Source organism: Corynebacterium sp. AOP40-4SA-5 (genome assembly GCF_052377355.1).
Lineage (GTDB): Bacteria > Actinomycetota > Actinomycetes > Mycobacteriales > Mycobacteriaceae > Corynebacterium.
In genome coordinates this window covers 1-113822 of record NZ_JBQSWS010000007.1, presented here as the reverse complement: position 1 = coordinate 113822, position 113822 = coordinate 1, and the positions used below count along the sequence as shown (strand labels likewise).

Annotated in this window: 103 protein-coding genes, 5 tRNA genes and 1 other RNA gene (1 of these 109 running past the window's edge); 62 read left to right on the top strand and 47 right to left on the bottom strand. The window is 68.2% G+C overall.

Going from position 1 to position 113822, the window contains the following annotated elements; all coding sequences use genetic code 11:
- The 5 genes from ACT3S3_RS06255 to ACT3S3_RS06235 form a co-directional block, all read left to right on the top strand.
- A protein-coding gene (locus tag ACT3S3_RS06255) for a sodium:solute symporter family protein (RefSeq protein WP_301443105.1) crosses the window boundary here: on the top strand, positions 1-1540 show its 3' portion. The gene continues 113 nt to the left of window position 1, outside the view; only the last 1540 of its 1653 coding nucleotides appear in the window; its start codon lies off the left edge, out of view; the stop codon is at positions 1538-1540.
- A gap of 32 nt (positions 1541-1572) precedes the next feature.
- The gene (locus ACT3S3_RS06250) at positions 1573-1902 is read left to right on the top strand and encodes an LPXTG cell wall anchor domain-containing protein (protein ID WP_301443104.1); all 330 of its coding nucleotides are present in this window, start codon (positions 1573-1575) and stop codon (positions 1900-1902) included.
- Positions 1903-1916: 14 nt separating this feature from the next.
- On the top strand, positions 1917-3110 hold the full coding sequence (gene galT, locus ACT3S3_RS06245; RefSeq protein WP_441578971.1) for a galactose-1-phosphate uridylyltransferase: 1194 nt from the start codon (positions 1917-1919) through the stop codon (positions 3108-3110).
- On the top strand, positions 3104-4414 hold the full coding sequence (gene galK / locus ACT3S3_RS06240; protein ID WP_301442802.1) for a galactokinase: 1311 nt from the start codon (positions 3104-3106) through the stop codon (positions 4412-4414). Before galT ends, galK begins: the two co-directional genes overlap by 7 nt.
- A gap of 313 nt (positions 4415-4727) precedes the next feature.
- On the top strand, positions 4728-5927 hold the full coding sequence (locus ACT3S3_RS06235; protein ID WP_301442801.1) for an RtcB family protein: 1200 nt from the start codon (positions 4728-4730) through the stop codon (positions 5925-5927).
- Positions 5928-6051: 124 nt separating this feature from the next.
- Here ACT3S3_RS06235 and ACT3S3_RS06230 read toward each other — a convergent pair whose 3' ends face one another.
- Positions 6052-9546: a bifunctional proline dehydrogenase/L-glutamate gamma-semialdehyde dehydrogenase gene (locus ACT3S3_RS06230; protein WP_441582952.1), complete on the bottom strand. Its 3495-nt coding sequence runs from the start codon at positions 9544-9546 to the stop codon at positions 6052-6054.
- A gap of 461 nt (positions 9547-10007) precedes the next feature.
- Complete coding sequence (locus tag ACT3S3_RS06225; protein ID WP_441579465.1) at positions 10008-11627, bottom strand: AbgT family transporter; 1620 nt, start codon at positions 11625-11627, stop codon at positions 10008-10010.
- A gap of 113 nt (positions 11628-11740) precedes the next feature.
- Between ACT3S3_RS06225 and ftsE the strand changes: the two genes are divergently transcribed.
- From ftsE to ACT3S3_RS06195, 6 genes are all read left to right on the top strand, one after another.
- On the top strand, positions 11741-12430 hold the full coding sequence (gene ftsE / locus ACT3S3_RS06220; RefSeq protein ID WP_301442799.1) for a cell division ATP-binding protein FtsE: 690 nt from the start codon (positions 11741-11743) through the stop codon (positions 12428-12430).
- Between the two features lie 14 nt (positions 12431-12444).
- Complete coding sequence (gene ftsX / locus ACT3S3_RS06215) at positions 12445-13347, top strand: permease-like cell division protein FtsX (protein ID WP_301442798.1); 903 nt, start codon at positions 12445-12447, stop codon at positions 13345-13347.
- Between the two features lie 21 nt (positions 13348-13368).
- Entirely contained in the window at positions 13369-13929 is a 561-nt protein-coding gene (smpB, locus tag ACT3S3_RS06210) for an SsrA-binding protein SmpB (RefSeq protein WP_301442797.1), read from the top strand.
- 111 nt (positions 13930-14040) lie between these two features.
- Positions 14041-14418, top strand: a transfer-messenger RNA (tmRNA) gene (gene ssrA, locus ACT3S3_RS06205).
- Positions 14419-14734: 316 nt separating this feature from the next.
- Positions 14735-15631 carry a cutinase family protein gene (locus tag ACT3S3_RS06200; RefSeq protein WP_301442512.1) on the top strand — a complete coding sequence of 299 codons (897 nt, stop codon included), beginning with the start codon at positions 14735-14737 and terminating at the stop codon, positions 15629-15631.
- A gap of 26 nt (positions 15632-15657) precedes the next feature.
- A complete protein-coding gene (locus ACT3S3_RS06195; protein ID WP_441579467.1) occupies positions 15658-16893 on the top strand; it encodes a CynX/NimT family MFS transporter in 1236 nt (411 codons plus the stop codon).
- Positions 16894-16916: 23 nt separating this feature from the next.
- On the opposite strand, the gene ACT3S3_RS06190 is transcribed toward ACT3S3_RS06195, so the two are convergent.
- On the bottom strand, positions 16917-18548 hold the full coding sequence (locus ACT3S3_RS06190) for an AMP-binding protein (RefSeq protein ID WP_301442510.1): 1632 nt from the start codon (positions 18546-18548) through the stop codon (positions 16917-16919).
- A 117-nt stretch (positions 18549-18665) separates the two neighbouring features.
- On the opposite strand from ACT3S3_RS06190, the gene ACT3S3_RS06185 reads away from it, so the two are divergent.
- Entirely contained in the window at positions 18666-19238 is a 573-nt protein-coding gene (locus ACT3S3_RS06185) for a lipoprotein LpqH (protein ID WP_301442509.1), read from the top strand.
- A 24-nt stretch (positions 19239-19262) separates the two neighbouring features.
- Here the strand turns inward: ACT3S3_RS06185 and ACT3S3_RS06180 are convergent, their stop codons facing one another.
- On the bottom strand, positions 19263-20690 hold the full coding sequence (locus ACT3S3_RS06180; RefSeq protein WP_441579469.1) for an alanine/glycine:cation symporter family protein: 1428 nt from the start codon (positions 20688-20690) through the stop codon (positions 19263-19265).
- A gap of 265 nt (positions 20691-20955) precedes the next feature.
- Between ACT3S3_RS06180 and ACT3S3_RS06175 the strand changes: the two genes are divergently transcribed.
- Positions 20956-21744, top strand: coding sequence for a DsbA family protein (locus ACT3S3_RS06175; RefSeq protein WP_301442508.1), 789 nt, complete (start codon positions 20956-20958; stop codon positions 21742-21744).
- A 241-nt stretch (positions 21745-21985) separates the two neighbouring features.
- On the opposite strand, the gene ACT3S3_RS06170 is transcribed toward ACT3S3_RS06175, so the two are convergent.
- Positions 21986-22061: transfer RNA gene (locus tag ACT3S3_RS06170), tRNA-Ala, on the bottom strand.
- Positions 22062-22260: 199 nt separating this feature from the next.
- Between ACT3S3_RS06170 and ACT3S3_RS06165 the strand changes: the two genes are divergently transcribed.
- From ACT3S3_RS06165 to nrdE, 6 genes are all read left to right on the top strand, one after another.
- The gene (locus tag ACT3S3_RS06165; RefSeq protein ID WP_301442507.1) at positions 22261-22887 is read left to right on the top strand and encodes a vitamin K epoxide reductase family protein; all 627 of its coding nucleotides are present in this window, start codon (positions 22261-22263) and stop codon (positions 22885-22887) included.
- A gap of 222 nt (positions 22888-23109) precedes the next feature.
- Positions 23110-23232 (top strand): type B 50S ribosomal protein L36, encoded by a 123-nt coding sequence (gene ykgO, locus ACT3S3_RS06160; protein WP_012732041.1) that lies wholly within the window; start codon positions 23110-23112, stop codon positions 23230-23232.
- A gap of 397 nt (positions 23233-23629) precedes the next feature.
- Positions 23630-23860, top strand: coding sequence for a glutaredoxin-like protein NrdH (nrdH, locus tag ACT3S3_RS06155; RefSeq protein ID WP_301442506.1), 231 nt, complete (start codon positions 23630-23632; stop codon positions 23858-23860).
- Between the two features lie 115 nt (positions 23861-23975).
- On the top strand, positions 23976-25325 hold the full coding sequence (locus ACT3S3_RS06150) for an MFS transporter (protein ID WP_301442505.1): 1350 nt from the start codon (positions 23976-23978) through the stop codon (positions 25323-25325).
- 32 nt (positions 25326-25357) lie between these two features.
- On the top strand, positions 25358-25801 hold the full coding sequence (nrdI, locus tag ACT3S3_RS06145; protein ID WP_301442504.1) for a class Ib ribonucleoside-diphosphate reductase assembly flavoprotein NrdI: 444 nt from the start codon (positions 25358-25360) through the stop codon (positions 25799-25801).
- Positions 25802-25865: 64 nt separating this feature from the next.
- On the top strand, positions 25866-28025 hold the full coding sequence (gene nrdE, locus ACT3S3_RS06140) for a class 1b ribonucleoside-diphosphate reductase subunit alpha (RefSeq protein ID WP_301442503.1): 2160 nt from the start codon (positions 25866-25868) through the stop codon (positions 28023-28025).
- 259 nt (positions 28026-28284) lie between these two features.
- Here the strand turns inward: nrdE and ACT3S3_RS06135 are convergent, their stop codons facing one another.
- Positions 28285-28782 (bottom strand): ferritin, encoded by a 498-nt coding sequence (locus ACT3S3_RS06135; RefSeq protein WP_301442502.1) that lies wholly within the window; start codon positions 28780-28782, stop codon positions 28285-28287.
- Between the two features lie 412 nt (positions 28783-29194).
- Here ACT3S3_RS06135 and nrdF point away from each other — a divergent pair, with 412 nt between their 5' ends.
- The 4 genes from nrdF (at position 29195) to ACT3S3_RS06115 (ending at position 34661) form a co-directional block, all read left to right on the top strand.
- Positions 29195-30193, top strand: a complete 999-nt coding sequence (nrdF, locus tag ACT3S3_RS06130) for a class 1b ribonucleoside-diphosphate reductase subunit beta (RefSeq protein ID WP_301442501.1) — start codon at positions 29195-29197, stop codon at positions 30191-30193.
- 535 nt (positions 30194-30728) lie between these two features.
- A complete protein-coding gene (gene ctaD, locus ACT3S3_RS06125) occupies positions 30729-32429 on the top strand; it encodes an aa3-type cytochrome oxidase subunit I (protein ID WP_444626440.1) in 1701 nt (566 codons plus the stop codon).
- A gap of 111 nt (positions 32430-32540) precedes the next feature.
- The gene (serB, locus tag ACT3S3_RS06120) at positions 32541-33821 is read left to right on the top strand and encodes a phosphoserine phosphatase SerB (protein ID WP_301442469.1); all 1281 of its coding nucleotides are present in this window, start codon (positions 32541-32543) and stop codon (positions 33819-33821) included.
- Positions 33822-34661 carry an aminoacyl-tRNA hydrolase gene (locus tag ACT3S3_RS06115; RefSeq protein ID WP_441579738.1) on the top strand — a complete coding sequence of 280 codons (840 nt, stop codon included), beginning with the start codon at positions 33822-33824 and terminating at the stop codon, positions 34659-34661.
- On the opposite strand, the gene ACT3S3_RS06110 is transcribed toward ACT3S3_RS06115, so the two are convergent.
- The 3 genes from ACT3S3_RS06110 to ACT3S3_RS06100 all read right to left on the bottom strand — a co-directional run bounded on the left by ACT3S3_RS06110 (position 34650) and on the right by ACT3S3_RS06100 (position 39839).
- Positions 34650-36233, bottom strand: coding sequence for an AMP-binding protein (locus tag ACT3S3_RS06110; protein WP_441579739.1), 1584 nt, complete (start codon positions 36231-36233; stop codon positions 34650-34652). The two genes, ACT3S3_RS06115 and ACT3S3_RS06110, sit on opposite strands and share 12 nt — an antisense overlap.
- A 154-nt stretch (positions 36234-36387) precedes the next feature.
- Positions 36388-38496, bottom strand: a complete 2109-nt coding sequence (locus tag ACT3S3_RS06105) for an ATP-dependent DNA helicase (protein WP_441579740.1) — start codon at positions 38494-38496, stop codon at positions 36388-36390.
- Complete coding sequence (locus ACT3S3_RS06100) at positions 38493-39839, bottom strand: nicotinate phosphoribosyltransferase (RefSeq protein WP_301442466.1); 1347 nt, start codon at positions 39837-39839, stop codon at positions 38493-38495. Before ACT3S3_RS06100 ends, ACT3S3_RS06105 begins: the two co-directional genes overlap by 4 nt.
- A gap of 32 nt (positions 39840-39871) precedes the next feature.
- Between ACT3S3_RS06100 and clpS the strand changes: the two genes are divergently transcribed.
- The 9 genes from clpS (at position 39872) to ACT3S3_RS06055 (ending at position 47234) form a co-directional block, all read left to right on the top strand.
- A complete protein-coding gene (clpS, locus tag ACT3S3_RS06095; protein WP_301442465.1) occupies positions 39872-40186 on the top strand; it encodes an ATP-dependent Clp protease adapter ClpS in 315 nt (104 codons plus the stop codon).
- Between the two features lie 25 nt (positions 40187-40211).
- Positions 40212-40814 (top strand): DUF2017 domain-containing protein, encoded by a 603-nt coding sequence (locus tag ACT3S3_RS06090; RefSeq protein WP_301442464.1) that lies wholly within the window; start codon positions 40212-40214, stop codon positions 40812-40814.
- Between the two features lie 7 nt (positions 40815-40821).
- Entirely contained in the window at positions 40822-41847 is a 1026-nt protein-coding gene (locus ACT3S3_RS06085; protein WP_301442463.1) for a P1 family peptidase, read from the top strand.
- A gap of 32 nt (positions 41848-41879) precedes the next feature.
- Complete coding sequence (locus ACT3S3_RS06080) at positions 41880-42539, top strand: rhomboid family intramembrane serine protease (RefSeq protein WP_301442462.1); 660 nt, start codon at positions 41880-41882, stop codon at positions 42537-42539.
- Positions 42540-42587: 48 nt separating this feature from the next.
- Positions 42588-43439 (top strand): glutamate racemase, encoded by an 852-nt coding sequence (gene murI / locus ACT3S3_RS06075; RefSeq protein ID WP_301442461.1) that lies wholly within the window; start codon positions 42588-42590, stop codon positions 43437-43439.
- A 75-nt stretch (positions 43440-43514) separates the two neighbouring features.
- Complete coding sequence (locus tag ACT3S3_RS06070) at positions 43515-44342, top strand: MBL fold metallo-hydrolase (RefSeq protein ID WP_301442460.1); 828 nt, start codon at positions 43515-43517, stop codon at positions 44340-44342.
- An 11-nt stretch (positions 44343-44353) separates the two neighbouring features.
- Positions 44354-45115 (top strand): ribonuclease PH, encoded by a 762-nt coding sequence (gene rph / locus ACT3S3_RS06065; protein WP_301442459.1) that lies wholly within the window; start codon positions 44354-44356, stop codon positions 45113-45115.
- 23 nt (positions 45116-45138) lie between these two features.
- Positions 45139-45783, top strand: coding sequence for a non-canonical purine NTP pyrophosphatase (locus ACT3S3_RS06060; protein WP_301442473.1), 645 nt, complete (start codon positions 45139-45141; stop codon positions 45781-45783).
- An 80-nt stretch (positions 45784-45863) separates the two neighbouring features.
- Complete coding sequence (locus ACT3S3_RS06055; protein ID WP_441579482.1) at positions 45864-47234, top strand: amidohydrolase; 1371 nt, start codon at positions 45864-45866, stop codon at positions 47232-47234.
- Positions 47235-47262: 28 nt separating this feature from the next.
- On the opposite strand, the gene ACT3S3_RS06050 is transcribed toward ACT3S3_RS06055, so the two are convergent.
- On the bottom strand, positions 47263-47640 hold the full coding sequence (locus ACT3S3_RS06050) for a DUF3817 domain-containing protein (RefSeq protein ID WP_301442458.1): 378 nt from the start codon (positions 47638-47640) through the stop codon (positions 47263-47265).
- Positions 47637-48104 carry a hypothetical protein gene (locus ACT3S3_RS06045; protein WP_441579481.1) on the bottom strand — a complete coding sequence of 156 codons (468 nt, stop codon included), beginning with the start codon at positions 48102-48104 and terminating at the stop codon, positions 47637-47639. The genes ACT3S3_RS06050 and ACT3S3_RS06045 overlap by 4 nt, the downstream gene beginning before the upstream one ends.
- A 92-nt stretch (positions 48105-48196) precedes the next feature.
- Here ACT3S3_RS06045 and ACT3S3_RS06040 point away from each other — a divergent pair.
- Positions 48197-48281, top strand: a tRNA-Leu gene (locus ACT3S3_RS06040).
- A 45-nt stretch (positions 48282-48326) separates the two neighbouring features.
- Here the strand turns inward: ACT3S3_RS06040 and ACT3S3_RS06035 are convergent.
- Positions 48327-48575, bottom strand: coding sequence for a hypothetical protein (locus ACT3S3_RS06035; protein ID WP_441579480.1), 249 nt, complete (start codon positions 48573-48575; stop codon positions 48327-48329).
- A 675-nt stretch (positions 48576-49250) separates the two neighbouring features.
- Between ACT3S3_RS06035 and ACT3S3_RS06030 the strand changes: the two genes are divergently transcribed.
- Positions 49251-49385 (top strand): hypothetical protein, encoded by a 135-nt coding sequence (locus ACT3S3_RS06030; protein ID WP_301443303.1) that lies wholly within the window; start codon positions 49251-49253, stop codon positions 49383-49385.
- A 34-nt stretch (positions 49386-49419) separates the two neighbouring features.
- Here ACT3S3_RS06030 and ACT3S3_RS06025 read toward each other — a convergent pair whose 3' ends face one another.
- Positions 49420-49980: a DUF4352 domain-containing protein gene (locus ACT3S3_RS06025; protein WP_301443304.1), complete on the bottom strand. Its 561-nt coding sequence runs from the start codon at positions 49978-49980 to the stop codon at positions 49420-49422.
- Between the two features lie 200 nt (positions 49981-50180).
- Here ACT3S3_RS06025 and ACT3S3_RS06020 point away from each other — a divergent pair, with 200 nt between their 5' ends.
- Positions 50181-52244 (top strand): neutral/alkaline non-lysosomal ceramidase N-terminal domain-containing protein, encoded by a 2064-nt coding sequence (locus tag ACT3S3_RS06020; RefSeq protein ID WP_441579479.1) that lies wholly within the window; start codon positions 50181-50183, stop codon positions 52242-52244.
- Positions 52245-52249: 5 nt separating this feature from the next.
- On the opposite strand, the gene bcp is transcribed toward ACT3S3_RS06020, so the two are convergent.
- Positions 52250-52747: a thioredoxin-dependent thiol peroxidase gene (gene bcp / locus ACT3S3_RS06015; protein ID WP_301443306.1), complete on the bottom strand. Its 498-nt coding sequence runs from the start codon at positions 52745-52747 to the stop codon at positions 52250-52252.
- A 163-nt stretch (positions 52748-52910) separates the two neighbouring features.
- Here bcp and ACT3S3_RS06010 point away from each other — a divergent pair, with 163 nt between their 5' ends.
- From ACT3S3_RS06010 to ACT3S3_RS06000, 3 genes are all read left to right on the top strand, one after another.
- Entirely contained in the window at positions 52911-53192 is a 282-nt protein-coding gene (locus ACT3S3_RS06010) for a DUF3618 domain-containing protein (protein ID WP_301443307.1), read from the top strand.
- A gap of 143 nt (positions 53193-53335) precedes the next feature.
- Positions 53336-54358: an AbrB family transcriptional regulator gene (locus tag ACT3S3_RS06005; RefSeq protein ID WP_301443308.1), complete on the top strand. Its 1023-nt coding sequence runs from the start codon at positions 53336-53338 to the stop codon at positions 54356-54358.
- Positions 54359-54408: 50 nt separating this feature from the next.
- A complete protein-coding gene (locus tag ACT3S3_RS06000) occupies positions 54409-54825 on the top strand; it encodes a phage holin family protein (protein ID WP_301443309.1) in 417 nt (138 codons plus the stop codon).
- Between the two features lie 4 nt (positions 54826-54829).
- Here ACT3S3_RS06000 and ACT3S3_RS05995 read toward each other — a convergent pair whose 3' ends face one another.
- Complete coding sequence (locus ACT3S3_RS05995; protein ID WP_301443310.1) at positions 54830-56029, bottom strand: MFS transporter; 1200 nt, start codon at positions 56027-56029, stop codon at positions 54830-54832.
- A 332-nt stretch (positions 56030-56361) separates the two neighbouring features.
- A tRNA-Lys gene (locus tag ACT3S3_RS05990) sits at positions 56362-56437 on the bottom strand.
- A 488-nt stretch (positions 56438-56925) separates the two neighbouring features.
- Between ACT3S3_RS05990 and ACT3S3_RS05985 the strand changes: the two genes are divergently transcribed.
- Positions 56926-58119, top strand: coding sequence for a L,D-transpeptidase (locus ACT3S3_RS05985; protein ID WP_441579463.1), 1194 nt, complete (start codon positions 56926-56928; stop codon positions 58117-58119).
- Positions 58120-58151: 32 nt separating this feature from the next.
- Here the strand turns inward: ACT3S3_RS05985 and ACT3S3_RS05980 are convergent, their stop codons facing one another.
- The 15 genes from ACT3S3_RS05980 to ACT3S3_RS05910 all read right to left on the bottom strand — a co-directional run bounded on the left by ACT3S3_RS05980 (position 58152) and on the right by ACT3S3_RS05910 (position 74493).
- Positions 58152-58700 (bottom strand): flavin reductase family protein, encoded by a 549-nt coding sequence (locus tag ACT3S3_RS05980; protein WP_441582279.1) that lies wholly within the window; start codon positions 58698-58700, stop codon positions 58152-58154.
- A gap of 62 nt (positions 58701-58762) precedes the next feature.
- On the bottom strand, positions 58763-59728 hold the full coding sequence (locus tag ACT3S3_RS05975) for an ABC transporter substrate-binding protein (RefSeq protein WP_301442377.1): 966 nt from the start codon (positions 59726-59728) through the stop codon (positions 58763-58765).
- A 94-nt stretch (positions 59729-59822) separates the two neighbouring features.
- Positions 59823-61142: an iron uptake transporter deferrochelatase/peroxidase subunit gene (gene efeB, locus ACT3S3_RS05970; RefSeq protein ID WP_301442378.1), complete on the bottom strand. Its 1320-nt coding sequence runs from the start codon at positions 61140-61142 to the stop codon at positions 59823-59825.
- A complete protein-coding gene (gene efeO / locus ACT3S3_RS05965) occupies positions 61139-62284 on the bottom strand; it encodes an iron uptake system protein EfeO (RefSeq protein WP_301442379.1) in 1146 nt (381 codons plus the stop codon). Before efeO ends, efeB begins: the two co-directional genes overlap by 4 nt.
- Positions 62281-63108, bottom strand: coding sequence for an iron uptake transporter permease EfeU (gene efeU, locus ACT3S3_RS05960; protein ID WP_301442380.1), 828 nt, complete (start codon positions 63106-63108; stop codon positions 62281-62283). The genes efeO and efeU overlap by 4 nt, the downstream gene beginning before the upstream one ends.
- A gap of 191 nt (positions 63109-63299) precedes the next feature.
- Positions 63300-64049, bottom strand: coding sequence for an ABC transporter permease (locus tag ACT3S3_RS05955; protein WP_301442381.1), 750 nt, complete (start codon positions 64047-64049; stop codon positions 63300-63302).
- Between the two features lie 8 nt (positions 64050-64057).
- The gene (locus ACT3S3_RS05950; RefSeq protein ID WP_301442382.1) at positions 64058-64813 is read right to left on the bottom strand and encodes an iron ABC transporter ATP-binding protein; all 756 of its coding nucleotides are present in this window, start codon (positions 64811-64813) and stop codon (positions 64058-64060) included.
- Positions 64810-65934, bottom strand: a complete 1125-nt coding sequence (locus ACT3S3_RS05945) for an iron chelate uptake ABC transporter family permease subunit (RefSeq protein ID WP_301442383.1) — start codon at positions 65932-65934, stop codon at positions 64810-64812. Before ACT3S3_RS05945 ends, ACT3S3_RS05950 begins: the two co-directional genes overlap by 4 nt.
- Entirely contained in the window at positions 65924-66943 is a 1020-nt protein-coding gene (locus ACT3S3_RS05940; RefSeq protein WP_301442384.1) for an ABC transporter permease, read from the bottom strand. The genes ACT3S3_RS05945 and ACT3S3_RS05940 overlap by 11 nt, the downstream gene beginning before the upstream one ends.
- 146 nt (positions 66944-67089) lie before the next feature.
- On the bottom strand, positions 67090-68121 hold the full coding sequence (locus ACT3S3_RS05935; protein ID WP_301442385.1) for a siderophore ABC transporter substrate-binding protein: 1032 nt from the start codon (positions 68119-68121) through the stop codon (positions 67090-67092).
- Positions 68122-68519: 398 nt separating this feature from the next.
- Positions 68520-69542, bottom strand: coding sequence for an LLM class flavin-dependent oxidoreductase (locus tag ACT3S3_RS05930; protein ID WP_301442386.1), 1023 nt, complete (start codon positions 69540-69542; stop codon positions 68520-68522).
- A gap of 21 nt (positions 69543-69563) precedes the next feature.
- Positions 69564-70046, bottom strand: coding sequence for an HdeD family acid-resistance protein (locus tag ACT3S3_RS05925; RefSeq protein ID WP_441588262.1), 483 nt, complete (start codon positions 70044-70046; stop codon positions 69564-69566).
- A gap of 198 nt (positions 70047-70244) precedes the next feature.
- Positions 70245-70829, bottom strand: a complete 585-nt coding sequence (locus ACT3S3_RS05920) for an HdeD family acid-resistance protein (RefSeq protein ID WP_301442388.1) — start codon at positions 70827-70829, stop codon at positions 70245-70247.
- An 89-nt stretch (positions 70830-70918) separates the two neighbouring features.
- The gene (locus tag ACT3S3_RS05915; RefSeq protein WP_301442389.1) at positions 70919-72691 is read right to left on the bottom strand and encodes an ABC transporter ATP-binding protein; all 1773 of its coding nucleotides are present in this window, start codon (positions 72689-72691) and stop codon (positions 70919-70921) included.
- The gene (locus tag ACT3S3_RS05910; protein WP_441579459.1) at positions 72688-74493 is read right to left on the bottom strand and encodes an ABC transporter transmembrane domain-containing protein; all 1806 of its coding nucleotides are present in this window, start codon (positions 74491-74493) and stop codon (positions 72688-72690) included. Before ACT3S3_RS05910 ends, ACT3S3_RS05915 begins: the two co-directional genes overlap by 4 nt.
- Before the next feature lie 135 nt (positions 74494-74628).
- Between ACT3S3_RS05910 and ACT3S3_RS05905 the strand changes: the two genes are divergently transcribed.
- Complete coding sequence (locus ACT3S3_RS05905; RefSeq protein ID WP_301442557.1) at positions 74629-75438, top strand: MurR/RpiR family transcriptional regulator; 810 nt, start codon at positions 74629-74631, stop codon at positions 75436-75438.
- Positions 75439-75443: 5 nt separating this feature from the next.
- On the opposite strand, the gene ACT3S3_RS05900 is transcribed toward ACT3S3_RS05905, so the two are convergent.
- Entirely contained in the window at positions 75444-76238 is a 795-nt protein-coding gene (locus tag ACT3S3_RS05900) for a VOC family protein (RefSeq protein ID WP_301442556.1), read from the bottom strand.
- A 619-nt stretch (positions 76239-76857) separates the two neighbouring features.
- Positions 76858-77418, bottom strand: coding sequence for a hypothetical protein (locus ACT3S3_RS05895; protein WP_301442555.1), 561 nt, complete (start codon positions 77416-77418; stop codon positions 76858-76860).
- A 134-nt stretch (positions 77419-77552) separates the two neighbouring features.
- Here ACT3S3_RS05895 and ACT3S3_RS05890 point away from each other — a divergent pair, with 134 nt between their 5' ends.
- Entirely contained in the window at positions 77553-78452 is a 900-nt protein-coding gene (locus ACT3S3_RS05890; RefSeq protein ID WP_301442554.1) for a cytochrome b/b6 domain-containing protein, read from the top strand.
- A gap of 102 nt (positions 78453-78554) precedes the next feature.
- On the opposite strand, the gene ACT3S3_RS05885 is transcribed toward ACT3S3_RS05890, so the two are convergent.
- The 4 genes from ACT3S3_RS05885 to ACT3S3_RS05870 form a co-directional block, all read right to left on the bottom strand.
- Positions 78555-78932: a PH domain-containing protein gene (locus ACT3S3_RS05885; RefSeq protein WP_301442553.1), complete on the bottom strand. Its 378-nt coding sequence runs from the start codon at positions 78930-78932 to the stop codon at positions 78555-78557.
- 66 nt (positions 78933-78998) lie between these two features.
- Positions 78999-80057: a lipoate--protein ligase family protein gene (locus tag ACT3S3_RS05880; RefSeq protein WP_301442552.1), complete on the bottom strand. Its 1059-nt coding sequence runs from the start codon at positions 80055-80057 to the stop codon at positions 78999-79001.
- 61 nt (positions 80058-80118) lie between these two features.
- On the bottom strand, positions 80119-82272 hold the full coding sequence (locus ACT3S3_RS05875; RefSeq protein WP_444626438.1) for a RecQ family ATP-dependent DNA helicase: 2154 nt from the start codon (positions 82270-82272) through the stop codon (positions 80119-80121).
- 73 nt (positions 82273-82345) lie between these two features.
- On the bottom strand, positions 82346-82846 hold the full coding sequence (locus tag ACT3S3_RS05870; protein WP_301442550.1) for a hypothetical protein: 501 nt from the start codon (positions 82844-82846) through the stop codon (positions 82346-82348).
- Positions 82847-82935: 89 nt separating this feature from the next.
- On the opposite strand from ACT3S3_RS05870, the gene ACT3S3_RS05865 reads away from it, so the two are divergent.
- The gene (locus ACT3S3_RS05865) at positions 82936-84240 is read left to right on the top strand and encodes a dicarboxylate/amino acid:cation symporter (RefSeq protein WP_444626437.1); all 1305 of its coding nucleotides are present in this window, start codon (positions 82936-82938) and stop codon (positions 84238-84240) included.
- 49 nt (positions 84241-84289) lie between these two features.
- Here the strand turns inward: ACT3S3_RS05865 and ACT3S3_RS05860 are convergent, their stop codons facing one another.
- A complete protein-coding gene (locus ACT3S3_RS05860; protein WP_301442548.1) occupies positions 84290-85747 on the bottom strand; it encodes an MFS transporter in 1458 nt (485 codons plus the stop codon).
- 102 nt (positions 85748-85849) lie between these two features.
- Here ACT3S3_RS05860 and ACT3S3_RS05855 point away from each other — a divergent pair, with 102 nt between their 5' ends.
- The 5 genes from ACT3S3_RS05855 (at position 85850) to ACT3S3_RS05835 (ending at position 89737) form a co-directional block, all read left to right on the top strand.
- Positions 85850-86356, top strand: coding sequence for a MarR family winged helix-turn-helix transcriptional regulator (locus ACT3S3_RS05855; protein ID WP_441579074.1), 507 nt, complete (start codon positions 85850-85852; stop codon positions 86354-86356).
- Between the two features lie 23 nt (positions 86357-86379).
- A complete protein-coding gene (locus ACT3S3_RS05850; RefSeq protein ID WP_301442546.1) occupies positions 86380-86721 on the top strand; it encodes a CHY zinc finger protein in 342 nt (113 codons plus the stop codon).
- A 147-nt stretch (positions 86722-86868) separates the two neighbouring features.
- Positions 86869-88101 carry an NADH:flavin oxidoreductase/NADH oxidase family protein gene (locus ACT3S3_RS05845; protein WP_301442545.1) on the top strand — a complete coding sequence of 411 codons (1233 nt, stop codon included), beginning with the start codon at positions 86869-86871 and terminating at the stop codon, positions 88099-88101.
- Positions 88102-88117: 16 nt separating this feature from the next.
- Positions 88118-89290: a saccharopine dehydrogenase family protein gene (locus tag ACT3S3_RS05840; RefSeq protein ID WP_301442544.1), complete on the top strand. Its 1173-nt coding sequence runs from the start codon at positions 88118-88120 to the stop codon at positions 89288-89290.
- Between the two features lie 51 nt (positions 89291-89341).
- Positions 89342-89737, top strand: a complete 396-nt coding sequence (locus tag ACT3S3_RS05835) for a VOC family protein (RefSeq protein WP_301442558.1) — start codon at positions 89342-89344, stop codon at positions 89735-89737.
- 120 nt (positions 89738-89857) lie between these two features.
- Here ACT3S3_RS05835 and ACT3S3_RS05830 read toward each other — a convergent pair.
- Positions 89858-89930 (bottom strand) — tRNA-His (locus ACT3S3_RS05830).
- 177 nt (positions 89931-90107) lie between these two features.
- Between ACT3S3_RS05830 and ACT3S3_RS05825 the strand changes: the two genes are divergently transcribed.
- Positions 90108-90827: an O-methyltransferase gene (locus ACT3S3_RS05825; RefSeq protein WP_301444131.1), complete on the top strand. Its 720-nt coding sequence runs from the start codon at positions 90108-90110 to the stop codon at positions 90825-90827.
- A gap of 14 nt (positions 90828-90841) precedes the next feature.
- Here ACT3S3_RS05825 and orn read toward each other — a convergent pair whose 3' ends face one another.
- The gene (orn, locus tag ACT3S3_RS05820) at positions 90842-91471 is read right to left on the bottom strand and encodes an oligoribonuclease (RefSeq protein WP_441579073.1); all 630 of its coding nucleotides are present in this window, start codon (positions 91469-91471) and stop codon (positions 90842-90844) included.
- Positions 91472-91507: 36 nt separating this feature from the next.
- Positions 91508-92338, bottom strand: coding sequence for a mycolate reductase (gene cmrA / locus ACT3S3_RS05815; protein WP_301444133.1), 831 nt, complete (start codon positions 92336-92338; stop codon positions 91508-91510).
- 347 nt (positions 92339-92685) lie between these two features.
- Here cmrA and ACT3S3_RS05810 point away from each other — a divergent pair, with 347 nt between their 5' ends.
- The 3 genes from ACT3S3_RS05810 (at position 92686) to ACT3S3_RS05800 (ending at position 96957) form a co-directional block, all read left to right on the top strand.
- The gene (locus ACT3S3_RS05810) at positions 92686-94347 is read left to right on the top strand and encodes an SLC13 family permease (RefSeq protein WP_444626435.1); all 1662 of its coding nucleotides are present in this window, start codon (positions 92686-92688) and stop codon (positions 94345-94347) included.
- A 108-nt stretch (positions 94348-94455) separates the two neighbouring features.
- The gene (locus ACT3S3_RS05805; protein WP_441579072.1) at positions 94456-95619 is read left to right on the top strand and encodes an acyltransferase family protein; all 1164 of its coding nucleotides are present in this window, start codon (positions 94456-94458) and stop codon (positions 95617-95619) included.
- Between the two features lie 75 nt (positions 95620-95694).
- Positions 95695-96957 (top strand): alpha/beta hydrolase, encoded by a 1263-nt coding sequence (locus tag ACT3S3_RS05800; RefSeq protein ID WP_441579071.1) that lies wholly within the window; start codon positions 95695-95697, stop codon positions 96955-96957.
- A gap of 30 nt (positions 96958-96987) precedes the next feature.
- Here ACT3S3_RS05800 and ACT3S3_RS05795 read toward each other — a convergent pair whose 3' ends face one another.
- The 3 genes from ACT3S3_RS05795 to ACT3S3_RS05785 form a co-directional block, all read right to left on the bottom strand.
- Positions 96988-97287, bottom strand: coding sequence for a hypothetical protein (locus tag ACT3S3_RS05795; RefSeq protein ID WP_301442316.1), 300 nt, complete (start codon positions 97285-97287; stop codon positions 96988-96990).
- 160 nt (positions 97288-97447) lie between these two features.
- Positions 97448-98545, bottom strand: a complete 1098-nt coding sequence (locus ACT3S3_RS05790) for a hypothetical protein (protein ID WP_444626434.1) — start codon at positions 98543-98545, stop codon at positions 97448-97450.
- A gap of 296 nt (positions 98546-98841) precedes the next feature.
- Positions 98842-98915: transfer RNA gene (locus ACT3S3_RS05785), tRNA-Arg, on the bottom strand.
- Positions 98916-98995: 80 nt separating this feature from the next.
- Between ACT3S3_RS05785 and ACT3S3_RS05780 the strand changes: the two genes are divergently transcribed.
- From ACT3S3_RS05780 to ACT3S3_RS05755, 6 genes are all read left to right on the top strand, one after another.
- Positions 98996-101194, top strand: coding sequence for a cytochrome c oxidase assembly protein (locus ACT3S3_RS05780; RefSeq protein WP_444626432.1), 2199 nt, complete (start codon positions 98996-98998; stop codon positions 101192-101194).
- Between the two features lie 231 nt (positions 101195-101425).
- Positions 101426-101995: a single-stranded DNA-binding protein gene (locus ACT3S3_RS05775; RefSeq protein ID WP_444626442.1), complete on the top strand. Its 570-nt coding sequence runs from the start codon at positions 101426-101428 to the stop codon at positions 101993-101995.
- Between the two features lie 34 nt (positions 101996-102029).
- Entirely contained in the window at positions 102030-102959 is a 930-nt protein-coding gene (locus ACT3S3_RS05770) for a hypothetical protein (RefSeq protein WP_301442320.1), read from the top strand.
- 230 nt (positions 102960-103189) lie between these two features.
- Positions 103190-104860 (top strand): energy-dependent translational throttle protein EttA, encoded by a 1671-nt coding sequence (gene ettA / locus ACT3S3_RS05765; protein ID WP_301442321.1) that lies wholly within the window; start codon positions 103190-103192, stop codon positions 104858-104860.
- Between the two features lie 114 nt (positions 104861-104974).
- On the top strand, positions 104975-105478 hold the full coding sequence (locus ACT3S3_RS05760; protein WP_301442322.1) for an acyl-CoA thioesterase: 504 nt from the start codon (positions 104975-104977) through the stop codon (positions 105476-105478).
- A 29-nt stretch (positions 105479-105507) separates the two neighbouring features.
- Positions 105508-106236 (top strand): hypothetical protein, encoded by a 729-nt coding sequence (locus ACT3S3_RS05755; RefSeq protein WP_301442323.1) that lies wholly within the window; start codon positions 105508-105510, stop codon positions 106234-106236.
- A gap of 21 nt (positions 106237-106257) precedes the next feature.
- Here the strand turns inward: ACT3S3_RS05755 and ACT3S3_RS05750 are convergent, their stop codons facing one another.
- Both ACT3S3_RS05750 and pepN read right to left on the bottom strand, forming a co-directional pair.
- Positions 106258-106647 carry a globin gene (locus ACT3S3_RS05750; protein ID WP_301442324.1) on the bottom strand — a complete coding sequence of 130 codons (390 nt, stop codon included), beginning with the start codon at positions 106645-106647 and terminating at the stop codon, positions 106258-106260.
- Positions 106647-109328: an aminopeptidase N gene (gene pepN, locus ACT3S3_RS05745; RefSeq protein WP_441579068.1), complete on the bottom strand. Its 2682-nt coding sequence runs from the start codon at positions 109326-109328 to the stop codon at positions 106647-106649. The genes ACT3S3_RS05750 and pepN overlap by 1 nt, the downstream gene beginning before the upstream one ends.
- Before the next feature lie 124 nt (positions 109329-109452).
- Between pepN and ACT3S3_RS05740 the strand changes: the two genes are divergently transcribed.
- The 4 genes from ACT3S3_RS05740 to ACT3S3_RS05725 all read left to right on the top strand — a co-directional run bounded on the left by ACT3S3_RS05740 (position 109453) and on the right by ACT3S3_RS05725 (position 111419).
- Positions 109453-110094 carry a mycothiol-dependent nitroreductase Rv2466c family protein gene (locus ACT3S3_RS05740; protein WP_301442326.1) on the top strand — a complete coding sequence of 214 codons (642 nt, stop codon included), beginning with the start codon at positions 109453-109455 and terminating at the stop codon, positions 110092-110094.
- A gap of 185 nt (positions 110095-110279) precedes the next feature.
- Positions 110280-110504: a hypothetical protein gene (locus tag ACT3S3_RS05735; RefSeq protein WP_301442327.1), complete on the top strand. Its 225-nt coding sequence runs from the start codon at positions 110280-110282 to the stop codon at positions 110502-110504.
- A 3-nt stretch (positions 110505-110507) separates the two neighbouring features.
- Complete coding sequence (locus ACT3S3_RS05730) at positions 110508-110738, top strand: hypothetical protein (protein WP_301442328.1); 231 nt, start codon at positions 110508-110510, stop codon at positions 110736-110738.
- A gap of 204 nt (positions 110739-110942) precedes the next feature.
- Positions 110943-111419: a ribose-5-phosphate isomerase gene (locus tag ACT3S3_RS05725; RefSeq protein ID WP_441582289.1), complete on the top strand. Its 477-nt coding sequence runs from the start codon at positions 110943-110945 to the stop codon at positions 111417-111419.
- Here ACT3S3_RS05725 and ACT3S3_RS05720 read toward each other — a convergent pair whose 3' ends face one another.
- Positions 111420-111680 carry a hypothetical protein gene (locus ACT3S3_RS05720; RefSeq protein WP_301444172.1) on the bottom strand — a complete coding sequence of 87 codons (261 nt, stop codon included), beginning with the start codon at positions 111678-111680 and terminating at the stop codon, positions 111420-111422.
- A 263-nt stretch (positions 111681-111943) separates the two neighbouring features.
- On the opposite strand from ACT3S3_RS05720, the gene ACT3S3_RS05715 reads away from it, so the two are divergent.
- A complete protein-coding gene (locus ACT3S3_RS05715) occupies positions 111944-113704 on the top strand; it encodes a pyruvate dehydrogenase (protein WP_301444171.1) in 1761 nt (586 codons plus the stop codon).
- The last annotated feature ends 118 nt before the right edge of the window (positions 113705-113822 follow it).

Sequence of the window (113822 nt, the reverse complement as noted above, 5' to 3'; positions counted from 1 at the left end):
CTCCAGTTCCATCGACTTCTTCCTCTCCGGACGTGGACTGCCCGCCTGGGTCACCGGCCTGGCGTTCGTCGCGGCGAACCTCGGCGCCGTCGAGATCATCGGCATGTCCGCCAACGGTCTCGAGTACGGCCTGCAGACCATGCACTACTTCTGGATCGGCGCCGTGCCGGCCATGGTCTTCCTCGGCATCGTGATGATGCCCTTCTACTACGGCTCGAAGGTCCGTTCGGTGCCGGAGTTCATGCGCCGCCGGTTCGGCAACGGGGCACACCTGGTCAACGCGATCTCCTTCGCCGTGGCGCAGCTGCTCATCGCCGGTGTGAACCTGGTGCTGCTGGCCAAGGTGGTCAACGCGCTGCTCGGCTGGCCGCTGTGGATCACGCTGATCGCCGCGGCGCTGATCGTGCTGTCCTACATCACCCTCGGCGGGCTGTCGGCCTCGATCTACACCGAGGTGCTGCAGTTCTTCGTCATCGTCGCCGCGCTCGCCCCGCTGACCATCATCGGGTTGAACCGCGTCGGTGGCTGGGGTGCGCTGCGTGAGCAGGTGCAGGACTTCCAGAACCACGCGTGGCCGGCGCAGGAGCTGTCCGGGTTCAACAGCCCGGTGTTCTCCGTGATCGGCATCGTGCTGGGCCTGGGCTTCGTGCTGTCCTTCGGCTACTGGACCACGAACTTCGTGGAGGTGCAGCGGGCGATGGCGTCGGACTCGATCAGTGCGGCGCGCAAGACCCCGATCATCGGCTCCTTCGTGAAGCTGTTCATTCCGTTCATCGTGATCATCCCCGGCATGATCGCCGGCGTGGTGGTCTCCGCCTACGCCGAGGGCGGCGACGCCGAGCCGAACGACGCGATCCTCTACCTCATGCGCGACCTGCTTCCCACCGGACTGCTCGGCGTGGCCATCGCCGGCCTGCTGGCCTCGTTCATGGCCGGCATGGCGGCGAACATCTCCGCCTTCAACACCGTGTTCAGCTACGACCTGTGGCAGACCTACGTGGTCAAGGAGCGCGAGGACGGCTACTACCTCAACGTGGGTCGTTGGGCGACCGTGGGTGCGACCGTGATCGCCGTGGGCACCGCGCTGATCGCGAACAACTTCGGCAACGTCATGGACTACCTGCAGACGTTGTTCGGCTTCTTCAACGCCCCGCTGTTCGCCACGTTCCTGCTCGGTATGTTCTGGAAGCGCATGACCCCGCACGCCGGCTGGTCCGGCCTGGTCGCCGGTACCGCCGCGGCGATCATCTTCTGGTCGCTGTCGCTGGGCGCCGACCCGCTGGTGAACCTGCCCGGGCAGGGGACCGCGTTCGTCGCCGCCGGCCTGGCGTTCGCCGTGGACATCATCGTCTCCGTGGTCGTCACGTCCTTCACGAAGCCGAAGCCGGACAAGGAACTGGTCGGTTTCGTGAAGTCGGTGACCCCGAAGGCGATGCTGGAGGACCCGGTGGAGAAGACCCTGCCGTGGTACCGCCGCACCGTGCCGCTGGGTGTGCTGGCGCTGGTGATCGCCGTGGTCCTCAACGTGATCTTCCACTGACTTGTACTGACCTGAACTGAAAGGAGAACACCATGTCCGCGAATACCACTGATACCGCCGGCGCCACTCCCATGACCGACCCCGCTGCACCGGCCACCCACCGGGCGGGGGCCTTCGACATCCGGACGGTCACCGCGGCCCTGCTGGGGATCTACGGCGTCGTCCTGCTGCTGGTCGCCGCCTTCATGGACCCCGGCGTGAACCCGGACACCGGCGAGGCGAAGTCGATGACGGACAACGTCTGGGCCGGCATCGCCCTGATCGTCGTCGCCGGCGCCCTGGTCCTGTGGGCCCGGCTGAACCCCGTCGTCGTCGACGAGTCGCTCATCGACGAGGACAAGCTCCCCGGGGCCGACGACTGATGACCGACCACCCCATGGCGATCACGCCCACCCACCTGGCCGACGGCCGCGAACTGATCTACTTCGACGACGACCCGGACGACCCGGACCTCCTCGCCGGACGCACCACCCGCGAACTCCACGACCCCCGGGACCTGCCCGGCTCGGTGACGGAGTCGGAGATGCGCCGCGACCCGTTCACCGGGCAGTGGGTCACCTACGCCGCGCACCGCAACAACCGCACGTTCATGCCCCCGGCGAACGAGAACCCGCTGGCCCCGACCACCCCGGGCAACCTGCCGACGGAGATCCCGGCGGACGACTACGACGTGGTCGTCTTCGAGAACCGGTTCCCGTCGTTCTCCACGAGGATCGTGATGCCGGACGACCCGGCGGACTACCCCTGGCACGTGGACGGTGAGGAGCTGGTCCCGCGGCGTCCGGCGGCCGCACGCTGCGAGGTCATCTGCTTCACCCCTGACTCCTCGCTGTCGTTCCGCGACCTGCCGCTGAGGCGCATCCGCACGGTCGTGGAGGCCTGGACCCACCGCACCGCAGCGTTGTCCCAGGTCGACGGGGTGCTGCAGGTCGCCCCCTTCGAGAACCGGGGCGAGGAGATCGGGGTCACGCTGCAGCACCCGCACGGGCAGATCTACAGCTACCCGTTCCTGCCGCCGCGCAGCCGCCAGATCCTGGAGCAGGCGCGCGCCCACCGCGCGGCCACCGGCGGCGACCTGTTCGACGACGTGCTCGCCGCGGAGCGTCGGGCCGGTACGCGGGTGATCGCCGACGCCGCGTCCACCGGCGGTTTCACCGTCTACGTGCCGGCCGCGGCGAAGTGGCCGGTGGAGGTGATGGTGGTGCCGGAGCGTCCCGTCGCCGACTTCACCGGGCTGACCGAGCAGGAACGCGCCGCACTGCCGGGCGTGCTCAAGGCCCTGTACACCGCGGTGGACCGCTACTTCGAGGGCGTGGACCGTACCCCCTACATCGCCGCCTGGAACCAGGCGCCCGTGCAGTCCCGGCTGACCGGGGAGGACGAGTCGCTGCGTGGGGAGGGGCGCCTGCACCTGCAGCTGTTCTCCCTGATGCGCTCGCCGAACCGGATGAAGTACCTCGCCGGCTCGGAGTCCGCCTTCGGCGCGTGGATCAGTGACACCACCCCGGAGGCCGTCGCCGAGCGGCTGCGCGCGGTGTGGCCCGACGAGAAGGAGACCGGCTCATGGTGACACCGGACTGGTGGACCACCCGCGACGAGCAGCAGCTGGCCGACGACGCGCAGGCGCTGTTCAATCAGCACTTCGGTGACGGTACTTGCGAGGGTGTGTGGGCCGCGCCCGGGCGGGTGAACCTCATCGGCGAGCACGTCGACTACGCCGGCGGCATGTCCCTGCCCTTCGCGCTGCCGCAGAACACCGCCGCCGCGGTGGGACGCAGGACGGACGGGGTGCTGCGCCTGGTGTCGGTGGTGCCCGGCACCGAGGGCACGCAGGATGCGCCGAGCACCGAGATCGCCCTGGCCGACATCGGACCGGGTAACCCGGCCGGGTGGGCCGGTTACGCCGCCGGCGCGGTGTGGGCCGGACTGCAGGACGGGGTCATCCCCTCGTGCGAGGGCCTGGACATCGCCCTGGTCTCCGACGTCCCCCTGGGTGCCGGGCTGTCCAGCTCCGCGGCACTGGAGTGCTCCGTCGCCCTGGCGGCCTATGAATTAGCCACCGGCCACTCACCCGACAGCGCGGCGCTCGAGCGCCTGGTCACCGCGTGCATGCGCGCGGAGAACGAGGTCGTCGGCGCGTCCACCGGTGGGCTCGACCAGCGCAGTTCGCTCTACGGACGCTCGGGCATGGCCCTGGCCGTCGACTTCCTCGACGGCTCCGTCGAGCTGGTGCCCTGCGACCTGGCGGCGGCGGGCCTGGCGTTGCTGATCATGAACACCAATGCGGCGCACCAGCTCGCCGACGGCCAGTACGCCTCGCGCCGCGGCGTGATCGACGCGGTCTCCGCCCACCTCGGCGTGGGCACTCTCGGCGAGATCCTGCAGGACGCCGCGGCGTCCTCCCGACTGCCGGACGAGGTGCGCGCCTGGTCGGCGACGCCGCAGGCCCACGCGCTGCTCGGCGGGAGTGACGGCGGGGATACCGCGCAGCGCCGCGTCCGGCACGTCGTCGAGGAGATCCGGCGCACCCGCGACGAAGCGGTGCCGGCGCTGCGCGACGCCGGTGCGTCCGGAGAGATGGGTGGGCTCGGTGAGCTCGGTGAGCTGATGAACGCCAGCCATGCCAGCCTGCGCGACCTCTACGAGGTCACCGTGCCTGAACTCGACGGCGCCCAGGAGGCAGCACTGGCCGCCGGGGCGCTCGGCGCGCGGATGACCGGTGGCGGCTTCGGCGGCAGTGTCATCGCCCTGGTTCACCGCGAGCAGGTCGAGGTCGTCGCCGAGGCGGTGGACGCCGCCGCCCGCGACCGAGGTTTCCCGGCGCCGACGTTCTTCGTGGCTGCACCGTCCGACGGGGCACGTCGGATCCGGTGATGTCGAACCCCTCTTGCCCGGTACGAGGGGCTGTGCCATGATCGGGGTGCCCGGAGCGAGATGCTGCGGGCACGAACCAGTTCGAGTCAGCAGAAGTCAGAAGATTTTCCGGAGAGGGGAGCGGCCATGAAGGCGACGCATCGCGCACAGCATCAGTTTTGGCTGCTACCCGACCACCGCTGACTCCGACCCACATTTTCCCGGGCGGGGCATCGGTGCCCCCGTCCGGACGAGTTCCTCAGCGAACCCTCTTTCAAGTCTCTCGACGTGTGCCCGCCGATGCTGCCGCCCCTTTCACCAGAAAGGGACCACCATGTCCAGTAGACACGTCGACACACCGGGAGTGACGCTCCAGGAGAACAAGCTCCTGAGCTTCGCCTCCGACGTCGACGACAACACGCTCGAGCAGGCGCGCCAGATCGCCGGGCTGCCCTTCATCTTCCCGCACGTCGCGCTGATGCCCGACGCCCACTTCGGCAAGGGATCCTCCGTCGGTACCGTCTTCGGCACCGAACGCGCCGTGATCCCCGCCGCCGTCGGCGTGGACATCGGCTGCGGGATGATCGGTGTGCGCACCGCATTCACCGCCGACGACCTGGCAGGAAACGAACTCACCGACCTGCGCGACGCCATCGAGGGCGCCATCCCGCTGTCCCCCGGACGCTACAACGGCTGGGTGCTCGGCGGCACCGCCGAGGCACGCACCCGCGAACTCGCCGACCTCGCCGAGACCACCGGCGTGGACCTGGGGCACTCCAAGAAGTGGCGGCAGCAGCTGGGCTCCCTCGGCGGCGGCAACCACTTCATCGAGCTCTGCCTCGACGAGGAGGAGCGTGTGTGGATGTTCCTGCACTCCGGCTCGCGCGGGGTCGGCAACAAGATCGCGCAGAAGCACATCAAGACTGCGCAGCGGCTGATGCGGAAGTTCTGGGTGCAGCTGCCCGACGACGACCTCGCCTACCTCCCCGAAGGAACCCCCGAATTCGACTGCTACCTGCGTGAACTCGCCTGGGCGCAGCGCTTCGCCTGGCTGAACCGCGAGGAGATGATGGACCGCTTCTCCCGCCTGCTCGGAGAGTGGGTCGGCACACCCGTCGAGGAGACCGAGCGGATCAACTGCCACCACAACTACACTGTCAAGGAAGAGCACTACGGAAGGACGGTGTGGCTGACCCGCAAGGGTGCCGTGCGTGCGGACGAGGGTGTGAAGGCGCTGATCCCCGGGTCGATGGGCACGGCGTCCTACGTGGTCGAGGGACGCGGCTTCGCGCCGGGACTGCGCTCGGCGCCGCACGGCGCAGGACGTCGCTTCTCCCGCACGCAGGCGCGCAAGCGGTTCAGCGCCGACGACCTGGACGCCCGGATGGACGGCATCGTCTACCGTCCGGGCGACGCCTTCGTCGACGAGATCCCCGACGCCTACAAGGACATCGACGTGGTCATGGCCGACGCCGAACCGCTGGTGCACGTGCTGCACAAGCTGCGCCAGGTGATGAACGTCAAGGGGACGTAGGCGCACCCGTCACGAAACCCCGAGCAATTGGTGGTTTCCGGGATGGAGACCACCGATCGCTCGGGGTTCTGGGACAAGGGGGCCGGCGCTGCCGGCCCGGCCAGCAGCCCCCAGCCCTACATCACTACGGCGTGGTGCCGTGGATGTAGCCGAAACGGTGCTCGGTGGTGGTGACGGCCTGCTCCAGCAGCATCGGCAGCAGCTCGCGGCGTCCGTCGGGGAGGACCGGTTGGTCGAGGACGACCGAGCCGGAGCGCGCGGCGGCCTCGTACAGGTTCTCGTCCACGTCGCCGAGGGTGCGGATCCGCACGCTGGGCTGCACACCGATCTCGGCGGCGAACTCCATGTCGGAGACCATCCTGATCCGGTTGGCCAGCTCGCCCATCTCGGAGGTCACCGACGGTGCGGCGGACACCTCGAGCTTCGTGCCTGTCACCGAGGCGCCGAGGTAGAGTCGCAGCAGGTCACGCAGGTTCGCGTTGGCCCCGATGCGCACGCGCAGCGGTTCCAGCAACGGCCGGTAGCGGAATACGTTGGATTCCACGACCAGGGCGGTGCGGTCGTGCTCGATGCCGAACTCGGAGGTCCACGCCTGTGCGTCGGACTCCGCGGCGCGGCGCAGCCAGCGGTGGTCCTCCTCGGTGAGCACGGGGTGCGCCATGCCGTGGAACTCGCGCAGCATCTGGGTGATCGCGGTGGACACGCTGCCGCTGTGCAGGGCGCTGATGTCGCCTTCGGCCCAGTGGCCCTGCTGGGCGACGTAGTTCGGGCCGCCGGCCTTCGCACCGCTGCCGATCGAGGACCCCTTCCAACCGCCGAAGGACTGGCGCTGGACGATGGCGCCGGTGATGCCGCGTTCCACGTACACGTTCCCGGCCTCGACGCGGTCGCGCCAGAACTCGGTCTCGTCCCGGTCGATGGTGTGCAGTCCGGCGGTCAACCCGTAACCCGTGGAGTTCTGCCACTCGATGGCCTCCTCCAGGGTGTCGGCGTGCATCACGCCGGCGACGGGGCCGAAGCACTCGTGGGTGTGGAACCAGGCGCCGGGACGCACGTTGTCGCGCAGCCCGGGGGTCCACAGCGTGGCGTCCTCCGCGGTGCCGTTGAGCGGTTCGGGCTTGACCAGCCACTTCTCGCCCTTGTCGAGCTTGGTCAGTCCGCGCAGGAGCTTGTCGCCGGCGGGCTCGATGATGCCGTTCATGTCGGTGGCGAGGTCGTCGCCGGGGCCCACACGCAGGGACTTCACCGCGTCCACCAGCTGGCCCATGAAGCGCTTGGACTTGCCCATCGACCCGACGGTGATGATCAGCGACGCCGCGGAGCACTTCTGCCCGGCGTGGCCGTAGGCGGAGGCGAGGATGTCGGAGACCGCCAGGTCCGGGTCGGCCGCCGGGGTGACGATGATGGCGTTCTTGCCGGACGTCTCGGCGTTGATCGTCATCTGCGGGTCCCAGGAGCGGAACATGCGGGCGGTCTCGGAGCCGCCGGTGAAGATCACCGAGTCGATGTCCTCGTGGGAGACCAAGCGCTTGCCGGCCTCGCCCTCGTCGGCGTTGACGAGCTGCAGCATGTCCTCGGTGACACCTGCCTCACGCAGCGCCTCGACGAAGACCTCGGCGATGCGCAGGGTCTGCGGGGCGGGCTTGATGACCACGCAGGCTCCGGCGGCGAGGGCGGCCATGCAGCCGCCGACGGGGATGGCGATGGGGAAGTTCCACGGCGGGACGACGGCCACCGTGCGGTAGGGGGTGAACGTGGAGCCGCGGTGGCGGTCGATCTTGCGCGCGGACTCGGCGTAGTACCGGCAGAAGTCGATGGCCTCGGAGACCTCGGGGTCGGTCTCGGAGACGGTCTTGCCGGCCTCGTGGACGGCGGCGGCGATGAGCCGGTGACGGTTGTCGGCCAGGGCGTCCGCGGCGCGGTCGAGCACCTCGGCGCGCTCCGCGCCGCTCTTCGCGGCCCACGCCTCGTGGGCGTCCAAGGCACGCTGGACGGCGGCGTCGACGGTGGCGGGGTCGGTGACCTCCTCGCTCACGGTCGGGCCCGGGTCGGAGGACGCGTCGACGATGCGCGCGGCCCACTCGCGGTTGGCGGGCAGGTCGGAGTCGGTGTCAGGCTCGTTGACGAAGTTGCCGGGGACGCTGGCGGAGCTGGTGCCGGCCTTGGCGCGGGCCTCCTCGGTACGGTTCTGCGTCCGGCGCGGTCCGGCGTCGGTGGACCACCGGTCGCGCACGGCGGCGAGGTAACGCTCGCGCTGACCCTCCATGGGGGTCATGCCGGTCTCCTCGTCGTCCTCGGGGGTGAACATGGCGTAGAGGAAGTTCTGCTTGGCGCCGTTCTCCTCGAGGCGGCGCACGAGGTAGCTCACCGCGACGTCGAAGTTCTCCTTCTTCACCACCGGTGTGTAGAGGATGACCTCGCCGATCACGCTGCGCACCGCCTCGGCCTGGGCGGGGGCCATGCCCTGCAGCATCTCGGCGTCGATCTGGTCCTCCACGCCGCGCTCCACGGAGAGCTCGTGGGCCAGCGCCATGTGGAAGACGTTGTGCGTGGCCACACCGATACGGATCACGTCGGAGTGCTCGGGGCGCAGCACCCAGTCGAGCAGCCGCAGGTAGTTGGCGTCCACCTCGGCCTTCGTGAGGTAGGGCGTCTGCGGCCAGTCGTGGAGCTCGGCGTCCACCCGCTCCATCGAGAGGTTCGCGCCCTTGACGATGCGAACCTTGATCTTCGCACCGCCACGCTCCCGACGCTCCTGGGCGAACTCGGTGAGCTGACGCAGCGCGTCGAAGGAGTCCGGCAGGTAGGCCTGCAGGACGATACCCGCCTCGATCTCCAGGAACTCCTCCTCGCCGAGCAGCTCGGTGAAGATGCGCAGCGTGAGGTCGAGGTCTTTGTACTCCTCCATGTCCATGTTGATGAAGGGGCGTGGTGAGCGCTTCAGCGACTCGCGGTAGAGCGGACGCAGGCGCTCCTTGAGACGCTCGGTGGACCCGTCGAGGTCCCAGTGGTTGAGCTGTGAGACCACCGCGGACGGCTTCACGCTGATGTAGTCCACCTTCGGGTTACGCACCAGGTCGATGAGGTCGTCGCGACGGCGCACCGCCTCGTCCTCACCGAGGACGGCCTCACCCAGCAGGTTGATGTTGAGGCGGAACCCGGCGTCGCGCGCCTCCTCGAGCATCTTGTCCATCGTGCCGCTCTCGGCGTCCAGCACCAGGTGGCCCACCACGGAGCGCAGGTAGGCGCGCGCGATGGGCATCACGATCTGCGGCAGCAGCGGGGCGGCGATCGACCCGGCGGTCATGAGGATCTGGTCGACGACGCCGAGGAACCCCGGCACCGGTGCCTGACGCTTCACCGGGTGGGCGATCTTGGCGAACTCGTCGGCGGCGACCTTGTTGTCCTCCGGACGTGCGACGCGGTCGACGAAGCTGAAGGTGAACTCCACACCACTGGGCTCGTGGACCATGTCCGCGAGCTGCTTGGTCGACTTGCTGGTCTCCTCGACCTGCAGCCAGGTGTCGGCGAGACCGAGGGACCGCTTGACCACGGCCTCCACGTCGTCGGCCTTCTCCGGACGGGTGGTGGCGGTGGACGGTGAGTTGTTGGATGACACGCGTGTTCTCCTGACGGGGCCGTGGTTCTCGGTCCACCGGCCCCGGGGTCGGGTACGGGATCGGGTTCAGGGTCGTGAGGTGGGTTCAGCAGGTCCGGGCGGGCGGGCGGTCACCGACGGGACGTAGGCCGGTGGGTGCCGGGCGGTCGGACGGCGACAGGTGGTGGTGCGGCACGCGGGCTCCTCTCGAGGCGTCGGCGTCCACCGTGGTGTGGACGACCGTGGTGTCAGGTCGTTCGGTCCACGGTGCGCGGGGGCGGAGGAGAGCGGCCCGTGGGTGATGGGGCACCGAGCCTACGCTGAGCTGAGGAGGTGTGCCGGGGGAGGACGCGGCGCGGGTGCGTCCGGAGACCACCCCGGGAGGTGGGACGGCGACGGTTTCCGTCGGCGCGGGACGGCGAAGTGGACGCTTCGTCCTGCGCGCCGGACAGAAACCGTCCTGCGCGGTTTCCGGCGTGGTTCTAGTTCGCCGGGTACTCCATCGGCGCGCCGGGGCCGAGCGGAATGCCGAGGGCCCACCAGGCGAGGAAGAAGAGGAACCAGCCGACGAGCATCGCCATGGAGTAGGGGATCGTCATCGACAGCAGGGTGCCGAGGCCGGCCTTCTTGTAGTAGCGCACCAGGAAGGACAGGGCCAGGGCGAAGTAGGGGCTCATCGGGGTGATGATGTTCGTGGTCGAGTCACCGATGCGGTAGAGCATCTGGGTGACCTCCGGGGAGATGCCCACGTACATCATCATCGGCACCACCACCGGTGCCATCAGCGCCCACTGTGCCGACCCGGAGGTGATCATGAGGTTGAGCAGGCAGACCATCACGATGAAGCCGGCGAAGAGCACCACCGGCGGCAGATCCCAGGTCTGCAGCACCTCACTGCCCTTGATGGACAGGAAGTTGCCCAGGTTGGACCACTCGAACCAGGCGAGGAACTGGGAGACGGCGAAGAACAGCACCATCATGGGCAGCAGCGTCTTCAGGCCGCGGACCATGAACTCCGGGATGTCGGCGGGGCTGGTCACCGAACCGACCACGACACCGTAGACCGTGCCCAGCAGGAAGAACCCCAGGGCGATCGGCACGGCGATGTCGGTGATCAGCGGGCTCTCCATCACCGCACCACCCTCGCCCTGCAGCGGGGAACCGGGCACGAAGAGCAGGGCGAAGTAGACGGCGAGGCCGACCAGGGCGACGAGGCCGGTGATCTTCAGGCCGCGGCCCTCGACGTCGCGCAGGGCGAGGTCCTTGACCTCGTTGCCGTCCTCGTCGGTGAAGGCGACCTCCTCGTAGTTCACCTGGTCGTGGTCGACGAGCTGGTGGATGCGCTTGTTCATGAACAGCTCGGTGACCAGGGTGATGATCACCGCCAGCAGGATCGCGGAGGCCATCACGAAGTAGTAGTTCGACAGCGGGTTGACCACGTAGTCGGGGTCCACGATCTGCGCGGCCGAGGTCGACAGGCCGGACAGCAGCACGTCGGTGATGTTGAGCACCAGCGAGGAGTTGAAGCCGCCGGAGGACGCCACGAAGGCGACGATCGCGCCGACGATGGGGGAGCGTCCGATGGCGTGGAAGGCCATCGCGCCGAGCGGGATGACGATGACGTAGACCGCGTCGGACGCGACGGACCCGGTCACGCCGGCGAGCGCGACGACGAAGGTCAGCGTCTTCGGACCGGTCTTGGCCACCATGGCGCGCACGATGGCGCTGATCAGGCCCGCGTACTCGGCGACCGCGACGCCGAGCATCACGGTGATGATGACGCCGAGCGGCGGGAAGTCGGTGTAGTTGGTGACCACCCCGGTGACGATCTGGTGCAGGCCCTCGCTGTTGAGCAGGTTCGTGACCTCGACGGGGTCACCGGTCTGCGGGTCCTCGGCCGACCAGCCGGCCAGGGATCCGAGCCAGCTGAGGACCAGCACGAGCCCGCCGAGGATCACGAAGAGCCAGAAGGGGTTGGGCAGCTTGTTGCCGAGCCACTCCACCCACCCCAGGAAACCGTGGGGTCTGGAGTGGTGTTCCTTCTTGTCCTCTACCTTGTCTTCTGGCTTCTCCGACGGCGTCTGAGTCTCCTGAGGCGTCATGGGGCAGCAGACTACCAATCCGGCCGATCTGCTGCAGGACATGCACATAAATAGAGTTGTCACTCCAGCCACATCTGTTTCTTTTGCCCCAGATTGTCGGGTACGGTAGCGACGTGATCACATTCGACAAGGTCAGCAAGACATACCGGACGTCCACCCGGCCTGCGTTGCAGGATGTCTCGGTCGAGATCGACAAGGGTGAGTTCGTCTTCCTCATCGGGCCCAGTGGCTCGGGCAAGTCGACCTTCCTGCAGCTCATGATCCGTGAGGAGGAGGTCGACTCCGGCGAGCTCTACGTCGCGGACTTCCACGTCAACACGCTGCGCAAGCGCAGGACGCCGCAGCTGCGTCAGAAGATCGGCTACGTCTTCCAGGACTTCCGCCTGCTGCCCAACAAGAACGTCCACGACAACGTCGCCTTCGCCCTCGAGGTCACCGGGCGACGGAAGGACGCCATCGAGAAGGCCGTCCCCGAGGCGCTCGACATGGTCGGCCTGGCGGGCAAGGGGCAGCGCATGCCCGACGAGCTCTCCGGCGGCGAGCAGCAGCGCGTGGCCATCGCCCGCGCCACCGCGAACCGTCCCCTCGTCCTGCTCGCCGACGAGCCGACCGGCAACCTCGACCCGGACACCTCCGCCGAGATCATGGCGCTGCTCAACCGCATCAACCGGGGCGGCACGACCGTGGTGATGAGCACGCACGACGACGTCGCCGTCGACTCCATGCGCCGCCGCGTCCTGGAACTGTCCAACGGAAAACTCGTGCGCGACGACGCACACGGCATCTACGCCGTCGGACGCTAGGGAAGAGGGAACACATGAAGATCCGTTTCGTCCTCAAGGAAGCCTTCTCCGGGCTGACCCGCAACGTGACGATGACCGTCGCGATGATCATCACCACCGCCATCTCCCTGGCACTGCTCGCCACCGGCGTGCTGATCACCAACATGACCTCCGACACCAAGGAGCTCTACCTCGACCGCATCGAGGTGATGGTGCAGCTCGACGACGAGATCTCCTCCAGCGACCTCGACTGCTCCAGTGAGGTCTGCGCGGACATCCGCGACACCCTGGAGTCCGACGACGACGTCGAGTCGGTGACCTACCGCAACAAGGAGCAGAGCTACCAGCGGTTCGTCGAGCTCTTCGGGCAGTCCGACCCCGTCCTCGTGGAGCAGACCTCGCAGGACGCCTTCCCCGCGGCGCTGCACGTCCGTCTCGCCGACCCGTTGGACACCACGCCGATCGACGAGATCGCCGAGAAGCCCGGCGTGTCCACCATCGTCGACCAGCAGGACGACCTGCGTGGCGCGACACAGAACCTCGACGCGGTGCGCAACGCCAGCTTCGTGCTGGCCGCCGTGCAGGCCATCGCCGCGATCTTCCTCATCATGAACATGGTGCAGCTCGCGGCGTACTCCCGACGCCACGAGACCAGCATCATGCGCATGGTCGGCGCGACGCGCTGGTACACCCAGGCGCCGTTCATCCTCGAGGCCATGCTGGCCTCGATCATCGGCTCCCTGCTGTCCGTCGGCGCGCTGCTGCTGGGCAAGCGCTTCCTGCTGGACCAGGCGCTCGGGTCCCTCTACGACGCCGACCTGATAGCGAGGATCACCGCCTCGGACATCTGGCTGGTCTCGCCGTTCGTCATCATCGCCGGTGCCCTGGTCGCCGGGGTGACTGCGCAGGTCACACTGCGCTGGTACGTGAAGAAGTAACCGGGTAGACTTCCTCGGGCTATGGCGAAGAAGAGCACACCGGTGGATTCCGGACGGAAAAAGGGCGACAAGGCCGCCAAGTCGGGCAAGGCCGGGAAGGCCGGCACGAAGAACGGCGGCCCGCTCGTCGTCGCCACCAACCGCAAGGCCCGCCACAACTACCGCATCCTGGAGACCGTCGAGGCCGGTGTGGCCCTGGTCGGCACCGAGGTCAAGGCGCTGCGCGAGGGCAAGGCCTCCCTGGTGGACGCCTTCGCCACCGTCGACGACGGCGAGGTGTGGCTGCGCAACCTGCACATCCCCGAGTACGCGCAGGGGACGTGGACGAACCACGCGCCGCGTCGCGTCCGCAAGCTGCTGCTGCACCGCAACGAGATCGACACCCTCATGGGCAAGGTCCGCGACGGCAACAACACCCTGGTCCCGCTGCAGCTCTACTTCGTCTCCGGACGCCTCAAGGTGGAGCTCGCGCTGGCCACCGGTAAGCAGGACTACGACAAGCGCCAGGACATCAAGCGGCGGACCGAGGAGCGTGAGGCGACCCGTGAGCTGGGGCGTCGGATCAAGGGCATCAAGGGCTGAAGCGGGGGCTGACCTGGGGCGACTGCCAAGGTTGACGTCGGTGCGCGGCGCGAACTAGAGTTGATCTTCCTGCCGTCGCCGAGCTTTCCGACGACAGGGGATGTACACCAAGGGGTCGATCAGGTTTCGACTTCGTGCATTGAGCCAGGGGAAGCGTGCCGGTGCAGGCTGGAGACCACCGTGAGCGTCGCAGCAACCTATAGGCGCCGAGAAGAACACTCAGCGCGACTACGCCCTCGCTGCCTAATCAGCGACCGCGTGTCTGTCAGCCCGGGTAGGTCCCTGACCCGGTCACTGGCATCAGCTAAGGGACTTCACGCCACCGTCCTGTCGTTCGGGCGGGTGGCGGACATTTCAGAGCGACTGGGCTCATCATCCGGGCACGTCCGCATGACCCGGAGAGCCGAGCAGAGGTAGCCGCGGACTGCGCACGGAGAAGCCCTGGCGAGGTCGCGAAGGACCCGGGTTCAATTCCCGGCGGCTCCACCGACAGGCCCCCTGACCCACCGGTCAGGGGGCCTTCTCTGTGTCTGGGCCACGTCCCGGAGGGCGCCCGTGGGCACATTCTGGGTATACCTCTCCGTGGATGGGGAGACAGCAACCCCGCAGGTTGGTCCGACCGACTTCCGGGGGTTGCTGTCTCACGCAGGGGCCCGCGAAATCGCGACGGTGACCACCACCGAAACAGCCTCGGCGACCATCACGGTGACTCGGGGTCCAAAGTATGCTTATAATCCTCTTCGTCGTTTCATCACAGGTGATTGTTTAGCTCTCCACCTCCGTCGTCCATGCCTCAGGAGTCCACGTGCGTCTGTCCACCCGTCACCGCCGCAACCGTCCCGCTCTTCGTTCGATGCTCACCGCCGCCGCAGCCACCGTCGCGGTCGCCGTCGTCGGAGCGCCGATGGCCTCGGCCGTGGGCTTCTCCGCCGGCATCGTCGCCACCCCTGCGATCCCGCGGTGCGAGCCGAACATCGTGGTCATCGTGCCCGGTGGCGGCCAGTCCTCCACGGCTCTGCCGGAGAACCTGCCGGTCGGGGCCTACACCTCGGACCTCGGCGCGATGCTCGAGAACTTCGGGAAGTCCACCACCCGCACCGTCTCCTACGACGCCCTGCCGTTCGTCTCCACGGCATACAGCAAGATCCAGTCGCAGGGCATCACCCGCACCAACCAGCTCATCTCCCGGACCGCGGCGGAATGCCCGTCCTCCCAGATCAGCCTCGTCGGCTACTCCCTGGGAGCGGACGTGGCGTCCCGCGTGGCCGCCGAGATCGGCCACGGGCGCGGCCCCATCGACGCCGACAAGTTCGGTTCCGCCGCGGTGATCTCCAGCCCGAACCGTGGTGCGGACTCGGTCGAGGGCGGTAGCGCCCGCGGCGGTGCCGGCGTGTTCGGCGCCCTGCCGGGCGGTTACGGTGAGGTCGCCGACCGCGTGATGGACGTGTGTGCTGCCGCCGACTACATCTGCAACTCCGACGAGCGCACCGAGAACACCCGTGAGCGCGCCGAGGCCGTCACCCAGATGACCGCGCTCGACCAGACGCTGACCGGTAGCTCGGACATCCGCGGCGTCGACAACCGCAGCGTGGTCGCCGAGGTTCCCTTCGGCCTGGCCCCCGGCCAGTACGCGCACGTCTCCAGCTACGGCGGCAACGGTGGGGTGAACCCGGTCTACGGGTTCCTGACCAGTAACTTCTGACATCACCGGTGGCACATCACGACACGGTGAGTAGGGGCAACACCCTGCCCATGGGGCTGATCGTGGCGGGCATCCTGCTCGTCGCGTCAAACCTGCGCGCCGCGATCACGACCGTCGGCCCGGTGCTCTCCTCGGTGGAGGGGGACCTGGGCCTGTCTGCGTCGGCGGCGTCGGTGCTGGTGAGTCTCCCGTTGCTGTGCTTCGCGGTGGTCTCGCCCCTGATCCCGCGGCTGGCGACGCGGTGGGGTCTGGAGCGGGTGATCGTCTCCGGACTCGTCCTGCTCGCAGTCGGCCTGCTGGTGCGCTCGACCCCGCCGCAGATGCTGCTGTGGGCGGGCACGGTGATGATCGGGGTGTCGATCGCAGCCCTCAACGTGGTGCTGCCCGCCCTGGTCAAACGCGACGTCCCGGGGCGTATCGGACAGGTCACCGGGGCGTACTCGGCGATGCAGTCGGGTTTCGCTGCGGTGGCGGCCGGGGTCGCGGTGCCCGTCGCCGGACTGACCTCCCTGGGCTGGCGTCTGCCGCTGGGGATGTGGGCGGGTCTGGCGCTGGTGACGATCGGCGTGCTGCTGCCACGCCTGCGTGTCGGGGGCCACGCCCCACGGCAGGACGCGGCGGCCGCCGCGTCCCGCCACGTCGAGCTGTCCGGCGATGCCGTGGCGCCGGTGGCGCCCGTGGCGCGGGCGGCACGGTCGGTGTGGCGCCAACGTCTGGCCTGGCAGGTCACTGTGTTCATGGGCCTGCAGTCGACCAGCTACTACGTGCTCGTCACCTGGCTGCCGGCCATCGAGGTCGACGCCGGGGTGGGGGACACCGCGGCCGGCGTCCACCAGTTCCTGCTGCACGTCTTCGGCATCGTCGGCAGTCTCGGCTGCTCGGCGTTGATCGCGAGGACGGCCGACCAGCGCGTGCTCGGGGTCGTGGTTCCGCTGACCATGCTCGCCGCGGTGACGGGCATGCTGCTGGCGCCGTCGGTGATGGTGCTGTGGGTGTGTCTCGCCGGTGTGGGCTGTGGGTCGAGCATCGTGCTCGCGCTGTCGTTCTTCGGGCTGCGCACCCGGGACCACGGGCAGGCCGCCTCGCTGTCGGGGATGGCGCAGTCGGTGGGGTACCTGCTGGCAGCGGCCGGCCCGGTCGCGGTCGGCGCCCTGCACGACGTGAGCGGCTCCTGGACGCCGGCGCTGGTGGTGCTCATCGTCGCCGACGTCCTGCTCGTCGCGGTGGGGTGGCGGGTCGGACGCGACCGCACGCTCGACTGAACCGGCCAGCTCAGTCGGCCTGCTCAGTCGGCCTGCTCGCGCAGCATGTTCTTCCGCACCTTGCCCGTCGACGTCCGTGGCAGCTCGTCGATGACGCGGTAGTCGCGCGGGACCTTGTAGCCGGCGATGAGGCCGCGGCAGTGGTCGATGACGGACGACTCCAGCGCCGCGTCCTGCTCCACGCCGGGGACGAGGACGACGTAGGCGCGCAGCGCCTCACCCCACCGGTCGTCCGGCACACCGATCACCGAGACGTCCGCCACCGACGGGTGGCTGATCACCGCCTGCTCCACCTCGATGGTGGAGATGTTCTCGCCGCCGGAGATGACCACGTCCTTCGCCCGGTCGAGGACCTGGATGTACCCGTCGGGGTGCTTGACCGCCAGGTCACCGGAGTGGAACCAGCCGCCGCGGAACGCCTCCTCGGTGGCGTCGGGGTTGTGGAAGTACTCGCGCATCACGATGTTGCCGCGCATCACGACCTCGCCCATCGTCTCCCCGTCGGACGGCACGTCCACCAGCGTCACGTCCGGCGGTGCGTCCTTCCCGATCTGCTCGACGACGCGGACCTCCTCACTGGTGACCATCGCCAGGCCCTGCCGTGACTTCAGGCGGGCACGCTCGGCCGTCGACAGCGTGGCCCAGTCCGGCTGCGGGGCGCAGGTGACCGTGGGGCCGTAGGTCTCGGTGAGACCGTAGACGTGGATCACGTCGATGCCGAGGTCCTCGCACGCGCCGATCACCGTGGGGCTCGGCGGCGCGCCCGCGGTCGCCACCGACAGGTCGGTGACCTGGTGCGCCTCCTCGGCGGAGACGATGGTGGCCAGCACCGCCGGTGCCCCGCACAGCCCGGTCACGCCTTCCTCGTCGATCAGTCGCCACACCTCGGGGCCGCGCACCGCACGCAACGCCACCTGGGTGGCGCAGGCCGCCATCGCCGCCCAGCCGGTGCACCATCCGGAGCAGTGGAACATCGGCAGGGTCCACAGGTAGACCGAGTCGCGGGTGTAGTTGTGCGTCATCACCATGCCCAGCGCGGCGAGGTAGGCGCCGCGGTGCGTGTAGACCACGCCCTTGGGGCGTCCGGTGGTGCCGGAGGTGTAGTTGATGGCGATGGCGGCGTCCTCGTCCCCGACGGTGAAGGGGAGCTCGGCGCCCTCAGCGCCCTCGGCGAGGTACTCGTCGAAGGTGGTGACGACCCCGGAGTCGGGGAACTTCGGGGTGGGCTGGGTGCCGTCGGCGTCCTGGATGAGCACGAAGGTGTCCACGAGCCCGGCGCTGCCGAGGGTGCGCCGGCAGGCGAGGATCAGCTCCTGCTCGCCGAACAGGGTGCCGATGCCGGCGTGGTCGCAGATGTAGCGCACCTCCGCCGGCGCCAGGCGCGTGTTGATCGGCACGAGGACGCCGCCGGCGAGGGGGACGGCGAACTGCGCGAGCAGCGCCTCGTAGCTGTTGGACGCCAACATGCCGACGCGTCCCCCGGGCCGCAGGCCGCGGCGCTGCAGCGCGCGGGCGAGACGCAGCGCGTCCTCCCGCATCCCGGCGAAGGTGACGCGACGCGGACCGTCGACGCAGGCCGTGCGGTCCGGGTGGATCGTGGCGCTGCGGTCGAGGAAGCGCAGCGGGGTCAGCGGGACGTTGAGGCCTGCGGTCATGGACGGTTCTCCTTTTGGACGGTGAATCAACACCTGCGAGGGTAACAGTGTCCGGCCGTGGCCGCGGCGTTACGGTTACGATCGGGGAGGAAACATTTACCGAGGAAAGGAACGGCCGTGAACATCAGCGACACCCGCCGCCGCGTGGTGGCCCTCGCCCTGGGAACCTGCATGGTCGGCGCGCTCGCCGCCTGCGGCGACGACAACGACAGCGACAGTGGTGGGGACGCCACGGGCGGCGACGCGACCGTCACGGTGACCGAGACGTCCGACGCGGGGGCGGGCGCCGACGCGAGCGGGACGAGTGAGCCGGGGAGCGGCTCGGGGAGTGGCTCTGCAGGCGGTGGCAGCGTGGCCAGCCTCGTCTTCGACGGGACGGACATGGCGTCCGACTTCAGCGACGTGCAGTGCCGGCAGGACGGCGCGGACGAGTTCGAGATCGACCTGCGCAACGCCGACGCGACGAGCCACGTGGAGGTCGACCTCGACACGAGGGACACTCCGCGCGTCGACGGTCTCGGCGTGGAGATGGAGGGCAAGGAGTGGGAGTCCACGGACGCCCGGGAGGCGGAGGCCACCGTCGAGGTCGACGGTGACACCTACCGGGTCCGCGGCGAGCTCGAGGTCGACGACGACCACCCGGACGCCGGCGACGTCGCCGAGCTGGAACTCGAGGTCAGCTGCGCCTGAGCCGGGGCCTTTTCTGGGGCCTGATCAGCGCCAGGGGGACTTCTGCTCGACCAGGAAGTTCTCCACCTCGGCGGTCGACGCCTTGAGCTTCGGGTCGAAGTCCAGGTAGGCCTTGGTCTCCCGGGCGACGAGTCCGGACAGGATCAGCAGGCCGACGAGGTTCGGCAGGGCCATCAGCCCGTTGGCCAGGTCGGAGAACGTCCAGGCCATGTTGAGCTCCATCGTGGCGCCGACGACGACCACGCAGGTGAAGACGATGCGGTAGGGGACCGTGGCGTAGTCACCGAAGATGCGCTGCGCGCTGCGCTCGCCGTAGTACGACCAGCCCAGGATCGTGGAGAAGGCGAAGAACACGATCGAGATCGTCACGATGTAACCGCCCCAGTGGCCCGGCAGGGCCTCGGCGAAGGCGTCACTCGTCATCGTCCCGGCCCGGTCCTCGCCTTGGTCCCACACGCCGCTGGAGATGATCACCAGACCTGTGAAGGACACGACCACGATGGTGTCGATGAAGGTCTGCGTCATGGAGACAAGGCCCTGACGGACCGGGTGGGTGGTCTTCGCCGCGGCGGCGGCGATCGCGGCCGAGCCCATGCCGGACTCGTTGGAGAAGATGCCGCGGGCGGCACCCATCTGCAGTGCCAGCAGGATGCCGGAGCCCACGAATCCACCGACGGCCGCGGTGCCGGAGAAGGCGTCCGAGAAGATCAGGCCGATGGCCTCGGGGATGGCCGCGGCGTTGATGGTGAGTACCGCCAGGCCACCGATGATGTAGACGGCGATCATCAGCGGGACGAAGCCGGCGGTGACCTGGCCGATGGCCTTGATGCCGCCGAGCAGGACCGCGCCGATGAGGATGAACAGGACGATGGCGGTGATCGTCGGGTCGACGCCGAAGGAGTTCTCCAGGTTCTCCGACACCGCGTTGGCCTGGGTCATGTTGCCGATGCCGAAGGAGGCGACGACCGCGGCGATGGCGAAGAACCAGGCCAGGAACTTGCCGACCGGGCCCTTGATGCCGCGCTCCAGGTAACGCTGGGGGCCGCCGGACATGTTGCCCTTGCCGTCGGTCACGCGGAAACGCACCCCGAGGAACGCCTCGGAGTACTTCGACGCCATGCCGAGCAGGCCGGTGATCCACATCCAGAACAGCGCGCCGGGGCCACCGATCGAGATGGCGGTGGCCACACCGACGATGTTGCCGACGCCGACCGTGGCGGCCAGCGCCGTGGTCAGCGCCTGGTACTGGGTGATGTCTCCCTTGGCGCCCTCGTCCTCACGGTCGATGAGCCCGAGGCGCAGTGCGGGGAACAGTTTGCGGAACTGGACCCCGCGCAACCTGATCGTCAGGATGAAGCCGGTGGCGAACAGGAGAGGGATCAGGAGCCACGGGCCCCAGACGAAGGACGCGGCGGTGTCGAGGCCGTCCTCGAAGCCCGAGGCCAGCTGCATGTCGGTTGTTTGCATGAGAGAAAGATAACCCGCCCGTGTTTCCGCCAGGTAATGAACAGGGAAGTTTTTCTGCGTGGGGGTGGAGGGGGGTCTGCTGTGCGTGCACTGTCAGTGCGGGAGCCCTGGTTGCCAGTTTGCTGGGAATGCCGACACCCCCGGCGGTCCCGTCTGGATTAGCGGCGCGGACGACAGATAGGGTGGACGCGGTCACGTCCTGCGAAAACGTCGGGGCGAGGAGAGAGAACACCGTGAAAGGTTGAGGTTTGTGAGTCAGAAGATCAAGGCGCCCAACGACAAGAACCGGAGCTTCCTCTGGGGGATCGTGGCGCTCGTGGTGATCTGCGTGCTGTTCATCGGTTTCATGGTCTTCAACGGCCGGAAGAGCGCCGACGTGGACCTCAGCGCGGCAGACGTGTCCTTCTCCGTGTCGGTGGAGGACGGTGTGGTCCAGCTCCGCTCTGGCGACGACAACGACGCTTCCACGGCGGAGGTGTTCGAGGACTACAGCTGCCACTACTGTGCCGAGCTGGTCGACGTCGACGGCGACTCGATGAAGGCCGCACTGGAGGACGGGGACCTCAACGTCGATCTCCACACCGTGAACTTCGTCAGCGGCAGCGACCCGGCGTCCACCCGGACCGGAGCCGTCGCCATGGCAATCGCGGACACCGGCAACGCCGGCGCATTCTGGGCCTTCCACGAGAAGGCTTTCGAGGACCAGACCACCGTCGCACGTGACTGGGGCTTCGATGAGCTGGCGGACGCCGCCGAGCAGCTCGGTGTCGAGGACTCCGTCGTCGAGTCGATCCGTGACGAGTCCGTCGTGGACACGTACAAGCCCCTGCTGGACGCGAACTCGGAGGAGCTCAACGAGCGGATGGACGGCCAGGCTGCCACGCCTGCCCTCTACGTCGACGGCGAGTCCTACGCGATCGAGCGGGACCCGGAGGATCCGGAGAAGATGAAGAACTGGGTCCCGGACGTCATCGCCGGCAACTCCGGTTCCGAGGAGTCGGACGCGGCGACGGAGTCGGAGTCCGCTGACTCCGAGTAGGTCCGCGTAGGTCCGCGTAGGTCGGGGCAGTTCGGAACAGTTCGTCCCCGAGGACGGCCTAAACACTGCAATTCGGTCCGGTCACTGCCAGTGACCGGACCGAATTGCATTGATTGCGCCGGGCGCCGGAGGCAGGGGACGGCGGGGAACATCCGCTGGATCGGGTGCCCGGCACCACAGCGGAAGACCGCGCACGAAAAAGTCCGCCCCCTGTTCTCCGGGGAGAACAGGGGGCGGACCGTGGTGGAGCTAAGGGGACTCGAACCCCTGACCCCCACACTGCCAGTGTGGTGCGCTACCAGCTGCGCCATAGCCCCGTACGCTGAGCGGAAGAAGAAGTGTTCCTCGCTGCGGACGAGACATAATGTACCCCAGGGCTCTCCGAGCACGCAAACCAGCAGGTGAGTGTGGCGAAAGACGCATTTCAGACGTTGGGGCGGGATGGGCCGGTGTGCGAGAATTGCAGTACATCGACGGCGGGCAGCGGGTCCGCTCCGGCACACGACGGGAGATCCAGTGACTACAGCGGTTGAGGAACGGGCGGGCGAGCGGCCGGACGGTCGCCAGGCGGGCCTCTGGGGAGGGTCTGCACCGTACGCGTTCGGGCTCGTCGTCTTCGGCGTCATCGGCCTGTTCATGTCGGGCCTGATCCTCTTCGACAAGATCAAGCTCATGCAGGACGCGAGCTTCACCCCGGCGTGCACCCTGAACGACGTCGTCTCGTGCACGGACGTGATGAACTCGAACCAGGCCTCCGCCTTCGGCTTCCCGAACCCCTTCATCGGTCTCGTCGGATTCGCCGTCGTGCTGTGCATCGGTGTGGCGCTCTTCGCCGGCGCCCGCTTCCGCGCCTGGTTCTGGTACGGCTTCCTCCTCGGACTGGCGCTCGCCGTGGTCTTCGTGCACTGGCTCGCCTACGAGGCGGTCTACGAGATCGAGGCCCTGTGCCCCTACTGCATGGTCGTGTGGGCGGTCGTCCTGCCGCTGTTCGTGTCCACGGTGGTGCGGATCGCGCACTCGCGGACCGAGGCCGCCGGGGGGACGGCGCCGCGTGGTGCGTCGGCTCTGTTCATGCCGCTGGCGGTCGTCGTCGTGTGGTACCTCGGATTCACCGCACTGATCCTCCAGCAGTTCGTGTTCTGAGCCCGGTAGGCACCGCCAACGGTGGCGGTTTGGTCAGGGCACCGTGTCAGGCTAAACTGTCGTGCTGTGTCGCGACCCGGGATTTCGCCGGGCTCGTACGTCGCTCTTCCGGACGCTTTCTGGCGTTCCGGGGAGTCTGATCAATTCCGATCAATCACGATCAACACCGCGCCGAGGTTCTGTGTGAGCAGCCCGGGGCGCACGACGAGAAAGGAGCGCCCGATGAAGGTCCGTAAGTCCCTTCGGTCGCTGAAGAACAAGCCGGGCGCCCAGGTTGTCCGCCGCCACGGCAAGGTCTTCGTGATCAACAAGAAGGACCCGCGTTTCAAGGCTCGCCAGGGCTGATCCAGCGGTCTTCCGTTTTTCGGACGAACCCCTCCAGTGCCGCCCCCTCGCCGGGGCGTGCACCGGAGGGGTTCTTTCGCGTCCGGGGTCGCACGGGGGAGTTCCGGAGGCAGTTACCTTCCGTGGAATTACATCAATGATTTTTCGGCCCAACATCTAGTGTCGACCCTCTCGCGCCACCTGCGAATACGCATCTTGTAACTACTATATCTTGTGTTCGAATGATGTGATTACCCCAATATCTCGTGGAAAAACGGGTTGTGTCCCGCTCCGATCCCGGTGTAGTGTCGTCGTCATCAGCCCGGCAGGGGCACCGCTCCGGGCACCCGGGGAACACGCACCGCCGGGCACGTCCCACCCCACGCATTTCGCCGTCATTCTTCACAGGAGCGCCTCGATGATCACCGTCTACACCAAGCCCGCCTGCGTCCAGTGCACCGCCACCAAGAGGGCCCTCGACAAGGCCGGACTTGACTACGAGATGGTCGACATCAGCCTCGACGACGAGGCCCGCGACTACGTGATGGCCCTCGGTCACCTCCAGGCCCCGGTCGTCGTCACGGAGGACGCCCACTGGTCCGGCTTCCGTCCGGACCGCATCAAGTCCCTGGACGTCGCAGCGGCCTGAGACCGTCCCCCGCGAGGGGGACGCGAACACCACCGGGAGGGCGCTGCAGCACGCAGCGTCCTCCCTCCTTTTTGTCACGTTTGACCCCTCGAACCCCTTGAAGTGGTGTTTTTCCATGGCTTCGCGCTCTGAACGCCGTCCGGGCAGGACGGCCCTGCGGTCGGTTCTGGCCGACACCACTCCGCTGCAGTCGCCGCACTTCCGGCGGTTGTGGACGGCCAACATCGTCACCGTCATCGGCTCCCAGCTGACCGTGGTCGTGGTTCCCGCGCAGATCTACTCGATCACGGGGAGCTCGGGTTTCGTGGGCCTGGCCGGTGCCTTCGGTCTGGTCCCGCTGATCGTCTTCGGCCTGTACGGCGGCGCGCTGGCGGACATGATGGACCGTCGGCGCCTGCTGATCATCACCACCGTCGGCCTGATCGCCACCGCGGTGGCCTTCTGGGCGCAGGCCGCCGCCGGGCTGGACAACGTGTGGCTGCTGCTGTCGATCTTCGCGCTGCAGCAGGCGTTCTTCGCCGTCAACCAGCCGACCCGCACCGCGATCACCGCCCGCATCGTCCCGGAGGGTGCGGTGGCCCCGGCCGTGTCGCTGAACATGACGGTGCAGCAGGCCGGCGCCATCCTCGGCCCCATCCTCGGTGGGCTGCTGATCCCGGTGACCGGCTACTCGCTGCTCTACCTGGTGGACGCCTTCTGCCTGGCGGCCACACTGTGGGCCGTGCTCAAGCTTCCGGCGCTGCCGCCGGACCTGAGCGGCGCAGGAGGCGCAGGCAGCGCAGGGAAGGACGCCTCGCGGCGCAGGACGCCGGGCTTCCGCAGCATCGCCGAGGGTTTCATCTACCTCGCGGCGATGCCGATCCTGCTGATGAGTTTCGTCATCGACCTGATCGCCATGATCTTCGGCATGCCGCGCGCCCTGATCCCGCAGATCTCCACCGTGGACTTCGGTGAAGCCGGGGACGGCGGCCTGTTCTACGCGCTGCTCTGGGCGGCGGTGCCCGCCGGCGCCGTGCTCGGCGGGATCTTCTCCGGCGCGGTGACCAGGCTGCGCCACCAGGGAGTGGGCATCGTGGTCTCGGTGCTGTGCTGGGGCGTGGCGATCATCGTGATGGGTGTGGCCGTCAACCTCGCCGACGGACGCATCGGCCTGTGGGCGTGCGTGGCGGTGTTCGCCTTCGTCATCGGCGGCCTGGCCGACATGTTCTCCTCGGTGCAGCGCTCGGCGATGCTCCAGGAGGCCGCGGACGACCGGATGCGCGGACGCCTGCAGGGCGTCTTCCTCATCGTGGTCGCCGGCGGCCCGCGCCTGGCGGACATGCTGCACGGCTGGGCCGGATCCGTCCTCGGCGCGGGCACCGCCACACTCGTCGGCGGCGTCCTGGTCGTCATCGGCACCGTCGTGGCGGTGGCGATCGTCCCGTCCTTCCTGAAGTACGTCCCTGCCCGGTTCGCCGAGCGGTAGAGTCCGTAAAGAGAATACGAGGTACAGCGAGCATGCTCATCGTCTATTTTTCATCGACCACCCGCAACACCGACCGATTCGTCCACAAGCTCGAGCTGCCCGCCGCGCGCATCCCGCTGCGCCGGTCGGACGAGCCGCTCGTCGTGGACGAGCCCTTCGTGCTCGTCTGCCCGACGTACGGCGGGGGAGCGTCGATCACCGGGGACGACTCGCGTCCGGTGCCCAAACAGGTCATCCGGTTCCTCAACGACCCCGGCAACCGCGCGCTGCTGCGCGGCGTGATCGCCTCGGGGAACCTGAACTTCGGCAAGGACTTCTGCCGGTCCGGGGACGTGATCGCCGCGAAGTGCGGCGTGCCCTACCTGTACCGTTTCGAACTCATGGGAACCCCCGACGACGTGACACGCGTGCGCGAGGGGCTGGCGGAGTTCGAGGACTCGCTGCGCCATGACGGGCGCTGGGAGGCCGTCGCATGACATAGGCCGCCGACTCCAGTAGACATAGACACAGACACCATCTTTTTTCACAACGGGGAGAGCCATGACCACCGATCTCGGGAAAACCGTCGCTGAACCGGTCCAGCAGGCCGACCAGCTCGACTACCACCAGCTCAACGCACTGCTCAACCTGTACGACGGTAACGGCCAGATCCAGTTCGACAAGGACCGCGAGGCCGCCAACCAGTACTTCCTGCAGCACGTCAACCAGAACACCGTCTACTTCCACGACCTGGAGGAGAAGATCGGGTACCTGGTCGAGAACAAGTACTACGACCCGGAGGTGCTCGACCAGTACGAGTTCGCCGACGTCAAGGCGCTGTTCAAGCGCGCCTACTCCCACAAGTTCCGGTTCAAGACCTTCCTCGGGGCGTTCAAGTACTACACGTCCTACACGCTGAAGACCTTCGACGGACGCCGCTACCTGGAGCGCTACGAGGACCGGGTGTGCATGGTCGCCCTCGGGCTCGCTGACGGCGACATCGAGCTGGCCGGCAACCTCGTCGACGAGATCATCGCCGGTACGTTCCAGCCGGCCACCCCGACGTTCCTGAACATCGGCAAGGCCCAGCGCGGCGAGCCGGTGTCCTGCTTCCTGCTGCGCATCGAGGACAACATGGAGTCCATCGGGCGCTCCATCAACTCCGCCCTGCAGCTGTCCAAGCGCGGCGGCGGTGTGGCGCTGCTGCTGAGCAACCTGCGTGAGACCGGTGCGCCGATCAAGCACATCGAGAACCAGAGCTCCGGCGTGATCCCGGTGATGAAGCTGCTGGAGGACTCCTTCTCCTACGCCAACCAGCTCGGTGCCCGCCAGGGTGCCGGCGCGGTGTACCTCAACGCCCACCACCCGGACATCATGAAGTTCCTGGACACCAAGCGGGAGAACGCGGACGAGAAGATCCGCATCAAGACCCTCTCGCTGGGCGTGGTCATCCCGGACATCACCTTCGAGCTGGCCAAGCGCAACGACGACATGTACCTGTTCTCCCCGTACGACGTGGAGCGCATCTACGGCCGTCCCTTCGCCGACATCTCCGTGACCGAGCACTACGAGGAGATGGTCGAGGACCCGCGGATCCGCAAGCGCAAGATCAACGCGCGCCAGTTCTTCCAGACGCTGGCGGAGATCCAGTTCGAGTCCGGCTACCCGTACATCATGTTCGAGGACACGGTGAACAAGGCGAACCCCATCGAGGGGCGCATCACCCACTCCAACCTGTGCTCGGAGATCCTGCAGGTCTCGACCCCCAGCGAGTTCAACGAGGACCTGACCTACTCCGAGGTCGGCGAGGACATCTCCTGCAACCTCGGTTCACTCAACATCGCCGCAGCGGTGGACTCGGACAACTTCTCGCGCACCATCGAGACCGCGATCCGCGGGCTCACCGCCGTGTCCGACCAGACGTCCATCGACTCGGTGCCGTCGATCCGTGAGGGCAACGACGGCTCCCACGCCATCGGGCTGGGCCAGATGAACCTGCACGGTTTCCTGGGCCGCGAGCACATCCACTACGGCTCGGACGAGGGCCTGGACTTCACCAACGTGTACTTCGCCGCGGTGATGTACGAGTGCCTCAAGGCGTCCAACACGATCGCGCGGGAGCGCGGGACGAAGTTCCGCAACTTCGCCAACTCCGACTACGCCTCCGGGGAGTTCTTCGACTCCTACGACCCGGCCGCCTTCCAGCCGCGTACGGAGAAGGTCGCCGCGATCATCGAGAAGTCGTCGATCCACGTGCCCTCCACTGAGGAGTGGGCGGAGCTGAAGGCGGCGGTGATGGCCGACGGCCTGTACAACCGCAACCTGCAGGCCGTGCCGCCGACAGGCTCGATCTCCTACATCAACAACTCGACCTCGTCGATCCACCCGATCGCCTCGAAGATCGAGATCCGTAAGGAGGGCAAGATCGGGCGCGTCTACTACCCGGCGCCGCACATGGACAACGACAACCTGGACTACTTCGAGGACGCCTACGAGATCGGCTACGAGAAGATCATCGACACCTACGCGGTGGCGACGCGCTACGTGGACCAGGGGCTGTCGTTGACGCTGTTCTTCAAGGACTCGGTCACCACCCGTGACATCAACAAGGCGCAGATCTACGCGTGGCGCAAGGGCATCAAGACCCTGTACTACATCCGCCTGCGTCAGACGGCCATGGCCGGCACCGAGGTCGAGGGCTGCGTGAGCTGCATGCTCTAAGGCTGCCTGGTTCGGCGCTCGGAGTGCCGGGTCGGGAACGAGTTGACCCCGCGCCACGTGCCGGATCCGCCCGCTCCGCGGCACGCGGAGACCGGATCCGGCACGCGACGCGGGGTTTGCCCCACCGGAGCCGCGCCGCCCCTCCTGCAGACGCAAAACGACCACCCTTGGTCGGTTCTGTTCGTTCAGAACCGACCCAGGGTGGTCGTGTCAGCTGTGCTGGTGCACGCCGGCGCAGGCCAGTGCGGCGGGGGAGTGCCTACTCGCCGTCGCGGGCACCGAGCTTGGCGTCGATGCGCAGCAGGCCGGAGCCGTCGTTGCCGACGGTCTTGATCCAGTCGATGATGTCGTTGACGGAGGACTCCTCCTCGATCTGCTCGGCCAGGAAGAAGTTGATCAGCTGGCGGGAGTCGATGTCGCCGGTCTCGTCCGCGGTGCGGGCGAGGTCGCGGATCAGCTCGGAGACCTTCTGCTCGTGGGCGAGGGAGGCCTCGAAGGCGTCCAGCGGGGTGGCGATCTTCAGGGAGGGCAGCTCGATGTCGGTGAGGTCGACGCGGGCGTCGCGGTCGAGCAGGTGCTCAGCGAACTTCGCGGCGTGCTCGCGCTCCTCGTCGGCCTGGGCGCGGAACCAGTCGCGCATGCCGAGGAAGGAGAGGCGGTCCATCTCGTAGGACAGCTGGGTGTAGATGAGGGCGGCCTGGTGCTCGGCGACGACCTGCTTGTTGACGGCTTCCTGGAACTTCTCGTTGATGCTCATGGCGGTAACGGTACTGATCGGTAAAACCTTTCTCTAGACAGTTCAGGCTAACCAACGGCCTATCGGTGCAGGTGAAAAGGCATGTCTGCCCTAATTATGCCTTGCCTGCACTGCTTAGGGGTAAAGGGCGTTTCTGCAGGTCCACGCCTTTTCGTGCGAACCTCGGCGAATCGGAGCCTCGTATCACGAGGTTTCTAGGGTTAGCGTGGCCTCGGTCAAATTACCCTATAGTGGGGGTGAATTCGCCCCGATGTGTCGGGCGCCGGCCGTGGGACGCCGCCGACGGCGGCGTCCGGCGGACGGGTTAGCAGGGGCGGTCGCGGACGGCTAGGATGGCGGTGACTTGCGCCCGCCGTTCGCGTCGTCCGGCGTGGCGCTTCACGCATCATCACTTGCCCTTCAGGAGAGGTACATGACCACGTCCCGGCAGCCGCACTCGCCCGTCCACCACAGTGAGGGGGGTCCGGTCACCGCCATCAACTGGAACACCATCCCGGACGACAAGGACCTCGAGGTGTGGGACCGGTTGACGGGCAACTTCTGGCTGCCGGAGAAGGTGCCGCTGTCCAACGACATCCAGAGCTGGGGCACGCTCACCGAGACCGAGAAGCAGGCCACCATGCGTGTCTTCACCGGTCTGACGATGCTGGACACGATCCAGGGCACCGTGGGCGCGACCAGCCTGATCCCGGACGCCATCACCCCGCACGAGGAGGCGGTGTACACCAACATCGCCTTCATGGAATCGGTGCACGCCAAGTCCTACTCGTCGATCTTCACGACCTTGTCCTCCACCCCGGAGATCAACGACGCCTTCCGCTGGTCCGAGGAGAACAAGAACCTCCAGGACAAGGCCGACATCATCCTGAACTTCTACCGGGGCGACGACCCGCTGAAGAAGAAGATCGCCTCCACGCTGCTGGAGTCCTTCCTCTTCTACTCGGGCTTCTACCTGCCGATGTACTGGTCCTCGCACGCGAAGCTGACGAACACCGCGGACCTGATCCGCCTGATCATCCGCGACGAGGCGGTGCACGGCTACTACATCGGCTACAAGTACCAGCGCGGGCTGGAGAAGGTGTCCGAGCAGCGTCGCCAGGAGCTCAAGGAGCACACCTTCGACCTGGTCTTCGAGCTCTACGACAACGAGTCGCAGTACACCGAGGACATCTACGACGACCTCGGCTGGACCGAGGACGTGAAGCGTTTCCTGCGCTACAACGCCAACAAGGCGCTGAACAACCTCGGTTACGAGGGGCTGTTCCCGGCCGACGAGACGAACGTCTCCCCGTCGATCCTGTCCTCGCTGAACCCCGGCGGCGACGAGAACCACGACTTCTTCTCCGGTTCGGGTTCCAGCTACGTGATCGGCACCGCCGAGAACACCAACGACGACGACTGGGATTTCTGAGCTCGGAGCTCTGGGCCAACTGCGCCAGGTTCGCCCGCCCCGCCTGTCGTCCCCGCGAGGGGACACGGCGGGGCATTTGCGTCTCAGGAACGCCATAGCGTCCTGAAAGGATCGTCTTGCAGGACGCTGCGCCGGCTCTCCGGCGGTGCGGCGCCGTGCGGCGCAGTGCGGCGCAGTGCGGCGTCCTGACCTCCGAGCAGGACGCACCGCGTCGGCCACGGGCCTGTCAGCGACCATTTCCGACCATTTCCGGCTGTTTCGAGCACGGGGCGTGGTGATGCGGGGGTGGGTTCCCGACGGGTGCGCGGCGCCTCGGACGGTGGGGGAGTGCAGGGGTTCGTGCACCCCCGATCGTGTCATTTGGGGCAGGTGGGGGGCTCCGGCTATTAAAGCCGGGGCCGAGGGATTAGTATTGTCCCCAGTCTGTGCGGGTGGCCCCGTGACGGGTGACGTTCAACGACACCGGGTCCTCGCTGTGCAGCTCATTCACTGGGTGTCGTCCCGACGAACGGCACCGCGTAGTCAGGAGGATTGAATGACCGCAGTAGCGCCCAGGGAAGACCAACCGGTCTCCCCAGCTCGGCCTGCTCCTCAGGGTGGGAAGTCGAAGAAGGGTGGTCATGCATGGACCATGCTGACCACGACTGACCACAAACAGCTCGGCATCATGTACATGATCATGGCCTTCACGTTCTTCGCGATCGGTGGCCTCATGGCCCTGCTGATCCGCGTGGAACTGTTCCACCCGGGCCTGCAGTTCCTGTCGAACGAGCAGTTCAACCAGCTGTTCACGATGCACGGAACGATCATGCTGCTGCTGTTCGGCACCCCGATCGTCTGGGGTTTCGCCAACTACATCATGCCGCTGCAGATTGGTGCGCCCGACGTCGCCTTCCCGCGACTCAACGCACTCGGCTTCTGGCTGACCACCTTCGGCGGCATCATCATGCTGACCGGGTTCCTGACCCCCGGCGGTGCCGCCGACTTCGGCTGGACGATGTACATGCCGCTGGCGGACGCCATCCACTCCCCGGGTGTGGGCTCGCACCTGTGGGTCGTCGGTGTCGGCGTCGGTGGTGTCGGCAGTATCGCCGCCGCCATCAACATGATCACCACCATCCTGTGCCTGCGCGCACCGGGCATGACGATGTTCCGCATGCCGATCTTCACCTGGAACATCCTGGTGACCTCGCTGCTGGCACTGCTGATCTTCCCACTGCTGACCGCCGCGGCCCTCGGCGTGCTCTACGACCGCATCCTCGGTGGCCACATCTACGACCCGGCCAACGGTGGCGCCATCCTGTGGCAGCACCTCTTCTGGTTCTTCGGCCACCCCGAGGTCTACGTCCTGGCCCTGCCGTTCTTCGGCATCATTTCCGAGATCTTCCCGGTCTTCTCCCGTAAGCCGATGTTCGGCTACGTGGGCCTGATCTTCGCCACCCTGTCGATCGCCGCACTGTCGCTGGCCGTGTGGGCCCACCACATGTTCGTCACCGGCGCCGTGCTGCTGCCGTTCTTCAGCTTCATGACCTTCCTGATCGCCGTGCCGACCGGCATGAAGTTCTTCAACTGGCTGGGCACGATGTGGAAGGGCCGGATCTCCTTCGAGACCCCGATGATCTTCGCCATCGGCTTCTTCGCCACCTTCCTGTTCGGTGGTCTGACCGGTGTCATGCTGGCCTCCCCGGCACTGGACTTCGCCCTGTCGGACTCCTACTTCGTGGTCGCGCACTTCCACTACGTGCTCTACGGAACCGTCGCCTTCGGCTCCTTCGCCGGCGTCTACTTCTGGTTCCCGAAGATCACCGGCCGCATGCTCGACGAGCGTCTGGGCAAGATCCACTTCTGGTTGACCTTCATCGGCTTCCACATGACCTTCCTGGTGCAGCACTGGCTGGGCAACATGGGCATGCCGCGTCGGTACGCCGACTACCTCGACCAGGACGGCTTCACGCTGCTCAACCAGGTGTCCACCATCGGTGCACTGATCCTGGGCCTGTCCGTCCTGCCGTTCGTGTGGAACGTGTTCAAGTCCTGGCGCTACGGTGAGATCGTCACCGTGGACGACCCCTGGGGCTACGGCAACTCCCTGGAGTGGGCGACCTCCTGCCCGCCGCCGCGCCACAACTTCACCTCGATGCCGAAGATCCGTTCGGAGCGTCCGGCCTTCGAGCTGCACTACCCGCACATGGTGAAGACGGCCCGCGAGGAAGCGCACGTGGGACGCCACTTCTAGGGCCCACCGCAGGCGCGGCACCACCACGCCGCCACCACAGTCACCACAGAGACAGCCGCACCCCGACTACGCGGGGTGCGGCTGTTCGTGTGTCAGGGAAACCATGACAGAATGAGTCCCGTGGACCAGCAGACTTCCTCCCGTCACCTGACCGTCAGCCTCGCACCCGGGCTCTCACCCGGCGTCGTCACCGTCACCGGACCGGACGCCCCCGGCGTCTCCGCCGACTTCTTCCGCATCCTCGCCGACCACGACGTGCAACTGCTCGACGTCGAACAGGCGAACTTCCGCGGCACACTCAACCTCGCCGCCTACATCGGCGTCGTCGCCGGCAGCACCGAGGCCATGCGCCAGGAACTCACCGACGAACTCTCCAGCCGGGCGATGACCGTCACCCTCGACGTCGACGACGAGCTCGAGGGCAGCCGTGCACGCTCCACCCACGCCGTCATCGTGCTGGGTAACCCCGTCACCGCCGAGCACATCTCCGCCATCGGCCAGACCCTCGTCGACCACGGGGCCAACATCGACCGCATCCGCGGCATCGCCGACTACCCCGTCACCGGGCTGGAACTCAAGGTCACCGCCGCCGACCCCGCCCCGGGCGGCAGTGCGGAACTGCGCCAGGCCCTCGCCGCCGTCTCGCACGCCACCGGCGTGGACATCGCCATCCAGCGCGCCGGCCTGACCCGACGCGCCCCCCGGCTGATCTGCTTCGACGTGGACTCCACGCTGATCCAGCAGGAGGTCATCGAGATGCTCGCCGCCCACGCCGGACGCGAGGAGGAGGTCGCCGCCGTCACCGAGCGTGCCATGCGCGGGGAGCTGGACTTCTCCGAGTCGCTGCACGAGCGGGTCAAGGCGCTGGCCGGGCTGGACGCCTCGGTCATCGACGAGGTGTCGAAGATGGTGCAGCTCACCCCGGGCGCACGCACCACCGTGCGCACCCTCAAGCGTCTCGGTTTCCGTACCGGGGCGGTCTCCGGCGGTTTCGTCCAGGTCCTCGAGCCGCTGGCCCGCGAACTCGGCCTGGACTTCTACCGCGCCAACACCCTGGAGATCATCGACGGCAAGCTCACCGGCCGGGTCATCGGCCAGGTCATCGACCGTGAGGTCAAGGCCGAAAGCCTCAAGGAGTTCGCCTGGTCCAACGGCATCGCCCTGCACCAGACCGTGGCCGTGGGCGACGGCGCGAACGACATCGCCATGCTCTCGGTCGCCGGGCTGGGCATCGCCTTCAACGCCAAGCCCGCCCTGCGCGAGGTCGCCGACGCCACGGTGAACCACCCCTTCCTCGACGAGGTGCTGTTCATGCTCGGCATCGACCGCGAGGAGATCGACGCCGCCGACCTCGAGGACGGCAGCTACCACCGCGTCCCGCTGGAGGGCTGAGTGTCCTTCGCGCTCGCACACGACCGTCTGCGCACGGTGCTGGGGGAGGACGGCGACAGACCCGACGGCGAGGACCCGTCCGACCCGTCGACGGTGCAGGCGATGCCGCTGGTGCTGCACCTCCCGCACGAGCCGCGCCCGGAGCGTCGTGACCTTCTGGAGGCCGCGGCGATCGCCTGCGTCTCCGTCTGCCTGGACGAGCGTGCCGGGCAGGACACGGCCTTCGCTGAGGCGTTGATGAACTGGTACGGCGCGCGGATCCGCAAGATCGCCCGCCGGGCGCGCAACAAGAAGTGGTCGGACGTCCAGTCGCTGCCGGGTGTGACCGCCAGCGTGGGGGACCCGCAGCGTCCTGCATCGGTACGCGCCTTCCCCGCCTGCCCGGTCACCGAGACACCGGCGTTGATCAACCGGCTGCAGATCGAGGGCACTGACCTGCCCCTGCCCGAGGACGCCGAAGGCGTGCTCGACGCCGACGACCACCCGGTGGTCTACGTGGACGCCTCGTTGACGATGACGGTCGGCAAGGCCGCCGCCCAGGTCGCCCACGGCTCGATGCTGCTGGCCGCGGCCATGGGCCGCGGGCGGGCGTGGCGCTGGGCGCAGGACGGGTTCCCGCTGCACGTCTGCGAGGTCGACGCCGGACGCTTCGAGGTGGTGCGCGCCGAGGCGGAGCGCAGGGAACGGGGCGCCGGCACGCAGGACACCGGTGCGTCCGACGGGAGCGGGGCGGACGGGAGCGCGGCCGTCGTGCGCGACGCCGGCTACACCGAGGTCGCGCCCGGGTCGGTCACCGTGGTGGCACTCGACCGGGGTGCCCCGGCACCGTCAGGCCAGTGAACGGCGCAGGATCTTGCCGGTCGCGGACTTCGGGACCTCGGCGATGAACTGCAGCGCGCGCAGCTTCTTGTAGGGCTCCACACGCTCGGCGACGAAGCTGACGAGGGTGTCTGCGAGCTCGTCACCGGCGGCGGCCGGGTCCTGTGCGACGACGAAGGCCTTGGGGATCTCCTCGCCGTCGGCGTCGGTCACACCGACCACCGCGGCGTCGGCCACGGCCTCGTGGGTGAGCAGCAGGGCCTCGAGCTCGGCCGGCGGGACCTGGTAGCCCTTGTACTTGATCAGCTCCTTGACCCGGTCGACGATGAACACCTCCCCGGAGGCACCCTGATGGGCGAGGTCGCCGGTACGCAGCCACCCGTCGCCGGGCAGGGCGTCGGCCGTGGCCTCGGGGTTCCCGAGGTAGCCGTCCATGATCTGCGGGCCACGGACCCACAGTTCACCGGCCGCGCTGAGTTCACCGCTTGTCCCGTCTGTCCCTGACGGCACCGCGATCTCCTCGCCGGTGTCCGGGTCGACGAGCTTGTGCTCGGTGTTGGCCACCGGGCGCCCCACGGAACCGGGGGACAGCCCGTCGCCGAGGTTCACGTGGGTGACCGGGCTGGACTCGGTGAGCCCGTAACCCTGGTACACCTCGATGCCCAGCCTGTCGTGCACCGCGGTGGCGAGCTCCCCGTCGAGGCTCGCGGCACCGGAGAGCACCCCGCGCAGGGCGGAGAGGTCGTAGTTGTCGACCTCGGGGTGCTTGGCCAGAGCGAGGGCCACCGGCGGGGCGATGAAGGTGAAGGTCACCCCGTGCTTCTGGTGGTTGCGCAGGAAGGTGTTGAGCTCGAAGCGCGGCACGGTGAGCAGGCGGGCGCGCAGGCGCAGCGTGAGGTTGGCCAGGGTGGTCAGCCCGTAGATGTGGAAGAAGGGCAGCACACCGAAGACGACGTCCTCGCGGGTGACCGGGCCCGAGACCTCGACCTGGGCCATGTTGGCCACCAGGTTGCGGTGCGTGAGCCGCACGCCCTTGGGCAGCCCGGTCGTCCCGGAGGAGTACGGCAGAGCGGCGAGCTGGGTCGACGGGTCGAAGGACACCGACGGGGGAGTGCTGCGCTCGGCGAGCATCTGGTTGAGGCCCCGTGAGGTGTCGAGGTGGATGAGCCGCTCACCGGGCAGCCCGGCGAGCTCGGCGGCCTCCTCACCGCCGTCGCCCAGCCCGGCGAGGGTGAGCAGCATGACGGCGTGGGAGTCGCGCAGCTGCTCGGCGACCTTCGGCGGGGAGGCCAGCAGCGGCACGGGGGTCAGCACCGCGCCGAGACGCCACACGGCGTGGGCGGCGACGATGAACTCCACGGAGTTCGGGCAGTGCAGGGCGACGACGTCGTTCTTGGCGACACCGTGGCGTGAGAGCCACCCGGCGACCGAGTCGACGTGGCTGCGCAGCGTGGCGTAGGACGTCTCGGTGCCTCCGGCGAGGTCGACGACGGCGATGCGGTCCTCGTCCTCGGGGGACAGGTCGCCGTAGAGGTACTCGTGGATTCCGACGTCGGGGATGGTGACGTCGGGACGGTCGCTCGTGACGGGCATGCGTGTCCTCCTGCGCGGGATGGTCGGGGTAGTCGTCGCCCCGGTGTCTTTTGTGGTCGCGGTCAATCCTACCCGCGACCGTCGGTGACCCCCGCCACAATCCCCCGCGCGGCCACACCCGCCCCTGATACCCGTGCCGACAAGCGCCCCGCCGTCAGGCGCGCAACCGGCGCAGCGCGCCGCGCGCGGTGTCGCCGTCCACCGTCTGCCAGAACGGCGGCATCGAGGAGCGCAGGAAGGAGCCGTACCGCTTCGTCACCAGCCGTTGGTCGAGCACGGCCACCACACCCCGGTCGTCGACGGCGCGCAGCAGACGTCCGGCGCCCTGCGCCATGAGCAGGGCGGAGTGCGTGGCGGCGATCTCCATGAACCCGCTGCGTCCGGCGGAGTCCACGGCCTCCTTGCGGGCCTGGGACAGCGGGTCGTCGGGACGAGGGAACGGGATCCGGTCGATGACCACCAGCGACAGCGAGGGCCCCGGCACGTCCACGCCCTGCCACAGGCTCAGCGTGCCGAAGAGGCAGGTCTCGGGCTCGTCGCGGAAGCGTTTGATCAGGGCGCCGAGGGAGTCGTCGCCCTGGCAGAGGATCTCGTGGGGCACGAGGGTGCGCAGTTCGGCGGCGGCGTTCTCCGCGGCGCGGCGGGAGGAGAACAGTCCCAGCGTCCTGCCGCCGGCGGCGGAGACGAGCTGGGCGAGTTCGTCGATGGACTCCGGTGAGGCGCCTTCGCGTCCGGGTGGGGGCAGGTGGCGGGCGGTGTAGAGGATGCCGTGCGTCGCCGGGTCGAAGGGGGTGCCCACGTCGAGGGTGGTGCACGCGGAGGCGGCCAGTCCCCAGGTCGCGAGCATCGAGGTGAAGCGTCCGCCGAGGGCGAGGGTCGCCGAGGTCAGGATCACGGTCTGGTCGGCGAAGAGGCGCCCGCGCAGCAGGTCGGACACGCTGAGCGGGGCGACGTACACGCTGCGCCGGTTGCGGTCGCCGGAGAGCCAGACGACGTCCTCGCCGAGCAGGTCGTCGGAGGTTTCGGACGTTTCGGACGTTTCGGACGCTGCGTCGCCGCTACCGTCCCCGCCCTCGGCGGGGGACGCCTCGAGGATGCGCACCACGGTGTCGTGCATCTCCTCGCAGGCGGTGAGGCAGGAGAAGATCTCCGCGGACTTCTCCTGGTCGGCCTCGCTCACGGCGCTGCCCGGGGAGCCGGACGCCCCGCCGGTGCCCTGCAGCCGGCTGCGCGTCTTCCACAGCGCGTCGCGCAGCGCGTGCAGGGGTTCGACGAGGGTGATCGGCACGGACGTCCAGCGTCCTTCCGGGGCGGTGTGCGCGGTGACCGCCGCCTCGATCTCGGCGGTCCAGGTGTCGCCGGCGGTGAGCAGTTCGGCGGCGCAGTCGTCCGGGCCGACCTTCTCGCAGCGCCGGGCGAGGATCGCCACCGCCGCACCGGAGAGTTCCTCGGTGGCCACGGAGGTGATGCGTCCCTCCAGCTCGTGGGCCTCGTCGATGACCACGGTGTCGTGGTTGGGCAGCACGGACTGTTCGGACAGGGCGTCGATGGCCAGCAGGGCGTGGTTGGTGACGACCACGTCGGACTGGGCGGCCTTCTCCTTGGCGGCCTCGGCGAAGCACTGGTCGCCGAAGGGGCAGCGGGTCGCGCCGACGCATTCGCGACTGGTCACGCTGACCTGGCGCCAGGCGCGGTCGGACACGCCGCGGGGCAGGGTGTCACGGTCGCCGTCCTCGGTCTCCTGGGCCCACTCGTGCAGACGGGCGACCTGGGAACCGGTGGCGGTGACCTCGGCCTCGTCGATGAGTGCTTCCGTACCTTCTGCGCCGTCGGCACCTGAACCCGCGGTGCCGTCGCCGATCCGGTTGAGGCACAGGTAGTTGTTGCGGCCCTTGAGGATCGCGAAGGACGGACGCCGGCCCAGCTCGTCCTTCAGTGCCTCGGTCACCCGCGGCAGGTCACGGTCGACGAGCTGGCGCTGCAGCGCGATCGTGGCCGTGGAGACCACCACCCGCTCGCCCGAGCCGACGGCGTGCTCCAGCGACGGCACCAGGTAGGCCAGGGACTTGCCCGTGCCGGTGCCCGCCTGCACGGCGAGGTGACGCTGCGAGGAGATCGCCGTGGACACCGCAGCGGCCATCCGGCGTTGCCCGTCACGACGCGACCCGCCGAGCTCCCCGACGACGTGGTCGAGCAACCCGGTCGTCCTCTCTTCTGCCTTGGTTCCCTTCGTGCTCACCTTGGTACCCACAGGTCCGCTCATAGATCGACGAAGCGGACGCTGAGGGCCGGCTCGTCGCGCGACAGGGCCAGCCCCTCCCACGGCAGGGAGACGAGCTGGCGGGCGAGGTGGTCACGGGACTCGTCGAGGGTGGGCAGGTCGTCGACGAGACGTCCGTCGCGAACCATCGGCACGGTGAGCTCCACCGGGTGCAGGATCCCGAGATCCGGGGTGTCCGCCTCCAGCGGGTACACGACCTCCTCGACGGCGGTGCCGGTGTCGCGGCAGGCGCGCAGGGCCCGCTTGGCCCCGCCGTGGCTGGCCTTGTGGCTGCTGCGCTTGGCCACCGGGTGCCCGTCGACGGAGGTCAACTTGTACACCAGGCCCGCGGTCGGCGCCCCGGAGCCGGTGACCACCGAGGTGCCCGCCCCGTAGGTGTCCACCGGTTCACTGCGCAGTGCGGCGATGGCGAACTCGTTGAGGTCGGAGGAGACCACGATGCGGGTGTCGTAGGCGCCGAGCCCGTCGAGCTGGGTGCGGACCTGCCGGGCGAGCACGCCCAGGTCACCGGAGTCGATGCGCACCGCACCCAGGGCGGTGCCGGCGACCTCCACGGCGTTGCGCACGCCCTGGGTGATGTCGTAGGTGTCGACCAGCAGGGTGGTGCCGGGGCCCTGGGCCTCGATCTGGGAGCGGAACGCCGCCTTCTCGTCCGGCCGACCGTGCTCGTCGACGTGCAGCAGCGTCCACGCGTGCGCGCTGGTGCCGCCGGCGGGCAGCCCGTAGCGTGCGGCGGCCTCCAGATTGGAGGTGGAGTGGAAGCCGGCGAGGTAGGTGGCGCGCGCGGCGCTCACCGCGGACTGCTCGTGGGTGCGCCGCGAACCCATCTCGATGATCGGACGTCCCTCCGCCGCGGTGACCATGCGCGCGGCGGCGGAGGCGACGGCGGAGTCGTAGTTGAGGATCGAGAGGATCACGGTCTCCAGGATGACCGTCTCGGCGAAGGTGCCGCGCACGGTGAGGATCGGCGAGTTCGGGAAGTAGACCTCGCCCTCGCGGTAGCCGTCGATCTGCCCGGTGAAGCGGTAGGTTCGCAGGTACTCGCGGGTGGTGTCGTCGAGGAAGTCCAGGCCGGCGAGCTGCTCCTCGGTGAAGCGGAAGTCGCGCACGGCCTCCAGCACACGCGCGGTGCCGGCGACCACACCGTAACGACGCTCATTCGGCAGCCGCCGGGTGAACACCTCGAAGCTGCACCGGCGGTGCGCGGTGCCGTCGCGCAGCGCGGCCTGCAGCATCGTCAGTTCGTACATGTCGGTCAGCAGGGCGGTCGACCGGCCTGCTGTGTCGGCTGCAGTATCGGCTGGGTTATCGGTGTGCTCGGTCACGGTCGTCCATCCTAGTCGGTAGTCTGGACACCATGACTTCACCCGCCGCTCCCGCCGCACCGGCGGTCACCCCTGTGGAAGAGCAGCTTCCCGACACCCTCACCGAGGCGGACCTCCCCTGGCAGTGCATCTGCTGGGACGACCCGGTGAACCTGATGAGTTACGTGACCTACGTCTTCCAGACCGTGTTGGGCTACTCCCGCAAGCGGGCGACCGAGCTGATGATGCAGGTGCACAACGAGGGCAAGGCCATCGTGAGTTCCGGGGAGCGCGACAAGGTCGAGGGCGACGTGAAGAAGCTGCAGACCGCCGGCCTGTGGGCCACGATGCAGCGCTCGGAAGGTTAGTGCGGCACACGATGGAGGGCATGCGATGAAACCGTGGACGAAGAAGAAGAGCCTGGTGCGCGGCGTGCGTTTCGTCACCGAGCTGGAGCCGGTGGAGCGTGAGATGCTCGGCAACAGCGCCGCCAACGTCGGCGAGCTGCTGATCGGGCGGGCGCGTTCGGCGCCGAAGGACGAGCTGGCGGAGATGACGGGCCTGCCGTCGGGGCACACCGACGCGCCGGACGACCCGGTGCTCGCGGCGATGCTGCCGTCGTTCTTCCGTGACGGTGACGAGGAGGTCGACGGCGAGGCGGGGGTGTCGCGCCAGTTCAACGAGACCGACATCATCAAGGGCAAGCTCACGAACCTGCGCCTGGTCAGCGAACTGCTCGGCCCGGACGGGTCGGTGAACGTGAGCCTGAACACCGAGCAGACCGGGCCGTGGCTCAATGCGCTGACGGACATCCGTGCCTTCCACAACGGCCAGATCGAGTTGATCAGGAAGCGTCTGGACGAGTTCGGCGAGACCGGTGGCCAGGCCGGTGCGGACGAGATCGCCGCGGCGGAGAACTACGTGGAGTGGCTCGGCTACCACCAGGACAGCCTGCTGACGGCCCTGATGGGGCCGATGGACGTGCCCGAGGAATGAGCGGGGAATGAGTACCGGCGGCCTGACGGACGTGCCGGGCCTGTTCCTCGGCCACGCCGAGGTGCAGAGCTCGGGGGTCAGCGTGGTGGTGTGCCCCGAAGGTGCGGTCGGGGCCGTCGACGTACGCGGTGGGGGACCGGGTACCCGGGAGACCGACCTGCTGGCCCCGTCGAACTCGGCGGAGGCGGTGCACGCCGTCGCGCTGTGCGGCGGGTCGGCCTTCGGGCTGGACGCCGCAGGCGGGGTCATGGCCGAACTCGAGGACCGCGGCATCGGCCTGCAGGTGCTCGGCGACCTCGCCCCGTCTCTGATCGTGCCGATCGTGCCGTCGGCGGTCATCTTCGACCTGCCCGTCGGCGACCCCGCGTCACGTCCGACGGCCGACACCGGACGCCGGGCCGTGCAGCGTGCCCTCGACTGCTCGCAGGACGGCTCACAGGACAGGACGCAGGACGCGGGGAACGTCGGCGCGGGGCGCGCGGCGACCGCCGGCGCGCTGAAGGGCGGCTTCGGCGAGGCGTCCTGCGGGGTGGACCTGCCGGGCGGCGGGCGTGCGGTGGTGGCCGTCGGGCTGGTCGTCAACGCCGTCGGCTCGGTCGTCGACCCGTCCACCGGGGCGTTGTGGGGGAACCGGACACCCGAACCTGTCCCTGAACCGACCGCGGCGGGGTTGCGCACCATCCTGGAGCGCGGCGTCGACGGCACCAAGATGACCGGTCCGGACCCCTCGCCGATGAACACGACCATCGGTGTCGTCGCCACCGACGCGACGGTGACCAAGGCGCAGGCCGAGCGTCTGGCCATGGCCGCGCACGACGGCCTGGCCCGCGCCGTCCGGCCCTCGCACCTGCCGATGGACGGCGACACCTTCTTCGCCCTCGCACCGTCCGGCGCACGTGGCGGTGTGGCGACCACCGACCTGGCGGCGCTGTGCGCCGCGGCGGCGACGGTGACCGAACGGGCGGTCGTGGAGGCAGTCCTGGCCGCCGAGACCGCATTCGACGTGCCGTCCTGGCGCGACGTGATGAACTGACCCGGCAGACCCCACACACCCTGAGGAGAACCATGAGCGGATCAGACGTAACCCAGAGCAGTACGAACGATACGGGCCGGACGCGCTTCCGCGACCGCGGGCGGGTCGGCCAGGCACTGGTCACCACCCTGGTGTTCCTGGCGGTGCTGTGGGCGGTGCAGGTGGTGAACTGGGCGTCCGGCAACCGGCTGGTGTCATGGGGTATCCACCCGCTCGACTTCTCGCGGATCTGGGGGATCCTGCCCGCCCCGTTCATCCACACCAGCTTCTCCCACCTGCTGGCCAACACCCCGGCGGTGGCGGTGCTGCTGTTCCTCGTCGCACTGTCCGGGCAGAAGGCGGTGTGGGCGTCGACCGTGGTGACCACGCTGGTGGCCGGGGTGGGCGTGTTCTTCCTCGGCGGGGAGAACACGGTGCACGTCGGGGCGTCGATCCTGATCTACGGGTGGGCGGTGTTCCTCGCCGTGCGCGGCATCTTCACCCGGGCCGTCCCCGAGATCCTGCTCGGTGTGCTGGTCATCATCCTCTACGCCGGACTGTTCTGGGGCATCCTGCCCAACCAGCCCGGGGTCAGCTGGCAGGGGCACCTGTTCGGCGGCGTCGGCGGTGCCGTGGCGGCCTGGGGTGCGGGGCGTCCGGCGATCAAGCAGCGCGAGCAGGACAAGGCGCTCAAGGCGGCCAAGGGCTCCTAGTGCACTTAGGGCACCGCGTAGGGGAGCGCGGGCCTAGACTCGGAGGGCATGGACGACCTCACCCCCGCAGCACCGACCGCGTCAGCACCCATCGGCATCTTCGACTCCGGGGTCGGCGGGCTCACCGTGGCCCGCTCCATCATCGACCAGCTGCCCGGCGAGTCGGTGATCTACATCGGCGACACCGCGAACTCCCCCTACGGCGACAAGCCGTTGGCCACGGTGCGCTCACTGGCCACCAGCATCGCCGACCAGCTCGTGGAGCGCGGCTGCAAGATGATCGTGGTGGCCTGCAACTCCGCCTCCGCCGCCTTCCTGCGCGACGCACGCGAGCGCTACCCGGTGCCGGTGGTCGAGGTGATCCTGCCGGCGGTGCGCCGCGCGGTGTCGGTGACGCGCAACAACCGCGTCGGGGTCATCGGGACCCGGGCGACGGTCACCTCGGGGGCCTACCAGGACCTCTTCGCCGCGAGCCCGGGCGTGGAGGTCGTCGCCCAGGCGTGCCCCCAGTTCGTGCCCTTCATCGAGCGCGGCATCACCTCCGGACGCCAGCTGCTGGGCCTGGCGGAGACCTACCTGGAGCCGTTGAAGGAGGCGGGGGTGGACACCGTGGTGCTCGGCTGCACCCACTACCCGCTGCTCACCGGCGTGATCCAGCTGGTCATGGGTGACGACGTGACGCTGGTGTCCTCGGCGGAGGAGACCGCGAAGATGGTCTACCGCACCCTGAGCGACAACGACCTGCTCGCCGACCCCCACGCCGCTGACGGTGCAGGTGCCGCCGCCCCGGAGCTGACCTTCGAGTCCACCGGTGACCCGGCCCGTTTCGCGTCCCTGGCCTCGCGTTTCCTCGGCCCGTCGGTGGCCGGGGTCAGCCGGATCCCGGAGATGCTGCGGTAGCCGTCCGGCACCCGTCGGCGGCTGTCGGAGGCCTGGCTCATGGATCCACGGGGGTATCATGTAACAATGACGGGCATGGACATGACCATTCTGGGATGCTCCGGGAGTCTCTCCGCCCCCGGCAACCCCGCCTCCGGCTACCTGCTGCGGACGGCGGACGGGCGTCAGATCCTCATGGACGTCGGACCGGGCGTGCTGGCGCGCCTGCAGGAGCTGGGTAACCCCGGTGACGTGGACGTCGTCTTCTCCCACCTGCACCCGGACCACTGCTCGGACTTCCCGTCGCTGGTGGTGTGGCAGCGCTTCCACCCCACGCGTGCGGCGTCCGACCGCCACGTCCTGCTCGGCCCGTCGATCGCGGCACTGCACCTGGGGCGCGCCTCGGCGGACCACCCGTCGCAGGTCGACGACTTCTCCGACATCCTCGACGTGCACTCCTGGCGCGCGCCGGCGGCGCAGGACGCCCCGGTGGTCTTCGACGACACCTCCCGCGGCACCGTCTACCCGGGTCACCGCATCGGCTCGGCGACGTTGTACGCCGCCCCGGCGGTGCACCCGACCGAGTCGTACATGATCCGGGTGGAGGACCGGGACGGCTCCTCGCTGGTCTACAGCGGCGACACCGCCGCCACCGGGCACCTCGCCGCGCTGGCCGCGGGGGCGGACGTCCTGCTGTGCGAGGCGACGTGGGGCGAGCGCGACAACGGCGACAACCCGCCGCAGATGCACCTCTCCGGTGAGGAGGCCGGCCAGGCCGCCGCGGAGGCAGGGGTGGGACGCCTGGTCATCACCCACGTGCCGCCGTGGGGCGACGCGGAAGGTGCGCTGCGTGGGGCGCGGCGTTTCTACGACGGCCCGGTGGAGCTGGCCCGGCCCGACATGGAGCTGCACGTGGGTGACTAGACTCTCGTGGCATGAGTAACCCCGAGAACTTCACCCGTGCCGACGGTCGCGCCGTCGACCAGCTCAGGACCGTGCGCATCACCCGCGGTTTCACCACCAACCCCGCCGGCAGCGTGCTCGTCGAGTTCGGCGACACCCGCGTGATGTGCACCGCCAGCGTCTCCGAGGGCGTGCCCCGTTTCAAGCGCGACTCCGGCGAGGGCTGGCTGACCGCCGAGTACGCGATGCTGCCCTCCGCCACCGCCGAGCGCATGCAGCGCGAGTCGGTGAAGGGCAAGGTCAAGGGCCGGACGCAGGAGATCTCCCGGCTGGTGGGCCGCTCGCTGCGCGCCGCGGTCGACCTGCGCGCCCTGGGGGAGAACACCGTGAACATCGACTGCGACGTCCTGCAGGCCGACGGCGGTACCCGTACCGCCTCGATCACCGGTGCCTACGTGGCGCTGGCGGACGCCCTGGCGGTGCTGCAGAAGCGCGGCGTGGTCCCCGGTGAGCCGCTGCTCGACCCGGTCGCCGCGGTGTCGGTCGGCGTGATCGACGGTGTCGGCTGCCTGGACCTGCCCTACGAGGAGGACAGCCGGGCGGACGTGGACATGAACGTGGTCATGAACGAGGAGGGCCACTTCGTGGAGATCCAGGGCACCGGCGAGAACTCCGAGTTCAGCCGTGACGAGCTCAACGTGCTGCTCGACCTCGCCGAGGGCGGGCTGCGCGACCTGACCGCCCTGCAGCGCAAGGCGCTGGACGCCGAGCTGGGTCAGGCGGTCACCCTGTGAGTGGGGGAGAGCACGTGCAGCCCCTGAAGGTTCTCGTCGCCTCGCGCAACGCCAAGAAGCTCGCCGAGCTGCACCGCGTGCTCGAGGCCGCCGGTGTCGACGGCGTGGAGCTGCTGAGCCTGCGCGACGTCGCCGAGTACCCCGAGACCCCGGAGACCGGTGCGACCTTCGAGGACAATGCCCTGATCAAGGCGCGTGACGGGGTGCGTTACGCCGGCCTGCCGACCGTCGCCGACGACTCGGGCCTGTGCGTCGACGCGCTCAACGGCATGCCCGGGGTGCTCTCGGCGCGTTGGTCGGGTGACCATGACACCGGCGACGGGGACGTGGACGCCGCCAACAACCGGCTGCTGCTCGCGCAGACCGCCGACGTGCCGGACGAGCGCCGCGGCGCCGGTTTCGTCTCCGCCTGCGCCCTGGCGGTCCCGGAGGACATGGCAGGACGCCTCGGCGGCGAGCAGGAGCTCACCGTGCGCGGCGTCTGGCGCGGCAGCCTGCTGCGCGAGCCCCGCGGTGACAACGGCTTCGGCTACGACCCGCTGTTCTCCCCGGACGAGGAGCCGCAGCTGTCCTCCGCACAGCTCGACCCGCGGCGTAAGGACGAACTGTCCCACCGTGGCCGCGCCCTGGCAGAGCTCGTGCCGTTCCTCACGGCGTTGCGCGGCTGAGACGGTAGGGTGGTGGGAGGAAAAACAACTCCCACCGGCACCGCAGAGTCGGTGACCGTCCCGGAAGGACCAGTGAGACCGTGCCCGTGACCGTCGAACCCGCTGACATCGTGGCAGGGACAACGCTTGACCGGGATTGGCTCACCAGCCTGTACAAGGAGTTCCACCGGCGTCCGGAGCTCTCCGGCGCCGAGGAGTGGACCGCAGCGCGTATCAGCGAGGAACTCGGCCGCTTCGCCGACTGGGAGGTCACCACCGGCATCGGCGGGTACGGCATCACCGCCGTGCTGCGCAACGGGGAGGGGCCCACGGTGCTCTTCCGCGCCGACTTCGACGGCCTGCCCGTCGCCGAGACCACCGGCGTGGACTACGCCTCCACCCACTCCCAGTTGGACGCACAGGGCCAGCGCGTGCCCACGATGCACGCCTGCGGGCACGACGCACACACCTCCAGCGCCCTGGGGGCCATGTCGATCATCGACGCCTCGCGCGACAAGTGGTCCGGCACGGTGGTCTTCCTGTTCCAGCCCGCCGAGGAGGCGTCGATCGGCGCGCACGGCATGGTGAACGACGGGCTTCGTTCGATCATCCCGCGCCCCGACGTGTGCCTGGGCCAGCACGTGGTGCCCGGCCCGTCCGGCCAGGTGTACTCCGCGCCGGGGCCGGTGCTGACCAGTTCCACGACGATCGAGATCACCCTGTTCGGACGCGGCGCACACGCCTCGATGCCGCACCGGGCGGTGGATCCGGTGGTGCTGGCCGCCTCGGTGGTGATGAAGCTGCAGACCGTGGTCTCCCGCGAATTGCCTCCGGGCAAGTTCGCGGTGGTCACCGTGGCCTCGGTGGAGGCGGGCAAGGCGAACAACGTGATCCCGGACTCCGCGCGTATCGCGTTGAGCTGCCGGTTCTACGAGGAGTCGGTGCGGACCCGGGCGGTGGACGCGATCAAGAGGATCGTGCGTGCCGAGGCCGCCGCGGCCGGCTGTGAGCGTGAGCCGGAGTTCAAGTTCCTCGGCCTGCTCGCCGCCACGGACAACGACAGCACCGCCTACGCGGTGGTGCGTCCGCACTTCGACAGTTTCTTCGGTGAGCAGTCCCACGAGATGGAGCCGTGGACGGCCTCGGAGGACTTCTCGGTGATCCCGCGGGCGTTCAACGCCCCGTACCTGTTCTGGACGGTGGGGATCACGCCGTTGAAGCAGTGGCGCCGTGCCGAGGCTGCCGACCGGCTGGACATCGACATCCCCTCGAACCACAACCCGGGGTTCCTGCCGGACATCACCACGCTGCCGGTGACCACGCAGGCCGCCGCGCTGGCGGTGCTGGGCTGCCTGACCCACCGGTGGCCGGACGCCCCGGCGGGCTGGTCGCCGGACGCGGGCACGGGGACCGGCGACATCGACGCCGCCGCGGTGCGTCGGGCGAAGGTGGAGACCTCGCAGGCCGACTGAGTGGGGACGGTGTGTGGCCGGGGGACTGTCAGCTGTCGAGGCCGAAGGCCTCCACGACCTCATTGCGGCGACGCTTCTCCAGCACGAAGGAGAGCACCGGGATCACGCCGGCGAGGATCGTGGTGACCCACTTGCTCGGCGCCCACCGTGCCTTGATGCCCAGGTCCAGGCATGTCGCGCAGTAGGCGAGGAAGACCCATCCGTGCACGGCTGCCACGATGAAGAACCAGCCCGGCGCCTCGATGTCCATCGGGGGGAAGATCACGTACTTGAGGAGCATTTCCACACAGAGCACGAGGAGCAGTACACCGGTGATGTAGGCGAGCACGGAGTAGCGCGTCAGTGCGCCCTTGACCCGGCGTTTACGCTCCGGGGTGACCTGGGGTGCGGGGGTGGAGGTGGTCATCGAGGTTCGTGGTCCGTTCCTGCTGTGTCGTCGGTCGTTTCGGTGCTCCCGCGGGCCTGCCGGGCCCGGCGTCGACGGTCGTCGACGAGCGGTGCGTCCTGCGCGGTCGTCGCGCGGGAGGGGAGGAGGTCGCTGGGGATCTCACGCGGCGCGGACTCCGGGGTCTCCTCCGGGATCGCCGGACTGGCGTTGCCCTCCGCGCGGTCGCGCTCGTACTCCATGTACTTGCGGTAGGCGAAGATGAAGAACAGGCCGAAGATCGGCCACTGCAGGGCGTAGCCCAGGTTCTGGTAGGAGCCGTCGCCGCTGGACCAACGCCCCCACTGCCACCAGGCGAGGCAGAGCGTGGCGACCACCGCAAGGGCCAGGAAGACCAGCTGGACGACACGGACCCGCAGCGACTGCGGCTGCCGAGGTCCGGGGGACGTCGAGGTGTTCGCTGATCCGGTGGTGTCGTCTGGCACGGGTTCAAGGGTACCCCTGGCGGTGCTGCTACCATAACCCAGAGCAGCCGGTCCTTTCCGGCTGTGAGGACCACCACGTCGTGGCCCTCACCGCGCCCGTGGCGGAATTGGCAGACGCGCCAGGTTTAGGTCCTGGTGTCCTTGATGGATGTGGGGGTTCAAGTCCCCCCGGGCGCACGGCAGGGTGGGGTTGGGAATGCTCTGAGCAGGGGGGGGGGCGACCTACTTCGCCTTCCAGCTGTTTCCGCAGGACTGGCAGATGGCCATCTTCTGGTTGCTGAACTTTTGTCGCGTAGTGCCCTTGGACTTCTTCCACAACAGGTTGGAAGTGCCGAGTGTTACGAGCGCGGTGGTGGCCCTGGCCGCATTGTTCGTGTTGCCGAGGAATCCGGTGCCCTTGTGGGCGTTCCTGCCGCCGGTCTGGACCATCTGGACGGAAACATTCTCGGAGGTGCACTGGGGACAGTTCATGGTGTGGTACTTCTCTCTGCCGGGGGTTGCGAAGGGGAGCGCGGAGGCCGGGGTTCTTGCTTCAGCTCTGTGGCCGTAGTCGCCGTGGTCACCGTGCCAATCGACCGGCGCGCCATCTCCGTTTCACTTCAAAATGAATCGGACGTCCGGCTGGTTTTCGATATTGGCGCATACCCCCGGGGGTGTTGTGCGGCAATCCTTTGGTTTCCTCATGTAATGTTCTTCATGTGGAGACGTGATGACCTCCATCAACGATGATCAGCGATCATTCCCCTTTCGAGTGACGCACAGGGGGCCGGAATGACGGCCGCCTGTGCGTCACATGCGTGTGTGCGTGTGGGCGCGCCGCCGCGTCCGATCGCGGGGCCCGCAAAAGTGCTGGCAAAGGGGCTGGCCAGGGGGCGTTCTCAGGTGATATACTGCAGCGTCCGGCTCGACCGTCAGGGTGGTGCCATGCGGGGAACCGCGCGGCAGCAAACCACCGGGGGACGGTGGAGCGGGCAATCACAGGGGAACGTCCTTCATGTCACGTCCCGGGAGTCCAGCCGTAGAGCGCTTGCGGCGGCTTCCGACCGGACAGTCGCGTCCATTTCCCTGTAAGTAACTGCTAAGAACCCTGTATCTCAACACTGTCTCAGACACCTGTCGTCGACACATTTTCCGAAAGGAGTGACCATGCCCCGCACTTTCCGCACGCTGATCCACAACCTCACCGGACCGGCCTATGAACCGACCGAGCCCCACCACCCGACAGTTGCCGTCGAGTATGACGCGCTGTTCCAGCTGCCGCAGGGCGTGGAACACCCCTAGCCGCGGGAGCTCCCCGCGCCCCGGATGGTTGCGGTCAGAGCGCGCCGATCCATTCGGCACGGTCGGTCCCGGCCTCGAAGTTCTCCTGGAAGCTCAGCCGGTACTCACCGGGGTCGACGGGGCCGTCGAAGCAGATCGTCCCGTCCTCGCTCTGACCGGGGGCGACCTCGTCGAGCACGTGGACGGTCTCGTCGGAGACCGTCTGGGTGCGCGGATGCTGCTCCGGGTCGTAGAGCTTCCACGCCGCCAGTCCGCGCACGTTGAGCGGCTCGGTCTCGCTGGTGACCGTGAAGTTCACGTCCGCGCAGATCTGGTTCGACGGATCGCGTTCATACTCCCGCAGGTTGTCCACGGTGATGTCGGCCTTGTCGATGCTGATCGTCTCACCGATGCGCGGCAGGTCGGAGTCGATCCCGTCTCCGTCCCCGCTGTCCCCGTTGTCCTCTCCGTCCCCGCTGTCCCCGGCGCTGGCGGTGGACGAGCTTGTGGCACCGTCCCCGTCGTCGTCGCTGTTGTCGTCGTCCCCACCGCCGCAGGCGGCCAGGACGAGGGGTGCGGTGAGGACGAGGGCGGCGATGCTGCGGCGTCTGGTCATGGATCTCTCCTGGTGATCGTGCCGGTGGTTGCGACCGAATCTATAGCAGCTCCTACCGAACCTGCATCGGGATCGCGCTGACCAGCGCAATCGCCGGAAACGATGTTCACCCCGCGAAAACCACGGTCGTTTTCCTTGCGTTCCGGAAACAAGGGCACCCCCACCCAGGTAGCGTCAGTGCGGACCCGAGGGGAGCCCGAATGATCGAATTCTCACGCCGCACGTTCTTCGCCGGCCTCGCCGCGCTCGGGGGCACGGTGCTCTGGTCGTCGCACACCGCGACCGCCGGTACCGCCCAGGATCGTGCGCAGGGAGCACCGGACGCCGACCGACTCGCCGTGGGCCGCGGCATCGCCGACACCACCGGCGAGCCGCTGGGTGCGGGCATGGACGGCTACGCCGTGCAGGAGCAGACGAGCGTCGGCATCCGCCAACGCCTGTACTCCCGCGCCTTCATCTTCGACGACGGCACCAACCGGTTCTGCCACGTCACCGTGGACACCCCGCTGATGTTCCAGTCGGTGTTCCTGGAGGTCCTGCGCCGACTGCGCGCGGACTACGGCGACACCTACACCAGCGACAACGTGGTGGTTACCGCCACGCACACCCACGTCGCCCCCGGCGGACGGTCCGGCCACGCCATGGTCGACCTGGTCTCCCTGGGTTTTCGTCCGGTGACCTTCGAGGCACAGGTGGCGGGCATCGTGCGCTCGGTGCGCCGGGCACACGGCGACGTCGCCCCGGCCGAACTCACCCTCGTGCGCGGCCAGCTCGACGGTGTGGGGGAGAACCGCTCGAAGCAGGCCTTCGACCGCAACCCGCAGCAGGACAAGGAGGCCAACCCGGACGGGGTGGACCGCACCTCGGTGACCCTGCACGTCGCGCGCGCCGGCATCCCGGTGGGGCTGATCAACTGGTACTCGGTGCACGCCACGAGTTTCAGCCCGGAGATCCGCCACATCTCCGGCGACAACAAGGGCTTCGCCGCCTACAGCGTGGAGGACGCCGCGGGCGTGGACCACCGCGACGAGTCCGGGTTGGCGGCAGCGCCGTTCGTCGCGGCGTTCGCGCAGGGCGCGCCCGGGGACGTGACCCCGAACCACGGCCTGGTGCCGGAGTCCGGGCCCGGTGGCGCCGGGGTGCAGGGGCAGAAACGTTCGGTGGAGATCCTCGGCACCCGGCAGGCAGACGCCGCGCTGGACACCACGGGCCGCTTCGCCGGCATCCCCGGTGGGCTCGAGGGACGCACCCGGTGGGTGGACATGGACGCCGTCGACGTCGACGGGCGGTGGACGCCCGACGGACACCCGGGACGCACCGGCCCGGCGGTGCTCGGCGCGGCGTTCGCGGCGTCCAGCCAGGAGGACGGCGGCGGCCTCGACGTCGACATCGGGCTCGACGAGGCCGAACGCGGCGGGGCGCCGTGGGTGCGCCAGCTCAACGAGCTCGCCCCGGTCCCCGAGGACGTACGTGCCGTGCACGCCCCGAAGGACATGCTGCTGCCGATGGGCTACATCGACGGCATGATCCAGCAACGCCACATCTTCGGCGTGTGGCGTCTCGGCGGGCTGGTGCTGGTCTACCTCGGTTTCGAACCGACGGTGACCGCCGGGCTGCGCATCCGACGCACCGTCGCCGAGGCGATGGGGGTGCCGCAGGACAACGTGGTCGTTCAGGGCTACTCGTGCGGTTACGGCCACTACGTCACCACACCCGAGGAGTACCTGCAGCAGGACTACGAGGGCGGCGCGACCGCGTTCGGACGCCTGCAGCTGCCGGCGGTGCAACAGGTCGTGGACGCGCTGGCGACGGCGCTCGCGGCGGGGGAGGACGTGGCGTCCGGTGTCCCGGCCGGGGACCTGACCGGGGTGATACCGGACAGCCCGGCGGCCGTGGCGCTGCCGGACACCGCCGCGCCGGGCCGCGCCTTCGGTGACGTCCTGTCCGGCGGTGGGGACGTGTCCCTCGGGCAGACCGCCACGGTGCGTTTCGTGGGGGCGAACCCGAACAACGACCTGCGCCTGGAGGACGGCTACCTGCAGGTCGTGCGCGGCGGACCGGAAGGGATGGTCGTCGCGCACGACTCCTCCTGGTCGACGTTGCTGACCTTCGACAGGAGTGTCACCGAGACCACCACCACCGTGGAGTGGGACACCACCGGCGCCGAACGCGGCGAGCACCGGGTCGTCCTGCGCGGGGACTGGCGCGACGCCCGCGGCACCGTTCGGCCCTTCGAGGGCTCGGCGACGGTGCGCGTCGTGTAGTTACGTCAGAGCACGTCGCGTGCGATGCGGGCGACGTGCCCGGTGGCCTTCACGTTGTACTTGGCCATGCCGATCGTGCCGTCGGTGTTGACGAGGAACGTCGAGCGGATCACGCCCTGGACGATCTTGCCGTAGTTCTTCTTCTCACCGAAGGCGCCGTAGGCCGTCAGCGCGGTTTTCTCCGGGTCGGCGAGGAGCGGGAAGGTCAGCTCGTGGTCCTCGCGGAACTTCGTGAGCTTCTCCACGGTGTCCGGGGAGATGCCCAGGACGTCGATGCCGGCGTCGTTGAGTTCGGTGAGCGAGTCGCGGAAGTCGCAGGCCTCGGTGGTGCAGCCCGGGGTGTTCGCCCGCGGGTAGAAGTAGACGATGACCTGGCGTCCGCGGTAGTCGGAGAGGCTGACCTGGTTGCCGCGGTCGTCGGTGAGGGTGAAGTCCGGGGCGGCGTCGCCGACCTCCAGGACGGTGCGGGCGGGGGCTTCGGAGGGGTTCTCGGGAGTACTCATGGCATCCGAGTGTACGGCGGACGGCGCGGCTACGGCAGGGCCGCTGCACGGGTCGCTACGGCGACATCGGAGGGTTCTTCTGCACCGCACGCACCGGAGAACGTACAATTCAGGAACAATCTCTAAAAACCGTCATTCACGACCAGCAATGCAGGAGACTTCAGTGGCCCGCACCATCGACTCTATCCAGAGCGACATCGAACGCACCCGTGACCAGCTCGCGAGGACACTGGACGAGCTCAGCGTCCGCGCGGCTCCGAAGAACCTGGCGGACGAGGCGAAGACCCAGGCGTCGAACATCCTCGCCCAGCCGAAGGTCCAGCTCATCATCGGCGGCGTCGTGGCCGGGGTGGGCCTGGTCGTGGCCCTGACCGTGGTGGGCAAGCGCAACGAGAAGAAGCAGATCAAGGAAATCCAGCGCCTGCTGGCCGACGCCCGGTCCTGATTCTCATCCCCGCACCGCGCGACCCCCGCGAACCCCGCGAACCTCACGGGCCCCGGCGGATCTCCGGCACCAGGCGTGCCGTCGAGATCGCCGGGGTCTGCGCATGTGCGCTCGGCCTCGGGGCGCTGTGCACCCACCTGGGTGTGCCGGCGTCCTGGATCTTCGCCTTCCTGGTGTCCTTCGGCGTCTACGCGATCGTCTCCGACCGTCAGACGACGCCACCGACGCGGCTGATGCAGCCGGCGCAGGTCGTGATCGCCATGGTGTGCGTGGCGCCGCTGGTCGAGCTCGACGGTTCCACCGTGCTCGGCTACGTGGTTCCGACGCTCCTGGCGCTGACGATCACTCTGGCGGTGTGCGCGGCGGCGGCGTTCCTGCTGCACCGCTCCGGTGCCGCGAGTGCGGTGAGTTCGCTGCTCGCCACGCTGGCCGGCGGGGCGAGCGGGATGACGGTGCTCGCCGCGGAGCTGAAGGAGGACGTGCGTTTCGTCGTCCTCACGCAGTACCTGCGGTTGTCGCTGGTGGTGCTCACCCTGCCGGCATTCGTGCAGCTCTTCGCCGCCGGCTCGGCGGGCGGCGCGGGCGGTACGGCGGGGCAGGACGCCGCGGCGTCCGACACGGCGCCGTGGTGGTCCCCGGAGCTGCGTCCGGTCGTCGGCGCGTTGGTGATCTGGGCGATCGTGTGGCTGCTGGTGCGGCTCACCCGCCGGGTGGTGAAGGTGCCCGTGCCCTACCTGCTGGTGTCGATGCTGCTGACCTGGGTCGCCGGCGTGGCGGGGATCTCCGAGCAGTGGCTGCGGCCCGAGGGCCTGGTCCTGCTGTTCGCCTACGCGGTGATCGGGGTACAGGCCGGCGGCACGCTCACCAAGTCGGCGCTGCGCCAGTTCAGCCACAGCCTGCCGTTGATCCTCGCGGCGGTGGCGTCGATGATCCTCGGTGCCATCGTCGCCGCCCTGGTGATCGCCCAGGTCAGCGACGTCCCGATGCTGGACGCCTACCTGGCGACCGTGCCCGGGGGGATCTACGCTGTGCTCGCCTTCGCCCACGAGTCGGGGTCGGAGCCGATCGTCACGGTGGTGCAGGTGATGCGCACGCTGGCGATGCTCGTGATCGGTGCGTACCTGCCCACGGTCATCGGCTGGTGGGGCCGGCGGCACCGGAGCTGACCTGACCGGGTCTGACCTGAACTGGCGCGCCGCGATGGTAGTTTCAGGCCATGGGCTTCATCTGGAACTTCCTCGTCCGTGCCGTCGGCACCGCCCTGGGACTGTGGGTCGTGACCTACTTCGTCACCGGGGTCACCGTGACCGCCCCGTCGCAGCCGCTGGTCGGCGACGGGTCGAACGACCGGCTGTGGGTCTTCCTCGGCTGCGCGGCGGTGATCCTGCTGCTCAACATGACGGTGCGTCCGGTGCTGCGGCTGCTGGGCCTGCCGCTGACGATCCTCACCCTGGGGCTGTTCGCCCTGGTGATCAACGCCGGCGTCTTCCTCCTCGCCGAGATCCTGGCCCAGGCGGTCGGCCTGGGGCTCAACATCGACTCCTTCAGCGCGGCGTTCTGGGGCGCGATCATCATGGCGCTGGTCAGCTGGGTGCTCGGGCCCATCACCGGGATGCTGTCCGCCCGGCGCTGACTGTCTAGCTGCCGCGTTGCAGCGTCCGGGAGTCGCCGACCGTCGACCACCCGATCGCCGCGGCGACCAGCAGCACCCCGCTGAGTCCAAAGGCCCAGCCGAACCCGGCGGCGTCCACGACCATCCCGGCGAGCAGTGGGCCGAGGACCCCTCCGAGGTCCTGGAACATGGAGTAGCCGGCCACCGTCGACCCGCCGCGCTTCGTGCCCACGATGTCGGCGAGCACGGCCTGCTGCCCCGGGTTGACCAGCGCGGACCCTGCCCCGGCGACGAACATCGCCGCACAGGCCGGCGCGATGCCGGGGGAGAAGGGGAAGGCCACGTAGCCGACGGCGGTGACCAGCATGCCGAGCACCAGCATCGGTTTGCGTCCGACGGTGTCGCTCCAGCGTCCCGACGGCAGGATCAGCACCGCGTTTCCCGCCGCGTAGGCGGCCAACGCCCAGGCGGCGACGGCGGCGTCGCCGTGGAAGGCGGCGGCGACGAACAGGGGCACGATCGACACGCGCACACCGAAGGACGTCCACCCGAAGGCGAACACGGAGCCCAGCAGCACCCGGTACTGCGGGATCCCCAGCGACTCGGCGAAGGTCAGCGGAGTACGGGGACTGTCGTCGGCGTGCACACCGGCCAGCGTGGAGCCGCGCAACGCGACCCACACCACCGTCGCGGCGACGACGAGCATGCCGAAATAGAAGACGAACGGGGCGCGCAGTCCGAACCCGGCGACGAGGGCGCCGAACACCGGGCCCATGAGGTTGCCGAGCAGGAAGCCGGCGGCGTTGATGCTGGACACCCGCCCACGGGCGTCCACCGGGCTGACCTTGATCAGCAGGGCCGTCGCTGCGACGGTGAACATGATCGAGCCCAGGCCGCCGAGCCCGCGCAGGATGAGCAGCTGGGTGTAGTTCGCCGCCAGGGCGCAGGCGCCGGTGGACGCGGCGACGACGAGGATCCCGAGCGTGTAGGTGCGCCGCTCGCCGAGACGTACGACGACGCGCCCCGCCAGCGGTGCGCCGATGAGCCGCATGAGCGCGAAGGCACTGACGATGCCGGACGCCGCGGCGTTCGAGACGCCGAACGCGTGCGCGTACTGGGGGATCGCGGGGGCGACGACGCCGTACCCGAGGGCGACGGCGAAGGCGCCTGCGACGAGTGCCCACACCTCGACGGGCAGCGGCGTGCGGTTTCTTCTGTTGACCATGACTGGGCACTGATACTACGAGGTGGTGCGGCGGCGTGCTCGGGTGCCTCCCGGGTTGCGGCGGTGCCCGAGGGGCCAAGATCGAGCGTGGGATGTCTGAACACCCGTGTTCAACGATCCCACGCTCGATCTTTGCCCCTGTCTCCGTCGGGGACGGGTACCAAGTTGGACCTGGGAGCGTTGAGTCGGCCAACTCAGAGCTCCCAGGTCCAACTTGGTACCCCACCGGCCGTTCGTCGCCGACTGTGGGGGAGGGGCAGCGCGGGAATTGGGCGCGGCATGACGAAACCCCAGGTAGACTCTGGTCGGTGACCGTGTCTACCTGGGGTAGGTGGTGCGTCATCAGGGACTTGAACCCCGAACCCGCTGATTAAGAGTCAGCTGCTCTGCCAATTGAGCTAATGACGCATGTACTTCGGAGCGGATGTCCCGTCCTCGGCAACGAGGAAAACTATAGCTCCACGCCGATTCTCTGGCAAATCTGCAGGTAGGGCGGCGAAACGGTGTCGGCGGGGCGCTGGCGTGCAGTTGGTGGCCAGGTGAGGGCCGGGACCGCGGGTGCGTAGGGCAGAAGGATGCACCCGCGCTGGCTGTTCGCCGAGAGTCTTCCGCGGGTCTTCCGAGAGTTCCCCGGGAGGTGTCCGGAGGGTCGCCGAGAGGTCGGTGAGGCTGGGTAACGATTAGGACACAATCTTGCCGCGGCGGCGGTTTTCGTTACTTTCGCAGCACAGTGCAGACGTAAGATGACCTTCTAGACGCGGCCCGACCCTCACCTCGCCGGGCGCGGACGGGCTTCCGTGCTTCATCCGCGCCGCAGCCGTCGAAGACGACTTCACCACGACATTTCATCACCCCGGGGAGAGCTTCCGCCGGGGCGGAAAGAGACTGTAGACACCATGCACTTCCGATTCGGCCGTACGGGCCGAGTTATTCGCACCGTCGTGGCGGCGACCGCCGCCACCGCGCTGCTGACCACCGCAGCCTGCACCATCGACGGTGATGACGACACCGACACCGACCAGGTCGCTCAGAGCGGGACGTCCGACGACGAGGACGACGCCGTCGAACTCACCGCCAACGTCGAGGACGAGGACACCGGCGTCAAGGTCGATGAACCCGTCACCGTGCAGGACGACGAGGGCATCGACTCCGTCACCCTGACCGACGGCTACGGCAACGAGGTCGAGGGGTCCTTCAACGAGGACGAGACGGAGTGGACCTCGGACGGCAAGCTGGAGTACTCCAGCACCTACTCGCTCGAGGCGAAGGCCGGCGACGAGAACCTGTCGACGTCCTTCACGACCTTCAGCCCGGATCTGCTGACCAACGCCTCGCTCGCCCCGCTGGACGGGTCGACGGTCGGCGTGGGCCAGTCCATCGCGCTGCGATTCGACGAGGCCCCGGGTGACCGTCAGGCGGTCGAGGACGCGATCTCGATCCAGACGGAGCCGAAGGTGGAGGGCGCGTTCTACTGGATCACCTCCAACGAGGTGCGCTGGCGCCCGGAGGAGTACTGGCAGGCCGGCACCGAGGTCACGGTGGACGCAGACCTGGTGGGCAAGGACCTCGGCGGCATGTACGGCGAGGTCGACCGCGAGGCGTCCTTCACCATCGGTGACGACGTGCGCGCCGTGGCCGACAACGACACGAAGATGGTCACGGTGACCCGCAACGGCGAGGTCGTCAAGACGATGCCGACGTCGATGGGCATGCCCGGTCACGAGACCCCTGAGGGGATCTACCAGATCGGTGACCAGTTCGAGTCGTTGACGATGGACTCGCAGACCTTCGGTCTGGCGCTGGACGCCGGCGGTTACGTCACCGACGTGCAGTACGCCACGCAGATGTCCTACTCGGGCATCTACTTCCACGCGGCCCCCTGGTCGGTCTACGCCCAGGGCAACACGAACACCTCCCACGGCTGCCTGAACCTCTCGGTCGAGGATGCGCAGTGGGTGTACGAGAACCTCAAGCGCGGCGACATCACCGAGGTGCGGGGCACCGGCGGCGGCACGCTCGAGGGGTACGACGGCCTGGGTGACTGGAACATCCCCTGGTCGACCTGGTCCGCCGGCAACGCCGACGAGTAGGACGCAGGAGGTAGGACGCACCGCGGTGCGTCCTACAGGGGCGGCTGCCCGGTGGGGAAGCGGTAGAACTGGTGGCTGCGGAACATCAGGGGGGACGGTGCGGCGACGTCGGCGCAGGCGGGGGCCTCGCCCTGGCCGTCCGCACCGCGGATCACGTCGGTGACCTCCGCGGCGATCAGCGTCGCCTCGCCCAGCCGGATGGTGTCGACGGTGCGCGCGCGCATCACCGCCAGTGCGTCCTTCAGCATCGGTTCGCCGTGCGGGGCGGTGGACCAGCGCTGGTCCACGGTGAAGCGGCGGCCGTCGTAGCGGGAGAACTCGTAGGCGAGGTCGGCCTGCTCCTCGCTGAGGAAGTGGATCAGGTAGGAGTCGGCGGTGAGGATCGCCCCGGCGCTGCCGTCGCGCTTGGCCAGGGAGAACGCCACGGCCAGCGGGTCGACGGACAGGGAGGCGAGGCTGGAGACGGTCAGGCCCACGTCCTGCCCGTCGACGTGCGCGGTGACCAGCGCGACACCGGTGGGGTGGCGTCGGAACGCCGTGCGGAAACGGGCGGCGACGGAGTCGGGCTCAGGTGAGGACATGGTGACCAACCTACCGGTCTGGGACGGGGCGGGGACGGAGTGGGGACGGGGCTGGAAGCGCGTCAGGCCATGAACTTCTTCATGTCCGCCAGCACCCGGTCGGCGGCGACGACGGAGGCGTTGATGAACCACGGGTCCACGTCGACCTCGAAGGCGTGCCCGTCCTGCACCGCGGGCAGGCGCCGCCAGGAGTCGCTGTCGAGGATGTCGGTGGTGCCGCCGGGGAAGCTGTAGAACAGCCAGTCGGCGTCGAGGTCGCCGGCGTTCTCCTGGGCCAGCGGCCGGCTGGCGTTGTCGTCGAAGCGCTGGTTCTCCGGGCGGGTCAGTCCGGCGTCCTCGGCGACGATGCTGGCCAGCGCGAGGGTGCCGAAGTACATGTACTGGTCGCCCTTGGCGCGGGTCAGCGAGATCGTGTCGCTGGTGCCGCGCTGCTCGCCCCACTCCTGCGCCCGCGCCTCGTAGTCGCGCAGCAGTTCGTCGGCCTTGTCGCGGTAGCCGAGGGCGTCGCCGACGATGCCGAGGTCGGTCTTGAACCACTCGGAGCCGCCGTTGGTCTGCACCACGGTGCCGATGGAGGCGAGCTGGTCGTTGAGCTCCTGCGGGTTGCGCTTGTTCGACAGGATGAGGTCGGGCTTCAGTGTGGCGACCATCTCGAGGTCGGGGTCCATGCGCTCACCGACGATCTCGATGGAGTCCAGGTCGAAGTCGTCGTCGAAGACGTCGCGGATGTACTGGGGGATTCCGCGGCTGTCCGTGGCGTCCGACACCGCGACGGCGAGGCCGACGGGCAGCACGCCCATGGCCAGGCAGTGGTCCAGGTGTCCGGTCGACAGGGCGACCACGCGCGAGGGGTGCTCGCCGGACGTTCCCTGCGCCGCGCCGGACGCTGCGGCGTCGCCTCCGTCCCCGCCGGAACCGCCGTCGGACGAGGCGCAGGCGGCGGCGAAGGACGCCATGGCAAGGGTCACGGCGCCGCCGAGGAAGGCACGGCGGGGGAGGGTGCGGGAGGACGTCAGAATCTGGGGCATGAGCAGTAGGCTACGCTCGCCTAAGTACCTGTAGGAACGGTATTAGCTGGTGTTTTCACTGAGAAGTACCGTGTACCGCGCGCACTACAGGGCACTACCCGTCGAACAGTGCGGTTCCCCAGTCGGCGCCGTCGTCGCCCAACCCCGGCGGGCAGGCGAAGATCGCCTTGGACTCGTAACGCACGTACTCGTTCATCTTGTCCTTGTGCGCCAGCGCCATCTGCACCGGCGTGAAGTCCACCGACGGACGTGCCACGTAGGCGATGAAGAACAGGCCGCTGGACAGGTGGCCGAAGGAGTCCGAGCCCTCGATGAAGTTGTAGGCCCGGCGCAGCATGCGCGCCCCGTCGTTGTTGTCGGGGTGGGCGAGGAACACGTGCGAGTCGTGGGGGATCGCCGGGCCACCGGTGCCCAGGTACAGGTCGAAGGGTACGTCGTCGAACTCGTCGGTGGTGCCCAGCGGTGCCCCGGAGCCCTTGTAGCGGGCGAAGGTGTGCTGCTGGTCGTCGAGGATCTGCCGGTCCCAGACCTCCAGCAGCATGCGGATACGCCGCACGCACATGTACGACCCGCCGTCCATCCAGGAGCCCTTGCCGGGCTCCGCCGGGCACCACACGTGGGTGTCCAGGTCGTCGGTCTCGTCGGCCAGGATGTTGCGGGTGCCGTCCTTGAACCCGAAGAGGTTGCGCGGTGTGGTCTCGTCCACGGTGGTCTTCGACGCCCGCCCGTAGCCGAGCTGCGACCAGCGGACCTCCACCACGCCGGAGCCGGCTCGGGTGAGGTTGCGTACGGCGTGCACGGCGACCTGCGGATCGTCGGCGCAGGCCTGGATCACGATGTCGCCGTCGCACAGTTCCTCGACGAGCTGGTCGCCGGGGAACTTCGGCAGGGCGGTGAGTTCGTCCGGCCGCCGGTCGGACAGGCCGAAGCGGTCGTCGAACAGCGAGGGGCCGAAGCCGATCGTCACGGTGAGGTTCGCCGCGGTCAGGCCGAGCGCCTCGCCGGTGTCGGACGGCACGGTCACGCCGGAGGGGTCGTCGGAGGGGGTGTCCGCCGAGGTGTCGCTCAGCGCCCCGCCCTCGGTGGTCTCCAGGCCTTCTGCCATACGCTCGGCCATCGCCGTCCACTCGCTCAGGAGGTCGCGCAGGTCCTCGCGGTCGGTGGTGACCACGTCGAAGGCGACGATGTGCAGGTGCTCCTGCTGCGCGGTGGTGATCCCGGCCTGGTGGACGTCGCGGAAGGGCACGGTGTGCTCACCGCCGCTGCCGCCGGCACTGCCGGCACTGCCGTCGGTCGAGCAGGAGCTCAACGCCAGGCCTCCCGCGCCGGCGGCACCCACGCCGGCCGCGCCGAGACCGAGGCCGGTCAGGAACGTCCGGCGGGAGAACGGGTGTGACGACCGGGATCCACTCACTGCGAGATGACCTCGGCGACCTTGGAGACCTGCTCGGTCAGCCGGTCGATGCCGGCGGAGAGCTCCTTGCGGTCCTTCTCGTTGACGGTGTCGTAGGAGACGAACCCGTCGCCCTCGCGGAAGGCGTCGAGCTGGGCCTGGACCTTGTCGACGTTGTCGTTGATCTCGGCGAGAAGGTCGGCGTCGCGGTCGTCGATGGCGTTCTCCAACGAGGCGATGGCGGCCTTCGAGCCGTCCAGGTTGGCCTGGAAGTCCCACAGGTCGGTGTGCGAGAAGATGTCCTCCTCGCCGGTGATCTTCGAGGTGGAGATCTCGTCCAGCAGGCCCTGGGCGCCGGTGGCGATCTGCACGGGCTGCACGGAGAAGTCGGACGCGGCGACGCCGTCGACGAGCTCGGCGATGTCGTCGACCAGCTGCTGGGCGTCCTGCTTGGTCTTGTCGGTGATCTTGCCGTCCTCCCAGAGCTGCTTCTCGATGGCGTGGAAACCGGTCCACTCCTGGCCGTCCTCCAGGTCCGCCTCGCGCAGGTCGATGCGCGGGTCGAGGTCGTCGGGGAAGGACTCGGCGATCGGCTCGATGCGCTCGTAGTAGGTGCGCGTCGGGGCGAAGAGCTCCTTGGCGGTGTCGACGTCGTCGTCCTCGATGGCCTGGGCGAAGGTGTCCACCGACTCCTGCAGTGCGGTGGTCTGCGAGCGGACGTAGCGCAGGTAGCCGTCCACCGCGGCGGTGAGCTGGTCGTCGCCCTCGGCCTGGGACACCGCGTCGCCGGTGACCTCGAAGTCGTGGGAGACGCCCTCGCCGACCATGCCGGGCTTGCAGGTCACCTGGTAGGTGCCGGCCTCGGGGATCTCGACGTGCAGGGTACGCGCGGCGCCGGGGCCGATGTTCTCCACCTCGCCGAGCACCCGGCCGCCGTCGGTGTAGACGTAGAACTCGGTGATCTTCGACCCGTCGTTGGCGATGTCGAAGGCGTTGTTGCCGGTGGTGCCCTCGTAGGAGTCGACGTCGCAGGAGTCGTCGGTGGCGGTGACGGTGTACGCCGTGGCGGAGTCGTCCTTGTCCGCGCAGGCCACCATCGACAGGGGCAGCGCCAGGACGACGGGGACGGCGAGGGAGGCACGGGTGATCCGGGAGATCTTCATGAGACGGTGGCTTTCTGTGCGGAGGAGTCGGAGTCCGTCCGGGAGCGGGCGGGCCAGAAGAACGCGGGAAGTGCGATGAGCAGGAAGAGCAGCCAGCCGGTGAACGCCAGCACCGTGGGTTGGGGCACGATGTTGAACATGCCCTCCAGCAGCGAGGCGTACCAGGTGCCCGGGGTGAGCACACCGGAGATGTCGAAGGCGTGGTTCGACAGGCCCGGCAGGACGTTGGCCTCCTGCAGGTCGGTGATGCCGTAGCGCAGGATGCCGGCGGCCACGACGATCAGCAGTGCGCCGGTGACCTGGAAGAACACGCCGAGGTTGATGCGCAGGACGCCGAAGTACATCAGCACCCCCAGGACCACGGACACCCCGACGCCGGTCATCAGGCCGGCGAAGGGGACGCCGAAGGCGCGGGTGAAGGACTCGAAGACCAGCAACGCGGTCTCCAGGCCCTCGCGCGCGACGGCGACGAAGGCCACCGTGGCCACCGCCAGTGGCCCGACGGCGACCGCCCTGCCCATGCGGCCCTCGAGTTCGGCGGCGATGTCCCTGCTGGCGCCCTTCATCCAGACCACCAGTGCCACGGTGATCAGCGAGGCGATGCCGCCGATGAGTTCCTGGCCGACGGTGGTCAACGTCTTGGAGCCGAAGTTGATGACGAGGAAGATGCCGACGGTGAAGGCGAGGGCGGCGATGATGCCGGCCCACAACCAGGGGAACGAGCGGCGTTGCCCGGTCTTGTTCAGGTAGGCGGCGAGGATGATCACCACCATGGTGGCTTCCAGGCCTTCGCGCAGCCCGATCAGTGCGTTCGTGTAGAACATTGACGCGGATTTCTTGGGGGTCCGGTGGAGAGCTGTGAGCGGCTATGAGCGGGGCTGTCACCGCATTAACTTGGGTGAGGCTCACCATGCTCGCCGGACCCGATTCTGATGATAGGCCTGGTGCGGAAGGCTTGGGAAGTAATTTCTGCGCGTAGGGGCTATCTGGGGGTGGAGGCCTGTGACCGGTAGGTTCAGGCCTTGTCGCGCGGACGGTACAGCGTGGGGGAGAGACTGAAGGCGATGATCGTCGCGGTGACCGCGCCGGCGGCCATGATGCCGGCGAGCACCACGATCTGGAAGCGTCCTGCGTCCACGGGGCTCACGCCGCCGAAGATCGCGCCGACGAACGCGCCGGGCAGGGTGACCAGTCCGGTGGTCTTCGTCTGGTCGGTGGCGGGGATCAGGGCCTCCCGGATGGAGAAGCGGGCGATCTCCACGGTGGCCTGACGCGGGGTGGCGCCGAGGGCGAGCCAGGCCTCGACCTCGTCCCAGCGTTCCTCGGTGGCCTGGGCCAGACGCCGTCCGGCCAGCGTGGCGGTGGACATGGCCCCGCCGATGATGATCCCGCCGATGGCCAGGGCGTAGCGGGCGGAGAGTTCGATCGCGCCGGTGAGGAACACCACGGTGAGCACCACGCCCACCCCGGCGGCCATCGCCCCGGTGACCACGAGGAAACGGTACGGCGTCCAGCCGATGCGGTGGGTGCTGGTCGTGGCGGCGACGAAGAACATGACGACCAGGGCCAACCCCACCCACCGGGGGTCGGTGATGACCCCGGAGAGCACCACGCTGATCAGGGCCAGCTGGACCGTGCCGCGGCCCACGGCCACGGCGGTGCTCCAGCGGTGGCCCACCCCGGCCAGGGAGAGCACCGCCACGGCGACGGCCACCAGCACGGCCACGCCGAGCAGGCTGTGCCAGATCTCCGGGGTGAAGGTCATCGGGCCACTCAGAAGTAGTTCGCCAGGCGGCCGTACTCGGTCTCCAGCACGCGGACGTCGGTGCCGAAGATGTCGCTGAGCGTCTCGTCCTGGATGACCTCGTCGGGCGTGCCGAAGACGTTGACCTCGCCATTGGTCATCGCGCAGATGTGGTCGGCGTAGCGGGCGGCGAAGTTGATGTCGTGCAGCACGATGATCACCGTGCGGCCCAGTTCGTCGCAGGCCCGGCGCAGCTGCTTCATCATCTGCACGGAGTGCTTCATGTCCAGGTTGTTCAGCGGCTCGTCGAGCAGCACGTACTCGGTGTTCTGCGCGAGCACCATCGCCACGTAGGCACGCTGACGCTGACCGCCGGAGAGCTGGTCGAGGTAGCGGTTCTCGAACTCGCGGAGGTTGAGGAAGTCGATGGCCTCGGAGATGTACTTCTCGTCCTCCACGTTCAACCGCCCGTGGGAGTAGGGGTAGCGGCCGAAGCCGACCAGCTGGCGCACGGTGAGCCGGGTGACGAAGTGGTTCTCCTGGCGCAGGATCGACAGGCGCTTGGCGACCTCGCCGGACGCGGCGGAGGCGATGTCCATGCCGCCGACGGTGATGGTGCCGGTGTCCGGCTTCTGCAGGCGTCCGACCATGGTGAGCAGGGTGGACTTGCCGGCACCGTTGGGGCCGACCAGGGCGGTGACCCCGCCGGCCGGGATCTCGAGTGACACCGGGCCGATCGTGGTCTCGGTGCTGTAGGACTTGGAGACGTTGTCGATGGTGATCACAGGCGACCCTTTCGCATGATGAAGAACAGGAAGACGGTTCCGCCGACGAGCTCGATGATGATGGTCACGGCACCCTCGGCGTAGAAGAAGTTGCGCATGATGAAGTACGAGCCGATCAGCACGAGGTAGCCGACCAGGACGGCCACCGGGAGGATGAGGCGGTGGTCGTAGGTGTCGGTGAGCTGGTAGGCCAGCGTGGCCACGAGGAACCCGAGGAAGGTCATCGGGCCGACCATCGAGGTGGTCATCGCCATGAGGATCGCCACCAGCAGCAGCAGGATCATCAGCTCGCGCTTGTGGTTCAGGCCCAGGTTGCTGGCGGTGTCCTTGCCGAGGGCGATGACGTTCATCCGGCGGGAGCGCAGGAGCAGGATGAGGCAGGTCACCGCGACGACGGGGATGACGATCGGGAAGTTGTCGGTGTTGGCGTTGCTGATGTTGCCGAAGGTCCGGGCGGTGAGCACGTCGAACTCGTTGGGCTCCAGCAGGCGCTGCATGAAGGTCGACAGCGACCGCAGGCCACCGCCGATGACCACGCCGACCAGCAGCATCACGTGGATGTTGCCGAGCTTGCCGGACAGCAGCCAGCTGAACAGTGCCACGGCGAAGACGATCATCAGCAGCGACTGCAGGACGAACTGCCGGGTGCCGGTGAACGCGGCCAGACCCGCGGTGCCCAGGAAGAAGATCACGCCGGTCTGCACGGCGATGTACAGGGACTCGAAGCCCATGATCGACGGGGTGATGATCCGGTTGTTCGTCGCCGTGTGGAAGGCGACCGTGGCGAAGGCCTGGCAGACGGCGACGATGATCATCGTGATGATCGCGTCCGCGCGCATCCCGGCGATCTTCCAGTACCCCTGGGTGCCGAAGTCCATCGGGTTGCCGTAGCTCATGTGCGCGACGGTGAACCCGACGGCGGCCGCGGCCAGCACGCTGACCAGGATGATGTACCTGGTGCGCTGGCCAGGGTGCGAGAAGGGCCCGGAATGGCGTGCCGCCGAACGGACGTCGGACGCCTCGGCGGCGTCCGTGCCGGCCGCGGCACCGGTGTCGGCGCCGGCTGCGGCGCTGCCGGCGTCCGGCGCGGTTTTCTTCAGGACTGACTTCTTATCGCGCATAACGGCGGCTCCTCACCAGCAGGAAGACGAACACGACGGCGCCGAGGATGCCGAGGATCAGGGACACGGGCACCTCGAAGGGCATGATGACGGTGCGGGCGATGATGTCGCAGATGATCAGGATCCACATGCCGAGCATCGCCACCCAGGGCAGGTTCGAGCGCAGGTTGTCGCCACGGAACATCGAGACGATGTTGGGGACGATCAGGCCCAGGAAGGGCAGGTTGCCGACGACCACGGTGACCACCCCGGAGACCACGGCGATCATGAGGATGCCGAGGAACAGGACGCGCCGGTAGTTCAGGCCGACGTTGGTCGCGATGTCCTTGCCCAGGCCGGCCACGGTGAACCGGTCGGCGGCGATGAAGATGAGGACCAGGACCACCAGCACGATGAACAGGAGCTCGTAGCGTCCCCTGACCACGCCGGTGAAGCTGCCCGCGAACCAGATGCCCAGCTGCTGCAGCATGTCCGTCTTCAGTGCGACGTAGCTGGACACCGAGCCGACGACCGCGCCGAGCATGATGCCCACGATCGGCACGATCAGCGAGGACTTCAGCGTGACGCGCTGCAGGAACAGGAAGAACACGATCGTGCCGACCAGGGCGAAGATGATGGCACCGACCATGCGGGTGAGCAGGCTGGCACCGGGGATCATCACCATGGTGAGGATCAGGCCCAGGCCCGCCCACTCGGTGGTTCCCGTGGTGGTCGGTTCCACGAACTTGTTCTGGGTCAGCAGCTGCATGACCAGACCGCACATGGCCATCGCGGCACCGGCCAGTGCCAGCGCGATGGTGCGTGGCACGCGGGTGATGCCGAACATGTTCCACCCGTCCTCGGCGCCGCGGATGTCGTAGACCCCGATGAACAGGGAGCCGGCGATCAGCGCGAGGGTGAAGGCGATCCCGATGAGGATCGGCCAGGTGGTCCTCCACCAGGAGGCCTGCGGTGGCGGTGCCAGGGGAGGTGAGGCCTCCTCGGAGGCCGAGGACTGTGCGACGGTCATGGAGATCCTGTCTGTGGAGTGTCGCGGTACTGGTCACACCTGTGCGCCCGAGACGGGACGTCCCACGCAGTCACCTGCGGTGAGGATGTCCCGTTCCCGGGCGCGTGCTCGACCCGGAAGGGGCCGTGCGGTTCTAGCTTGGGGGACTACTCCGAGTCGTGAGCCTCGAAGGCGTCGGCGATGGAGTTGAGGACCTCGGTGTAGGCCTCGATGTCCTCGGTGGTGTAGAAGTCCTGCGGGAAGTAGACGATGTTGTCCTCTTCCACGGCGGTGACGTTCTGCAGCGCCTCGGAGTCGGCGATCAGCTCGGCGGCGGACTCGTAGTCGGCCTCGTCGCGGGCGGAGGTGCCGCCGTCGCGGTCCAGGACCAGGATCCAGTCCGGGTTGGACTGGGCGATGGCCTCGACGGAGATGTCGTCACCCTGGTGGTTGGACGAACCGTCGTGGTCGTAGGACGGGGTCAGGTCCAGCATGTCGAAGACCGGGCCGACGGAGCGGCCGGTGGACGGTGCGGAGTAGTTGATGTCGCCACCGGAGGTCAGCAGACCCATGACGGTCTCATCCGGGTTGTACGCGGCCTTGGCGCGGTCCTTGGCCTCGTCGAAGTCCTCGACCAGAGCCTCGGCCTCGTCCTCCTTCTCGAAGACCTCACCGATCAGGTTGGTGATCTCCTTGAGGGTGTCCTCCAGGGGCTGGTTGTCCTCGCCCTCGGCGTCCTGGCCGAAGCTCAGGTCGATGATCGGGGTGTCCGGCAGCAGCTCGGCCATCTCGTCGTACTGGCTGGAGTAACGGTAGCCGGTGATGATGAGGTCCGGCTCCGCGGCGACGAGCTCCTCGAGGTTCGGCTCGCGGTGTGAACCGGTGTCGTGGATATCTTCGTCGTCGTGGTACTTCTCGATGGTGTCCGGGATCAGGGTGACCGGTGCGGAGACCAGGTCGATGTCCCAGTCGGCGAGGACCTGGAAGATGCGGTTGTCGAAGGCCGCGACGCGCTCGGGGTCGGCGGGGATCTCGACCTCACCGCGCGCGTCGGTGACGGTGCGGGTGTCGGAGTCGCCGTTGTCGGACGAGCTGGAGTCGTCGTCGGACGAGCAGGCGGCGAGTGCTCCCATGGAGAGCACGGCGGTCATGGACACGGCCAGCGCTCGGCTGGACCTGCGTCGGAGGATGGTGCGCATTCGGCGGATTCCCTTTCTTTGTCGGCCCCGTGCCCCGGGGTCAACGTCAGAAGGACCCGGGGGCGAGGCTCGAACTCACTGAGCGAAACTCGTTCAGCGGCAGCGTATCCGAGGTGAACGTGATGCAGCAAAGTGCACCCTAAGCAGAAGATAGGTTCGGGTGGGTTACCCGGGCGGGTGTGTCCGCCCGTGCGTGGGGTGTGGAAAGTACTTATGCCGAGGTCAGCATAGGGTGTCGCCGAAGAAAGGGGGGTGGGTCCGCGCGGAGCTATCGGGGGTGAAAATGAGGGGGAGCTCCGACGGGTCGAAAAGGTGCCTTTGTAGTGCAGGTATGAACTGACGCTATGGGCACTACAGGCGCTACAGGGGTACCCCGGCGCCCGTCGGGGGCGGCGTCGCTACGGGCGCGACAGGCCCCAGGAGTCGGCGAGGATCTCCATGGCCCTCAGCGATCCCTCAGTCGACGGCGACTGGATCGCCACCATCAGTTCGTCGGCCTGCGCGGTGGCGGTGAAGCCCTCGAGGTACTCGCGTACCTGTTCGCCGGTTCCCACCGCGGAATACTTAAGCATCGACAAGATCTGGTCAGCCGCCGGCGAGGACATCAACAGGTCGAGGTCCTCCTCGGAGACCTTGCGTCCGCGCAGGGCCATGGTCTCCACGCGGGCACGGCGGACCTTCTCGCTCTGTGCCAGGGCCTCGGCCTCGGTGTCGGCGGTGGTCACGTTCACCGCGGCGATCACGTAGGGCTCCGGGTGCTCCTTCGACGGCTGGTAGGTCTGCCGGTAGACCGAGACGGCCTCCTTCAACGCGTCCGGGGCGAAGTGGGAGGCGAAGGAGTAGGGGATACCCAGCTGCGCGGCGAGCTTCGCGCCGAACAGGGAGGAGCCCAGGACGTACACCGGCACGTGGGTGTCGGTGCCCGGGATGGCCGTCACGCCCGGCACGCGCGAGCGTCCGGCGAGGTAGCCCTGCAGCTCGCGGACGTCCTCCGGGAAGGACTCGGCGGAGCGCGGGTCGCGACGCAGCGCCATCACCGTGCGCTGGTCGGTGCCGGGGGCGCGTCCCACTCCCAGGTCGATGCGGCCCGGGTAGAGCTCGGCGAGGGTGCCGTACTGTTCGGCGATGACAAGGGGGGAGTGGTTCGGCAGCATCACACCACCGGAACCCAGCCGGATGCTGTCGGTCTTCGCGGCGATGTGGGAGATGAGCACGGCCGGAGCGCTGGAGGCGATCGACGACATGTTGTGGTGCTCGGAGTACCAGATCCGGGAGTAGCCCAGACGTTCGGCGAGCTGTGCCTGCTCCACGGAACGCAGGAAGGCCTCCCGGGAGGTCTCGCCCTTGAAGACGGTCGCGAAGTCGATGAGGGAGAGGGGGACGTGCTTTTCGGTGTTGACGTCATGGTCGTTGGTTGTCATGTCCACGACCGTACGCCCCGGTTACCGGCCCCGGCGCAACCTGATTCCGATGACCACGGACAGGATCCCGAACAGCAGGCCGTACACGCCGAGCAGCCAGGCCAGGGCGACCAGACCGCCGGTGGGCTCGGCCAGGGCCAGGCCGCCGAGCAGCACACCGAAGATGATGTTGAGCAGGCCGGTGGCCAGGCTCCATCCTCCGGCGCGGGACGCGGTGCGGGCGATGCCGGTGATGACCAGGCCCAGCGCCATGATCCACAGCACGGCCAGGGCACCGATCACGGCGAAGGCAACGGGGAAGAGCAGGATGGCGACACCGGCCACGGCGGTGACCACGCCGGAGAACATGGTGAAGCCCCACGCGGCGGCGTGGGAGCGCTGCTGGAAGGCCAGCCCCATCGTGCTGACGCCGTCGACCACGAGCCACAGGCCGATGACGAGACCCACCACGGTGGCGGTGCCGATGGGGAAGACGAGCAGCGCCAGACCGATGACGATGCTCAACCCGCCTCTCCACAGCAGCATCCGTCCGCCGGTGTCGCGGAGGTGCCGGCCGAGGTGAGGGCCGGGTACAGCGTAAGAACACTCGGAGGTGTCCCCAGGACGGGTAATCATGGCGACCGATCGTAGACCCGTCCGTGGAGACCGCACAACTCCTATGACGGACGCTGTGACGGCCCTGTCAGCGTGTCCGTCGGTACGTCAGGCGTTTTCCTTGTTCGACCTGCGCAGACGGACGGAGAAGATGATCGAGGAGATACCCATGACGAGGGCGAAGACACCGGCCACGATCGCCAGGGTCCAGACGTTGTCTGCGGGGTTGGTCAGGGACAGCACCAGCAGGACGAGACCGAAGATGATGTTCAGGATGCCGGCGGTGATGGTCCAGCCGCTGCGCAGCGCCTTGGGGATGTTCAGCTGGGAGATGCCGCTGAACACCAGGCCGATGGCCATGAAGATCAGGATGAACATCGCGCTGACGAGGGCGAAGATGCCCGGGATGAACAGGATCGCCACGCCGGCGATCGCGGTGATGATCCCGGCGGTCAACGTCCAGCCCCAGGGGGCGTCGGCCTTCTTCAGGTCGAAGGCCTCACCGGCGGCGACGAGGCCGTCGACGATCATCCAGGCACCGACGAAGATGCTGAGCACGATCGCCGAGCCGAAGGGGAAGAAGATCAGCAGCAGGCCGATGATGACGCCGAAGATGCCGCGCCACAGCAGGTACTGGGCGCTGCGCTTGCGGATCTCGGTGAAGATGGGGCCGAAGGTCGGGGTAGTGGTCACGGCACTGTCGCTTTCCGTCGTGTTCGCGCAGTGAACGCGCAAGGTTGGTTACCGTGTCAATAGTAGCCAGGGGTGAACCTGTGCGCCGCTCACCTGTTGGCGTTCCACGCCGCCCATAAGCGCGCGTAGGGGCCGCCGGCGGCCACGAGGTCGTCGTGGGTGCCGTCCTCCTGCACCACACCGTGCTCCATGACCACCACCCGGTCGCACACGGCGGCCTGGGACAGCCGGTGGGCGATGACCACGCCGGTGCGTCCCTGCAGGGCCACGTCCGCCGCCCGGTCGAGCACCGCGGCCTGCGAGGAACCGGCCTCGGCGGTCGCCTCGTCGAGGATCACCAGGTCCGGGTCGGCGATGAGCAGGCGGGTCAGGGCGAGGTGCTGCTCCTGCGCCGCGCTGAGCGGGTGGCCCTGTGCGCCGAGAGGGGAGTCCAGACCGTCGGGGAGCTCCTCGAGGAGCCCGCCGGCACCGGTGCGGTGCAGGGCGTCGACGAGTGCGGCGTCGTCGCGGCCCGGTGCGGCGAGGGTGAGGTTGTCGCGCAGCGTGCCGGAGAACACGTGGGTCTCCTGGCTGACCAGCATGGTGTTCACCGGGGCGTCGACGCTGCCGGTGGTGGGACGGTGGATGCCGGCGATCAGGGCGGCCAGGGTGGTCTTGCCCGCCCCGGAGGTGCCCACCACCGCCACGCGTTGGCCGGCGGGGATGGTCAACGTCAGGTCGTGGAGGACCGGCGCGCCGTCCTGGTAGGCGAAGCTGACGGCGTCGAGGTGCACGCCGGACGCCGCGGACGCCGCAGCCGCCGCGGCTGCATCGTCCGGGACGTCCTGCGCCTCGGCACCGTCGGCACCGTCGGCGTCTTCCGCGAGGTCGGTGACGCCGATGACGCGCGCCAGGGACGCGGCGGCGGCCTGCAGCGTGTCGATCTCCATCATCAGTCCGCGCAGCGGGCCCTGCAGCCGCAGGAAGTACAGCACCGCGGTGGTCGCGGCACCGACGGTGACGGCGTTGGCGTCCACCAGCCCGTAGCCGGTGAACAGCACCACGCACACCGCGACGGCGAAGGACAGGTCGATGCGCCAGGTGAACATGGTCTGCACGGTGCGGGCGCGCAGCGCCCAGGTGGCCACCGCCCACGACGCCGTGGCCGTACGCACCCCGTGCCAGCCGGACAGGCGGTAGGCCAGCACCGTGTCCAGGCCCTTGAGCGCCGACAGCAGGTGGTGGGCTCGGGTGCCGAAGGCGGCGCGTTCGGCGGCGTACAGCGGCGGGGCCAGACGGATGTACCAGCGCAGCGACAGCCAGTACAGCGGCACGGCGACGAGGAACATCACCCCGAAACGCCAGTCCAGCAGGAACAGTCCCACCAGGGTCAGCCCGATGGTGAACACGGTGCGCGACAGCGAGGGCAGCACCTGTGACAGGGCCTCGGACACCTGGGCGACGTCGTCGCTGGCCCGGGAGATCAGGTCGCCGGTGCCGCTGCGTTCCACCCGTTCCTGCGGCAGACGCAGTGCGGTGGTCACCAGGCGTTCGCGCAGGGTGGCCAGCAGCCGCTCCAGGACGCGCGAGGCCAGCCACACCCCCAGCACGCTGAGTGCGGAGGCGGCGACGATGGCGACGGCGATCAGCGCGCCGTAGAGCCAGACGGGACGGTGGTCCCCGCCGTCGGAGATGTCGTCGACGATGGTGCCGAGCAGCGCGGGGGTGACCAGTTCCAGGGCGGCGGCCCCGGCGGAGATGACCGCGGCGAGGAGCAGCAGCCCGCGGCGTCCGGCCAGGGTCTGCCACACCGCGGTGACGCAGCGGCGACCGGTGGCGACCGGAAGACGGGTGGGGTTCGGGTCAGGGTTCGGCTCGCTCACAGTTCCACCACCCGGTCGCAGTGCGCCAACAGGGCGGGGGAGCCGGTGACGACGAGGGTCGTGCGTCCGGCCCGCACGGCACCGAGGCGTTCGGCGACGGTGTTCTCCGTGACGGCGTCGACGGCGGTGGTCGGGTCGTGCAGCACGAGCACCGGCGGGTCGGCGGCCAGGGCGCGTGCCAGGGCGACGCGTTGGCGTTGCCCGCCGGACAGCCGTGTGCCGCCCTCGCCGACGCGTGTGGCCAGCCCGTCGGGCATGGAGTCGATGATGTCGTCGCAGGACGCCGCGTGCAGTGCGCCGGGGATGCGGCCGGTGCTGGTGCCGCCGGTGCCGTGCGGGTCGAGGTTCTCCACGATGGTGCCGTCGAACAGGTCGGCGGCGTGCGGTGCGGTGAGCACGATCGTCCGGTAGTCCTCCACGGGCAGTGACGCCGCATCGGTGGTGGTGCCGTCCTGTTCCAGCAGGACGCCGTGCCCGTCACCGTGCCCGTCACCGTGCCCGTCATCGTGCGGGGCGCGCCCGTCGGCGAGCAGCGCGACGAGGTCGCGTCCTGCCGTGCCGTCGGCACGCACGCCGAGCAGTTCGCCGGGGGCCGCGCGCAGCACGGTCGCCCCGTCGACGAGGACCGCCAGGCCGGACGTGCCGGACGCATCGGACGCGCCGGGCGCTGTAGCGGCCGGGGCGTCCTGCGCGTGCTCGGTGGGGGTGCGCAGCAGCTCCAGCACGCGCTCGGCCGAGGCCACGCCGGTGGCCCAGATCGCCCCGGAGTTCGTCGGCAGCATCGTCAGCGGGCTGACCAGGAACTGGGTCACGCCGACGACCGCGACCAGTTCGCCCACGCTGAGCCGCCCGGTGAGGGCGAACCAGGCGGCGCACACGGTCAGCGCGGCGATGAAGACGCCGGTGACGGTGTTCATGGAGACCAGGAACAGCGCGCGCGACGTCCGGGCGCGCAACGCCCCGCCCAGGGCGGTGCGGCTGACCTCGGTGTAGCGGGCGGACGCCTCGTCCTCGGCGCGCAGCCCCTTGATCACCCGGTAGCCGGTGATGAGGTCCGTGGCGCGTCCCGTCGCGCCGGCGACGAGGGCCTGCTGCTCGCGGCTGCGGCGCTGCAGGGGGCGTCCGGCGGCGGTCATCAGCCACAGCATCAACGGGCCGCCGACGAGCACCGCCAGGCCCAGCGGCCAGGAGATCGTGAGCAGGAACACCGCCGAGGCCAGGATCGCGGCGATCTCGCCGACCGGGTAGATGCCCAACGCCATGGTGCCGGCCAGACGGAAGACGTCGCCGGTGGCCACCGACAGCATCGCCCCGCCGAGGCGGCGGTCCTTCATGCCCGCCGGGTCCAGCAGACGGTCGGTGACCTGCATGCGCAGCCGGTGCTGCACGGTCTGCATGCCGAAGAAGCCCAGGCGTCCGCCGAAGCGGAAGGTCAGCGACATCACGACCACGTCGAGCAGCAGCACCGCCGCCCAGAGCAGCAGCTGTCCCAGGTCACCGGCGGCGATGCCCCGGTCGATCGCCACGCCGGCGATGACCGGCAGCGCGGCCGCGGCGATGTTCGACACGATCAGCAGGCCACCGCCGGGGAGGGTGAACCGCTTGGCGCCGAGGATCACCCGCCAGGTGAAACGGGCGGGGGAGGGGTCGTCGTCGTAGACGACCGGGTCGGCGACGCGGGGACGCTGCGGCGCCTGCAGGAACAACGGCCAGCGGACGCCGAAGGCGTGGCTGCGCAGCGATTCGCCGTCGGAGGCGACCGGACGCTCGGTGGAGCGCTCGGCCGGGGCGGGGCGGGTCATGTGAGGGGGTTACTCCTTGATCCGGGGCGCGGAGTCGTGGGCAGGACCGTAGGTTAGCATGCCGTAAGTGAGCTTCACCTCACCTGCCGTGTCGTCGCTGCAGTCCGCACACCGCAAGACGGTAGTGTCCACGACATGGACCTGGTCGAGACGATAGAGGCGCGGCGCGGGAAGCTCTCACCCGCCGAGGACAAGGTGGCGGAGTTCATCGCGACGAATCCGCACAGCGTGGGGCACCATTCGGCCCTGCGACTCGCCGGCGCGGTGGGCGTCAGCGACGCCACCGTGGTGCGCACCGTGCGCAAACTTGGTTTCGCCGGGCTCGACGACCTGCGCGAACGGCTCGCCGAGGACCTGTCGCGGCGCGGACGCATGGGATCCTCGCTGCGCGACGGGGAGGTCGCCCAGGCCGTCCGACGCCGCGCCGACGGTGCCGACGCGCTGATGCAGCGCGTCGCCGAGGACGACCTCGTCGCCGCCGTCGCACTGATGGCGGACGCCACACGGATCGTCCTGGTCGGCTTCGGGCCTTCCCGGCACATCGCCGAGTACGCCGCGGCGCGGTGCCTGCGGGCCGGACTGCCGGCCGTGGCGATCGGCAGCACCGGGGTCGGTTTCGCCGACGAGCTCGCCACGGTGACCGCCGGCGACCTGGTGCTGATGCTCGCCTACGACGGCACCTCCGCGGAAGGCGACGTACTCTTCCACCGTGCCGGTGAGCTCGGGCTTTCTGTGGTGCAGCTGACCGAGGGGGCGCTGAGCGAGGACCCGCGCGCCACGGTGGCGCTGGGGATAGGACGCGGCGACCCCGAACTCAGCCCCAGCTACGTGCCCACGGTGGCGGTGCTGGAGGTGCTGGTCGTGGCGACGGCGGCGAAACGTCCCGAACAAAGTGAGCATGCCGGGGCGACGGTGGACCGCCTGCGCAGGGCGCTGGACCGGTGACGTGCTCAGTCGTCGGGGACGACGGTGGCGCCGGCGATCTCGACGGGGCCGGCGAGGCCGTCGGGACCGGTGCGGACGACCCCGAACCCGTACAGGCCGGTCGGGGAGCCCCGGGTGAAGCGGATCTCGGCGCCGGGCAGGGGGACCGTCGCGCCGGGTGGGTCGTCGCGGACGGGCAGGTCCAGGACCTCGGCGAGGCGGTGGGCGTCCTCGTGCGGGGCGTCGCTGCGGACCAGCAGGCAGCTGATGTCCGGGCCGGTGGTGCTGGGTTGTTCGGGACTCCCGCCCTGGGCCACGCGGTGATCGGCACGCATCCGGGCGATCGTGGCCCGTGGCGGGTCGTAGCTGATGAAGAAGGGGAACCAGGCGGGGGTGTCGGTGACGAAGACCTCGGTGAATCCGGCGTCCCTGTCCTCGAGGCGGATGTCGGCGACGTGGACGTCGTGACCGTTCTCCCGCAGCGAGGCGGCGGTGGCGTGGGCGTCGGGCACGTGGACGGCGAAGGCGGCCAGGCCCGGGGCTGAGGCGTCGAACACTGCGCGCAGCAGGCTCAGCGAATCACCGAACGGTGTGTCGGCGACGGCGTCCCAGTCCTCGACGACGGCGAGTTCGACGTAGCGTTCATCGTCGATCCCCCAGGCGGCGTTGCGGAACCCCGGCATCGTGAGTGCGGCGTGGGTGGGGAGCCCGACGGCGTCGTAGGCCTGCATCGTGGCGTCGAAGCTGTTGGTGGCGTGGGGACCGTTGGTGGCGTGGATGAGGTGGTCGAAGGAGAAGGACGGTTCGGGGTGGTCGGTCATTCGTCGGGTGCTCGCTTCCCGCGTCGGTGGTGTGGTGGTGGGGACGGTGAGGTGGTGAGGCGCGACTGAGGTAAGCCTGTCTACAGGCTACCGGGGACGGTGAGACGGTGTGGTGGGGACGGCACGGGCCGGGCGGAGGCGAATTCGCGGTTTTTCGTGACTCGCGGCACACGTCCGCTATCCTGTCCTCTGAGGTAGTTATCGTTTCAGAAGAGGCCCAAGTCACATGAGTTCCGTCGCACCTGCCGGGTATGTTTCCCGGTCACGTGGTCACCGCGAGGTCACCGCGCGACTTCTTACCTCATCGTCGACGGCGACGCGGGCGGGGTGCCAGGCCCCGTACGTCCCGTCAGGTGAACGGCACTCAGGCCGCCCGACAGTTGCTGCAGTACCGGGGATGCCGGACGCTAAGATCTTCGTGACGGAAGACGGCGACCGCAGGAAAGAACCGTGTGCGGCAGTTCCACAACTCACCAGCGCTATTGACGAGCGAAAGCAGTAGGAGACTACACAATGTCCAACGACGACCAGGCCCAGCCCATCAAGCTGGACCCACAAGTCGCCCAGGCCCCCGGTGCGCCTTCCGCGCCGTCGGCCCCGGCATCGCCCGCCGCTCCGGCTACTCCCGCTGAACCGGAGACCACTGCTGCGGCTGAGGCGCCGTCCGCCCCGGCAGCACCTGAGGCCCCTGCCGCACCTGCGGCTCCTGCGGCTCCTGCCGCAGAGGAGGCCCCGTCAGCTCCCTCCGAGCCGGCGTCCCCCGGTGCTCCGATGAAGCTCTCTGCACCCGGTGCTCCGGGTGCTCCGGGTGCGCCCAGCGCTCCGGCAGCACCTGCTGCGCCCTCCGCTCCGGCTGCGCCTTCCGCGCCTGCGGCCCCGGCAGCACCTGGCGCCCCGGCTGCTCCCTCGGCCCCTGCTGCCCCCGGTGCTCCGGGTGCGCCGTCGGCTCCTGCTGCGCCAGGCGCCCCGTCGGCTCCTGCGGCTCCCGGTGCCCCTGGCGCACCGTCTGCACCTGCAGCTCCGGGCGCTCCCTCGGCACCCGGTGCCCCTGGCGCCCCGTCGGCTCCTGCGGCTCCCGGCGCTCCGGGCGCTCCCTCTGCACCCAGTGCCCCTGGCGCACCGTCTGCACCTGCTGCTCCCGGTGCTCCGGCGAGCCCCGGTGCTCCCGGTGCTCCGGCAAGCCCGGGTGCTCCTGGTGCCCCGGCAAGCCCCGGTGCCCCCGGTGCTCCGGCGACCCCGGGCGCGGCCGCTGCCAAGCCGAAGGCTGGTGGCACCGCGACCAAGGAGAAGCCGAAGAAGAAGCGCGAGCCGGTCATGATCGGCGAGAAGTCCCTCGGACAGTGGGGCAAGCTTGCCGGCATCGGCCTGGCCGGCGCCGCCGTCTTGGCTGCCGTGGTCATCCTCGGCGCACGCTGGTTCACCGGACTCGACGCCGTCTCCAGTTGGATGGAGCGCTACCCCGGTGAGTACCACCTGCCCGACTTCGTCGACGACGGATTCCCCGCCTGGGCCCGCTGGAGCCACTTCCTGAACTTCTTCTTCATGGCGATGATCATCCAGTCCGGTCTGCGCGTGCGTCAGCAGCAGAAGCCGCCGGCGGTCTGGCAGCCGAAGAAGGGTGGCAAGAAGATCAGCATCCACCTGTGGCTGCACACCTCCCTCGACGTGCTGTGGATGGTCAACGGCCTGGCGTTCATCGTCATGCTGTTCGTCTCCGGCCACTGGGCCAGGATCGTGCCCACCAGCTGGGAGGTCTTCCCCAACGCGCTGTCGTCGATGCTGCAGTACGCCTCGATGCAGTGGCCCGCGGAGAACGGCTGGGTCAACTACAACAGCCTGCAGCAGATCATGTACTTCCTGGTCGTGTTCATCGCCGCCCCGCTGGCGATCATCTCCGGTCTGCGCATGAGCGAATGGTGGCCGAAGAACGCCACCAAGCTCAACAAGATCTACCCCGCCCCGGTGGCACGCAAGATCCACTTCCCGACGATGCTCTTCTTCGTCCTGTTCATCGTCGCCCACGTCTTCCTGGTGTTCGCCACCGGTATGACCAAGAACCTGAACCACATGTTCGCCGGCACCCCGGTGGACGGCTGGGGCGGATTCTTCTGGATGCTCGGTGGCGTGCTGCTCACCATCGGCATCCTGTTCGCCACCCGTCCGCTGGTGCTCGCACCGGTTGCCTCGCGCTTCGGACAGGTCAGCGCACGCTAGTTCGACGGTAGCGCCTACCGGCTCGTCCGGGCGTACGAAAAGCGGGGTCGGTTTCCCGGAATTCAGGGAAATCGACCCCGCTTCGTCATGTGGTGGGGATGTTCAGCTGTCGGCGAGCAACACGTTGGCGATCAACTGGTCGAGACGCCGGACGTCCACCCCGCGACCCAGCTCGATCTTCACCTTGCCCGCACGCGTCCACAACTCCAGTTCCGCGGTGAAGTCCAGGGTGCCGGCGTTCTCCGAGGACCACATGTTGATCGCGGAATACGGCAGCGAGTACATCTCCACCTTCTTGCCCCGGATGCCCTGGGCGTCACGGACGATGAGCCTGCGGTCGGTGAACACCGCGGAATCCCGGAAGGTCTTGTACGCCGCTATCGGCTGTTCCCCCTTGACGAGGATGGGGCCGATGTCCTGCGGGATGGGGACCTCGGCCTGGAACAGCCACGAGGTGATGACATTGAGTTCTGACGGCATGGGAGATTAATAACACGGCGAAAGCTTCCCGCGTTAAACCTTGTGGCGGTGAACCGCAGGGGCGGCTCAGGGCAGCCGGTGGGTCCACTCCTCGGTGGAGAACTTCTCCTCGCACCGTGCCCGGGCGATCTCCAGGTCTGCCTCGGAGATCGACCCCTCGGTGGCGCCGTACTTGTCACGGAAGTGGTTGAAGAAGACCTCCAGGATCTCCGAGCGCGGCATCTGCGTCTGCGACCGCATCGGGTCGACGCGCTTCACCGCGGAGCGTTGGCCCTTGTCCTTCATCTTCTCCTTGCCGATGCGCAGGACCTCCATCATCTTCTCCGCGTCGATGTCGTAGGACATCGTCACGTGGTGGACCATCCAGCCGTTGCTGAAACGCTTCTGCGCCGCCCCGCCGATCTTGCCCTGCTCCGAGGCGATGTCGTTCAACGGCACGTAACGTGCGCGGATGCCGACCTTCTCCAACGCCTCCATCGTCCACTCGTCGAGGAACGGGTAGGACTGGGCGAAGCTCAACCCGTCCACCAGGGCCTGCGGCACCACCAGGGAGTAGGTCACGCAGTTGCCGGGCTCCATGAACATGGCCCCACCACCGGTGACACGACGCGACACGGTGATCCCGTGACGGTCCGCCCCCTCCTGGTTGATCTCGTTGGAGTAGGACTGGAACGAACCGATGACCACCTGCGGGGCATTCCACTCCCACAGCCGCATGAACGGTTTGCGCCGTCCGGCGGCGACCTCGTCGGTGAGCGTCTCGTCCAGTGCGACGTTGACCATCGGGTCCACACTGGGGCCGTGGATCACGTCGAAGTCGAGGTCCTCCCAGCTCACCGCGTGACCGAGGGCGCGCCGCACCGCCACGCCGACACCGTCGGCGGTGATGCCGAACAGGACGTCGTCCTCGCGCAGCGATGCCTGGACCCGCTCCGAGACCTGCGAGGCACTCAGGTCGGCCGGTGCACCCTCGAGCGCTCCGGTCATCCGGTCGAGGGCCTCGTCCGGCTCAAGGAAGAAGTCACCGGCGATGCGCACGCCCGACAACGTGCCGGGGGAGCCGCCCGACACCTCGAGGTCGACGACGATGAGTTTGCCGCCGGGGACCTTGTATTCTCCGTGCATCTGCTGACACCTTTCCACCCTGGGATTTTCCGGGCACCAGCCTACGCGCGGCGCAGCCCGGTCAGCCCCGCAGCGCCAGGGCGAAGGGGAGCACCGCACGCGCCCCGGCACGGCGCAGCTCACGGCCGGCCATGGTCACCGCCCACCGGGAACCGATCTCGGTGTCGACGAGCAACACGACCTGACCGGCGACCGCCTCGGCGGTGGCCGGGTCCAGGCGGAAGGCCTCGTGGAGGTTCTGTACCCGGTATGCGCTGTTGACGTCCGGCGAGCCGGGGGCACGGGTGTACGCCAGCTGGCCGGCATCGGTCATCCGGCCGATCTGCGCCAGTCCCCGCGCCAGGTCCGCGCTGGTCGTCGGCCGGGTCACGCTCGGCATGCCGACGACGACCGTGGGGCGTTCCTCCCAGTCCCACTCCTTGAGCACAGTGATGCACCAGTCGGCGATGTTCTTCGGTACGGGGGAGTCCTCCGCACCCTCGGCGAGGAAGCCGCGCAACACCTGACCTGCACCCAGGTCGGTGAACCTGGCGACGGCACGTCCGGGCGACACCTTCTCCTCGGCGGGGAGCTTCCCCTTCAGCGGCACCCCGATCGTGGCCATGCCCGACGGCCACTGGCCGCGCGGTTCGACCGGCAGACCGAGTCCGGACAGGATCCGCCGGGCCCCGGAGGTGTTGTCCTCGCTGACCACGCTGTCCCACCACTGCCCGGCGCACACGTCGCACCGGCCGCAGTCGTGGGCCTCCGGGTCGTCCAGCGTCTCGGAGAGGAAGCGCATCCGGCACATGGTGCCGGACTCGTACTCCAGCATCGCCTCGGCCTCGCGGCGGCGGGCCTGCGCGACCGCGGCGTAGCGCTCGGCGTCGTACGTCCAGGGCGTTCCTGTGGCGACGAAGCCACCCTGCACCCGGTCGACCGCGCCGTCGACCTGCAGGGTCTTGAGCAGCAGATCCAGCCGGGAACGCTTCACCCCGACCATCGGCTCCAGGGCCGGCACCGACAGGGCCGACCCCGAGCCTGCCGCATCCGACAACGCCGCGAGGACCGCCTGCGCCTCCTGCTCATCCGGCATCGAGGCCGTGGCGAAGTACTCCCAGATGTTCGGGTCCTCGCCACCGGGCAACAACAGTACGTCGGCATTGTCCGTGGCACGGCCGGCACGTCCGACCTGCTGGTAGTACGCCACAGCGGAGCTCGGGGCACCCAGGGGCACCACGAAGCCGAGGTCGGGTTTGTCGAAGCCCATGCCCAGCGCGCTGGTGGCGACCAGGGCCTTGATCTCGTTGTCCTTCAACGACTGCTCCAGGCGGGCGCGGTCCTCGGCGTCTGTCCGGCCCGTGTAGGACGCCACGTCCCAGCCGGCCTCGGCCAAGGCCCGGGTCGTGTCCTCTGCCGCCGACACGGTCAACGCGTAGATGATGCCGGCGCCCTGGAAGTCCCCGAGATGCTGGGCCAACCAGCCGATACGGTGCTCCGCCGTCGCCGTCGGGGCCACACCCAGGCGCAGTGAGTCGCGGGACAACGCCCCGCGCACCACCATCGTGTCGTCGCCGAGCTGGGCAGCGACATCCGTGACCACCCGCGAATTCGCCGTGGCCGTGGTCGCCAGCACCGGGAGGTCGGCGGGCAGCCCGTCCAGCAGCGCGCCGATCCGCCGGTAGTCCGGGCGGAAGTCGTGCCCCCAGTCGGAGATGCAGTGCGCCTCGTCCACCACGATCATCCCCACCCCGGTGCGCGACGGATCGAGCAGCACGTCCAGCACGTTGGTGCGGAATTTCGGGTTGGTCAGGCGCTCGGGGGAGATCAGCAGCACGTCCAGCTCACCGGCGGTGAGGCTGTCGAGCACCGCGTCCCACTCGGTGGCGTTGGCGGAGTTGATCGTGGCCGCGTGCACGCCGGCGCGTTCGGCGGCGGCGACCTGGTCGCGCATCAACGCCAGCAACGGGGAGATGATCAACGTGGGCCCACCGGCACTGCCTGCGCTGTCTGCGCTGCCGAAACCCTCGCGGATGAGGCGGGCGGCGACGAAGTAGACCGCCGACTTTCCCCAGCCGGTGCGCTGCACGACCAGGACGCGTTTGTGGTCGGCGACCAGCGCGGCGATGGCGTCGAACTGCCCGTCGCGGAACGCGGCGTCCGGGCGTCCGGTCAGCTCCCGCAGGATCTCGGTGGCGCGGACGAAGAGACGGTCGTCATAGGGGTTGCTCGGCATGGGCCCCACCCTAGAACACGGCACGGACATGAACGTCAGCAATCAACGCCGGCGTTCGAACGCCGCCGGCGGCTCAGTTCTCCCGCACCACGACCACACCCAGCGTGACCACCGCAAGGAAGCACACGCCGAGCACGGTCGTCACCAGGTAGCCCACCACCCACAGACCGCTGACATCGTCGGTTCCGGAGGCCACCGCCATAGCCGTGGAGAACCCCGTCAGCCCGGCCAACGCCACGGAGAACGGCCCGGTCCACCGCCATCGCGTCCTCCACGATAACCAGACCAACGCACCGAAGGAGGACGCTGCCGCGCCGACGTACATCAGCACCTCCAGGTCCCCCGGGAGCCCCAGCGTGAACCACACCAGCCAGAGCACCACACCGGTGACGGCGCCGGCGAGCGCGGCGAGGACGTTACCCAGCGGGGCGTCCTGCCGTGGTGTGGTCCTGCGCCGTTCGACCAGGTGCACCGCCACCAGCAGCAGTGCGCAGAGCAGGAGCAGCGGGGCACCGGCCGTCAGCATGCCGCGGCCGACGTCGGCGAGTTCGGCGAGCGTGTCCGTGGTGTCCATCCCGCCACCCTAGCGGGTTAACCTCCGGCTTAACGTCGACGCCATCGGCGCGAAACACGTGACGAATAGGTTCGGACGGCATGTCATCGATGAGAAGACGCGCACTCCTGCGCAACCCCGCCCTGCACATCGGAGTCGCCGCGATCACCGGCATGGTCTTCGGCCTGATCGTCGGCGACTGGGCCGCGAACCTGCAGTTCCTCGGTGACATGTTCATCCGGCTGATCCAGATGTCCATCGTCCCGCTGGTCATGGCGTCCGTCATCGTGGCGACCGGGTCGATGAGCGGCAAAGGCACCGGACGCATGGCCGCGCGCACCTTCGGCTGGATGCTCGCCTTCTCCTTCGTCGCCGCCGTCCTGGCGTGGGTGCTCGGCACCCTGATCCGTCCGGGCGACGGCATGGTCTTCACCGGCGAACTCGACCCGTCGCTGGAGGAAGGGGCCGAGCAGGCCAGCAGCTGGCAGGATACCCTTCTCGGCTTCGTCTCCACCAACATCGTCGAGGCGATGGCCACCGCCGACATGCTGCCGATCATCGTGTTCTCCCTGATCTTCGGCATCGCGCTGTACCGCTACATGGCGCAGACCGGCAACCGCACCCTGATCGGCATCTTCGAGGGCATCCAGGCCGTGGTCCTGACGATGATCCAGTACGTGATGTACATCGCCCCCGTCGGCGTGTTCTGCCTGCTGGCGGCGCTGACCGGTGAGCAGGGGGTCGCCGTGATCACCTCGGCGGTGAAGTACCTGGTCGCCACGCTTATCGGCGTGCTGATCCTGATGGCGCTCTTCATGCTGGTGATCTGGGTGCGGACCAGGCTGAACGTGTGGCTGCTGCCCGGCAAGCTCGTGGAGCAGACAGTGGTCGCCGTGACGACCACGAGTTCTGCGGTCACCTTCCCGACGGTGCTGCGCAACACGGTGGAGAAGGTCGGGGTGAGCAAGCGGGTCGCGAACTTCACCCTGTCCATCGGGCTGACGATGGGCTCCTACGGCGCGGTGCTCAACTACATGATCGTGATCCTGTTCCTCGCCCAGGCCGGTGGGGTGGAGCTGAGCTTCGGGCAGATCGTGCTCGGTGTCGCCCTGTCGATCATGCTGAACATGGGCACGATCACCGTGCCGGGCGGCTTCCCGGTGGTCGCGATGTTCCTGGCCGCCTCGCTGGACCTGCCGGTGGAGGCGGTGGGCCTGCTCATCGCGGTGGACTGGTTCACCGGCATCCTGCGCACCTTCCTCAACGTCAACGGCGACACCTTCGTGGCGATGCTCGTCGCCGCCTCCGACGACGAGATCGACCGCGACATCTACTACGGACGCACGCAGGACGCTGCGTCCGGCGTGTCATCTGAGCCGTCCCCCAGGGCAAGATCAGGCGATTCTCCTGCATGAGCGGCGACTCAGATGACATCTGAAGGTGTGAGTGCTCGGCAGGAACTCGTTAGCCACTCACGTCTTCCGGCTGTGAGTGGATACGCGTGAGCACGATCGCCGTGACCAGTGCTAGACAGGCGACACCACCCAACACCCAGAAGCCAGCGTGAGTGCCTGCTGCGGAGGCAAGCGGTGCCGCTCCACCCGAGGAAAGGTGGGAAGCGACCGTCGAAGCGAAAACCGGGGCGACGATCGCCAGACCGACACCCGAACCAGCTTCATTGAACGTGTTCAGTAGCCCGGAACCGACACCGGACTTCTCCGCCGGAATCGGTGCGGATCCGAAGGTGTACAGCGGCACGAACATCGTGGGCAAACCGAGGCCGAACACGGCCAGGGCACAGATCACGATGATGGAGTTTCCTGTGCCGTCGGCGGTGGTCACGATGATGATGGTCAGGGCCAACAACTGCGCGACAACACCACCGAGATAGAGCCTGGCCATACCGATCCTCCCGGCGATCCCGGGGACTGCGAATGCCGAGATGAGCGAACCGCCGCACAGCGGCAGTAGGGCGACTCCGGTACTCAGCGGGGACAAACCGTGCGCCTGCTGTAGGTAGTTGCTCGCCAGATACAGCGCCCCCAGCATCAACGTCGCGGCAAGGACGAGTCCGAAGCCCGCCCAGGCGTAGGTGGGGGTTCTCAGCAGCGAGACCGGAAGCAGCGGGTCGAGGGCCTTGTCCTCGAATCGGAATAGTCCGATCAGTACAACGACGCCGAGTACCAGTAACGCCCAGGGCAGCGGGTTTGTCCAGCCTTCCTCGAAGCGGCTCATCCCGTAGCAGAGCAGGCCGACACCGAGCGTCGCGACGATGGCGGTGGGGAGCTTGAGGCTCTGGCGCAGCTGGCTGGGCATTGCATCGAGCTTGGCAACCGCGGCGATGATGACGACGGCCACGATCGGAAGGTTGATCAGAAACGCCCATTGCCAGGACCAGGCGTGAACGATCACGCCGCCCATGATCACCCCGATGGTCGCGCCGATCACACCCAGGGCGCTCCATGCTGCTAGCGCGATGTTGAGCTGTGCCTGCACCGCGCCGTAGGTGGCTACGATGATCGACAACGCTGACGCGGACAGCAGGGCCGCGCCGACTCCCTGGACGATTCTGCCGGCGACCAACATTTCTCCGGTGCCGGCGAATCCGCATGCGGCGGAGGAAGAGCCGAAGACCAATAGGCCGGCAATGAATGATCGTCGACGTCCGATGGTGTCGGCAAGACGTCCACCGAACAGTAGTAGGGCGCCGTAGGTCAGTACGTAGCCGCTGATGGTCCACTGCAGCGTGATGGCAGAGGCGTTGAGGTCGTCGCCGATGGAGGGGAGCGCCACGTTGACCACGGTCGAGTCGAGCATGACGAGCATCTGGGCGATGCCGGCGATAGCCAGAGCCGTCCAGCTCACGGTCGGGTTGATAGGCGGTGAGTGTGGTGATTGTGTGTGATCTTCGGCTTTGGTCACGAGGTCTCCGGTTCTTCGAGTATTTATATTACCGAGCATGTATATGCCAGATGCTAGACTACATGCGCGGGTATGCATTTCAACCGGTAGAGGAGAAAAGCCATGTCAGAAGCCCTAGCCTCCCGGCGTGGAGTGACCGCCGGCGAGACGGAAAACCATGGGGGATTGGCTGACACGGCCGACGTTGCTGCGACACTCGCAGCATGGCGAGCAGTGTCACATCCGTTCGAGGTCGCCCAGCACGACATTGAGTCGACTCTCGGCGACCGGCATTCTCTGTGTCTGACCGCCTATGAGGTGATGCAGTGCCTATCTGCGCGGCAAGGGGGAACTCCGCTGTCGGTGGTGTGCGAGACGGTGGAGCGTTCCCAGCCGAGAATCTCCCGACTGGTCACCCAGATGGAGGAACGAGGCTTGGTGAAACGTTCGAAATCACCAGATGACAAGCGTGCGTTCCAGATCAGCCTCACCGCCGAGGGGCGGCTTACGTTCGGCGAGGCCTCCGACACTCTTGCGGAGTGCCTGAGACAGATTTCCGAGCGCCGGAACGTTGCAGGGGAGGCATTCAGTGAGCGGCTGGACAAGAGGGGCCGTCGTCGCGATAGCTGAGATCGTGGCTAGGCTCGGCGGCCATGACCGACACAACTGACACAGCCGGGCCGGCGGCACTCGTCGGCGGCGTGGGGTGTGCTCACTGGAGCACGCCGCTGGACGTCGTCGCGATCCGGTTCCACTGCTGCGGGCGGACCTACCCGTGCCTGCACTGTCACGACGAAAACGAGGACCACCCCCTCGTGCCGTGGCCGGCGGCACGGTTCGACGTCGGGGATGCCGTCCTCTGCCGGGCGTGCGGGCACTGGATGACGGTCAACGGGTACCTGGGCTGCGGATCGTCCTGCCCCGCGTGCGCCGCGGCGTTCAACCCCGGCTGCTCCTTGCACGCACACCTGTACTTCGACACCGCGGCACTGTGATATGACACCCGGCAGGGGGTGTGCGCTGGGGTATGAGAAAACGGCGGCTATCGGCGGGTACAGTCTGCGGGTGACGGACCGCTGAGCGGTCCCTGACCGACACGCCCCGGATCATCACCGGGAAACCTGAACTTTTGGAGAGTCATCGTGACCCCTACAACGGTCGCCGCGCCCCTGGACCTGCCGTGCGGCACCACGCTGAAGAACCGCCTCGTCAAGGCATCGACGAGTGAGGGACTGGCCGCCGCATCGTGGGGCCCGTCGAACCAGCACCTCGACCTGTACCGCCGCTGGGCGGACGGGGGAGCCGGCCTGGTGATCACCGGTGCCGTGATGGTTGATGCCGAGCACCGCGCGGATCCGGACAGCGTGGTCGTCACTGACGACCGGCACCTGGACAAGCTGCGTGCCTGGGCCACGGCGGGTACCGCGAATGACACGGAACTGTGGATGCAGATCGACCATCCCGGACGGCAGTCGCCGCGCAGCATCAACAAGTTCCCCGTCGCCCCCAGCGCCGTGCCCATGTCTGGGCGCATCGCCCGCTATTTCGGTGAACCGCGTGAACTCACGGTCTCCGACATCGAGATGCTGGTGTGGCGCTTCGGCTACACCGCCCTGATCGCCCGGGAGACCGGCTTCACCGGCGTGCAGATCCAGGCCGGCCACGGCAATCTGATCAGTGAGTTCCTGTCCCCGGCGTCCAACCTGCGCACCGACGAGTACGGCGGTGACCTTGACGGGCGCATGCGCGTGCTGCTCGACGTCTACCGCGCGGTCCGCGAGCAGGTGGGGGAGAGCTTCCCTGTGTCGGTGAAGATCAACTCCACCGACGGAATCCCCGGCGGCTTCTCCGAGGACGAGTCCCTCGAGGTCGCCAAGAAGCTCTCCGAGATCGGCGTGGACGTCATCGAGATCTCCGGTGGCACCTACGTCGAACCGCTCATGCAGGGCGATGAGTTCGATGCCAGCGGCGCAACCGGGGAGATCTTCTTCGGCGACCACGCCCGTCGTGTCCATGAGGCCATCGACACCCCGGTGATGGTCACGGGCGGATTCCGGTGCGCCGCCGACATCGAGAAGGGTCTCGAGGAGGGCATGGGCGACCTCATCGGCATGGCCCGCCCCATGGTGTTGATCCCGGAACTTGCCAACGAGATCATTGTTCACGGTAGCCGCGAGCGGGTGCGTCTGCCCCGCCTCACGACCCACCTGAATTCGCTCGATGACGTGACCGAGTCGCTGGTCGGCACCGCCTGGTACCAGATGCAGATGGACCGCATCACCGACGGACGTTCCATCGGTGGCGACGGGCTGGCTGCGCTGTGGACCGTGGCGAAGCGCCACGGGGTACGCTCGGTCCTCCCACGCCGGAAGTAAATCAAGGAGGACCACGATGCCGGACGCACCGACGCGACGTGCCTACGACGTGGTCCTGCTGGGTGCCACCGGCTTCGCCGGTGGGCTCACCGCCGACTACCTCGCCGCGAACCTGCCCGAGGGCGGGCGCCTGGGCCTCGCCGGACGCAACCGGGACCGGCTCGAGGCGGTGCGCGGGCGGCTCGCCGGCAGCGGCCGGGAGATCGGCCTGCTACACGCCGACGCCACCGACCCGTCCTCCCTGGCCGACGTCGCGCGGTCGACGAAGGTCGTGGTCAGCACCGTGGGCCCGTACCTCGAGTACGGGGCCGCGCTGGTCGGCGCCTGCGCCGAGGCGGGGACGGACTACGTCGACCTGACCGGCGAACCGGAGTTCGTCGACCGGATGTTCCTGGAGAACGACGCCACCGCGCGTGCCACCGGCGCGCGTCTCGTGCATTCCTGCGGCTTCGACTCCGTACCCCACGACCTGGGGGTGCTCTACACCGTCCGGCAACTGCCGCAGGGGGTCCCGACCGAGGTCCGCGGGGTGGTGCGGACCAATGCGGAGTTCTCCGCCGGCACCCTGCATTCGGCGTTGACCCAGATGTCCCGGCTGCGTCCCATGGCGCAGACGGCGTCCGAACGTCGGCGCGTGGAGTCGCAGCCGGTGGGGCGCCGGTCCCGGCTGCGGACGGGGTGGCCGCGTCGTGACCGGGTCACGGACACCTGGCTGATCCCGTTGCCCACGATCGACGGCCAGGTCGTCGTGCGTTCCGCACTGGCCCGCGAGGAGTACGGGCCGGAGTTCACCTACACCCACAACGCGGGGGCGAAGCGGTTCAGGACCGTTCCCGTGTCGATCCTGGGCTTCGTCCTGGGCGTGGCGGCGATCCAGGTGCCGCGCCTGCGCCGCGCCGTCGCCGGACGCTTCATCGCAGGTGAGGGCCCGTCGCAGGAGCGCCGCGACGGTTCCTGGTTCACCGTCGACGTGGTGGGCACCGCCGGTGGACGCACCGTGCACACCCGGGTGAGTGGTGGGGACCCGGGCTACACCGAAACGGCCACGATGCTGGCGGAGTCCGCCCTGTCGTTGGCCTTCGACGACAACCCGGACGTCGCCGGGCAGCAGACCACCGCCGCGGCGATGGGGGACAACCTCATCGACCGGCTCACGGCGGCCGGGATCAGCTTCGAGACGCTTTCCTAGATACCCGGGCCGCTGTCGGCAGGTAGTCTCGGGCCGATGAGCACACCCAGCATCCGGATCACCCTGACCAGCGTTATCGTCGACGACACCCGCAAGGCCGAGGCCTTCTACACCGACATGCTGGGCTTCGTGAAGAAGCACGACATCCCGCTCGGGGAGGGGCCGGACGACCGCTGGCTCACCGTGGTCTCCCCGAAGGACCCGGAGGGCACCGAGCTGCTCCTGGAGCCTTCCGGCCACCCGGCGGCGGCGCCGTTCAAGGAGGCGCTGTACACCGACGGCATCCCGTACACCCAGTTCAGCGTGGACGACGTGACCGCCGAGTACGACCGACTCGTCGCACTCGGGGTCCGCTTCACTCAGCCGCCCCTGGAGATGGGGGACGTGACCACCGCCGTGCTGGACGACACCTGCGGCAACCTCATCCAGCTGGTGCACCAGGGCTAGGCACCAGGGCTAGGCACCAGCGCTAGGCACCAGCGCTAGGTGCGGGCGGACATGCGGAAGACCCCGCACCGTCCGAGCTCGTGAAACGAGGCGGGGGACGGTGCGGGGTCTTCTCTTCGGGGTGGCTGACGGGACTCGAACCCGCGACACCCAGGATCACAACCTGGTGCTCTACCAGCTGAACTACAGCCACCATGCATGCACAACGGCAACCAGGCCCGGCGTCGTTGCTGCAGCGGGATTCATACTAAACCACCTGTGGCCAGCGCGCCAAACTGAGTGCACACCCCGGCCCCGACATGCCCCGAGGTGGTCTGAGTTTTTCTCGGGGGGTTCCGGGGGCGGTGTACGAAAGCTAGGCTGTCCTGTCATGGGAAAGGTAGAGAGGTCGGCCCCGTCCCCGCTGGATGAACGTGCACGCGGCGTCGTCGAGCGACTCCACCGAAGGAGCACCAGACAGATCCTTCCCAGTCTCCTGCCGGTCCTGCGCGAGACGGTGAAGGCCCGCCTACGTCACGGCACGTGGGACTCCACGCAGACGGACTCCGGCAAGGAGATGCTGGCGGACAAGATGGTCGCGCTGGCGCCGGAGAAGGCCGCCCTGTGCCACCTGTTGTGCCGCAGCTCCGGCGCGGCCACGGTCGTCGAGATCGGAACGTCCTACGGTGTGTCCACGATCTACCTCGCCGCGGCCGTGCGTGAGACCGGCGGAGTGGTCATCGGTACCGAACATGAGCCGGGGAAGGTGGAGGACGCCGAGCGGAACCTGCGGGACGCGGGGCTCGGGAAACACGCCGAGATCCTCGCCGGGGATCTGCGCGAGACCCTCCCGGAACGACTGGCTCTCCTCGCGGCGCAGGGTGGGGCGGTGGACTTCGTGCTGATGGACATCTGGATTCCCATGGCACTGCCCGCGTTGGAGATCGTGGAACCGTACCTGCGACCCGGCGCACTCGTGGTGTGCGACAACGTGGTCACGGGCGCCAGGGAGTACGCGGACTATCTGGAGCGTGTCCGCCGGTCCGGCGGCGGCTTCGTGTCGGTGACCGTTCCCGGACAGGGCGGCACCGAGGTGTCCATGAAGGTGTGACCCTGTCGCAGGGCTCAGACCGGGCGGGCCTCGGTGGCTTCGTCGGCGGAGATCTTCGCCTCCGCGTTGGTGGGGCCGGGGGAGGGGACGAACAGGGCCCGGCGGTAGTAGTCGAGCTCCCGGATGGACTCGCGGATGTCCGCCAGTGCGCGGTGCTGCATGCCCTTGGCCGGCTGGTTGCTGTAGGCCCGCGGGTACCAGCGGCGGGCGAGCTCCTTGATCGAGGAGACGTCGATCATGCGGTAGTGCAGGAAGCCGTCCAGGTCGGGCATGTAGCGGGAGATGAACTTGCGGTCGCTGGCGATCGAGTTGCCGGCCAGCGGTGCGGCACCGGCGATCGGCACGTACTTCTTCAGGTACTCCACGACCTGGGCCTCGGCGTCGGCGACGCTGACGGGGCTCTGCCGGATCTGCTCGGTCAGTCCGGAGTCGCCGTGCATCTTGGTGACGAAGTCGTCCATGCCGGCGAGTTCCTCGTCGGTGGCGTGGATGACGATGTCGATCCCCTCGTCCAGTGCGTTCAGCTCGGCGTCGGTGACGACCACGGCGATCTCGACGAGCACGTGGCGGTCGGGGTCGAGCCCGGTCATCTCGCAGTCGGCCCAGACGATCCGGTCGTTCTTGGCGATCTGGTTCGGTGTCATTGCGGTGTTGTCCATTCCTTCTGGCCTCGAGTTCTTCTAGTCCTGCGCCATGCGTGAGTACGCCGCTCCGAACAGCGGTGCGGTGAGGCGACGGGGCACGTAGGTGGAGATCACGTTCGCGACCTTCGACAGCCCGCCGGGCACCACGCGCAGCTTGTTGGCGGCCAGGGCGTCCAGCGTCTCGGTCGCGCAGTCCGGGTAGGTCGTCCACACGAAGTCGGGGGTCGCCCGGTCGACGATCGTACGCTCGGCGTCCTCCTTGACCTCCTCGCGCACCGGCCCCGGTGCGAGCAGGGTGCAGCGCACGCCGGTCTTCCTCAGTTCGTAGTGCAGCGCCTCGGTGAAGGTGTTGACCATGGCCTTGGTGCCCACGTAGGTGGCGTTGTTGGGGATCGCGGCGTTGCCCGCGACGGACCCGACGTTGATGATGCCGGCGTCCCCGCTGGCCACCATGCCCGGGATGACGGCGGCGGTGAGGTCGAACACCGCGGTGGCGTTGAGCTCGAACTGCACCTTCTCGTAGGACGGATCGAGCGTGCGGAACTGGCCGAAGGTGGCCACACCGGCGGAGTTGACGATGATGCTGACGTCGCGTCCCGTGAGCTCCTCGATCAGGACGCCGCGGGCGTCGGCGTCGGCGAGATCGCAGGGGCGGATCTCGACGGTGACGTCCGGACGGGAGGTGGCGAGGTCGTCGCGGATCCGCTCCATCGGCCCGCTGGTGCGGGCGACGAGCAGGAGGTTGTGGCCGCGACGTCCCAGCTCAGAGGCGATGGCCTGCCCTATTCCGGACGAGGCGCCGGTGACGACGGCGACCCTGTCGGGGCCGGGTGCGGGCAGTGCGTGGTGACGGGGACGACGGAACACGGTGATTGGACTCCTGAACGGGCTGGCGCGGCGCGGGTGTGATACCCGTCCACGTTACATGGGAGCACGGTGGCCTCCCGGGAGTTGAGGACCCGCGGCGGGACGTCCCGTGTGCTGGTGGGCGTGGTCGCGGGAGGCTGGCCGGCCTGCGGTGTGGGAAACGGGGGTGGCGACTGTGTGTTCCCCGACTCAGTTGACTACGGTAGGCGGGTCAAGCGCGCGGGCGGGGGTGACTTTTTACAACATCGTCACCCCCGCATTCAGCCCCGCCCCGCGTATCATTAGCCCCGGGATACTACCAGGTTTACCCTGGAGCTGACGTTCACTGCCCCGAGAGAGGACACACCATGTCTGCCAAAGCCGGCGAGGACGCTAAACCGTCTGAGCCTGAGAAGCCGTCGGGCCCGGTCGCTACCGAGTCCACCCAGTCCGCAGAGCCCACCCAGCCTGCCGAAGGTCCCGAGAGTGCTGAGGCCGCCGACACCGAACGGAAGTCGAACCGCAAGCGGTTCATCGGGCTGGGCGTCGGCATCGTCCTGGCCGTCCTCATCTACCTCCTCTTCCCCTCGAACGGTGTCGACCTCGTCAACGACGCGTACCCGGACGACGAGAACGGACCGTTCGAGCTCAGCACCATGGCCGTCACCGCCGCGGTGATGGTGCTCATGGGCGCCTGGTGGATGACCGGGGCCCTGCCCCTGGCCGCGACCGCGATGGTGCCGCTGGTCGTCTTCCCGATCCTGCAGGTCGCCCCCATGGGCGACGTGTCCGCCCCGTACGCGGACCCGACGATCTTCCTCTTCATGGGTGGTTTCATCCTTGCCCTGGGTATCCAGCGCTGGGGTCTGCACCGTCGGATGGCGCTGCTGGTCGTCTACGCGGTGGGTACGAAGCCCAAGCAACTCGTGCTCGGCTTCATGCTGGCTACCGGGTTCATGTCCATGTGGGTGTCGAACACGGCGACTGCCGTGGTCATGCTGCCGATCGGTATCTCGGTCCTGTCACTCACCGCCGACCGTGTCGGTGGCTGGGAGAACCAGAAGAAGTTCGCCACGGCCCTGATGCTGGCCATCGCCTACGCGGCCTCCATCGGTTCGCTGGGTACGATCATCGGCACCCCGCCGAACGTCTTCATGGCGTCCTACATGTCCTCCACGCACGGTATCGAGATCGGCTTCGCCCGGTGGATGATGGTCGGTTTCCCGCTGGCGCTCGTCTTCACGTTCCTGGCGTGGTTTGTCCTCGTCACGGTCTTCAAGCCCGAGATGAAGGAGATCCCCGGCGGCAAGGAGCTGATCCGCAAGGAGATCGACGACATGGGCAGGATCTCCCGGCCCGAGGTCATCGCCGGCATCATCTTCCTGTGCACCGCCGTGGCGTGGATCAGCATCCCGCTGCTCGCCGAGTACGTGGAGTGGTGGTCGATCACCATCGCCGACGCCGCGATCGCCATGGCCGCCGCCGTGCTGATGTTCATCGTCCCGGTCAACAACCGTGGCACCCGCGTCATCGACTGGGAGCACGCCAAGGCCCTGCCGTGGGATGTCCTGATCCTCTTCGGTGGCGGACTGTCCCTGTCTTCGATGGTGACCGCCTCCGGCCTGTCGCTGTGGATCGGTGAGATGGTCAAGGGGCTGGAGGCCCTGCCGATCGTGCTCCTGGTCGTCGCTATCACCGCCGTGGTCCTGGCGCTGACCGAGTTCACCTCGAACACTGCCACCGCCGCCACGTTCATCCCGATCATGGGTGGCGTCGCGGTCGGCATCGGGCTGACCGGCGACGGCATGATCAACGTGCTGGTCCTCGTCATCCCGACGGCGCTCGCCGCGACCTGTGCCTTCATGCTGCCGGTGGCCACGCCGCCGAACGCGATCGCCTACGGGGCCGGCTACGTGAAGGCCGGGGACATGCTCAAGGGCGGTATCTGGTTGAACATCGTCGCGGTCTTCCTCATCACGATCACCGTGTTCGCCCTGGCCGTCCCGGTCTTCGGGCTGACCTTCGGCTGACCCCTCGGCTGACCGGAGCGCCCCACCCGGGGCGTTTCCCTGTGGGGGGAGCTGCATAGTAGCGTCAGGCAGTGAGTGCCAGGCTATGCAGAGAGTGAGCGGATCGTAATGCCCCCCGAAGCAGTTTCCCCGACCTCGGGGGCCACGCGCTCGCCAGACGTCGACGCCGGCCCGACCGGGGAGGACGGGACAACCGGCCGGGTGGGTGGTGCCGGACGGATCGGCAGGGTCGGGTGGGTGGACGCAGCCAAGGGGCTGTGCATCCTGCTGGTCGTGAGCGGCCACGCGATCATCACGCTCAACAACAACGGCTACGCCACCGGCGCCTGGGAACACATCAACATGTTGATCGGCCCCGTGCGCATGCCGTTGTTCTTCCTGTTGTCCGGACTGTTCGCGGCGAAGGCGTTGTCGGAGAGCTGGCGGAAGTTCGCGGACCGTCGGGTGTGGATCATGGTCTGGCTCTTCGTCCTCTGGGTGCCGATCCGTGAAATCTGGCTGTCGCTGATCCCCGACACCAACGTCGGCCACAGCGGGGACATCCCCGCGCCGCGGGGAGCGGACCCGCAGAACTGGCTGCCGATGCTGGAGAACATCGGACGCTCCGTGCTGGGGCCACCGTCCTACCTGTGGTTCCTGTACGCGCTGGCGCTGTTCGCGGTGCTGTCGAAGCTCACACGCCGGGTTCCGCCGGTGGTTCAGATCGTGGTGGCCGGTGCGGTGAGCATGCTCAGCCCCATGGCGGGATTCGGCTGGCCGTGGAACGACATCCTCCACACCTACGTCTTCTACCTCCTGGGAATGTACGCGGCGCCGTGGATCCACCGCATGGCCCGGATGCGCTCGTTGTGGATCATCGGGGGCTCCACGGCCCTCTACACCGTGGTGGCCCTGTGGGTCGACGCCACCAACGACCACTTCCTCATCGGGCTCAACGGTCCGTTGAAGGTCTTCCTGGCCTCGGTGGGGATCATCGCGGTGATCAGTGCGTTCTCCTACATGGAGTCGTGGCGGATCATGGTGCCGTTCAGCAAGGTCGGTTCGCGGACGCTGCCGGTGTTCCTGATGCACATCATGGTGCTCGCCACGGTCATCTTCGTATTCAACCTGCTGCTTCCGGCGGACCCGGGGCTTCCGTTGCAGCCGCTGATCCTCGGTGTGATCGCGGTGGTGCTGAGCCTGGGCCTGCACAAGGTGCTCACCGCGAGCGGGTTCGCCTGGCTCTTCAGCCGGCCGCAGTGGCTGCGGCGCCGATACCTTTCGGTGGAATAAGACCTGTTAGTATCCTCATGGAATCAACCCTGACTTTTCCTGAGGATCTCTATGCCCCGCAATCCGCGAACGCGCGTGGCTGCCGCAGCAGTGGCCGCCGTCCTGCCCCTGTCCGTCCTCGGCGCGTCCCCCGCGGTCGCCGACGAGTCGTCCGTCGCTTCGGGCCAGACGTCCGCCGTCCCGACCTCGGCGTTCAGTGGCACCGCGGACATCGTCACCCGTTTTGATTCGCGCTCGGAAGCAGAGGGCGACGGCTACGTCGGGGAGTCGAAGGCAGGCTGGCGCGACTACGTCTACGACGCCGACGGTGGGGCGAGGTTCGAGCGCCTGGAGGAGCTCAAGGTCACCTCCGAGGCGATGGACGGCCGTGAGATCCCGGTGGTCACCATCAGGGCGAAGAGCGAGAATGCGCCCACGATCTACCTGCTCAACGGTGCCGACGGTGGCGAGGGCGGGGCGAACTGGCTGAAGCAGACCACCGCCGTGGACTTCTACGGCAAGCGCACCAGCGACGTGAACGTGGTGATCCCGATGGCCGGGCGCATGTCGTACTACACCGACTGGCAGCAGCCGAACGACACGCTGGACACCGACGGCAACGGCAACGGCGGCACGCAGATGTGGGAGACGTTTCTGACCCAGGAGCTCCCCGGGCCGATCGAGTCGCACCTGAAGGCCAACGGCAAGCGGGCAATCATCGGCATGTCCATGACCGGGTCCACCTCGCTGGTCTACGCGCAGAAGTACCCCGGCTTCTACGACGCTGTCGGCGCATACTCCGGCTGTGCGGCGACGTCCGGACGGTTCTCCGCGGCCACCCAGCTGATCCTGGACCGTGGGAACGCCTCGTTCGAGCAGATGTGGGGTGACCCCAACGGCTCCGTCGCCCGCGAGAACGACGCCCTGGTCAATGCCGACAAGCTGTCCGACCAGCACAACATCTACGTCTCCTCGGGCACGGGACTGCTCGGTGAGCACGACGTGACGTCCGGCGACGTCCTCAACGGCAACGGGATCGGCATGATCGTGCCGATGACCGAAGGTTTTGCCATCGAGGCGGGCAGCAACGTGTGCACCCAGCTGCTGAAGTCGACGACCGACCAGGCCGGCATCACCGAGGACTCCAACAACCTCGTCTACAACCTGCACCCCACGGGCACGCACCAGTGGGCCTACTGGCAGGACGACATGTTCGAGTCCTGGCCCGTCATCGCCAAGGGGCTCGGCTTCAACGAGGACGACGCCCGCGGGCAGACCGAGAAGGCCAAGGCCGACTACCTGGAGGCCAACCCGGGCAGGGGTGCGGAAGGCTCCACGCCGACCTCGTCCCTGCAGTAGAGCCTCGGCAGCGGGGATGGCGACGCCGCGTCACGCGGTCAGAGTCACCCTGTCCAGCGCCCGTTTCCTGCACAGTTCGCATTCGCGCCGCTGGATGACCGTGAATGGAGCTGTCGCCTCCTCCTGGATGGTCTCCCACTGTCCCCAGACGTGGCGGCACTCGTCGAGTTGCTTCGCTGCCGCCTGCTGGACGGTCCGGCGTTTTCTCCCGAACCCCTCGATCGTTCCGTTCGACTTCTCCTCCATCGAGAGGACGAGCCACATCGTCAGCCAGGTGACGAGAGCGGAGATGGCTGCCGAGAGGATCATGCAGGTCAGGAACATCGCCATGGCCTTCCTGGCAGTGCGGTGGGGTTCATCATGGTGGTGGTGCGCATGGCGGTCCTCTCATCTGGTTGCTCCGGTAAAACAATCATAGGGGAGGGGACGGACATGAACGTGGTGCATGCCGGCGGCGCTGCCCTGCGCATCGAACGGAGCGTCCGGCTATTTAACCGAGCAGGTACATCAGGCCGCCTTGGGCGGTCTTGTTGAACTGGATTCTGGCGTTGTTTCCGCCACTGCAATTGGCGTAGAAGGGGTCGGTTCCGGAGTTGCAGCTCAGCGTGTACGTCTGCCCGGTTGCAGGACTGCTCGCGGTGACCGTCGTTTGTCCCCACGGTGGCGTCACTGTGGCGTCGGGGGCGACGCCCGGCTCCCAACTGCCTGGGTGCAGGGCCTGCTGTGCGACGTTCATCGCGAAACCGCAGCTCGTCGCACTGCCGGCGGTCACCGTCACACCGTCGACCGTGCCGCATTCGGTGCCTGTCTGATCGGGGGAGGCGGTGTCCGTCTGGGGCAGGCTTCCGCCGGATGTTGCGGACCCGCTGCTGTCGCCGCTGTCGCTCGTGGCGCCGGGGAGGTCCGGATTCGGACCGTCGCCCTGGTCGTCTGCGCCGTCTGCGTCGTCAGCTTCACCGATGTGGTCCAGCGCCGACCTGTCGTCGGTGGACGTCCACTGGATCTCGGCCTGCTCGGCATCGAGGTCGGAGGGGATCTGGTCGATCCTGTACTCCCATGTCTGCCCCTCGACCATCTGGTCACCCTCCAGCGACCAGCGCGACGTGACGTACTGGCCGTTGCCGCTGCGGCCGAGTGTCTTGAACACTCCGTTGTGCTCGGCACTGGTGTGGAATCCCGCCCGGCTACCGCCGCCGGTTGCGGCACCGTCGGCGAAAAGTTGGTCTGTCTCGATCAGTGACCCATCTGCTACGGCGAAGACCTTGGAGATCTTGAAGGGATCTCCGATCGCCGCGACCAGCATCTCTGGGGTGTCATCGCCGTCGATGTCGACGAGTGAGTACTCGAACTCGCCGGTCGAGTCGTAGAGCGGAGCGGCGTTGTCCTCGTCGGTGAAACGGTCGTTGTCGAGGTTGAGGCCGTCCAGGGCCTCGTTGTAGAGGTCACGGAGCTCGGCGTTTGGGTCGTCGGCATCGGTCGTGGTGTCGGTCGGCGACGTGGCGTCCGAGGTGCTGCCGGCATCGTCCCCGCAGGCGGCGAGGGTGGTCAGTGCGAGCGCTGCGACCACGGCGGTGGTGGTGCGGGTCATCGTGGTGAACAAGGTGAGTCTTTCGTGGGGGAAACGTCTTGTGGGCGATCATAAACGTTACCGCACTAAAACTCAGGTTCGGCGGGGAAAGATACCCAGGATCCTCGCCGACCCGTTGCGGTGGTGGCCGGGGTCGTCTCGCCTCGAACGGGAAGAAGCTCCGGGGTGGACCGACAGTGTGCGGCGAGCATCACCGTCCGGGCGTCCTGCGTTGCAACCCACACCGCGCTCCGGTGCTCGGGTAGCAATACGAAAGCCGCCTCCCGCACGTCCGTGCAGGTAGGCGACCTGTGTAGTGCCCCCGGCAGGATTCGAACCCGCGACCGACCGGGTAGAAACCGGTTGCTCTCATCCACTGAGCTACGGAGGCTTGCGCTAGTCATCGTAGTGCACGCCAGGCCACGGACACGGAATCGGGGTACAGGGGTCACGGCTAGTAACGTTCAGGGCATGTCCGACGCGGCCACCGCCACCGAATCAGTCAGCGGATCCCCGACAGGGGATCCGCAACGTCCGTCCCGCCCCTCCCGTCCTGCCGGACGGATCGGCTCGCCAGTCGCCATCTACGTCATCGCCGCCGTCATGGCCGGGCTCGTCGCCGCCGTCATCAGCGACGCCTTCCTCGGCCAGTCGCTCGCGGCGCTCGGCATCAGCGACCCCGGTCCCGTCACATCCTGGGGCGTGCCGTTGGTGCGGGGGACGGGCACCGTCCTGGCGTGCCTCGGCGTCGGCTCATTCCTCATGAGCGCCTTCGGCGCGCAACCGGGGAAGGACGGCTACCTCGGCCTCGACGGCTACCGGGCGTCCCGCACGGGCACCTGGGCGATGGCCGGCTGGGCGTTGTGCGCCCTGCTGCTGGTCCCGCTGTACCTGTCCGACCTCTCCGGCCAGCCGCTGAAGGACACGCTGCGTCCCGACATGTGGGGTGTCGCGATCGCGCAGGTCTCCACCGCCAAGGCGATGCTCTGGATCGCCGGCATCGCCGGCGCGGTCGCCGTGCTGTCCCTGTTGACCAGGCGGTGGATCTGGCAACCGGTGTTCTTCGTCCTCTCGGTGGCGTCGTTGATCCCGATCGCCCTCGAGGGGCACTCCGCCGCCGGCGGCAACCACGACTACGGCGTGAACTCGCTGCTGTGGCACATCATCCTGTCGGCCATCTGGATCGGCGGGCTGATGGCCCTGGTCGCGCACGCCGCGCGACGTGGCCCCTTCCTCGCCGAGATCACCCGGCGCTACAGCTTCGTGGCATTGTGCGCGATCATCGGCATCGCGGCGTCCGGCCTGATCAACGCGGGTATCCGCCTGTCGTTCTCCGAGTGGTTCACCACCGACTACGGCCGTGTGATCGTGGCGAAGGCCGTGCTCACGCTCATCCTGGCCTTCCTCGGCTTCGCCCACCGGCGCTGGACGGTGCCGCAGCTCGAGGCGGCCGAGGCGTCCGGTGTGAAGGCCACCGCCTGGTGGCGGCGTCACTTCGTCCGTCTGGCGCTGGTTGAGATCTTCGTCATGGCTGCCACGGTCGGCGTCGCGTTGTCGCTGACCCGCATTCCGCCACCCGTCGAGGCCGTCGCCGACATCACCCCGGCCGAGCTGATCATGGGCTTCGACGTCTCCGAACCCTTCAGCCTGGCGGCGGTGCTCACCAACTGGCGCTTCGACCTGGTCTTCGGCACCGTCGCCCTGCTGCTGCAGGCGGTGTACATGTGGGCGTGGATCACGCTGCGACGCCGCGGCGTGGAGTGGAAGACCAGCCGGCTGGTGTGGTGGACGCTGGGTAACCTCGTGCTGATCTTCGTCACCTGCTCCGGACTCGGCATGTACTCCATGGCGATGTTCGCCCCGCACATGCTCCAGCACATGGCGCTGACCATGCTGATCCCGGTGTTCTGGGTGCTCGGCGGTCCGATGACGCTGCTGCTGCGCGCGCTGCGCCCCGCCGGACGCAACGGTCTGCAGGGTCCCCGCGAGTGGCTCGTGGTCTTCATCAACAACCCCGTCTCACGGTTCCTGACGAACCCGATCGTGGCGTCCTTCCAGTTCGTGGTCGGTTTCTACGCGCTGTACCTGTCGGACCTGTTCAGCGACCTGGCCTCCGAGCACGCCGGGCACCTGTTCATGATGACCCACTTCCTGATCTCCGGATACCTCTTCTACTGGGTGGTCATCGGCGTGGACGCCGCGCCGCGCCAGCTCAGCCCGTTCATGAAACTGCTGATGACGCTCGCGTCCATGGCCTTCCACGCCTGGTTCGGCATCGCGATGATGCAGATGGCGCAGCCACTGGCGGAGACCTACTACCTGTCGCTGCAACTGCCCTTCGACGTGGACCTCATGGAGCAGCAGCACACCGGCGGCGCGATCGCCTGGGGGCTCAGCGAGCTTCCCCTGCTACTGGTCAGCACGGCGCACGCGGTGCAGTGGCTGCGCCAGGACCGCAAGGAGGCCGCCCGCTACGACCGCAAGGCCGAGCGCGACAACGACGCCGACCTGGACGCCTACAACTCCATGCTCGCCGGCCTCACGGAAGGACGCGACGACGCCGCGGACGCCTACTACCGCACCGAGTACCGCAGCGAGGAGGTGCAGGGCTACGTGCACTCCGAGAAGGCCAAGCGCGAACAGCGGCACCGCGGCCCCGGCGAGTCCTAGCAGGTCACGGAATTCGCAGGGAGGCTGTGGACAACTTCCGTCCGGAACCGGCGGGGTTGTCCACAGGCGGTGAGAGGGTCGTTGACCCGGCGTGGGGACGCTGTGGATGATGGTCCCACCGGGGAAACGAGGTGGGGGACGGCTCCACCGACCACCGGGAGGCGGCCGGGGGCCGCCGCACAACCCGGGGGAGACCGGGGGAGGAGCGTGCCGGAGATGGCGCTACAGCAGATGTCCGTGACCATGACAGGCTTCGCCGCGACGCACCCGCAGCGGCACAACAACGTCAACAGGCTCGTCACCTTCCGCATGGCGTCCACGCCGAGCTGGAACGACAACGGGGAATGGAAGGACTCCGGCACCCTGTTCATCGACGTGCAGTGCTGGGGACGCCTCGGCCAGAACGTGCTGCAGAGCGTGGTGAAGGGCGCGCCGCTGGTCATCACCGGCCGGATGACGTCCTACACCTACGCCCCGGAGAACGCCCGCACGAACAACGAGGGCAAGGAGATCCTCCATACCCTCTGGCGGGTCTCCGCCTCCAACATCGGCCTGGACCTGAGCCACTCGCCGTCGACCTGGTCGCGGCTTGACCGCGTCAAGGAACCACAGACGCAGGACGCACCGGCGGACGCGGCGGCATCGAAGTCACCGTCGGAGAGCCTCGGCGGCTACGCGGCCGTCGGTGCCTCCGGCGCGTCCGGCGAGTCCGGTACTGACGGGGATGCAGGCACCGACGGCGACTCGGCACCGGTCGACGACTTCGTCGCCGCCGCCGGCGACGCGGAGCCCTCCTTCTGACCGTCCGGGGACGCGTGGCCTGAAGGTCGAGGAGGTGGCAATCATCAGGTTCATGACGACGAGCGAACTGCGTCGGACCAAGACACCGAAGAAGATTCGGGCGGCGGTCCGGGACGGGGAAATCTTCCGCCTCGCCCAGGGGATCTACTGCGACGAGGAGCCGGACGACAGGACGGTTCTCGTCGCGCTCCATGAACTCCGGGGGCTGGTGTACACGGGGAGTACGGCGATGAGCCTCTACCTCGACCGGCCCTTCCGGTGGCCCGTGGAAGCACGGTGCACGGGTCAGGCGCGTCGCTCAGAGCTCTACTCACTTCGCCGTGGCGTACCGGAGCGGATCCGGACGGCAGGTGGAATCGCACTGGTCAGTCCCCTGCAAGCCGCGCTCGACGCTGAGCTTCCCGACGGCGAACTCCGCGGCTTCCTCGCGAACGCCTACCACGGCATCGGTGCGGATAACCTCCTGGAACTGGACCTTGCGTCGCTGGTCAAGGGCAGGAAGCAGGCGGTCGTGTTGCTCGAGGGGACGCCGATCGGTGTAATGAGCAAACTGGAGCGCCGGGCCTTCGAGATCGTGAGTGAGGCGTTGGCGGACCTCCCCGTCACCGTATTGGTCAACCGGATGGTCGGGAACTACTGCTATGACCTCGTAATCCCGGAGGCGCAGGTGGCCGTCGAGATCGACAGTTTCAGGTATCACGCGGCGGAGGGGGAAGGTGTCACGCTGGGGAGCTTCGTCAAGGAGCGGTGGAAGGACAACGAGATCACCCACCACGGCTGGGTGCTGCAGCACTACACCGACGCCTGCATAAGACGGGCGGCCGAGCGCGTCGCCCGAGACATCCGGCGTGCTGTGCTTCCACGAATCAACAGGCAGTCCCCGGCGATTCCCGGGAGTGACGAGGACGCCGTCATGCGGTGGCACCCGGCGGTAGGGTCCACCCGCGGGTACGCGGCGGGTTAGTTTGAGGCAAGGGGTACCAAGTTGGACCTGGGAGCGTTGAGTTGACCAACTCAACGCTCCCAGGTCCAACTTGGTACCCGTCTTCGTCAGAACACCGGGTCCCGCCGAGGCAGGGGAGGGGGTACGCGCATCTTCGGGGAAGCGTGGCGTGGTGGGGTAGGCTCGTCCAACGTATATGCAAGGGCTTCGACGCACAGGCGCACGCAGCCAGGTAAACCGGAGGGAACACATTGGCCGAGTTCATCTACACGATGAAGAACGTACGCAAGGCTCACGGCGAGAAGGTCGTCCTCGACAACGTCACCATGAGCTTCTACCCGGGGGCGAAGATCGGTGTCGTCGGACCCAACGGCGCCGGCAAGTCCTCGCTGCTCAAGATCATGGCCGGCATCGACCAGCCGTCCAACGGTGAGGCGTTCATCGACCCGGGTGCCACCGTCGGCATCCTGCTGCAGGAGCCGCCGCTGAACGAGGAGAAGACCGTCCGCGGCAACGTGGAGGAGGGTCTCGGCGAGATCTTCGAGGTCAAGACCCGTTACGAGGCCATCGCCGAGGAGATGGCCACGAACTACACCGACGAGCTCATGGAGGAGATGACCGAACTCCAGGAGAAGATCGACGCCGCCGACGCCTGGGAGCTCGACTCCAAGATCGAGCAGGCGATGGACGCCCTGCGCTGCCCGGCGCCCGAGGAGATGGTGACCCACCTCTCCGGTGGTGAGCGTCGTCGCGTGGCCATGGCGAAGCTGCTGCTCAGCGAGCCGGACTTGCTGCTGCTGGATGAGCCGACCAACCACCTGGACGCCGAGAGCGTGCTGTGGCTGGAGAACCACCTGGCCAACTACAAGGGCGCGGTCCTGGCCGTCACCCACGACCGCTACTTCCTGGACCATGTCGCGCAGTGGATCTGCGAGGTCGACCGCGGAAAGCTCTTCCCCTACGAGGGCAACTACTCCACCTACCTGGAGACCAAGGCCGAGCGTCTCGAGGTCGCGGGCAAGAAGGACCAGAAGCTGCAGAAGCGCCTCAAGGAGGAGCTGGCGTGGGTCCGCTCCGGGGCGAAGGCACGCCAGGCCAAGAACAAGGCCCGTCTGCAGCGCTACGAGGAGATGGCGGCGGAGGCCGAGCAGTACAAGAAGCTCGACTTCGAGGAGATCCAGATCCCGACTCCGCCGCGCCTGGGCAACCAGGTCGTGGACGTGAAGAACCTGACCAAGGGCTTCGACGGTCGCACGCTGATCAAGGACCTGTCCTTCACCCTGCCGCGTAACGGCATCGTCGGAGTGATCGGCCCGAACGGTGTCGGTAAGTCCACGCTGTTCAAGACCATCGTGGGTCTGGAGCAGCCGGACGCCGGCGAGGTGCAGGTCGGCAAGACCGTGGAGCTGAGCTACGTCGACCAGAACCGGGAGAACATCGACCCGGAGAAGACCGTCTGGCAGATCGTCTCGGAGGGCCTGGACTACATCATCGTCGGCCAGAACGAGATGCCCTCGCGTGCCTACCTGTCTGCCTTCGGATTCAAGGGCGGCGACCAGCAGAAGCCGGCGAAGGTGCTCTCCGGTGGTGAGCGCAACCGCCTGAACCTGGCGCTCACGCTGAAGATCGGCGGCAACCTGATCCTGCTGGATGAGCCGACGAACGACCTGGACGTCGAGACCCTGAGCTCGCTGGAGAACGCCCTGCAGAAGTTCCCGGGCTGTGCGGTGGTCATCTCCCACGACCGTTGGTTCCTGGACCGTACCTGCACCCACATCCTCGCGTGGGAGGGCAACTTCGCCGAGGGCCAGTGGTTCTGGTTCGAGGGCAACTTCGAGGACTACGAGAAGAACAAGGTCGAGCGACTCGGTGCGGACGCCGCCCGACCCACCCGGGTAACACATCGCCGGCTTTCCCGATAGAATCCTCTACGAGACAAAACAGGACAACTGCGGTTCCCGCTTCTCGGGCGGACCGTTCAGGCGGGGCCTCAGCGTCACATGCTGGGGCCCCGCCCTCGTAAGGAGAAGACTTCGATGCCTTTCGTTGACCACGAGGCCACCGGTGCCCGCTACCACAGCACACGGGTGAACCTCCGCTGGTCTGACTTCGACCAGTTCCAGCACGTCAACAATGCGGCGTACCTGGAGTTCTCGCAGGACGCGCGGATCGACTTCGTGCGCGACGTCCTCACGGAGATCGACATGTCGATCCCGGCGTTCGTGGTCCGGTGGGCGTCGGTGGACTACCAGAAGTCCGTGTCGTCCAGCGAGGTCGCGGTGGTGGTGGAGTCGTTCATCTTCCAGGTGGGCGTGAAGTCGTTCAAGATGCGCCAGTACATCCGCAACGGCCAGCACCGTCTGGTGGCGGTGGTGGACACGGTGAACGTGGGCGTGGACCCGATGTCCGGCAAGACCAGGGAGTGGACGGAACACGACCTGAAGGTCATCGACACCTTCCTCATCCCGCTGAACGAGGAGGAGGCCGCGGTCGACGGCACGCGCGACGGCGGCACCGTGGTCGGCGGGCGCCAGCGCTAGCCGGCGGGCGGACCGATACCCTGGCAGTCATGGTGCTCAACTTCCCCGGCTCCTCGCAGGACGCCCAGCTCACCCTGACCCTCACCCGCCCGGCGGACGTGCAGGCCGCCGCGCTGCGCCGCACGGCGGCCGTGGCGTCCCGCGTGCTGCGCATGGACACCGGCGCGATGGCGCGGGTGGTGCAGGTCGGCGACGAGATGTCGGACGTGATCTTCTCCACGCCGCTGGGGTGCATCGTCGCCGAGCGGATCCACGCGGTGCCCTCGGTGCCGGACGCGGTGGTGCTGGCTGAGCCCGTGCCGCGGCTGCTCGCCGGGGTGGTGGAGAGCCCCACGCGTGGGACGGTGAGTCTCGGCGGGGTGGTGTCGTTGCTGTGGACGGGGACTGCGCCGCCGGCGACGGGGTTCCGGTTGATCGACACGGTCCCGGCCGCCGACGTGCGCTCCCTGTTCGAGGGCATGCAGCGCGAGGCGGACGAGCACTCCGGGCCGGCGGGGTTGCCGCCGTCGCTGCTGGACCAGCCGCTGCTGCGTCTGACCGGTGATGCAGACGATGCCGGGGCGGTGGAGATCGCCGGACGCGTCGTCGCGGCGTTGGGGGCCCTGGGCCTGGTGGTGGAGCCGCGCCGCGAGGACCTGCGCGCCCACGACCTGATCCGGGTGAGCGCGACAGGCTCGTGGATCCGTATCGACGCGTTGTTCGGCACCGCCTACGTGCCGCGCCCGGGCGGGCTGGCGCGCATCCCGTCGCCGCGCTAGCGGCGTCCTGCAGCTCGTCTACTACAGCTTGTTGACGAGCATGTCGGCCACGCGGACCATGTGCTCCCACATCGCCGCGCGCGGGGCCTCGGGAAGGTCCTCGTCGCTGACGGTGTCCAGGGCGTTGCCCATGAGCACCAGCCAGCGCTCGCGGGCGGCGGCGTCGATGGGGAAGTGCATGTGGCGCATGCGCAGGCGCGGGTGGCCGCGGTGCTCGGTGAACGTCTGCGGCCCGCCCCAGTACTGCACGAGGAACCACCGCAGGCGGTCCTCGGCGCCGGCCAGGTCGTCGGCGGGGTACATGGGACCGAGGATGTCGTCGTCGGGGATCTGCCGGTAGAACTCGTGCACGATCCGGCGGAAGATCTCCTCGCCGCCGACGGCCTCGTAGAAGCTGCTGGGTTGAGTCATCAGCGGGCGTCGAAGGCCCGGGCCGTGGCGGCGCGGTCGGCGCGCGACAGGCCCTCGGACAGGACGCGGCGCAGGCCGGCCGGGGTGGACTCGTCGGCGGCGGTGGAGCGCAGGTCGTCGGCGACGTCCTCGTAGCCGGCCCAGGAGGGGAACAGCCCGTCGAGGGTGCGCAGCGCCATCTCGGACGACAGGTTCTCCCACATCTCCACGGCACGCTGCACGTACTCCGGGCCGAAGGGGGAGAGCAGCTCGCCCTGGCCGACGTGGGTCAGCCCGCCCATCATGAAGCGCAGCTCCAGGTTGCCGAGCTCACGCCCGTTGAGGGTGATGGCGTTCCAGGCGTTGCGCTTGACCTCGATGTCGGGGCGGGCGATGCGAGCCTTCATGGCGTTCATGCGTCCGGACGACGACAGGTCGGCCTGCTCCTCGTCCTCGACGAGTTCGGCGGCGTCCTCGTCGGGCAGCACGTCGACGGCGCCGACGAGGGCGGTGATCAGGCGCCAGCGCAGGTCCTGGTCCACGGTGAAGCCGGGCAGCAGGTCGCCGGCGGACACGTCGCCGATGCCGAGCAGCCCGGAGATCCAGACGGTCGACTCGGCGTCCTGCGCGGCGTTGGCGTAGGCGCGCACGAACGCCAGGCGTGCCTGGCCCTCGGTGCGTTCGGCACCGGCACGCAGCCCGGCGAGCAGCTGGGCGCGTCCTTCCGGACGCCACGACGGTGCCGCGTAGTTCTCGACGGCGCCGATGGCCTGCGCGAGGATCTGCTCGAGCACGCCGAGCTGCGTCTCCGCCCAGGCGCCGCGCACGACGAGGGCGACGAAGTCACGGGCGCGCATCTGGGCGTTGCGGGTCATCTGCCACGCCGCCGACCAGATCAGCGAGCGGGCCATCGGGTCGGCGATGCCGGCGATGTGCTCCACGGCGGTGGCCAGGGAGTCCTCGTCGAGGGCGAGGAAGCCGTAGGCGAGGTCGTCGTCGTTGACGAGCACCAGGTCGGCCTTCTTCTCGCCGACGAGCTCGGGGACGTCGGTGGACGCCCCGGCGACGTCGGTCTCCACGCGGCGGCGCAGGACGACCGACGCTGCGTCCCCTTCGTCCTGCAGGTCGTAGAGGCCCACCGCGAGGCGGTGGGTGCGGGTCTCGCCGTCGCCCGGGGCGGCGCCGGACTGGGTCACGGCGAAGGAGGAGTAGGTGCCGTCGGTAACCTCCGTCTCCGTGCCGAGGGTGTTGATGCCGGTGGTCTTGAGCCACTGGTCGGCCCAGTCGGACAGGTCGCGCCCGGAGGCCTTCTCCAGTGCACCGAGCAGGTCGTCGAAGGTGGCGTTGCCGAAGGCGTGGTTGACGAAGTGCGCGCGGATGCCGGCGAAGAACGGCTCCAGGCCCACGTAGGCGGCGAGCTGCTTGAGCAGCGAGGCGCCCTTGGCGTAGGTGATGCCGTCGAAGTTGGCGTCGACCTCGACCAGGTCGTTGGCCCCGGAGAACACCGGGTGGGTCGAGGGCAGCTGGTCCTGCGCGTACGCCCAGGACTTCTCCTTGTTCGCGAAGGTCACCCAGGCGGTGTCGTAGGACGTGGCGTGGGTCTGCGCCATCGCCGAGGACCAGGTGGCGAAGGACTCGTTGAGCCACAGGTCGTCCCACCAGCGCATCGTCACCAGGTCGCCGAACCACATGTGGGCGAGCTCGTGCAGGATCGTGTCCGCCCGACGCTCGTACTCGTAGTGGCTCGCCGCCGAGCGGAAGACGTACTCGTCGCGGATGGTCACGCAGCCGGCGTTCTCCATCGCGCCCATGTTGTACTCGGGGCAGAAGATCTGGTCGTACTTGTGGAACGGGTAGGCCACCCCGAAGTTCGCCGCGTAGTAGTCGAAGCCGGACTTGGTGACGTCGAACAGGACGTCGGCGTCGAGGTACTCGGCCAGCGACTGGCGCACGAACAGGCCCAGCGGCACGGTGATCTCGCCCTCGGGCACCAGGCGGGTGTCGGTGACGCCGGCGACCTCGGCGGTGGGGGTCAGCGACCCCGTCCACGAGTCGGTGACGTGGTACCAGGGGCCCACGCAGAAGGCGATGAGGTACGTCGACAGCGGGTAGTCCACCACCGCACGGTGGGAGGTCTCCCCGGTCTTCTCGCCGCCGGTGGTGGTGGTCTCCACGGAGTTGTTGGTGACCACGGTCCACGTGGTCGGCGTGTGGACGGTGACCTCGTAGGTGGCCTTGATGTCCGGCTGGTCGAAGCAGGCGAAGACGCGCTTGGCGTCCGCCGCCTCGAACTGGGTGTACATGTACACCTCGCCGTCCGCCGGGTCGAGGAAACGGTGCAGCCCCTCACCGGTGGTGGAGTACAGCGACTCCGCGACGATGGTCAGTTCGTGACGCCCCGCGGTCAGGTCGGTGAGCTGGAGGCCACGGGCCTCGTCGTAGCGACCCTCCCCGTCCCCGGGCAGGGCCAGGGGCAGGATGTCCGCACCGTCCAGGTCGACGGTGGTCACCTCGTCGGCGCGCAGGTCGATGAAGGTGGACCCTGCCGTGGTGGCGGTGAAGGTCACGGTGGTCACCGACGAGAACGTCTTGTGGTCCATGTCCCCGCCCTCGGTGAGGTCGAGGTCGATGGCGTAGTGGACGTCCGTGATCAGGTCCGACCGCTCGGCAGCCTCGGATCGGGTCAGGTTGGTTGAACTCATAGGGGACCACCATAGTCGGCGTGGACCGTCCTGTCCGGACATGGGTCGGTTCGGGGGCGCGTATTCTCAGTGGGGCGATCAACGACATGCATGCCAGGCACACGCCAGACAAGGAGTTGCACACATGAGCACCAGCACCACACCGGTCACCCTGTACTTCGACGCGACCTGTCCCTTCGCCTGGGTGACCAGCAGGTGGATCAAGGAGGTCGAGGCCGTGCGCGACATCGACGTGACCTTCGCCCCGATGAGCCTGGCCGTGCTGAACGAGGGCAAGGACATCCCCGACGAGTACGCCGAGCGCATGACCGCGGCGTGGGGCCCCGCGCTCGTCGCGGCGGCCGTCTACACCCGTGAGCCGGAGAAGGTCGACGCGCTCTACACCGCCCTGGGCACCCGCATCCACGACCAGGGACAGGGAGGACGCACCGGCGACGGTGCCTACGACGACCTCATCGCCGAGGTCCTGGAGGAGGTCGGCCTGTCGGCCGACTACGTCGACGCCGCGCATTCGCGCGGTGACTCGCCGGAGGCCTGGGAGCCGACGTTGCGCAGCTACCAGTCGACGGCGATCGCCAAGGTCGGCGACGACGTGGGCACGCCCGTCGTCGAGCTGGACGGACGGGCGTTCTTCGGCCCGGTGCTCACCCGGGTGCCTCGCTCGGAGGAGGCGGGGAAGATCTTCGACGCTGCGGTGACCCTGGGTAGTTACGAGCACTTCTTCGAGCTGAAGAAGTCCCGCACCGAGGACCCCAGCGCGGAGTAAGTCGCCAGGGGGCCTGCTCTCAGGTACCCCCGGGGGTGGGGCGGTCCGGGAAACGTGTAGTGGTTAGCGTTCCTTGTGGATAGTATCTGCCGTATCGGCAGTTCACGGCGCGGCGCGGTGTCGTCCGGTGCCGAGTAGCTCTCCTCTTCCTTTCCGCACCACCACACACAAGGGGTAAGAACACCATGGGTTCACTTTCAGACTTCACCGACATCATCAGCGAGGTCCTGCAGATCACCCTCGGCCTGATCCGGGGCGATCTCACCGTGCTGAGCACCGAGGGCTCCCTCGAGGGCGTCTTCGACACCAGCAGCGAGTGGGACCTGACCGGTTCGCTGTCCGACATCACCGGCTCGCTGGCCGAGGGTGACGCCATCTCCGGTTCCCTGGGCGACGGCGCAGAGGGCTAGGCCATGCCTGAGATTATCGGGTCCATCTGGGAGTTCATCCAGCTCATCACCGGCATCCTCGGCGGGGACAACTCCGTGCTGAGTACGGACGGCTCGCTTGCCGGTGACGAGACCGCCGGCGAGATCGGCGGCAGCCTCGTCGGCTCCATCGTCGGTTCGCTCGGTATCGAGGACGAGCTGCCGGGAACCTTGCCCCAACTGATCGGCTCCCTGGGCGAGGAAGTCGTTGGCTGAGTGACGTTCCCCCACTCCTCGCCGTAGGGCCGTAGGGGAGGGGCGAACATCGAGCGTGGGATGGCTGAATCATCGGATTCAGCCATCCCACGCTCGATTTCTGTCCCTTCGGCGCACCCCGGGTTGAGGGGTGCCGGTGTTATCCGGGGTGCAACTACCGGTGTTGTCCACTGTCGGGGGCCGCCGTCGGATAAACTCAGGGCCATGCGTATTTACCTCGGTGCTGACCATGCCGGATTCGAGATGAAGAACGTCATTGCGGACCACCTCAAGGAGGAGGGGCACACCGTCATCGACTGTGGCGCCCACACCTTCGACCCTGAGGATGACTACCCCGCGTTCTGCATCGAAGCCGCGCGCAAGACCGTCGACGACAAGGGCTCCCTGGGCATCGTGCTCGGCGGCTCGGGCAACGGTGAGCAGATCGCCGCCAACAAGGTCGTCGGCGCCCGCTGTGCCCTGGCCTGGTCGGTGGAGACCGCCAAGCTGGCCCGCGAGCACAACAACGCCCAGCTGATCGGCATCGGCGGGCGGATGCACTCCGAGGAGGAGGTCCTCGACATCGTCGACGCCTTCATCTCCGAGTCCTGGTCGGGCGTGGATCGCCACCAGCGGCGCATCGAGATCCTCGACACCTACGAGCAGACCGGCCAGACCCCGGGGATCCCGGACGCCAAGTAGTCAGGATGACGTCGGGCCCTCCGGGTCCTGACTCTCCTGTGCCTGACCCTCCTGGGCCCGGCGTTGGCGTCCGGCGTTCCAGTCCTTGACCTCCTGGGAGTCCCAGAGGGTCAGGCCGTGGTGTTTGGCGGCCGGTTCGGGGGCCCGGCCGCGACCTGCGTAGCTGGTGAAGGTGCCGCGGGACGTCCCGGCGTGGTCGGCGCACTCTGAGGCCGTCCACAGCTCGCGACCGCTGTCCGCGTCGATGATGGTGGGCTTCATGGACGCTTACGGTACTTTTCCTTTGACAATTGGGTGGCCTCAACGCCATATCCGACCACCCATGCCGGACAAAGGTGCTGTTGAGGTCATTCTTGCCCCGGGGGCGGCGCATGACGGGGGTAACCGCAAGGCGGAACTTTAGTTATCCACACATGATCGTCCGGGCTGGGCGGTGTGATGAACCTCTCCGTGCAGGGTTGCGCGCACCGGCATAGTGTCGGAGAGGTAGTCAACGACAATTCTCATGTACAGGAGTGGCCCACATGGCTCGCAATTACGCGGAACAGCTCGTCGCAGCCCTGGAGGCTCAGGGCGTTCGTAGAATCTTCGGTCTCGTCGGAGACAGTCTCAACCCGGTGGTGGACGCGGTCAAGCGCAGCAGCATCGAGTGGTTCCACGTGCGTAACGAGGAGGCAGCCGCCTTTGCCGCGGGTGCGGAGTCCGAGGTCACCGGCAACCTCGCGGTCTGCGCCGGCTCCTGCGGTCCCGGAAACACCCACCTGGTGCAGGGGCTCTACGACTCGCACCGCAACGGCGCGAAGGTGCTGGCCATCGCCAGCCACATCCCTTCGCAGTTCATCGGGTCGCACTACTTCCAGGAGACCCACCCGGAGGCGCTCTTCGCCGAGTGCTCCGGCTACTGCGAGATGGTGAACTCCGCGACCCAGGGAGCCACGATCCTGCACCACGCGATTCAGTCGACGATGGCAGGCAACGGTGTGTCCGTCCTCGTCCTGCCGGGCGACATCGCCAGTGACGAGGCGGTGGACTCCCCGCAGCTGGAGTCGGCCATCGCCGCGGAGCGTCCTGCCGTGCACCCGGCCAAGAGCGAACTGGTCGCGCTCGCCGCGGCGATCAACAAGGCCAAGAAGATCACGATCTTCGGCGGCGCGGGCTGCAAGGACGCCCGCGAGGAGGTCTTCGCCCTGGCGGAGAAGATCAAGGCCCCGGTCGGCCACGCCTACGGTGGCAAGGAGTACCTGCACTACGACAATCCCTACGACGTGGGCATGTCCGGCCTGCTGGGCTACGGTGCCTGCTCGGAGGCCTTCGACGAGGCCGACCTGCTGATCCTGCTGGGCACGGACTTCCCGTACACCGAGTTCCTCCCGCGCGACACCGACACCGCGCAGGTGGACATCAAGGGCCGCAACATCGGACGCCGCACCACGGTGAAGTACCCGGTCACCGGTGACGTCGCCGCGACGATCGAGGACCTGCTGCCGTTGCTCGACGAGAAGGACGACTCGTCCTTCCTGTCCTCGATGCTCGCCGCGCAGGAGAAGAACCTGCGCCACGTCATCGACGCCTACACGAAGAACATCGAGAAGCACGTCCCGCTGCACCCGGAGTACGTCTCCTACGTGCTCGACGAGCTCGCCGACGACGATGCGGTCTTCACCGCCGACACCGGCATGTGCAATGTGTGGCACGCCCGCTACGTGACGCCGACCGCCAACCGCAAGCTGCTGGCGTCCTTCCGGCACGGGACGATGGCCAATGCTCTGCCGCAGGCCATCGGTGCGGCCGAGGCCGTGGAGGGCAAGCGTCAGGTCGTGGCGATGTGCGGCGACGGTGGCCTGGGCATGCTCATGGGTGAGCTGCTCACCCTGAAGCTGCACCAGGTGCCGCTCAAGGCGATCGTGTACAACAACTCCACCCTGGGCATGGTGAAGCTGGAGATGCTTGTGGCCGGCATGCCCGACTTCGGCACCGACCACGAGAAGGTCAATTACGCCGACATTGCCGAAGCATGCGGCATCAAGTCCTTCCGCATCGAGGATCCGAAGGACGTCCGCCCGGTGCTCGCCGAGGCGCTCGCCTACGACGGTCCGGTGGTCGTCGACGTGGTCACCGACCCGAACGCACTGTCCATCCCGCCGGAGATCTCGCTGGAGCAGGTCGCCGGTTTCGCCCGCGCGGCCACCCGCACCGTGCTCGAGGGCGGCGTGGGCAAGATGTTCACCATGGCGAAGTCGAACCTGCGCAACGTGCCGCGCCCGTCCGGCTTCAAGGGCCTGTAGGACGCCGAAAACCCCCTTCCGACTCTGGTCGGAGGGGGTTTCTCCGTGGAGGGAATGACTGGAATCGATCCCGCGTCTCTAGCGTGGAAGGCTGGCCCTCGCGTGCACTCTCTAGGGC

Excerpts from the sequence above, each read along its gene's own strand:
- ACT3S3_RS05905 (WP_301442557.1), top strand. The coding sequence starts at position 74,629 with ATGGACCTGGTCGAGACGATAGAGGCGCGGCGCGGGAAGCTCTCACCC.
- ACT3S3_RS05930 (WP_301442386.1), bottom strand. The coding sequence starts at position 69,542 with ATGACAACCAACGACCATGACGTCAACACCGAAAAGCACGTCCCCCTC.
- clpS (WP_301442465.1), top strand. The coding sequence starts at position 39,872 with ATGACTTCACCCGCCGCTCCCGCCGCACCGGCGGTCACCCCTGTGGAA.
- ACT3S3_RS05740 (WP_301442326.1), top strand. The coding sequence starts at position 109,453 with ATGAGCACCAGCACCACACCGGTCACCCTGTACTTCGACGCGACCTGT.
- nrdH (WP_301442506.1), top strand. The coding sequence starts at position 23,630 with ATGATCACCGTCTACACCAAGCCCGCCTGCGTCCAGTGCACCGCCACC.
- ACT3S3_RS05840 (WP_301442544.1), top strand. The coding sequence starts at position 88,118 with ATGCCGGACGCACCGACGCGACGTGCCTACGACGTGGTCCTGCTGGGT.
- ACT3S3_RS06050 (WP_301442458.1), bottom strand. The coding sequence starts at position 47,640 with ATGACCACCTCCACCCCCGCACCCCAGGTCACCCCGGAGCGTAAACGC.
- ACT3S3_RS05810 (WP_444626435.1), top strand. The coding sequence starts at position 92,686 with ATGTCTGCCAAAGCCGGCGAGGACGCTAAACCGTCTGAGCCTGAGAAG.
- ACT3S3_RS05910 (WP_441579459.1), bottom strand. The coding sequence starts at position 74,493 with ATGACCCGCCCCGCCCCGGCCGAGCGCTCCACCGAGCGTCCGGTCGCC.
- ACT3S3_RS05885 (WP_301442553.1), bottom strand. The coding sequence starts at position 78,932 with ATGCCGTCAGAACTCAATGTCATCACCTCGTGGCTGTTCCAGGCCGAG.
- ACT3S3_RS05805 (WP_441579072.1), top strand. The coding sequence starts at position 94,456 with ATGCCCCCCGAAGCAGTTTCCCCGACCTCGGGGGCCACGCGCTCGCCA.
- ACT3S3_RS05780 (WP_444626432.1), top strand. The coding sequence starts at position 98,996 with ATGTCCGACGCGGCCACCGCCACCGAATCAGTCAGCGGATCCCCGACA.
- ACT3S3_RS05850 (WP_301442546.1), top strand. The coding sequence starts at position 86,380 with ATGACCGACACAACTGACACAGCCGGGCCGGCGGCACTCGTCGGCGGC.
- ACT3S3_RS05855 (WP_441579074.1), top strand. The coding sequence starts at position 85,850 with ATGTCAGAAGCCCTAGCCTCCCGGCGTGGAGTGACCGCCGGCGAGACG.
- ACT3S3_RS06035 (WP_441579480.1), bottom strand. The coding sequence starts at position 48,575 with ATGAACTGTCCCCAGTGCACCTCCGAGAATGTTTCCGTCCAGATGGTC.
- ACT3S3_RS06080 (WP_301442462.1), top strand. The coding sequence starts at position 41,880 with ATGAGCGGATCAGACGTAACCCAGAGCAGTACGAACGATACGGGCCGG.
- ACT3S3_RS05735 (WP_301442327.1), top strand. The coding sequence starts at position 110,280 with ATGGGTTCACTTTCAGACTTCACCGACATCATCAGCGAGGTCCTGCAG.
- ACT3S3_RS05935 (WP_301442385.1), bottom strand. The coding sequence starts at position 68,121 with ATGCGCACCATCCTCCGACGCAGGTCCAGCCGAGCGCTGGCCGTGTCC.
- ACT3S3_RS05730 (WP_301442328.1), top strand. The coding sequence starts at position 110,508 with ATGCCTGAGATTATCGGGTCCATCTGGGAGTTCATCCAGCTCATCACC.
- nrdE (WP_301442503.1), top strand. The coding sequence starts at position 25,866 with ATGACCACCGATCTCGGGAAAACCGTCGCTGAACCGGTCCAGCAGGCC.
- ACT3S3_RS05975 (WP_301442377.1), bottom strand. The coding sequence starts at position 59,728 with ATGCCCCAGATTCTGACGTCCTCCCGCACCCTCCCCCGCCGTGCCTTC.
- ACT3S3_RS06110 (WP_441579739.1), bottom strand. The coding sequence starts at position 36,233 with ATGCCCGTCACGAGCGACCGTCCCGACGTCACCATCCCCGACGTCGGA.
- murI (WP_301442461.1), top strand. The coding sequence starts at position 42,588 with ATGGACGACCTCACCCCCGCAGCACCGACCGCGTCAGCACCCATCGGC.
- ACT3S3_RS05985 (WP_441579463.1), top strand. The coding sequence starts at position 56,926 with ATGCACTTCCGATTCGGCCGTACGGGCCGAGTTATTCGCACCGTCGTG.
- nrdF (WP_301442501.1), top strand. The coding sequence starts at position 29,195 with ATGACCACGTCCCGGCAGCCGCACTCGCCCGTCCACCACAGTGAGGGG.
- ACT3S3_RS06020 (WP_441579479.1), top strand. The coding sequence starts at position 50,181 with ATGATCGAATTCTCACGCCGCACGTTCTTCGCCGGCCTCGCCGCGCTC.
- serB (WP_301442469.1), top strand. The coding sequence starts at position 32,541 with ATGAGTCCCGTGGACCAGCAGACTTCCTCCCGTCACCTGACCGTCAGC.
- ftsX (WP_301442798.1), top strand. The coding sequence starts at position 12,445 with ATGAAGATCCGTTTCGTCCTCAAGGAAGCCTTCTCCGGGCTGACCCGC.
- ACT3S3_RS06150 (WP_301442505.1), top strand. The coding sequence starts at position 23,976 with ATGGCTTCGCGCTCTGAACGCCGTCCGGGCAGGACGGCCCTGCGGTCG.
- ACT3S3_RS05775 (WP_444626442.1), top strand. The coding sequence starts at position 101,426 with ATGTCCGTGACCATGACAGGCTTCGCCGCGACGCACCCGCAGCGGCAC.
- ACT3S3_RS05720 (WP_301444172.1), bottom strand. The coding sequence starts at position 111,680 with ATGAAGCCCACCATCATCGACGCGGACAGCGGTCGCGAGCTGTGGACG.
- ACT3S3_RS06030 (WP_301443303.1), top strand. The coding sequence starts at position 49,251 with ATGCCCCGCACTTTCCGCACGCTGATCCACAACCTCACCGGACCGGCC.
- ACT3S3_RS05795 (WP_301442316.1), bottom strand. The coding sequence starts at position 97,287 with ATGGCGATGTTCCTGACCTGCATGATCCTCTCGGCAGCCATCTCCGCT.
- bcp (WP_301443306.1), bottom strand. The coding sequence starts at position 52,747 with ATGAGTACTCCCGAGAACCCCTCCGAAGCCCCCGCCCGCACCGTCCTG.
- ACT3S3_RS05725 (WP_441582289.1), top strand. The coding sequence starts at position 110,943 with ATGCGTATTTACCTCGGTGCTGACCATGCCGGATTCGAGATGAAGAAC.
- ACT3S3_RS06105 (WP_441579740.1), bottom strand. The coding sequence starts at position 38,496 with ATGAGCGGACCTGTGGGTACCAAGGTGAGCACGAAGGGAACCAAGGCA.
- ACT3S3_RS05750 (WP_301442324.1), bottom strand. The coding sequence starts at position 106,647 with ATGACTCAACCCAGCAGCTTCTACGAGGCCGTCGGCGGCGAGGAGATC.
- rph (WP_301442459.1), top strand. The coding sequence starts at position 44,354 with ATGAGTAACCCCGAGAACTTCACCCGTGCCGACGGTCGCGCCGTCGAC.
- pepN (WP_441579068.1), bottom strand. The coding sequence starts at position 109,328 with ATGAGTTCAACCAACCTGACCCGATCCGAGGCTGCCGAGCGGTCGGAC.
- ACT3S3_RS06025 (WP_301443304.1), bottom strand. The coding sequence starts at position 49,980 with ATGACCAGACGCCGCAGCATCGCCGCCCTCGTCCTCACCGCACCCCTC.
- ACT3S3_RS05760 (WP_301442322.1), top strand. The coding sequence starts at position 104,975 with ATGCCTTTCGTTGACCACGAGGCCACCGGTGCCCGCTACCACAGCACA.
- galK (WP_301442802.1), top strand. The coding sequence starts at position 3,104 with ATGGTGACACCGGACTGGTGGACCACCCGCGACGAGCAGCAGCTGGCC.
- ACT3S3_RS05995 (WP_301443310.1), bottom strand. The coding sequence starts at position 56,029 with ATGGTCAACAGAAGAAACCGCACGCCGCTGCCCGTCGAGGTGTGGGCA.
- ACT3S3_RS06070 (WP_301442460.1), top strand. The coding sequence starts at position 43,515 with ATGGACATGACCATTCTGGGATGCTCCGGGAGTCTCTCCGCCCCCGGC.
- ACT3S3_RS06190 (WP_301442510.1), bottom strand. The coding sequence starts at position 18,548 with ATGACCGCAGGCCTCAACGTCCCGCTGACCCCGCTGCGCTTCCTCGAC.
- ACT3S3_RS06235 (WP_301442801.1), top strand. The coding sequence starts at position 4,728 with ATGTCCAGTAGACACGTCGACACACCGGGAGTGACGCTCCAGGAGAAC.
- ACT3S3_RS06225 (WP_441579465.1), bottom strand. The coding sequence starts at position 11,627 with ATGACGCCTCAGGAGACTCAGACGCCGTCGGAGAAGCCAGAAGACAAG.
- ACT3S3_RS05880 (WP_301442552.1), bottom strand. The coding sequence starts at position 80,057 with ATGCACGGAGAATACAAGGTCCCCGGCGGCAAACTCATCGTCGTCGAC.
- efeO (WP_301442379.1), bottom strand. The coding sequence starts at position 62,284 with ATGAAGATCTCCCGGATCACCCGTGCCTCCCTCGCCGTCCCCGTCGTC.
- ACT3S3_RS05715 (WP_301444171.1), top strand. The coding sequence starts at position 111,944 with ATGGCTCGCAATTACGCGGAACAGCTCGTCGCAGCCCTGGAGGCTCAG.
- orn (WP_441579073.1), bottom strand. The coding sequence starts at position 91,471 with ATGACACCGAACCAGATCGCCAAGAACGACCGGATCGTCTGGGCCGAC.
- ACT3S3_RS05955 (WP_301442381.1), bottom strand. The coding sequence starts at position 64,049 with ATGACCTTCACCCCGGAGATCTGGCACAGCCTGCTCGGCGTGGCCGTG.
- ACT3S3_RS05940 (WP_301442384.1), bottom strand. The coding sequence starts at position 66,943 with ATGACCGTCGCACAGTCCTCGGCCTCCGAGGAGGCCTCACCTCCCCTG.
- ctaD (WP_444626440.1), top strand. The coding sequence starts at position 30,729 with ATGACCGCAGTAGCGCCCAGGGAAGACCAACCGGTCTCCCCAGCTCGG.
- ACT3S3_RS06000 (WP_301443309.1), top strand. The coding sequence starts at position 54,409 with ATGGGCTTCATCTGGAACTTCCTCGTCCGTGCCGTCGGCACCGCCCTG.
- nrdI (WP_301442504.1), top strand. The coding sequence starts at position 25,358 with ATGCTCATCGTCTATTTTTCATCGACCACCCGCAACACCGACCGATTC.
- ACT3S3_RS06135 (WP_301442502.1), bottom strand. The coding sequence starts at position 28,782 with ATGAGCATCAACGAGAAGTTCCAGGAAGCCGTCAACAAGCAGGTCGTC.
- efeU (WP_301442380.1), bottom strand. The coding sequence starts at position 63,108 with ATGTTCTACACGAACGCACTGATCGGGCTGCGCGAAGGCCTGGAAGCC.
- ACT3S3_RS05945 (WP_301442383.1), bottom strand. The coding sequence starts at position 65,934 with ATGCGCGATAAGAAGTCAGTCCTGAAGAAAACCGCGCCGGACGCCGGC.
- ACT3S3_RS05875 (WP_444626438.1), bottom strand. The coding sequence starts at position 82,272 with ATGCCGAGCAACCCCTATGACGACCGTCTCTTCGTCCGCGCCACCGAG.
- ACT3S3_RS05825 (WP_301444131.1), top strand. The coding sequence starts at position 90,108 with ATGGGAAAGGTAGAGAGGTCGGCCCCGTCCCCGCTGGATGAACGTGCA.
- galT (WP_441578971.1), top strand. The coding sequence starts at position 1,917 with ATGGCGATCACGCCCACCCACCTGGCCGACGGCCGCGAACTGATCTAC.
- ACT3S3_RS06250 (WP_301443104.1), top strand. The coding sequence starts at position 1,573 with ATGTCCGCGAATACCACTGATACCGCCGGCGCCACTCCCATGACCGAC.
- ACT3S3_RS05790 (WP_444626434.1), bottom strand. The coding sequence starts at position 98,545 with ATGACCCGCACCACCACCGCCGTGGTCGCAGCGCTCGCACTGACCACC.
- smpB (WP_301442797.1), top strand. The coding sequence starts at position 13,369 with ATGGCGAAGAAGAGCACACCGGTGGATTCCGGACGGAAAAAGGGCGAC.
- ACT3S3_RS05980 (WP_441582279.1), bottom strand. The coding sequence starts at position 58,700 with ATGTCCTCACCTGAGCCCGACTCCGTCGCCGCCCGTTTCCGCACGGCG.
- ACT3S3_RS05865 (WP_444626437.1), top strand. The coding sequence starts at position 82,936 with ATGAGAAGACGCGCACTCCTGCGCAACCCCGCCCTGCACATCGGAGTC.
- ACT3S3_RS05870 (WP_301442550.1), bottom strand. The coding sequence starts at position 82,846 with ATGGACACCACGGACACGCTCGCCGAACTCGCCGACGTCGGCCGCGGC.
- ACT3S3_RS06180 (WP_441579469.1), bottom strand. The coding sequence starts at position 20,690 with ATGCAGCTGGCCTCGGGCTTCGAGGACGGCCTCGACACCGCCGCGTCC.
- ACT3S3_RS05755 (WP_301442323.1), top strand. The coding sequence starts at position 105,508 with ATGGTGCTCAACTTCCCCGGCTCCTCGCAGGACGCCCAGCTCACCCTG.
- ACT3S3_RS05900 (WP_301442556.1), bottom strand. The coding sequence starts at position 76,238 with ATGACCGACCACCCCGAACCGTCCTTCTCCTTCGACCACCTCATCCAC.
- ACT3S3_RS05890 (WP_301442554.1), top strand. The coding sequence starts at position 77,553 with ATGATCGGCGAGAAGTCCCTCGGACAGTGGGGCAAGCTTGCCGGCATC.
- ACT3S3_RS06085 (WP_301442463.1), top strand. The coding sequence starts at position 40,822 with ATGAGTACCGGCGGCCTGACGGACGTGCCGGGCCTGTTCCTCGGCCAC.
- ACT3S3_RS06090 (WP_301442464.1), top strand. The coding sequence starts at position 40,212 with ATGAAACCGTGGACGAAGAAGAAGAGCCTGGTGCGCGGCGTGCGTTTC.
- ykgO (WP_012732041.1), top strand. The coding sequence starts at position 23,110 with ATGAAGGTCCGTAAGTCCCTTCGGTCGCTGAAGAACAAGCCGGGCGCC.